The organism is Streptomyces tamarix (assembly GCF_032423885.1).
Taxonomy (GTDB): Bacteria; Actinomycetota; Actinomycetes; order Streptomycetales; family Streptomycetaceae; genus Streptomyces; species Streptomyces tamarix.
Genome location: NZ_JAWCTQ010000011.1, coordinates 1 through 114921, shown reverse-complemented (window position 1 = coordinate 114921; position 114921 = coordinate 1). Strand labels below are relative to the sequence as shown.

Annotated in this window: 97 protein-coding genes and 2 pseudogenes (1 of these 99 only partly in view); 48 read left to right on the top strand and 51 right to left on the bottom strand. The window is 75.2% G+C overall.

Annotated elements, in window-relative coordinates; translation table 11 throughout:
• A protein-coding gene (locus RND61_RS11810) for a DNRLRE domain-containing protein (protein WP_315877870.1) crosses the window boundary here: on the bottom strand, positions 1–1348 show its 5' end (the start). It extends 4871 nt beyond the left edge of the window; 1348 of the gene's 6219 nt are visible here — the first part of the coding sequence; its start codon is at positions 1346–1348; the stop codon falls past the left edge of the window.
• Between the two features lie 434 nt (positions 1349–1782).
• Between RND61_RS11810 and RND61_RS11805 the strand changes: the two are divergent.
• From RND61_RS11805 to RND61_RS11785, 5 genes and pseudogenes are all read left to right on the top strand, one after another.
• Positions 1783–2176: pseudogene (locus tag RND61_RS11805) on the top strand (transposase); the annotation flags it as partial.
• 450 nt (positions 2177–2626) lie between these two features.
• Positions 2627–3964: a bifunctional 3-oxoadipate enol-lactonase/4-carboxymuconolactone decarboxylase PcaDC gene (gene pcaDC, locus RND61_RS11800; RefSeq protein WP_315877827.1), complete on the top strand. Its 1338-nt coding sequence runs from the start codon at positions 2627–2629 to the stop codon at positions 3962–3964.
• A gap of 43 nt (positions 3965–4007) precedes the next feature.
• Entirely contained in the window at positions 4008–4640 is a 633-nt protein-coding gene (locus RND61_RS11795) for an MBL fold metallo-hydrolase (protein ID WP_315877826.1), read from the top strand.
• Positions 4641–4677: 37 nt separating this feature from the next.
• Positions 4678–5457, top strand: coding sequence for an exodeoxyribonuclease III (locus tag RND61_RS11790; protein ID WP_315877825.1), 780 nt, complete (start codon positions 4678–4680; stop codon positions 5455–5457).
• An 89-nt stretch (positions 5458–5546) separates the two neighbouring features.
• Positions 5547–5990, top strand: a complete 444-nt coding sequence (locus RND61_RS11785) for a DUF6278 family protein (protein WP_315877824.1) — start codon at positions 5547–5549, stop codon at positions 5988–5990.
• Between the two features lie 162 nt (positions 5991–6152).
• On the opposite strand, the gene RND61_RS11780 is transcribed toward RND61_RS11785, so the two are convergent.
• Positions 6153–7736: an alpha/beta fold hydrolase gene (locus tag RND61_RS11780; RefSeq protein WP_391653309.1), complete on the bottom strand. Its 1584-nt coding sequence runs from the start codon at positions 7734–7736 to the stop codon at positions 6153–6155.
• Between the two features lie 187 nt (positions 7737–7923).
• Positions 7924–9117 carry a L,D-transpeptidase family protein gene (locus RND61_RS11775; RefSeq protein WP_315877822.1) on the bottom strand — a complete coding sequence of 398 codons (1194 nt, stop codon included), beginning with the start codon at positions 9115–9117 and terminating at the stop codon, positions 7924–7926.
• A gap of 23 nt (positions 9118–9140) precedes the next feature.
• Here RND61_RS11775 and RND61_RS11770 point away from each other — a divergent pair, with 23 nt between their 5' ends.
• Positions 9141–9458: a hypothetical protein gene (locus RND61_RS11770; RefSeq protein ID WP_315877821.1), complete on the top strand. Its 318-nt coding sequence runs from the start codon at positions 9141–9143 to the stop codon at positions 9456–9458.
• 20 nt (positions 9459–9478) lie between these two features.
• Here the strand turns inward: RND61_RS11770 and RND61_RS11765 are convergent, their stop codons facing one another.
• On the bottom strand, positions 9479–10267 hold the full coding sequence (locus RND61_RS11765) for a hypothetical protein (protein WP_315877820.1): 789 nt from the start codon (positions 10265–10267) through the stop codon (positions 9479–9481).
• A gap of 81 nt (positions 10268–10348) precedes the next feature.
• Between RND61_RS11765 and ggt the strand changes: the two genes are divergently transcribed.
• The 6 genes from ggt (at position 10349) to RND61_RS11735 (ending at position 18696) form a co-directional block, all read left to right on the top strand.
• Entirely contained in the window at positions 10349–12172 is a 1824-nt protein-coding gene (gene ggt / locus RND61_RS11760) for a gamma-glutamyltransferase (RefSeq protein ID WP_315877819.1), read from the top strand.
• A gap of 115 nt (positions 12173–12287) precedes the next feature.
• The gene (locus RND61_RS11755; protein WP_315877818.1) at positions 12288–13883 is read left to right on the top strand and encodes a hypothetical protein; all 1596 of its coding nucleotides are present in this window, start codon (positions 12288–12290) and stop codon (positions 13881–13883) included.
• A gap of 207 nt (positions 13884–14090) precedes the next feature.
• On the top strand, positions 14091–14933 hold the full coding sequence (locus RND61_RS11750) for a nitrilase-related carbon-nitrogen hydrolase (protein ID WP_315877817.1): 843 nt from the start codon (positions 14091–14093) through the stop codon (positions 14931–14933).
• 53 nt (positions 14934–14986) lie between these two features.
• Entirely contained in the window at positions 14987–16237 is a 1251-nt protein-coding gene (locus RND61_RS11745) for an aspartate aminotransferase family protein (RefSeq protein ID WP_315877869.1), read from the top strand.
• 25 nt (positions 16238–16262) lie between these two features.
• Complete coding sequence (gene hydA / locus RND61_RS11740; protein ID WP_315877816.1) at positions 16263–17666, top strand: dihydropyrimidinase; 1404 nt, start codon at positions 16263–16265, stop codon at positions 17664–17666.
• A 13-nt stretch (positions 17667–17679) separates the two neighbouring features.
• Positions 17680–18696 carry a TIGR03842 family LLM class F420-dependent oxidoreductase gene (locus tag RND61_RS11735; RefSeq protein WP_315877815.1) on the top strand — a complete coding sequence of 339 codons (1017 nt, stop codon included), beginning with the start codon at positions 17680–17682 and terminating at the stop codon, positions 18694–18696.
• Positions 18697–18936: 240 nt separating this feature from the next.
• Here the strand turns inward: RND61_RS11735 and RND61_RS11730 are convergent, their stop codons facing one another.
• Positions 18937–23553: a hypothetical protein gene (locus tag RND61_RS11730; RefSeq protein ID WP_315877814.1), complete on the bottom strand. Its 4617-nt coding sequence runs from the start codon at positions 23551–23553 to the stop codon at positions 18937–18939.
• Between the two features lie 178 nt (positions 23554–23731).
• Here RND61_RS11730 and RND61_RS11725 point away from each other — a divergent pair, with 178 nt between their 5' ends.
• The 3 genes and pseudogenes from RND61_RS11725 to RND61_RS11715 all read left to right on the top strand — a co-directional run.
• A complete protein-coding gene (locus RND61_RS11725) occupies positions 23732–24562 on the top strand; it encodes an inositol monophosphatase family protein (RefSeq protein ID WP_315877813.1) in 831 nt (276 codons plus the stop codon).
• A 175-nt stretch (positions 24563–24737) separates the two neighbouring features.
• Positions 24738–26159, top strand: a complete 1422-nt coding sequence (locus tag RND61_RS11720; protein ID WP_315877812.1) for a phytoene desaturase family protein — start codon at positions 24738–24740, stop codon at positions 26157–26159.
• A gap of 44 nt (positions 26160–26203) precedes the next feature.
• Positions 26204–26707: pseudogene (locus RND61_RS11715) on the top strand (O-acetyl-ADP-ribose deacetylase); the annotation flags it as partial.
• Positions 26708–26806: 99 nt separating this feature from the next.
• Here the strand turns inward: RND61_RS11715 and RND61_RS11710 are convergent.
• Entirely contained in the window at positions 26807–28309 is a 1503-nt protein-coding gene (locus RND61_RS11710; RefSeq protein WP_315877811.1) for an extracellular catalytic domain type 1 short-chain-length polyhydroxyalkanoate depolymerase, read from the bottom strand.
• A gap of 348 nt (positions 28310–28657) precedes the next feature.
• Between RND61_RS11710 and RND61_RS11705 the strand changes: the two genes are divergently transcribed.
• The 4 genes from RND61_RS11705 to RND61_RS11690 all read left to right on the top strand — a co-directional run bounded on the left by RND61_RS11705 (position 28658) and on the right by RND61_RS11690 (position 34450).
• Entirely contained in the window at positions 28658–30082 is a 1425-nt protein-coding gene (locus RND61_RS11705; RefSeq protein WP_315877810.1) for a tannase/feruloyl esterase family alpha/beta hydrolase, read from the top strand.
• Positions 30083–30181: 99 nt separating this feature from the next.
• Positions 30182–30976 (top strand): 3-hydroxybutyrate dehydrogenase, encoded by a 795-nt coding sequence (locus tag RND61_RS11700; RefSeq protein WP_315877809.1) that lies wholly within the window; start codon positions 30182–30184, stop codon positions 30974–30976.
• A 63-nt stretch (positions 30977–31039) separates the two neighbouring features.
• Positions 31040–32407, top strand: coding sequence for an MFS transporter (locus RND61_RS11695; RefSeq protein WP_315877808.1), 1368 nt, complete (start codon positions 31040–31042; stop codon positions 32405–32407).
• A gap of 102 nt (positions 32408–32509) precedes the next feature.
• Positions 32510–34450: a helix-turn-helix domain-containing protein gene (locus RND61_RS11690; protein WP_315877807.1), complete on the top strand. Its 1941-nt coding sequence runs from the start codon at positions 32510–32512 to the stop codon at positions 34448–34450.
• A 156-nt stretch (positions 34451–34606) separates the two neighbouring features.
• Here RND61_RS11690 and RND61_RS11685 read toward each other — a convergent pair whose 3' ends face one another.
• The 9 genes from RND61_RS11685 to rhaI all read right to left on the bottom strand — a co-directional run bounded on the left by RND61_RS11685 (position 34607) and on the right by rhaI (position 46087).
• The gene (locus RND61_RS11685; protein ID WP_315877806.1) at positions 34607–37060 is read right to left on the bottom strand and encodes a WD40/YVTN/BNR-like repeat-containing protein; all 2454 of its coding nucleotides are present in this window, start codon (positions 37058–37060) and stop codon (positions 34607–34609) included.
• A 68-nt stretch (positions 37061–37128) separates the two neighbouring features.
• A complete protein-coding gene (locus tag RND61_RS11680) occupies positions 37129–37887 on the bottom strand; it encodes an outer membrane protein assembly factor BamB family protein (RefSeq protein WP_315877805.1) in 759 nt (252 codons plus the stop codon).
• Positions 37888–37899: 12 nt separating this feature from the next.
• The gene (locus RND61_RS11675) at positions 37900–38124 is read right to left on the bottom strand and encodes a hypothetical protein (RefSeq protein ID WP_315877804.1); all 225 of its coding nucleotides are present in this window, start codon (positions 38122–38124) and stop codon (positions 37900–37902) included.
• A 171-nt stretch (positions 38125–38295) separates the two neighbouring features.
• Complete coding sequence (locus RND61_RS11670) at positions 38296–38973, bottom strand: LutC/YkgG family protein (protein ID WP_315877803.1); 678 nt, start codon at positions 38971–38973, stop codon at positions 38296–38298.
• The gene (locus RND61_RS11665) at positions 38970–40439 is read right to left on the bottom strand and encodes a LutB/LldF family L-lactate oxidation iron-sulfur protein (protein WP_315877802.1); all 1470 of its coding nucleotides are present in this window, start codon (positions 40437–40439) and stop codon (positions 38970–38972) included. The genes RND61_RS11670 and RND61_RS11665 overlap by 4 nt, the downstream gene beginning before the upstream one ends.
• Positions 40436–41191, bottom strand: coding sequence for a (Fe-S)-binding protein (locus RND61_RS11660; RefSeq protein ID WP_315877801.1), 756 nt, complete (start codon positions 41189–41191; stop codon positions 40436–40438). Before RND61_RS11660 ends, RND61_RS11665 begins: the two co-directional genes overlap by 4 nt.
• A complete protein-coding gene (locus RND61_RS11655) occupies positions 41182–42690 on the bottom strand; it encodes a rhamnulokinase (protein WP_315877800.1) in 1509 nt (502 codons plus the stop codon). The genes RND61_RS11660 and RND61_RS11655 overlap by 10 nt, the downstream gene beginning before the upstream one ends.
• Positions 42691–42872: 182 nt before the next feature.
• Positions 42873–44912: a bifunctional aldolase/short-chain dehydrogenase gene (locus RND61_RS11650; protein WP_315877868.1), complete on the bottom strand. Its 2040-nt coding sequence runs from the start codon at positions 44910–44912 to the stop codon at positions 42873–42875.
• Between the two features lie 5 nt (positions 44913–44917).
• Positions 44918–46087, bottom strand: a complete 1170-nt coding sequence (gene rhaI, locus RND61_RS11645) for an L-rhamnose isomerase (protein WP_315877799.1) — start codon at positions 46085–46087, stop codon at positions 44918–44920.
• 241 nt (positions 46088–46328) lie between these two features.
• Between rhaI and RND61_RS11640 the strand changes: the two genes are divergently transcribed.
• Positions 46329–46649: an L-rhamnose mutarotase gene (locus RND61_RS11640; RefSeq protein ID WP_315877798.1), complete on the top strand. Its 321-nt coding sequence runs from the start codon at positions 46329–46331 to the stop codon at positions 46647–46649.
• Between the two features lie 524 nt (positions 46650–47173).
• On the opposite strand, the gene RND61_RS11635 is transcribed toward RND61_RS11640, so the two are convergent.
• Positions 47174–47809, bottom strand: a complete 636-nt coding sequence (locus RND61_RS11635; RefSeq protein WP_315877797.1) for a TetR/AcrR family transcriptional regulator — start codon at positions 47807–47809, stop codon at positions 47174–47176.
• Positions 47810–47929: 120 nt separating this feature from the next.
• On the opposite strand from RND61_RS11635, the gene RND61_RS11630 reads away from it, so the two are divergent.
• From RND61_RS11630 to RND61_RS11620, 3 genes are all read left to right on the top strand, one after another.
• Entirely contained in the window at positions 47930–48499 is a 570-nt protein-coding gene (locus RND61_RS11630) for an NAD(P)H-dependent oxidoreductase (RefSeq protein ID WP_315877796.1), read from the top strand.
• A gap of 159 nt (positions 48500–48658) precedes the next feature.
• On the top strand, positions 48659–50134 hold the full coding sequence (locus RND61_RS11625; RefSeq protein ID WP_315877795.1) for an AlkA N-terminal domain-containing protein: 1476 nt from the start codon (positions 48659–48661) through the stop codon (positions 50132–50134).
• Between the two features lie 16 nt (positions 50135–50150).
• Positions 50151–50657 (top strand): methylated-DNA--[protein]-cysteine S-methyltransferase, encoded by a 507-nt coding sequence (locus tag RND61_RS11620; RefSeq protein WP_315877794.1) that lies wholly within the window; start codon positions 50151–50153, stop codon positions 50655–50657.
• A 27-nt stretch (positions 50658–50684) separates the two neighbouring features.
• On the opposite strand, the gene RND61_RS11615 is transcribed toward RND61_RS11620, so the two are convergent.
• The gene (locus RND61_RS11615) at positions 50685–51401 is read right to left on the bottom strand and encodes an SIR2 family NAD-dependent protein deacylase (RefSeq protein ID WP_315877793.1); all 717 of its coding nucleotides are present in this window, start codon (positions 51399–51401) and stop codon (positions 50685–50687) included.
• 92 nt (positions 51402–51493) lie between these two features.
• On the opposite strand from RND61_RS11615, the gene RND61_RS11610 reads away from it, so the two are divergent.
• Positions 51494–51691, top strand: a complete 198-nt coding sequence (locus RND61_RS11610) for a type II toxin-antitoxin system VapB family antitoxin (protein WP_315877792.1) — start codon at positions 51494–51496, stop codon at positions 51689–51691.
• A gap of 42 nt (positions 51692–51733) precedes the next feature.
• On the opposite strand, the gene RND61_RS11605 is transcribed toward RND61_RS11610, so the two are convergent.
• Positions 51734–52225, bottom strand: a complete 492-nt coding sequence (locus tag RND61_RS11605) for an NUDIX hydrolase (protein ID WP_315877791.1) — start codon at positions 52223–52225, stop codon at positions 51734–51736.
• A 62-nt stretch (positions 52226–52287) separates the two neighbouring features.
• Positions 52288–54006, bottom strand: coding sequence for a BCCT family transporter (locus RND61_RS11600; RefSeq protein WP_315877790.1), 1719 nt, complete (start codon positions 54004–54006; stop codon positions 52288–52290).
• A 112-nt stretch (positions 54007–54118) separates the two neighbouring features.
• On the opposite strand from RND61_RS11600, the gene RND61_RS11595 reads away from it, so the two are divergent.
• Together RND61_RS11595 and RND61_RS11590 are read left to right on the top strand one after the other, a co-directional pair.
• The gene (locus RND61_RS11595; protein ID WP_315877789.1) at positions 54119–55273 is read left to right on the top strand and encodes a glycerate kinase; all 1155 of its coding nucleotides are present in this window, start codon (positions 54119–54121) and stop codon (positions 55271–55273) included.
• Positions 55274–55398: 125 nt separating this feature from the next.
• Complete coding sequence (locus RND61_RS11590; RefSeq protein WP_315877788.1) at positions 55399–55935, top strand: GNAT family N-acetyltransferase; 537 nt, start codon at positions 55399–55401, stop codon at positions 55933–55935.
• 69 nt (positions 55936–56004) lie between these two features.
• On the opposite strand, the gene pssA is transcribed toward RND61_RS11590, so the two are convergent.
• The 10 genes from pssA to RND61_RS11540 form a co-directional block, all read right to left on the bottom strand.
• Positions 56005–56877, bottom strand: coding sequence for a CDP-diacylglycerol--serine O-phosphatidyltransferase (gene pssA / locus RND61_RS11585; protein ID WP_315877787.1), 873 nt, complete (start codon positions 56875–56877; stop codon positions 56005–56007).
• Complete coding sequence (locus RND61_RS11580; RefSeq protein WP_315877786.1) at positions 56864–57511, bottom strand: phosphatidylserine decarboxylase; 648 nt, start codon at positions 57509–57511, stop codon at positions 56864–56866. Before RND61_RS11580 ends, pssA begins: the two co-directional genes overlap by 14 nt.
• Positions 57512–57681: 170 nt before the next feature.
• The gene (locus RND61_RS11575) at positions 57682–58887 is read right to left on the bottom strand and encodes an acyl-CoA dehydrogenase family protein (protein WP_315877785.1); all 1206 of its coding nucleotides are present in this window, start codon (positions 58885–58887) and stop codon (positions 57682–57684) included.
• Positions 58888–58889: 2 nt separating this feature from the next.
• On the bottom strand, positions 58890–59402 hold the full coding sequence (locus tag RND61_RS11570; RefSeq protein ID WP_315877784.1) for a MaoC family dehydratase: 513 nt from the start codon (positions 59400–59402) through the stop codon (positions 58890–58892).
• A gap of 5 nt (positions 59403–59407) precedes the next feature.
• Positions 59408–60379, bottom strand: a complete 972-nt coding sequence (locus RND61_RS11565) for an HpcH/HpaI aldolase/citrate lyase family protein (RefSeq protein ID WP_315877783.1) — start codon at positions 60377–60379, stop codon at positions 59408–59410.
• The gene (locus RND61_RS11560; protein WP_315877782.1) at positions 60376–62388 is read right to left on the bottom strand and encodes a protein meaA; all 2013 of its coding nucleotides are present in this window, start codon (positions 62386–62388) and stop codon (positions 60376–60378) included. The genes RND61_RS11565 and RND61_RS11560 overlap by 4 nt, the downstream gene beginning before the upstream one ends.
• On the bottom strand, positions 62388–63725 hold the full coding sequence (gene ccrA / locus RND61_RS11555) for a crotonyl-CoA carboxylase/reductase (RefSeq protein ID WP_315877781.1): 1338 nt from the start codon (positions 63723–63725) through the stop codon (positions 62388–62390). The genes RND61_RS11560 and ccrA overlap by 1 nt, the downstream gene beginning before the upstream one ends.
• A gap of 362 nt (positions 63726–64087) precedes the next feature.
• On the bottom strand, positions 64088–65794 hold the full coding sequence (locus tag RND61_RS11550) for an LPXTG cell wall anchor domain-containing protein (RefSeq protein ID WP_315877780.1): 1707 nt from the start codon (positions 65792–65794) through the stop codon (positions 64088–64090).
• 135 nt (positions 65795–65929) lie between these two features.
• On the bottom strand, positions 65930–66754 hold the full coding sequence (locus tag RND61_RS11545; protein WP_315877779.1) for a TetR family transcriptional regulator: 825 nt from the start codon (positions 66752–66754) through the stop codon (positions 65930–65932).
• A 124-nt stretch (positions 66755–66878) separates the two neighbouring features.
• Positions 66879–68663 (bottom strand): 3-hydroxyacyl-CoA dehydrogenase family protein, encoded by a 1785-nt coding sequence (locus tag RND61_RS11540; RefSeq protein WP_315877778.1) that lies wholly within the window; start codon positions 68661–68663, stop codon positions 66879–66881.
• A gap of 374 nt (positions 68664–69037) precedes the next feature.
• Here RND61_RS11540 and RND61_RS11535 point away from each other — a divergent pair, with 374 nt between their 5' ends.
• Complete coding sequence (locus RND61_RS11535; RefSeq protein WP_315877777.1) at positions 69038–69610, top strand: HEAT repeat domain-containing protein; 573 nt, start codon at positions 69038–69040, stop codon at positions 69608–69610.
• An 18-nt stretch (positions 69611–69628) separates the two neighbouring features.
• Here the strand turns inward: RND61_RS11535 and RND61_RS11530 are convergent, their stop codons facing one another.
• The 3 genes from RND61_RS11530 to RND61_RS11520 form a co-directional block, all read right to left on the bottom strand.
• Positions 69629–70144 carry a GNAT family N-acetyltransferase gene (locus RND61_RS11530; protein ID WP_315877776.1) on the bottom strand — a complete coding sequence of 172 codons (516 nt, stop codon included), beginning with the start codon at positions 70142–70144 and terminating at the stop codon, positions 69629–69631.
• Complete coding sequence (locus RND61_RS11525; protein ID WP_315877775.1) at positions 70141–70554, bottom strand: RidA family protein; 414 nt, start codon at positions 70552–70554, stop codon at positions 70141–70143. The genes RND61_RS11530 and RND61_RS11525 overlap by 4 nt, the downstream gene beginning before the upstream one ends.
• Positions 70555–70648: 94 nt before the next feature.
• Positions 70649–72220: an alpha/beta hydrolase gene (locus RND61_RS11520; protein ID WP_315877774.1), complete on the bottom strand. Its 1572-nt coding sequence runs from the start codon at positions 72218–72220 to the stop codon at positions 70649–70651.
• 395 nt (positions 72221–72615) lie between these two features.
• Between RND61_RS11520 and RND61_RS11515 the strand changes: the two genes are divergently transcribed.
• Positions 72616–73062 carry an SRPBCC family protein gene (locus RND61_RS11515; protein WP_315877773.1) on the top strand — a complete coding sequence of 149 codons (447 nt, stop codon included), beginning with the start codon at positions 72616–72618 and terminating at the stop codon, positions 73060–73062.
• Between the two features lie 265 nt (positions 73063–73327).
• The gene (locus RND61_RS11510) at positions 73328–75754 is read left to right on the top strand and encodes an MFS transporter (RefSeq protein ID WP_315877772.1); all 2427 of its coding nucleotides are present in this window, start codon (positions 73328–73330) and stop codon (positions 75752–75754) included.
• A 115-nt stretch (positions 75755–75869) separates the two neighbouring features.
• Here the strand turns inward: RND61_RS11510 and RND61_RS11505 are convergent, their stop codons facing one another.
• Complete coding sequence (locus RND61_RS11505; protein ID WP_315877771.1) at positions 75870–76433, bottom strand: hemerythrin domain-containing protein; 564 nt, start codon at positions 76431–76433, stop codon at positions 75870–75872.
• A gap of 144 nt (positions 76434–76577) precedes the next feature.
• On the opposite strand from RND61_RS11505, the gene RND61_RS11500 reads away from it, so the two are divergent.
• Complete coding sequence (locus tag RND61_RS11500) at positions 76578–77081, top strand: hypothetical protein (RefSeq protein WP_315877770.1); 504 nt, start codon at positions 76578–76580, stop codon at positions 77079–77081.
• 23 nt (positions 77082–77104) lie between these two features.
• On the opposite strand, the gene RND61_RS11495 is transcribed toward RND61_RS11500, so the two are convergent.
• The gene (locus tag RND61_RS11495) at positions 77105–78280 is read right to left on the bottom strand and encodes an amino acid aminotransferase (protein WP_315877769.1); all 1176 of its coding nucleotides are present in this window, start codon (positions 78278–78280) and stop codon (positions 77105–77107) included.
• Positions 78273–79241 (bottom strand): DMT family transporter, encoded by a 969-nt coding sequence (locus RND61_RS11490; RefSeq protein WP_315877768.1) that lies wholly within the window; start codon positions 79239–79241, stop codon positions 78273–78275. The genes RND61_RS11495 and RND61_RS11490 overlap by 8 nt, the downstream gene beginning before the upstream one ends.
• Positions 79242–79416: 175 nt before the next feature.
• Between RND61_RS11490 and RND61_RS11485 the strand changes: the two genes are divergently transcribed.
• The 5 genes from RND61_RS11485 to RND61_RS11465 are packed head-to-tail and all read left to right on the top strand — an operon-like array spanning position 79417 to position 85078.
• Positions 79417–79884 (top strand): Lrp/AsnC family transcriptional regulator, encoded by a 468-nt coding sequence (locus RND61_RS11485; RefSeq protein WP_315877767.1) that lies wholly within the window; start codon positions 79417–79419, stop codon positions 79882–79884.
• A 47-nt stretch (positions 79885–79931) separates the two neighbouring features.
• The gene (locus tag RND61_RS11480; RefSeq protein WP_315877766.1) at positions 79932–80765 is read left to right on the top strand and encodes a M55 family metallopeptidase; all 834 of its coding nucleotides are present in this window, start codon (positions 79932–79934) and stop codon (positions 80763–80765) included.
• Positions 80758–82119, top strand: a complete 1362-nt coding sequence (locus RND61_RS11475; protein ID WP_315877765.1) for a M20/M25/M40 family metallo-hydrolase — start codon at positions 80758–80760, stop codon at positions 82117–82119. The genes RND61_RS11480 and RND61_RS11475 overlap by 8 nt, the downstream gene beginning before the upstream one ends.
• 20 nt (positions 82120–82139) lie before the next feature.
• Positions 82140–84128, top strand: a complete 1989-nt coding sequence (locus tag RND61_RS11470) for a prolyl oligopeptidase family serine peptidase (protein ID WP_315877764.1) — start codon at positions 82140–82142, stop codon at positions 84126–84128.
• Positions 84125–85078: a S66 peptidase family protein gene (locus RND61_RS11465; RefSeq protein ID WP_315877763.1), complete on the top strand. Its 954-nt coding sequence runs from the start codon at positions 84125–84127 to the stop codon at positions 85076–85078. The genes RND61_RS11470 and RND61_RS11465 overlap by 4 nt, the downstream gene beginning before the upstream one ends.
• A gap of 33 nt (positions 85079–85111) precedes the next feature.
• On the opposite strand, the gene RND61_RS11460 is transcribed toward RND61_RS11465, so the two are convergent.
• Complete coding sequence (locus tag RND61_RS11460; protein WP_315877762.1) at positions 85112–86206, bottom strand: adenosine deaminase; 1095 nt, start codon at positions 86204–86206, stop codon at positions 85112–85114.
• Positions 86207–86281: 75 nt separating this feature from the next.
• A complete protein-coding gene (locus RND61_RS11455; protein ID WP_315877761.1) occupies positions 86282–87028 on the bottom strand; it encodes a GntR family transcriptional regulator in 747 nt (248 codons plus the stop codon).
• A 125-nt stretch (positions 87029–87153) separates the two neighbouring features.
• On the opposite strand from RND61_RS11455, the gene RND61_RS11450 reads away from it, so the two are divergent.
• Positions 87154–87732, top strand: a complete 579-nt coding sequence (locus tag RND61_RS11450) for a GNAT family N-acetyltransferase (protein WP_315877760.1) — start codon at positions 87154–87156, stop codon at positions 87730–87732.
• 118 nt (positions 87733–87850) lie between these two features.
• On the opposite strand, the gene RND61_RS11445 is transcribed toward RND61_RS11450, so the two are convergent.
• A complete protein-coding gene (locus tag RND61_RS11445; protein ID WP_315877759.1) occupies positions 87851–88201 on the bottom strand; it encodes a VOC family protein in 351 nt (116 codons plus the stop codon).
• Between the two features lie 24 nt (positions 88202–88225).
• Positions 88226–89029 (bottom strand): methyltransferase domain-containing protein, encoded by an 804-nt coding sequence (locus tag RND61_RS11440; protein ID WP_315877758.1) that lies wholly within the window; start codon positions 89027–89029, stop codon positions 88226–88228.
• Positions 89030–89167: 138 nt separating this feature from the next.
• On the opposite strand from RND61_RS11440, the gene RND61_RS11435 reads away from it, so the two are divergent.
• The 3 genes from RND61_RS11435 to RND61_RS11425 are packed head-to-tail and all read left to right on the top strand — an operon-like array spanning position 89168 to position 92680.
• Positions 89168–89473 (top strand): hypothetical protein, encoded by a 306-nt coding sequence (locus tag RND61_RS11435; protein ID WP_315877757.1) that lies wholly within the window; start codon positions 89168–89170, stop codon positions 89471–89473.
• Between the two features lie 26 nt (positions 89474–89499).
• Entirely contained in the window at positions 89500–90837 is a 1338-nt protein-coding gene (locus RND61_RS11430) for an NAD(P)/FAD-dependent oxidoreductase (RefSeq protein ID WP_315877756.1), read from the top strand.
• 1 nt (position 90838) lies between these two features.
• Complete coding sequence (locus RND61_RS11425) at positions 90839–92680, top strand: transketolase (protein ID WP_315877755.1); 1842 nt, start codon at positions 90839–90841, stop codon at positions 92678–92680.
• Between the two features lie 87 nt (positions 92681–92767).
• Here the strand turns inward: RND61_RS11425 and RND61_RS11420 are convergent, their stop codons facing one another.
• Together RND61_RS11420 and RND61_RS11415 are read right to left on the bottom strand one after the other, a co-directional pair.
• Positions 92768–92938, bottom strand: a complete 171-nt coding sequence (locus RND61_RS11420; protein WP_315877754.1) for a hydrophobic protein — start codon at positions 92936–92938, stop codon at positions 92768–92770.
• A gap of 136 nt (positions 92939–93074) precedes the next feature.
• Entirely contained in the window at positions 93075–94238 is a 1164-nt protein-coding gene (locus RND61_RS11415; protein WP_315877753.1) for a baeRF2 domain-containing protein, read from the bottom strand.
• Positions 94239–94371: 133 nt separating this feature from the next.
• On the opposite strand from RND61_RS11415, the gene RND61_RS11410 reads away from it, so the two are divergent.
• Positions 94372–94947: a TIGR03086 family metal-binding protein gene (locus tag RND61_RS11410; protein ID WP_315877752.1), complete on the top strand. Its 576-nt coding sequence runs from the start codon at positions 94372–94374 to the stop codon at positions 94945–94947.
• 84 nt (positions 94948–95031) lie between these two features.
• Here RND61_RS11410 and RND61_RS11405 read toward each other — a convergent pair whose 3' ends face one another.
• The 3 genes from RND61_RS11405 to RND61_RS11395 are packed head-to-tail and all read right to left on the bottom strand — an operon-like array spanning position 95032 to position 96421.
• Complete coding sequence (locus tag RND61_RS11405; protein ID WP_315877751.1) at positions 95032–95571, bottom strand: type 1 glutamine amidotransferase domain-containing protein; 540 nt, start codon at positions 95569–95571, stop codon at positions 95032–95034.
• A gap of 25 nt (positions 95572–95596) precedes the next feature.
• On the bottom strand, positions 95597–96025 hold the full coding sequence (locus RND61_RS11400; protein WP_315877750.1) for a CBS domain-containing protein: 429 nt from the start codon (positions 96023–96025) through the stop codon (positions 95597–95599).
• Positions 96026–96058: 33 nt separating this feature from the next.
• The gene (locus RND61_RS11395; protein ID WP_315877749.1) at positions 96059–96421 is read right to left on the bottom strand and encodes a DUF2795 domain-containing protein; all 363 of its coding nucleotides are present in this window, start codon (positions 96419–96421) and stop codon (positions 96059–96061) included.
• A 152-nt stretch (positions 96422–96573) separates the two neighbouring features.
• On the opposite strand from RND61_RS11395, the gene RND61_RS11390 reads away from it, so the two are divergent.
• Both RND61_RS11390 and RND61_RS11385 read left to right on the top strand, forming a co-directional pair.
• A complete protein-coding gene (locus tag RND61_RS11390) occupies positions 96574–96756 on the top strand; it encodes a hypothetical protein (RefSeq protein WP_315877748.1) in 183 nt (60 codons plus the stop codon).
• A 467-nt stretch (positions 96757–97223) separates the two neighbouring features.
• Complete coding sequence (locus RND61_RS11385; RefSeq protein ID WP_315877747.1) at positions 97224–98015, top strand: RNA polymerase sigma factor SigF; 792 nt, start codon at positions 97224–97226, stop codon at positions 98013–98015.
• Between the two features lie 86 nt (positions 98016–98101).
• On the opposite strand, the gene RND61_RS11380 is transcribed toward RND61_RS11385, so the two are convergent.
• A complete protein-coding gene (locus RND61_RS11380) occupies positions 98102–99364 on the bottom strand; it encodes a PAS domain-containing protein (protein WP_315877746.1) in 1263 nt (420 codons plus the stop codon).
• 203 nt (positions 99365–99567) lie between these two features.
• On the opposite strand from RND61_RS11380, the gene RND61_RS11375 reads away from it, so the two are divergent.
• Genes RND61_RS11375 through RND61_RS11365 form a run of 3 tightly spaced genes read left to right on the top strand, consistent with a single transcriptional unit; the run spans position 99568 to position 102664 of the window.
• Positions 99568–100317, top strand: a complete 750-nt coding sequence (locus RND61_RS11375) for an ANTAR domain-containing response regulator (protein WP_315877745.1) — start codon at positions 99568–99570, stop codon at positions 100315–100317.
• A gap of 56 nt (positions 100318–100373) precedes the next feature.
• Complete coding sequence (locus RND61_RS11370; RefSeq protein ID WP_315877744.1) at positions 100374–101633, top strand: aminotransferase class I/II-fold pyridoxal phosphate-dependent enzyme; 1260 nt, start codon at positions 100374–100376, stop codon at positions 101631–101633.
• A complete protein-coding gene (locus RND61_RS11365; protein ID WP_315877743.1) occupies positions 101630–102664 on the top strand; it encodes an MBL fold metallo-hydrolase in 1035 nt (344 codons plus the stop codon). Before RND61_RS11370 ends, RND61_RS11365 begins: the two co-directional genes overlap by 4 nt.
• Before the next feature lie 9 nt (positions 102665–102673).
• Here the strand turns inward: RND61_RS11365 and RND61_RS11360 are convergent, their stop codons facing one another.
• Both RND61_RS11360 and RND61_RS11355 read right to left on the bottom strand, forming a co-directional pair.
• A complete protein-coding gene (locus RND61_RS11360) occupies positions 102674–103309 on the bottom strand; it encodes a DedA family protein (RefSeq protein ID WP_315877742.1) in 636 nt (211 codons plus the stop codon).
• Positions 103306–104073, bottom strand: a complete 768-nt coding sequence (locus tag RND61_RS11355) for an MBL fold metallo-hydrolase (protein WP_315877741.1) — start codon at positions 104071–104073, stop codon at positions 103306–103308. Before RND61_RS11355 ends, RND61_RS11360 begins: the two co-directional genes overlap by 4 nt.
• A gap of 59 nt (positions 104074–104132) precedes the next feature.
• On the opposite strand from RND61_RS11355, the gene RND61_RS11350 reads away from it, so the two are divergent.
• From RND61_RS11350 to RND61_RS11340, 3 genes are all read left to right on the top strand, one after another.
• Complete coding sequence (locus RND61_RS11350; RefSeq protein WP_315877740.1) at positions 104133–104537, top strand: hypothetical protein; 405 nt, start codon at positions 104133–104135, stop codon at positions 104535–104537.
• Between the two features lie 100 nt (positions 104538–104637).
• A complete protein-coding gene (locus RND61_RS11345; RefSeq protein WP_315877739.1) occupies positions 104638–106776 on the top strand; it encodes a phage holin family protein in 2139 nt (712 codons plus the stop codon).
• A gap of 66 nt (positions 106777–106842) precedes the next feature.
• Positions 106843–108279, top strand: coding sequence for an amino acid permease (locus tag RND61_RS11340; protein WP_315877738.1), 1437 nt, complete (start codon positions 106843–106845; stop codon positions 108277–108279).
• 33 nt (positions 108280–108312) lie between these two features.
• On the opposite strand, the gene RND61_RS11335 is transcribed toward RND61_RS11340, so the two are convergent.
• The 4 genes from RND61_RS11335 to RND61_RS11320 form a co-directional block, all read right to left on the bottom strand.
• Entirely contained in the window at positions 108313–109236 is a 924-nt protein-coding gene (locus RND61_RS11335) for a LysR family transcriptional regulator (protein WP_315877737.1), read from the bottom strand.
• 33 nt (positions 109237–109269) lie between these two features.
• The gene (locus RND61_RS11330) at positions 109270–110463 is read right to left on the bottom strand and encodes a glycine C-acetyltransferase (RefSeq protein WP_315877736.1); all 1194 of its coding nucleotides are present in this window, start codon (positions 110461–110463) and stop codon (positions 109270–109272) included.
• A 150-nt stretch (positions 110464–110613) separates the two neighbouring features.
• Entirely contained in the window at positions 110614–111642 is a 1029-nt protein-coding gene (tdh, locus tag RND61_RS11325; RefSeq protein ID WP_315877735.1) for an L-threonine 3-dehydrogenase, read from the bottom strand.
• 402 nt (positions 111643–112044) lie between these two features.
• Positions 112045–114741 carry an NACHT domain-containing protein gene (locus RND61_RS11320; protein ID WP_315877734.1) on the bottom strand — a complete coding sequence of 899 codons (2697 nt, stop codon included), beginning with the start codon at positions 114739–114741 and terminating at the stop codon, positions 112045–112047.
• Positions 114742–114921 lie beyond the last annotated feature (180 nt).

Here is a 114921-nt window from a genome sequence, read left to right as displayed (position 1 = left end):
CGCGCTTCCACTGCCCGGTCACCGCCTCGTCGGCGGCACGGATGCCCATGCCGGCCTGGGACCACTTGTTGTTCGCCCAGTGCTGGGCGAGGCTGGTCACATCGGCGTTGATCCAGCCGTCCGGCTGCGTCGAGCAGCTCGCGTTGCCGCGCGTCTCACTGGACGTGGCGTACTTGGCGGTCATCGTCGGACGGTTCGTCCAGCGCGAGGAGGTGGAGGCGTTGTTCGCCGCCCACACCTCCCACGGCTGCGCCGGGCACGTGGTCCCGGTGTAGTTGCCGGAGTGGAAGTTCCACAGCGACAACGTCGCCTTCGACACCAGCGCGTCGGCGATCGGCGCCGTCCGCCACGTGATGTAGGACTGTGCGGTGCGGGGGGTGCCGTCGGCGTTCTTCGTGCCCGGGTTGCCGAAGTCCAGCTCCGTCTCGGCGGACGTGTCGTAGGTGACGCCCTGCTGCACATAGGTGTCGAACAGGCTGCTCAGCGACGACGTCGACGGATCGACCGTCACCGGGTACTTCGTGGCCGGGTCGGCGAGGAACTTCGCGTCCGGGGTGACGACCAGGTCGATCGACGAACCCTTCTGTACGACCTCCATCGCCACCGGCACCTTACGGGTGTGCTCGCCCGAGACCGGGTCCACGGTGGCGTCCCACATCACCGGCGCCGGCATCAACGCCCGCTTGCCGCCCTTGGCGTCGGTGAACAGCACACCGCCGTCCGCCTGCGGAACGGCCTTGAGGCCCTTGGCCTTCAACGGGAGCGTGTACGTATAGCCGTCGGTCGTCGGCTTCTGCTTGATCTCGACGAACTGCTCGAACCCGGTACGCGTCGCCTCCACGACCACGTCCGCACCCGGCACGGCGTTGACGTACTCGGCGCGGTTCCCCTCCAGCTTCGGCGCGGGCAGACCACCCTTCCACTGCAACGTGACTTGCTCGTTCCCCTCCCCGAGGGTGACCAGGTCGACAGGCTTCGCCCGCCGGGTCGCAGCCAGCGACGCGGCGGGGCCGCCACCGGACTTCCCGGCGAGCCTCAACCCCTCCGGATGGGCGATCGGTTTGACGGAACCGTCCGAACCGGCGACCAGGTCCAGGTCGACATCGCGCCACTCACCCGTCGACTCGTCGGCGAACCGCACGGGGCCCGCGGCGATCTCCGTGGTGAGCGAACCGTCCTTGTTCACCCACGTCGTCGACGTCTCCGTCCGCTCCGACAGCGCCTCCACCCGCCTGCCGGACAACCGCGCGGCCACACGCGCGGACGCGATGTCCGCGGCCTGCGCGATCGCCGCCTCCTGCGGCTTGGCGGGAGCCTCCGGCGGATCAGCCGCCGCAACCCCTTCCATCAAGGTCACGGCCAGGACGAGGGACAGGCCCCCCGCTATCCAGCGAAGGCTCCTCCCGGTCCAGAGCCGCCCACGCTCATCTGGCGCGGATATGTGAATCGTCATGATTCCTAGGTCCCTTGTGACGTTCTGCGTCACTTCTGTAACGCGCCCGTGAAAGTAGCGAGCGGACGCATGCGCACTCCACACAGTTAGGGCGTGTTGACCGAGAACTACCTGTACATCGACCCAAAAAATGGTTCGTCTACCCTCGATCCGCCATTCCATGCGCGTGACTGCGATGGCATAGGTCAGGTGTTTCTCACGTTTGTGACCTAGAGGCTGTAACTGATTGTTCAGAATGAGTTGACCTGCGGGTCTTGTGTTCGACGATCTTGATCGGCAGGGTGTCCGGAGCGCGCGCTGATCTTGTTCTTGAGGGCCTGTGAGCGTGGATGACCCCGCTGCTGCCGCCCGCTCCCGAACGGCGCCATCGTCACCTCAGGCGGCTACGCCTCCCTGACCAGTGGCACTCGCTGGTGTGATGTATGTGTTGAGGACCGGTGTGGTGCGGCGTCATGTCCCTGCGGAGACGGTGGGCTGCTCCGGTGTGACAGCCTGGCATCGACTGCGGGACTGGGTCGAAGCAGACGTGTGGCCGCGCCTGCACGCGGCCTTACTGGCCGAGCTTCGTCGTTCCGGTCTGCTGGACCTGGACGGCTGCTCTGTGGACAGGGAGGGGGCACGTCCGGGCTCTCAAGGACATCTCAGAGGGCTAGGAAGTCAAGCCGCCTGCTCGGTCGGGGGGATCACGTCGGCCCCTCACCCGTCGACCGCGCCCGTCGTGGCCCAAGCTGAGGTTGATCCCCGGGAGTGGACACCGGGTTTCACGCCACGAGTGACAGAGTGCGTGAGGCGCTGCAGGCGTTGCGGGCCACGCGGGCGAAGGAACGCCCGGCAACGGGCGGAGGGGACGAGAGCGGCGGGTACCTGCTCGTGGACGAATTCCGTGCCGCGCCGAACGGCCGACGGCTCCGGGTCCGGACCTACAAGATCATGGGCGAAAACGGACTTCGCAAGGTCCGTCTGTACGATGCTCGGGCGTCGTGTTCGACCTTCCTGGCGAACAACGGGTGCCGGATCACCTGCTTGCCGTGCGGGCCGGGCACACGAACGTGAGGACGACCGAGAAGTGGTACGTGGAGCCGGACGTGGCGGACTTGCTTCCCGCAGCGGAGGCACGGGGAGGTCGCGCGGAGGGGGCGCGTGACAGATCGTGACAGGCGAAGGTGTGAACCCGTGAGCGAGACCGAGATCAGAACCCTGCAACACGGCTCCGACGGGCCGGAACAGGCCCCGGTCCTGGTCCTGGGGCCGTCCCTCGGTACCACACGCCACATGTGGGACCGTCAGATGGCGGAGCTGTCCACGCGCCACCGTGTGATCCGCTTCGACCTGCCCGGCCACGGCGGTGCCCCCGCCGCTCCCGTCTCGTCCGTCTCCGGGCTCACCGGCCGGCTCCTCGCCACCCTCGACGCCCTCGGTGTCCAGCGCTTCGGGTACGCCGGTGCCGCGCTCGGCGCGGCGGTCGGCGTCGACCTCGCCCTGCGCGCCCCGCACCGGCTCGCCTCCCTCGCCCTGGTCGCCGCGTCACCCCGCTTCGGCACCGCCGACGAGTACCGGCAGCGCGGCGTCGTCGTCCGCGCCCACGGCCTCGAACCGATGGCCCGCCTCGCCCCCGAACAGTGGTTCACCCCGGCCTTCGCCGCCGCCCAGCCCGCGATCGTCGACTGGGCCGTCCAGATGGTCCGCACCACCGACCCCGGCTGCTACATCGCCGCCTGCGAGGCCCTCGCCGCCTTCGACGTCCGCGCCGACCTCGGTCGCGTCGGCGTCCCCACCCTCGTCCTCGCCGGCTCCGACGACCGCGTCGCCGGGCCCGCCGAGGCCCGCACCCTCGTCGCCGGCATCCCCGACGCCCGGCTCGCCGTCGTCCCCGGCGCCGCGCACCTCGCGCCCGTCGAGCAGCCGGCGGCCGTCACCGACCTGCTCGTACGGCACTTCGCCGGGTCCTGGCAGGACACCCTCGCCGGGGTCCCCGTACCGCCCCGGGCGCCCGCCGCCCCCGCCCCCGCCCCGGCCGCGTCCCCCGCCCCGGCCGCGTCCCCCGCCCCGGCCGCGTCCCCCGCCCCCGCGGCCGCGCAGCCCGCCCGGGTCCCGGCGCCCGCCGCCCCGGAGAAGCCCGCGCCGCACCGGCCCGACCCGTACGGCGCGGGCCTGGAACTGCGCCGGGAGGTCCTCGGCGACGCCCACGTGGACGCCGCCCTGGACGCCGCCGACGACTTCACCCGCGACTTCCAGGAGCTGGTCACCCGGTACGCGTGGGGCGAGGTGTGGACCCGCGACGGCCTCGACCGCCGCACCCGCAGCAGCGTCGCCCTCACCGCGCTCGCCGCCCGCGGCCACCTCGACGAGCTGGCCGTCCACACCCGCGCCGCCCTCCGCAACGGCCTGACCCCCACGGAGATCCGCGAGGTCCTCCTCCAGACCGCCGTGTACTGCGGCGTCCCCGCCGCGAACGCCGCCTTCCGCGTAGCCGCCCGCGTCATCCGCGAGGAAACCACCCTGGAGCACTGATCCCGGCGCTGACCGGACGGGCCGCGCGGGGCAGGATGGGGACATGAAGCTGACCAAGAACGCGCACGCCTGCGTGCGGCTGGAGAAGGACGGACGCACCCTCGTCATCGACCCGGGCGGGTTCAGCGAGCAGGACGCGGCCCTCGGCGCCGACGCGATCCTCGTCACCCACGAACACCCGGACCACTTCGACGAGGGCCGCCTGCGCGCGGGGCTGGAGGCCAACCCGGCCGCGGAGGTCTGGACCCTCCGCAGCGTCGCCGACCAGCTCTCCGCCGCCTTCCCCGGCCGCGTCCACACCGTCGGGAACGGCGACACCTTCACCGCCGCCGGCTTCGACGTGGAGGTCCACGGCGAGCTGCACGCCGTGATCCACCCGGACATCCCCCGGATCACCAACGTCGGCTACCTCGTCGACGGCGCCGTCTTCCACCCCGGGGACGCCCTCACCGTCCCCGGCAGGCCCGTCGACACCCTGTTCCTCCCCGTCATGGCCCCCTGGAACAAGATCTCCGAGGTGATCGACTACGTCCGCGAGGTGAAGCCGCGGCGGGCCATCGACGTCCACGACGCGCTGCTCACCCCGCTCGCCCGGCCCATCTACGACCGGCAGATCGGCGCGCTCGGCGGCACCGACCACCGCCGGCTGGCCCCGGGGGCGTACACGGAGCTGTGAGCGGCCGTTGTCGGACCCCGCGGCTAGGCTGTCCGACATGCGTATCGCCACCTGGAACGTCAACTCGATCACCGCTCGGCTGCCCCGCCTGCTGGCCTGGCTGGAGAGCAGCGGCACGGACGTGCTGTGCGTCCAGGAGACCAAGTGCGGCGCCGAGCAGTTCCCCGAGGCCGAGCTGCGCGAGCTCGGCTACGAGTCGGCGGTGAACGCCACGGGCCGGTGGAACGGCGTGGCCCTGGTCTCCCGGGTCGGCCTCGACGACGTCGTGCGGGGCCTGCCCGGGGGACCCGACTACGAGGGCGTGCAGGAGCCGCGGGCGGTCTCCGCGACCTGTGGCCCCGTGCGCCTCTGGTCGGTGTACGTGCCCAACGGCCGTGAGGTGGCCCACGACCACTACGCGTACAAGCTGCGCTGGCTGGAGGCCCTCCGGGCCGCCGTCGCCGGGGACGCGGCGGGCTCGCGCCCCTTCGCGGTGCTCGGCGACTTCAACATCGCGCCCACCGACGACGACGTGTGGGACCGCTCCCTCTTCGAGGGCTCCACCCACGTCACGGCGCCCGAGCGGGCCGCGCTGGAGGGCCTGCGCGGAACGGGCCTGCGCGACATCGTGCCGCGCCCCCTCAAGTACGATCACCCGTTCACGTACTGGGACTACCGCCAGCTCGGCTTCCCGAAGAACCGCGGCATGCGCATCGACCTGGTGTACGGCAACGAGCCGTTCGCCGACGCCGTCAAGGACGGCTACGTCGACCGCGAGGAGCGCAAGGGCAAGGGCGCCTCCGACCACGCCCCCGTCGTCGTCGACCTCGACCTGTAGCCCGGTACCTCCCGCGGCGCCCCACGACGTCGCGGCGCCCCGCGCGCGCCCCGTAGTGCGAGCGCCCCCGGGGTGTCACGCTGGGCCGCATGAACATCCCTTTCCTGGACTCCTGGCGCAAGCGGCGCGGCGGCGGACGGAGCACGGCACTCGTCTCCGTCTTCGAACGGGACCCGGAGGGCGCCGCCGGCCTGCTCTCCGAGTGCGCCCTGCTGCGCTCCCGGGCCCAGGAGGCGGGGGTGCCGCTCGACGACACACCGCGCTCCCTGGAGGCCCTCGACCAACTGCCGCCGCGCTGGCGCGAGGACCCCGAGGAACTGCCGTGGCTGGGCAACGACGCGGGCCTGTACCTCGGCACGGTGGTCGTGCGCACCGTGCCGGGCGCCGTGTGGGACGTGCTGCCCGGCGGCCGCGTCGTGGTCCGGCTGGCCTCCGGGCGGGAGATCGACGTCGTCGGCGCGGGGCTGGACTGGGCGATCACCGGCTCGCCGCAGCTCTCCCAGATGTACGGCGAGGCGGCCGAGGGTCGTTAGCACCTTCTGTCGCGTATGCCCGATTTCTTCATGAAATACCGCTAATGCGTGATTTACGTGTCGGGGCGTGAAGTGCCTTGGCCCGCTGGATAGTTTGCGCTGGCCCCCCGGAGCCCGCGAAGGGAGAGGAAGGTCTCCAGTACGTCCGGCAGCGGCCGGAGATCACTCCGCGCGCAGCGGCACCGACAGGTACGAGGGGTCGGACGGCGGCGAGGAGAAGGTCAGCCGCGCGCCGGCCGGGTTGTGTTCGATGTACAGCGGGTCGGCGGTGTCGACGACGAGAGCGAGCCGGTGCCCGGCCGGTACGTCGTACGCCGTCGAGAACAGCTCCAGGTCCACCGTGAACGGCTCGCCCGGCGTCTTCCCGTGGAAGGTGTGGGGCGCGTTGCTCACCAGCCTGCCGACGCCGAGGGGGCCCACGTCGTACAGGTACGCCACCAGGGTGCCGCTGCTCGCCGTGCTGGTGACGGTGGTGTGCAGCTTCGCCGTGCCGCGCACGCGCTGCGCCGCCGCATACCGTTCCGACTGCCAGACGGCGGCGTGCGCGCGGGGGAGCAGCGGCACCGACACGGTCGGCGGGAGCCGGAGGAACTGGTCGAGGGCGTTGGACAGCAGGACGACGCCGCCGTTGGCGCCCGAGTCCGTACCGGTGCGGACGTGCTGGTCGCCGCCGAGGGCGAGGCGCTCCTCGCGGGCGCCGACCGACTTCCAGTCGGGGTAGCCCTCGTAGCCGCCGGAGGTGCGGGACTTGAGCCGGACGGGCGGTTCGCGGTCGACGCCGTTGTCGGCGCCCTTGAGGTGGTGGTCGAACCAGCGGCGGGCGCTGGTCCAGGTGTCGTTGGGCAGTCCGAACAGGCCGGTGGCCTCGGCGGTGGCGTGGTCGCCGGGGCGGAGCTCCAGGCGCTTGGGGCCGGTGAGCCGCTCGTAGAAGGAGGCGTACTGGTTGGGCGGGAAGATCGTGTCCCCCCAGGCGTTGCCGAGCATGATGGCGGCGCCGTTGGCGTTGATGCGGTCGAGGTGGGCGGCGGGGGAGCGCTTGCGGCCCCAGTCGATCATCTCCTGCTCGCGGTCCAGGTCCGAGGAGAGGAAACCGGTGAGGATGCTCTGGAGTTCGGGGCCGGGGCGGCCGGTGAGGTGGCCGGCGCCGCCGAGCAGGGCGGCGGCCTGGAGGTGCTGCGTGCGCCCGCTGTAGATGGAGTCGATGAGGTCGGCCCAGCCGCTGAGCGCGACGACGGCCTTGATCCGCTTGTCGTGCGCGGCGGCGAGGAGGCTGATCCCGGCGCCGTACGAGACGCCGGCCATGCCGACGCGGTCGGGGTCGGCGGGGGTGTGGGCGAGGGCCCAGTCGACGACCTTGGAGGCGTCGGCGATGTCGGGCGGGCCGGCGACCTCGATGTGGCCGCCGGACTGCCAGAAGCCGCGCGAGTTGTAGCTGACGACGACGTACCCGGCGTCCGCGAGCTCGCGGGCCTGGGCCAGGTACTCGATCTGCGGCATGGCCCAACTGGTGGGGAGCACGATGACCGGGTAGCGGCGGGTGCCGTCGGCGCCGGCGGGGGTGACGACGTTGGCCTTGAGGACGGTGCCGCCGTCTCCGGCGATGTCGACGAACCGTATGCCGGCGGTCCCGGCCGGTGCGGTCGCCGGGGCCGCGGTGGTGCTCGGGGCCGCGGTGGCGGGGGCGGCCCCGAAGGCCGCTCCCGTCGCCAGGACCGCCGCGGCGGTGCCGACGGCCGCCGTCCGCATGGCCGTGCGCGCGTGTCCCACGGGTCACTCCTCACTCGCGTGTCTACGACGGTGGAAAGTGACCCGAAGGTAACCTCATGGCTTTACCGGTGGTAACACCCCTGCTGGTTACGCGACGGTAACAATTGGCTCCCGGCCCGCCCGGACTCCCCGAACCCCCGCGAGGTCCGGCCCGGCCGGCTCCGGCTCAGCGCAGGGCGCTCTTGGCCTGCCACTCGCTCCAGGAGAGGTTCCACTCGCCGTAGCCGTTGTTCAGCGCCTGGGTGCCCTTGGCGTCGGCGCCCTCGATCTCGAACGGGTCGCCGACCTGCACCTGGCCGTACACCCACCGGGCGTCGTCGTCGGTCATGCCGATGCACCCCGAGCTGCGGTTGGCGTTGCCCATGTACCGGGCGTTCCACGGCGCGGCGTGCGCGTACATCCCGGACCAGGTGAGCCGCATCGAGTAGTCGACCATCTTGTCGTACGCGTCGCCGAGGCCGACCGTCTCGGAGCGCATGTTGATGGTCCCCTCCTTCGACATCAGCACGGTCCGGCCGCGCCAGGACGCCTTCTCGCCGCCGGGCGTGCCCGCCGACACGGGGACCTCCCTGACGAGCCGCCCGTCCCGCAGGAGCTTCAGCCGGTGGCCGTCCAGGTCGACCTTGACGACCTGGTTCCTGCCGACGGTGAAGCCGGTCGTGTAGTCGCGGACGAACCAGCCGCCGTCCGGACCGGAGTCGACGCCGTTCAGCCGGGCGTCGAGCGTCACCTTCGTCCCCGGCTTCCAGTACTCCCGGGGACGCCAGTCGACGCGGTCCTTGCCGGACCAGTCCTGCATCCAGCCCCAGGAGCCCTCGGTGCCGTTCGAGGTGGTGACCTTCAGCGCCCTCTCGACGGCCGCCTTGTCCTTGACCGGGTGGTCGAAGACGATCGACAGCGGCTGCGCCGTGCCGACCGTGCTGTTCTTGCCGGGGGCGAGACTCAGCTTGTTGACCTTCTGGGGCGCGGCGGTCGCGAAGTCCGCCTTCGCGGTGCCGCCGTTCGCGTCGCGCGCCTCGACGGTGTAGCCGGTGCCGGGGGCGGCGTTGCGGACGGACGTCCAGGTCCGGCCGTCGGCGGACACCTTGCCGTCGAGGGTCGTGCCCTTGGAGTCGGTGACGGTGACCCGGGTCAGCTCGCCCTCCGCGAGGGTGACCTCGATCGGGCTGCCGGGCCTGGCCCGCTCGCCCGTCAGGTTCACCGTGATGCGGGTCTCGGGCTCGGCCTTGCCGTTCCCGCCGGCACCGCCGGCCGAGGGCCCGCCGCCACCGCCCGAGCACGCGGTCAGGGCCGCGGTCAGAACCGCGGTACCGGCGAGGGCGGCGGTGCGGAGCGGGGTGCGGGCGTGTGTGCGGCTCAACGGGACGACCTCCTATGCGTTCTGTGTCGCAAGGGGAGAGGGCGAACGGGGGCGCCGGGTTGCCGGGGAACCGGAGATTTCACGGAGACCGGGCGCGGGACGCCGGGAGCGGCGCCCGGGACCTGAAGGTCGACACGGGCGCGGAGGCGGCGGAGGCGTTCACCGACGGCGACGGCGACGGCGACGGCGACGGCGACTGCGAGGTCGTCATGCGCGCCGGCGCGGTGCTCATCCGCATGCAGGGCGTCGGAGTGACCGACGAGGAGACCCCCGGGAAGTTCGCGCGGCTCCGGGTCGAACGCGTCCGCAAGACCGCGAACGGGCAGAACCCGGACGCCTGACGGGTGGCCCCGGCCGCCCCTCACGGGACGCCGGCCCCCGCGTCCGCCGGGTCGGCCGCGCCCCCCGCGTCCCCCGCGTCCGGAGCGCCCCCCGCCTCCGTCGGGGCGGGGGCCGGCCGGGTGGCGGCGTCCGTGATGTCGGCCACCGGCTCCACCACGTCGGGGCCGTACGCCTCCGAGTTCACCACCCTCAGCAGCAGGACGAACGGCCCGCGGCCGTACCGCCGGGCCAGCTCCTCGTGGTGGCGGACCAGGTAGCGGGTCGCCGCCTGGTTCGTTATCGCCTTCTGCCCGCAGAACAGGAACACCGGCCGCCGCCCCTCGCCGGCGGTGAGCCGCGCCAGGACGACGTACTCGCTCACGCCGTGCTCCGCCCGGTACGCCTCCCCGCCGATCCGGTACACGTCGGGACTCCTGCCGGGACCCTGCTCCACCACCAGCCCCGGCAGGAGGGTGCGCAGGTGCGCCCCCATCCGCTGGTTGGACACGGGCCCGCCGAGGCAGAACTCCGTGCGCTCCCCGAAGCCCTGGACGGCCTGGTCGTGCCGGACGATCCGGGCGTGCGCGCCGCAGTCGCGGATCAGCGCGGACAGCTCCAGCAGCGCGAAGACGTCGTTGCGGTGCACGCCCTCGCCACCCGCCTCGCGGTTGACGACCAGCAGGCAGTCGGAGTCGTGCGGGAGCCCGAAGAACCCCTGCCTGCGGTGGAGCCGGCGGCGGGACAGCGCCGCGCGTGCCAGCCATCCGAGTGACGCGCTGAGCCCACTGGCGGCCACGCCGAGCACGATGTTCCACAGGTCCTGGTCCATGGGCGCGCATGCTAGCGGTCCTGACGTGCCGCGCGATGTGAAGTTAGGCTGCGCGGACGGCCGTTGACTGGAGGAACCCGAATGCGTCGCTCCACCGTACGGAACGTCTCCCTCGCCGCCGTCGCCGCGACGGTCCTCGGGGTCGGCGCGGCGGCACCGCCACCCGGCTCCGCGCCGGCCGCCCCACCGCCCGCCGCCCCGACGCCCGTCAAGGAGCCGGTCGCCGTCGGGTACGGCGGGGCCGTCGCGAGCGTCGACGCCGACGCGTCGGCGGCCGGGATCGAGGTGCTGCGCGCGGGCGGCAACGCCGTGGACGCCGCCGTCGCCACCGCCGCCGCCCTCGGCGTCACGGAGCCGTACTCGGCGGGCATCGGCGGGGGCGGCTACTTCGTCTACTACGACGCCCGCACCCGCACCGTCCACACCGTCGACGGCCGCGAGACCGCGCCCCGTTCGGCGGACGCCTCCCTCTTCCTGGAGGACGGCGAGCCCATCCCCTTCGAGGAGGGCATGACCAGCGGCCTCGGCGTCGGCACCCCGGGCACCCCCGCCACCTGGGACTCCGCGCTCGACGCCTGGGGCACCAAGCCGCTGAAGGAACTGCTGGACCCGGCCGTACGGCTGGCCAGGAACGGCTTCGTCGTCGACGAGACGTTCCGCGCCCAGACCCGCGACAACGAGGACCGCTTCCGGGACTTCCCGGCCAGCGCCGAACTGTTCCTGCCCGGCGGCGAACTGCCCGCCGTCGGCTCGGTCCTGAAGAACCCCGACCTCGCCCGGACGTACGAGAAGCTCGCCCGCCAGGGCACCGGAGCGCTCTACCGGGGCGACCTGGCCCGCGACATCGTCCGCACCGTCCGCACCCCGCCCGTGCGGCCCGGCGCCACCCGGACCGTGCGGCCCGGCGACCTGACGACGCGGGACCTCGCGGAGTACGAGACGGTGCCCCGGCGCCCCACGAAGGTCTCCTACCGGGGCCTCGACGTGTACGGCATGGCGCCGTCCTCCTCGGGCGGCACCACCGTCGGCGAGGCGCTCAACATCCTGGAGGGCACGGACCTGTCGCGCGCCTCCCAGGAGAAGTACCTGCACCGGCTCATCGAGGCGAGCCGCGTCGCCTTCGCGGACCGCGGGAGGTGGGTCGGCGACCCGGCGTTCGAGGACGTGCCGACGCGGGGGCTGCTGTCGCAGCGGTTCGCGGACGCGCGGGCCTGCCTCATCCGTGACGACAAGGCGCTGACCAGCCCGCTCGCCCCCGGCGACCCGCGTGACCCCGAGCCGTGCGCCACGGGCGGGAAGGCGGCGCCGACGACGTACGAGGGGGAGAACACGACGCACCTGACGGCAGCCGACCGCTGGGGGAACGTCGTCGCGTACACCCTCACCATCGAGTCCACCGGCGGCAGCGGCATCACCGTGCCGGGCCGCGGCTTCCTCCTCAACAACGAGCTGACCGACTTCTCCTTCGCCCCGGCCGACCCGGCGGTCCACGACCCGAACCTGCCCGGCCCCGGCAAGCGCCCGCGCTCCTCCATGTCCCCGACGATCGTCCTGGACCGGCACGCCCGGCCCGTCCTCGCGCTCGGCTCGCCCGGCGGCGCCACCATCATCACCACCGTCCTGCAGACCCTCACCGGCGTCGTCGACCGGGGCCTGCCGCTGGTGGACGCGATCGCCGCGCCGCGCGCCAGCCAGCGCAACCAGCCCACCACCGAACTCGAACCCGGCCTGTACGGCAGCCCGCTGCGCGCCCGCCTCGCCGCGCTGGGCCACGCCTTCCGCGTGAACCCGGAGATCGGCGCCGCCACCGGGGTCCAGCGGCTCCCGGACGGACGTTGGGTGGCCGCCGCCGAAACGGTTCGCCGGGGTGGCGGGTCCGCGATGGTCGTCCGCCGGGCGGGCTGACGGGCGAGCCGGTTCCGGGTGGAAAACCGGCTGTAGCCGTGCCGTAACACGGTTGGGTTCGAATGCTCCGGACCGGGTTCCCACCGGGTTCCAGTCGACGGGGACAGGGGCGTACGTGACGGAGCATCACCCCACCGGCGCGATCGGCGCCTTCGCGCGGTGGCTGCGGGGGCTGACGGCGCTGCTCGACCCGGACGGCGGCTGGTACGGGACCTTCCGGCGGCGCGACCCCCACGGGACGCGCGCCTGCCTGGACGGCACGGACGTGCCGCCGTGGGACGTCGTCGAGTCGCTGCTGCACGACGTCGCCGCCCTGCACGGCGTCGCGGCGGCACGCGAGCGGGCGGGGCGGGCGCGGCACCTGCACGCCGAGGCCGCCGCCGCCCACGACCGCCGCCCCGGCGGCGGCGCCGCGCTGGAGGCCGGGTTGCGCCTGGCCGTACGGGAGCGGGCGTACGCGGCGCGGCGCGGCCGCGAGGTGACGGACCTCCTGGCGGCCGTGCCCGGGGGCACACCGGAGGCGGGGCGCCTGGCGAACGAACTGGCCTGGCTGCGCGACGACCACGCCCGCGCGGCGTCCCGCGTCGCGGAGCTCCGCGCCCGCCTCGCCTCCCTGCCCCGATCGCCGGAGCACCCCGGCACCCTTCCGGGACCGGAACCAGGACCCGGTTCCGACCCGGGAGGCGGCTTCGGGCCCGGCCCGGGATCAGGGGTCGGCCTCGGCCCGGGACCAGGGGACGGCCTCGGTTCCGGCCCGGGCCCGGGGGTCGGCCTCGGCCCAGGAGTCGGTGCCGGCCCCGGTCCGGCCCGTGGACTCGACCCGGGTCCAGGACCCGGCCCTGGGCCCGGCTCCGGTCCGGTGCCAGGGGCAGGACGAGTGCCCGAGGACGCCCCCGGAGCCGCGGCCGGCCCCGTGACGGGCCCGGCGCCCGCCGCCGCGCCGGGGCGCGCGGCTCCCGCCGGCAAAGGGGCGCGGGGGCGGGCGCGGGGAGCCCGGTACGCGTGGCCGGACGCCCCCGACGGCGACGGCGATGCCGCCCGGCCCGACGCGCAGGCCGGACCGCCCGGCCTGGCGGTCCCCGTCCCCGTCGCCTCGCCGCGCGGCGCGCGGTTCGGGGGCGGGGGAGGGGGCCGGGAGGGAGCGCCCGCCCCCGGGGCCGCCGCCCCGGACGGGGACGAGGCGGAACGCGCCCTCGTACGGGACGCCGTCGCCCGGCTGGTCGGGCTGCGGGCCCGGGGGCGGAGCGGGGAGGCGCACGCCCTGCTCTGCGAGGCCGCGCTGTGGCCCGCGTCCCGCCTGCCGCCGCTCGCCGCCGAACTGGACCGCGCCGGTCTCGCCGCCGACTGGGCGACCCTCCTGTGGGAGGCCGCCTCCCTGCCGTCCGGCCGGCTCGCCGCGCTGGCCGGGGCGCTCACCGCGGCCGGCCGGGACCGGGACGCCCGGCAGTTGCTGCGCCAGGGCGTGGCGCGCCCGCCCGCCGAGACCGCGGGCGCCGTCCTGGCCCTGTACGGCGAGGGGCGCGCCGCGGACGCGCGGGTCCTGGTCGAGGCGTTCGTGGGCGCCCGCCCGCCCGAGGAGGCGGCCCGGTTCGCCGCCGAGGACCCGCACCGCCTCGTGCCCGAGGTGCTGGCCGCCGTCCGCGCCGCCGCCCCGGCGCGCGAGCCGGCGTTCGTCCACGCCCTGCGCGTCGCCGGCCTCGTCACCCGCTGACCAGCGAACGGCCCGGAACCCGTACCGGAGCTGTTCTACGTCAGAACGAAAAGTGATCGCTATGGATCGATTCGATACGAAATGTGATCGAGTCCGGTGGGAGGCGGTGGCGGTCTTGCTCCGCGGTGTGACGAGGCTTACGTTCTCCTCCTACGGATCGCTCTACGTGCGTAGAGGCTCTCTGGCGCCGTGCCGAAGGAGCAGCTCATGTCCCCCACCGTGCGCGCCGCGCTCGTCCAGGCGGCCTGGACCGGCGACACCGACTCGATGGTCGCCAAACACGAGGAGTACGCCCGCGAGGCCGCCGCCCGGGGCGCGCGGATCATCGGCTTCCAGGAGGTGTTCAACGCCCCGTACTTCTGCCAGGTACAGGACACCGAGCACTACCGCTGGGCCGAACCCGTCCCCGACGGCCCGACCGTGAGCCGCATGCGGGACCTGGCCCGCGAGACCGGCATGGTCGTCGTCGCCCCGGTCTTCGAGGCCGAGGGGCCCGGCTTCTACTACAACACGGCCGCCGTCGTCGACGCCGACGGCACCTACCTCGGCAAGTACCGCAAGCACCACATCCCCCAGCTGAAGGGCTTCTGGGAGAAGTTCTACTTCACCCCCGGCAACCTCGGCTGGCCCGTCTTCGACACCGCCGTCGGCCGCGTCGGCGTGTACATCTGCTACGACCGCCACTTCCCGGAGGGCTGGCGCCAACTCGGGCTCAACGGAGCCCAACTGGTCTACAACCCGTCCGCCACCCACCGCAGTCTCTCCGCCCACCTCTGGAAGCTGGAGCAGCCCGCCGCCGCCGTCGCCAACGCGTACTACGTCGCCGCCATCAACCGCGTCGGCCAGGAGGAGTACGGCGACAACGACTTCTACGGCACCAGCTACTTCGTCGACCCGCGCGGCCGCATCGTCGGGGACACCGCCTCCGACCAGGACGAGGAACTCCTCGTGCGGGACCTCGACTTCGGCCTCATCGAGGACGTACGGCAGCAGTGGGCCTTCTACCGGGACCGGCGCCCCGACGCGTACGAAGGGCTGGTACGACCGTGAACGACCGCACCCTCCACATCCACCGGCACCTCCACGACCGCCACAGGGCCGTCATGCCCGACTGGCTGACCCTCTACTACGACAGCCCCGTCGAGATCACCCACGGCGAGGGCCGCCACGTCTGGGACGCCGAGGGCAACCGCTACCTCGACTTCTTCGGCGGCATCCTCACCACCATGACCGCCCACGCCCTCCCCGAGGTCACCAAGGCCGTCACCGAGCAGGCCGGGCGGATCCTCCACACTTCGACGCTCTACCTCAACCGCCCCATGGTGGAGCTCGCCGAACGGGTCGCCGCCCTCTCCGGCATCCCCGAGGCCCGCGTCTTCTTCACCACCTCCGGCACCGAGGCCAACGACACCGCCCTCCTCCTCGCCACCGCGTACCGCCGCACCCACCAGATCCTGGCGATGCGCAACAGCTACCACGGCCGGTCCTTCTCCGCCGTCTCCGTCACCGGCAACCGCGCCTGGGCCACCACCGGCCACTCCGGGCTGCGCACGCTGTACGTCCACGGCGCCGTCCGCGGCCGGGGCCCCTTCGCGCACCTCTCCGACCCGGACTTCACCGCCGCCTGCGTCGCCGACCTGGAAGACCTCATCGGCCAGACCGGCGACATCGCCGCGTTGATCGCCGAGCCGATCCAGGGCGTCGGCGGCTTCACCCTCCCGCCCGACGGGCTGTACGCGGCGTTCCGCGAGGTCCTGAACCGGCACGGCATCCTGTGGATCAGCGACGAGGTGCAGACCGGCTGGGGACGCACCGGCGAGCACTTCTGGGGCTGGCAGGCGCACGCCGCGAGCGGCCCGCCGGACATCCTCACCTTCGCCAAGGGCATCGGCAACGGCATGTCCATCGGCGGCGTCGTCGCCCGCGCCGAGGTGATGAACTGCCTCACCGCCCACTCCATCTCCACCTTCGGTGGCTCCCCGGTCACCATGGCCGCCGGCCTCGCCAACCTCTCGTACCTCCTCGAACACGACCTCCAGGGCAACGCCCGGCGCGTCGGCGGCCTCCTCCTCGAACGGCTCCGCGCCATCGGCGCCGGCATCGACCGCGTACGGGAGGTGCGCGGACGCGGCCTGATGATCGGCATCGAACTGGCCGACCCCGCCACCGGCGCCGCCGACCCGCAGGCGACCGCGGCCGTCCTCGAAGCGGCCCGGGAGTACGGACTGCTGATCGGCAAGGGCGGTGGCCACGACACGAGCGTCCTGCGCGTCGCCCCGCCGCTCTCCCTCACCGTCGCCGAGGCCGAGGAAGGCGCCGCCCTCCTCCAGCAGGCCCTGCGCACCCTCCGGTAAGCCCACAGCAAGGGGCCGACACGCCATGACCACCCGCACCCTCGTCCGGGGCGGCCTCGTCGTCACCGCCGCCGAGGAGACCCACGCCGACGTCCTCGTCGAGGGCGGCCGGATCGCCGCGCTCGCCGCCCACGGCAGCGGGGCCGCCGCGGCGTGGACCGCCGACCGCACCATCGACGCCACCGGGAAGTACGTCATCCCGGGCGGCGTCGACGCCCACACCCACATGGAGTTCCCCTTCGGCGGCACGTTCGCGTCCGACGACTTCGAGACCGGGACGCGCGCCGCCGCCTGGGGCGGCACCACCACCATCGTCGACTTCGCCGTCCAGGGCGTCGGCCACACCCTGCGCGAAGGACTCGACGCCTGGCACGCCAAGGCCGACGGCAGGTGCGCCGTCGACTACGCCTTCCACATGATCCTCTCCGACGTCGACGACTCCTCGCTCAAGGAGATGGACCTGCTGGTGGAGGAGGGCGTCACCTCCTTCAAACTCTTCATGGCCTACCCCGGCCTCCTCTACAGCGACGACGGCCGCGTCCTGCGGGCCATGCAGCGCTCCGCCCTCAACGGCGGGCTGATCATGATGCACGCGGAGAACGGCATCGCCATCGACGTCCTCGTCGAGCAGGCCCTCGCCCGCGGCGACGCCGACCCCCGCCACCACGGCGAGGTCCGCCACGTCCTGCTGGAGGCGGAGGCCACGCACCGCGCCATCCAGCTCGCCCGGGTCGCGGGCGCGCCCCTCTACGTCGTGCACGTCTCCGCCGAGGAGGCCGTCGCCGAGCTCGCCGCCGCCCGCGACAAGGGGTTGCCGGTCTTCGGCGAGACCTGCCCGCAGTACCTCTTCCTGACCGTCGACAACCTCGCGGAGCCGGACTTCGAAGGCGCCAAGTACGTGTGCAGCACGCCCCTGCGGCCGAAGGAGCACCAGGCGGCGCTGTGGCGGGGGCTGCGGACGAACGACCTCCAAGTCGTCTCCACCGACCACTGCCCGTTCTGCTTCCGGGGCCAGAAGGAGCTGGGCCGGGGGGACTTCTCGAAGATCCCCAACGGGCTGCCGGGGGTGGAGCACCGCATGGACCTGCTCCACCAGGCCGTGGTCGACGGGCACATCTCGCGGCGCCGCTGGATCGAGATCGCCTGCGCCACCCCGGCCCGCATGTTCGGCCTCTATCCGAAGAAGGGCACCATCGCGCCCGGCGCCGACGCGGACATCGTCGTCTACGACCCGCACGCCACGCAGGTCCTGTCGGCCCAGACGCACCACATGAACGTCGACTACTCGGCGTACGAGGGGAGGACCGTCACCGGCCGGGTCGAGACGGTCCTGTCGCGCGGTGAACCCGTCATCGACCGCCGCACGTACACGGGCCGCGCCGGACACGGCGTGTACACGCCGCGCTCCACCTGCCAGTACCTCGGCTGAGGAGGCCGCCGCCATGGACTTCGGACTCGTCCTGCAGACCGACCCGCCCGCCTCCCGGGTCGTGGGCCTGATACGGCGCGCGGAACGCAACGGCTTCCGCTACGGCTGGACCTTCGACTCGGCCGTGCTGTGGCAGGAGCCGTTCGTCATCCACAGCCGGATCCTGGAGCACACGAGCAGGCTCACGGTCGGCCCCATGGTGACCAACCCGGGGACCCGCACCTGGGAGGTCACCGCCTCCACCTTCGCCACGCTCAACGACATGTACGGCAACCGGACCGTGTGCGGCATCGGCCGCGGCGACTCCGCCATGCGCGTCGCCGGCCGCGAGCCCGACACCCTGGCACGGCTCGGCGAGGCCATCGACGTCATCCGCGACCTCGCCGAGGGCCGGGAGGCGGTCGTCGGCGGGCAGCCGCTGCGGCTGCCCTGGGTCCGCGACGGACGGCTCCCGGTGTGGATGGCGGCGTACGGGCCGAAGGCGCTAGCCCTGGCCGGGCGGAAGGCCGACGGGTTCATCCTCCAACTGGCCGACCCGTATCTGACCGGGTGGATGGTCAGGGCGGTGCGGAGCGCGGCGGCGGACGCCGGACGCGACCCCTCCGGCCTGGCGGTCTGCGTGGCCGCGCCCGCCTACGTCACCGCCGACGACTCGCCGGAGGCCCTCGCACACGCCCGGGAGCAGTGCCGCTGGTTCGGCGGCATGGTCGGCAACCACGTGGCCGACCTGGTCGCCCGGTACGGCGAGCACTCCGGCCTGGTGCCCGAGGCCCTCACCGCGTACGTCAAGGAGCGCCGGGGCTACGACTACCGCCACCACGGCCGCGCGGGGAACCCGTCGACGGACTTCGTCCCCGACGAGATCGTCGACCGGTTCTGCCTGATCGGACCGGCGTCGGCCCACGTGGAGAAGTTGCGCGCGCTGGGGGAGCTGGGCGTGGACCAGTTCGCGCTGTACGCGATGCACGACGCGAAGGAGGCGGTGATCGACGCGTACGGCGGGGAGGTCATCCCCGCGGTGAACGCGTAACCGCGGGCGCCCCGTCCCGCCCCGCCCCGAAGCGCCGCGGACCGCGGGAGGGCGCGCCCGGCGGGCGACCGGCGCCGACCGCCCGCCCGCCCGCCCGCCACCGGCTCGGGACCGGCCCGTCAGACGCCGGCCCGCCCGCCACCGGCTCGGGACCGGCCCGTCGGGCGCCGACCGACCGCCACCGGCTCGGGACCGGCCCGTCAGGCGCCGACCGACCGCCACCGGCTCGGGACCGGCCCGTCAGGCGCCGGGCCGGGCGGCCCACGCCCCGGCGAACAACTCGTGCGGCGGCACCAGCGGCAGCAGCCGGACACCCGCCGACGACACCTCCTTGCGCGAGACCGACGCCCGGTGCGCCGCCAGCTTCGCCGTCTCCAGCGGCAGCTCGGGCGCCTTCACCTCCGTCCACGGACCCGGGACGAACGCCGTGCGCCCCGCCCGGGCCCGCCGGCCCGTCTCGACGGCGCCCACGGCCACCAGCTCCGCCTGGGCGGCCCGGTGCCGGGCCGCCGACCAGCCGTTCCAGCGGCGGACGTTCCGGTCCGTGGGCCGGGCCAGCGCCAGCAACTGGAGGTACAGCGCCGCCGCGTCCGCGCCGACCCCGAGCGCACCGGCCGCCTCCGCGACCAGGCCGGGGACGCTCAGCGCCGGGTTCGGCTCGTACCCGCCCGGCCGCACCGGGGTCGCCGCCGCGCGCTCCACCATGCGGACCACCCCGCCGGCGCGTATCTCCACGAGGCGTTCGATCTTCTCCAGCAGCCACCGCCGGCCCAACCCGCCGCAGAGCCGGACCGCCCGCTCCAGCCGCTCCGGATCGCCCAGCGCGGCCGTCCGCAGGAACACGTCACCGCTGGGCACGGCGACGACGAACGCCCCGTCGTCGTACACACCGGTCACCGGCGCCGCCCCCTCGACCGGCGGCTGCGGGCAGGGCAGCACCGAACCCGTGTACGGCGGGACGGCCGGGTCGGCGGCCAGCGTCTCCGCCAGCCTCCGCTCCCCGTACAGCGGGACGAGCGTCCGCGGGTCGTCCATGAACCCCCGCAGCCACGCGTGGAGCGCCACGGCGGAGGCCACGGCCGGATCGCCGACGGGCCGCTCGGTGAGCGCCCACACGACGAGGGAGACGAGCCGCTCGTCCAGGACGCGCGGCCCCACGTACGCGCCGGCCGTGCCGTCCGCAGCCGCCTCGTGCACGGTGAGGCCGCCCATGCGGTTCCCCACCAGCACGAACCCGGTTCCGTCGCGGCCCGGCACCCCCGCGGGCGGCTCCCCGGTCACCAGGCTCCGCGCCCAGTCCGGGCCGAGCCCCAGGTCCGCCTCCACCGCACCGGCCAGTTCCTCGTCGACGTACACCGCCGAACCGACGAGCTCCGTCCACACCCGTGCCATCCGCTCGGCGGCCGCGGTCATCCCGCCGTCCGCCCACAGCTCCGCCGGGTCCTCCGGCACGCCCGCGGCGAGGACCGCCGCACGCTTCCGCGCGTCCAGCCCGTTCCACAGCGTCACGTACGCCTCGGCGACCGCCTTCGGCACGGCGTACGGCTTCGACCGCAGCATCTTCCGGTCGTCGTCGTACCGCTCGCGGCGCGGCAGGCCGCCCAGCACCAGCGCCGCGAAGGGGCGCCGCACGCCCGTCCGCCGCGCGAAGACGTCCAGCGCCTCCGGCGCCAGCGGCAGCGGTCCGTGCCGCTCCACCAGTTCCAGCAGCCGCGGCAGGCGCGCCGCGTCGTCCCGGTCGACGGCGACCGCCACCACGTCGTCGGCGCCCTCGGGCACGGGGTCGGCGGCCCGCTGCAGGAACCGCGCCGTGCCGCCCCGTTCCGCGCCGGTGACCAGCACGCCCCCGGCGGACCGGCAGGCGTCCAGGCTCCCGTACGGCGCCCTGCCCGTACGCCACCGGCCGCCGCGCTCGGCGAACGGCTGCCCGCTCCACGTGCGCAGCAGCGCCGCCAGGGCCGCCCGCTCCCCGCCGTCCGTCGTCTCCACCGCCGCCCGCCAGGCCACCGCGTCGATCCGGCCCACCAGCGCCGCCCACTCCCCGGGCGGTGCCGGCGGCGCCAGGGAGCGGGTCTCCTCGTCGATCTCCCCGCGCAGACGGCGGCCGTCCGCCGCGACCGCCGTGAGCGTCGCCGGGAGCGGCCGGGCCGTGTGCGCCTCGTACGGCCGCAGCGCGGGCAGCAGCCCGTGCAGCGCGGGCAGCAGCACCGTGTCCGGCACCTCGTCCGGCAGCGCCACCACCGGGCCCGACCGCATCGCGGCCACGCGCCGCGACAGCTCCTCGCGCCGCCGCAGCACGTCCGCGGCGAGCAGCGACGCCCGCACCACGCCGGCCGCCACGCGCGGCTCGGTCACCTCGGGCAGGACGCGCGCCAGTTCGGCCCGCACCGCCGCCCCGCCGCCCTCGCCGCGGGCCGCGTCGAGGAGCGCGCGCACGGCGCCGTCGTCCACCGCGCGCAGCGCCTTGGAGGACGCCTCGTCCCGCGGGGTGAGGAAGTGCCAGTACGCGGGCGGGGGCACCGGCCCGACGGCGTGCCCGGACGGTCTGCGCCACCTGTGCCGCTCGCCGCCCGGGAACCCGTGCGCCTCCCACAGCAGGGAGCCGTCCTCCACGGCGTGCACCCGCACGTCGTCCGGTTCGACCAGCACCGCGTCCTCGCCGCCGGCCGGCATCCGGACGATCCCCCACGGGCGCCGCCCCGGCTTCACACTGCGGAACCGGCCCCGGCGGCCGTCGATCCCCTCCAGCAGGAAGTCCGTCGGCGACGGCCCCGCGTACGGCGTCCGGTACAGCACCCGGCAGCCGACCAGCCGCCCGTCCTGCCCCAGCGGTGACGGCGGCGCGCCCGGGGGCAGGGCCGCCAGCGTGAGCGAGTCGGCGAACACGGCCCGTCCCGGCGGCACCTCGCCGTCCCGGTGGAACGCGGGCGGCGTGCGGTCCCCCAGCAGCGCGCCCGTGACCGGGTCGACGCGCTCCCAGTCGCCCTCGAAGACCCGGGCGCTCCACAGCCGCGTCCCGTCGCTCATCTGGAGCTCGCGGTGGTCGACGCCGTCCCGGTCGCCGGGCCGCAGCACGCGGCTCCCGTCGTGCCGACCGCCGCCGTCCGCCGAGGCGAACTGGTAGCCGAACGCGCCGTCGACGAGCCCGTCGAACGGCCGCAGGCCGATGCGGTGCTCCGGCTCGAACACCTCGTCCGGTCGGTCGGACCAGAAGGCGTGCGTCCCATACGAGCCCCCCTCCTCCGTCGTCCAGCTCACCAGGAACCGGCCGCCCGCGAAGTGCGCCACGTGCATCGTCGCGTCCTCGGGGACGGCGAACGCGCACGAGGCGCGGCGCCCCGCGTGGTCGACGGCGACGGCCCGGTCCCGCCCGTAGACGGTCAGCACGGGCCACGTGCAGGTCACGCCGCGCACCCCGCCGGGCCCGAACCCGTCGACGACGGCCTCCAGGGCGGGCCAGCCCAGCTCCTCGGGCAGCCCGGCCCGCAGGGCGCGCGCCAGGGGGCCGGACAGGTCGAGCGCGGCCAGCGCCTCCTCGACGCCGTCCAGCGCCGTCGCCGTGGGCCGGTCCAGGAGCTTCGCCAACTCGTCCACCGCCTCGTCGGCCGCCGCGACCCCGCCGCCGCGCACCTCCCCCAGCAGGGCCTCGACGCGGGCGCGCACCTCCGCCGCGATGCCCGCGTTCTCCGGCATCCGCGTGATCGCCGTGCCGCCGCCGCGCAGCCCGGCGTGGACCGTGCCCTCCAGGCGCCGCCCGAACACCGGGTCGGCGGCGAGGGCCTTCAGGTCGCGCCGCGACCGCGCGCCCCAGAACTCCAGCCGCACCGCGTCCCCCGGATCCTCCACGGCGACCCCCTCGGCCAGGCAGGCGTCGAGCAGGTCCGCGTCGAGCCCCGGGTAGCGGTAGCGGTCCTCGTGCAGCCGCACCGGCACCCCCGCCGCGCGCAGCCGCGGCGCGAACCGGGCCACCAGGTCGAACAGCTCCTTCGGCATCCGCTGCCGGAACACGCCCCCGCCGCGCCGCCCGTGGGAGTACGCGCGCGTGTACCGGCCCAGCCACCCGGCGACCCCGCCCTCGGGCGTCACCCTCCCCGCCACCACCGCGTCGGCCGCCCCGGACCGCAGCAGCAGCCGCAGCCAGGCCGCCGCGTCGCCCCGGGAGTCCGGGAACACGTCCACCAGCGCGGCGTACACCCCGTCGTCCTGCGGATGCTCCTCCAGGAGCGCGGCGACCGCGTCCAGCAGCGCGTCCGGCAGCGCCCTGCCGCGCGCCCCGCCCACCGCGCGCGCGAGGACCCGGGCGTCCTCCGCCGTGCCCAGCCCGGCGGCACGGGCCGACGCCCGGACGCGGCGGGCCAGGTCGGCGGGCAGCTCACCCGGCGACGCGGCCCACGCCGCCAGGACGCGCAGGAACTCCTCGTGCGCCTCCCCGGCGTCGAACACCGACGCCAGCCAGCGCTGATGGTCGCTCAGCTCCTTCGCGGGCAGCGCCCCCGCCCCGGCGAGCAGCCGCACGTTCGCCGCGTGCCACGCCGTGTCCACCGGCAGCGTGTGCTCCCGTACCGCCTTCCGGGCCAGGGCGAACGCCCGGCCCGCGTACCGGTCGCTCCAGCCGCACAGCCGGTGCGCCACCGTGTCCCAGAACCACGGCCGGTGGGCCGGCGGCAGTTCCCGCGCCCTCCGCTCCAGGCCCTCCACGTACCGGCCCGGCTTCTCCCGGGCCCGGTGCACCCCCCGCCCCACCTCGTCGAGCAGCGCGAGCGCGGCGGGCTCGGCCCCCGGGTCGTGGGCGCGCACCCAGTCGACGTAGACCTGCGACCTGTGGAGCTCCGAGGGGAGCGGGACGTGGACGTTCATGCCGCCGATCCTGACAGGCCCCACCGACAACGCCCCCGCCCGGGGCGGGAGTCGGGCGCCGCACGGCCGCCGGCGGTGAATCCCCGGGGAACGGCGGGTGGCGGCGCGGGCCGCCCGCGCCACCGGGCGTCACCGTCCGTGAACCCCGCACGTCAGTGGGGCGTGGTGTGATGGACACATGATCGATGACCTTCTGGACGACACCGGTTTCCTCTCCGCCGTCGAGGACGCGGTCCGCGGGGCCGCCGCCGACGAGGTCATGCCTCGCTGGCGACGGCTGGCCGCGCACGAGGTCGACGAGAAGTCCGGCCCGCACGACCTGGTCACCGTCGCCGACCGCGCGGCCGAGGAGCGTCTGACGAAGTCCCTGAGCGGACTGCTGCCCGGCTCCGCCGTGGTGGGGGAGGAGGGCGTCCACGCCGACCCGGGCGCGTACGACGCGGTGCGCGGCGACGCGCCCGTGTGGATCGTCGACCCGGTCGACGGCACGCGCCAGTTCGTCCGCGGCGAGCCCGGGTTCTGCACGCTCGTCGCCCTCGCCCGGCACGGCAGGCTCCTGGCGTCCTGGACGCACGCGCCCGCCCTGGGCGAGACGGCCGTCGCCGTACGGGGCGGGGGCGCCCGGCTGAACGGCGAGGAGCTGCGGGCCGGTACGCCCGGTCCGGGAGCGGTGCTCCGGGTCGCCACGGCGCACCCCGACCACACCACGCCCGCGCAGAAGCGCGCCCTCCGGGGGCTCGCCGTCGAGGGCGTCGACCCCCGGCCGTGCGGCTCGGCGGGACTGGCGTACCTGGCGGTGGCGCGCGGCGACTGCGACGCGGTCGCCTTCACGTGGGAGTACGCCTGGGACCACGCGGCGGGCCTCCTCCTCGTCACGGAGGCGGGCGGCGCGCACCGCACGATCGACGGCGTCCCGTTCCGCGTCACCGGCGGCAACGCCCTGCCGTTCACGGCGGCACGGGACGCGGCGACGGCCGCGCGGGTCGCCTCCCTCCTCCGCCCCCAGTGACGCACCACCGCCCGTCGACGGTCGCCGGCCGCCGCTGTCCGCCCCGTCGACGGTCGCCGCTGCCCGCCCCGTGAGGGCCGCTGTCCGCCCGGCGACGGCCGCCCGCCGCCGGGCGGCCGGACGCGGCGTCCTATCCTGGGCTGTCCTGGCCGTCGGCTGACGAAGGAGTCCGAAGGTGCCGTCGATGCTCGATGCCGTCGTCGTGGGGGCGGGCCCCAACGGGCTGACCGCCGCCGTCGAGCTGGCCCGCCGCGGCTTCTCCACGGCCGTGTTCGAAGCGAAGGGGACGGTCGGCGGCGGAGCCCGCACCAAGGAGCTGACCCTCCCCGGCTTCCGTCACGACCCGTGCTCGGCCGTGCACCCGCTGGGCGTCGGCTCGCCCGCCTTCCGCGCCATGCCGCTCGACCGCTACGGCCTCGAATGGCTCCACGCCCCGCTCCCCATGGCGCACCCCTTCGACGACGGCACGGCCGCCGTGCTGTCCCGGTCCGTGTCCGAGACGGCCGCTTCGTTCGGGCCGCGCGACGCCGGCGCGTACCGCCGCCTCGTCGCCCCGTACACCGGCAAGTGGGACACGCTCGCCCGCGACTTCATGTCGCTGCCGCTGACCGCGCTGCCCCGCGACCCCGTCACGCTCGCCCGCTTCGGCGTCGACGGCCTGCCCCCGTCCACCTGGCTGATGCGCCGCTTCCGCGACGACCGCGCCCGCGCCCTGTTCGCCGGGCTCGTCGCCCACGTCATCGCCCCGCTCGGCGGTTTCGCGACCGGCGCCATCGGCCTCGTCTTCGCGCTCGCCGCGCACGCCCGCGGCTGGCCCCTGCCGCGCGGCGGCTCCCAGTCCATCTCGGACGCCCTCGCCGCGTACCTGAGGGACCTCGGCGGCGCCGTCCACACGGACTACGAGGTGAAGCGGCTCGACGACCTGCCGCCCGCCCGCGCGTACGTCTTCGACACCTCGCCCACGGCTCTCGCCCGGATCGCCGGCCTCGGCGGCCTCTACGACGGCTACCGGTACGGCGCCTCCGTCTTCAAGATCGACTATGCGCTGGACGGCCCCGTCCCCTGGACCGCCGAGGAGCCCCGCCGCGCCGGCACCGTCCAGGTCGGCCCCTCCAGCCGCGACATCGGCACGGCCCTGCGCCAGGCGTCCGGCGGCACGGCGCCCGACACGCCGTTCCTGATCACCGCCCAGCCCAGCGTCGTCGACCCGGGCCGCGCCCCGGCCGGCAAGCACGTCTTCTGGGCGTACGGCCACGTCCCCAACGGTTGGGAGGGCGACCTCACCGAGGCGATCGAGCGGCAGATCGAACGCTTCGCGCCGGGCTTCCGTGACCTCGTCCTCGCCCGCGCCACCGCCGGCCCGCCCGAGATGGCCGCCCACAACGCCAACTACGTCGGCGGCGACATCGCCTGCGGCGCCGCCCGCGGCCTCCAGCTCCTCCTCCGGCCCCGCCTCACCCTCCGCCCCTACCACACCCCGCACCCCGCGGTCTTCCTCTGCTCCTCCGCCACCCCGCCCGGACCCGGCGTCCACGGCATGTCCGGGCACAACGCCGCGAAGGCGGTCTGGCGGCACCTGCGCCGGCAGCCGCGCTGAGGACACGCCGGGCGGGACCGGGCAGGACCGGGCAGGATCGCCCCATGACGAAACTGACCCTGACCCGCGGGGACATCACCCGCCAGCACGTCGACGCGGTCGTCAACGCCGCCAACTCCTCCCTCCTGGGCGGCGGGGGCGTCGACGGCGCCATCCACCGCGCCGGCGGCCCGGAGATCCTCGCCGAGTGCCGCGCGCTGCGCGCCTCCCACCACGGCGGCGGCCTCCCCACCGGCCGGGCCGTCGCCACCACCGCCGGCCGCCTCCCCGCCCACTGGGTCATCCACACGGTGGGCCCCGTGTACCGGGAGGGCGGCGGCGAACCGGAACTGCTGGCGTCCTGCTACCGCGAGTCCCTGCGCGTCGCCGACGAACTCGGCGCGCGCACCGTCGCGTTCCCCGCCATCTCGACCGGCGCGTACGGCTGGCCGGTGGACGACGCCGCCCGGATCGCGGTGGAGGCGGTACGGGACGCGCGGACCGCGGTCGAGGAGGTCGTCTTCGTCCTGTTCGACGAGCGGGCGTACGAGGCGTTCGCCGAGCACGTCCGCACGCCGCGGCACGGCGGTGGGCACCACCGCCCCGGCGGCTCGCCGGACGCGAGCGGTCCCGGCGGACGGGCGTCCACCGGGGCCGCGGAGTGAGGGTCAGGCCGGGCAGCCGGGGTCCGCGAGGACGTAGTGGCCGGGCGCGGTCTGCTTGAGGGTGCGGACGGTGAACGTGTTCCACAGCCCCATGGCCTGCTGCGAGCCGTTGGCGTAGGTGTGACCGCCGCTCTGGTACGCCCGACCGGCCGTCGTGTGGGCGTAGTTGCTCGCCGTGTGGCACGTGGGCGTGAAGCCGGTCGTGGTCGCGGTCACCGCCGCGGAGACCGCGCCCGCCGTGCCGGCCGCGTCCACCGCCGCCACCGTGTAGCCGTACGTCGTGCCGGTGGTCAGACCGGTGTCGGTGTAGGCGGTCGCCGTGGTGGTGCCCACCCTCGTGCCGCCGCGGTGGACGGCGTACGAGGACGCGCCGTCGACCGCCCGCCAGCTCAGGGCGACGCTGGTGTCGGTGGTCGCGGTGACGGCCAGGCCGGTGGGTGCGGGCAGGGACCCGGGGTTCTGGCCGCCGCCCCCGTCGCCTTCGCCGTCGAGGCCCCAGAAGCGGGCGGTGTGGTAGCTGGAGCAGATGCTGTCGAGGTAGTAGGTGCCGGCGGTGCCGCACTGCCCGTCGCCGCTGCCCGGGTCCACCGCGAGGCCGTGCGCCATGCCGGAGACGGAGTACACCTCGACGGCGGGCCGGCCGGAGGCGTCGTCGTAGACGCTGAGCGTGGTGCCCCCGGTGAGGGTCTCGGTGCGGCTGGGGGTCTGGCCGACGCCCCACACGTTCGTCCACTGGTCGCGCAGCTCCGCGGCGTTGGCGGGCTTGACGGTCGTGTCGGCGGTTCCCTGCCAGATCGCGACGCGGGGCCAGGAGGCCGTGCCGGACGGGGCGGCCGCGCGCACCAGGTCGCCCCATTGGGCCGGGGTCCTGTCCGGTGGGGCGTACATGCAGGTGTACGCCGCGGAGACGCTGCGCGCGCAGGAGGCGGGAAGCCCGGAGTGGACGGAGCCGCCCGCGAAGACGTCGGGGTAGGCGGCGAGCATGTTCGCGGTCATGCCGCCCCCGGCGGACAGGCCGGTGATGTACACCCGCCGGCTGTCGCTGCCGTACCGGGCGACGGCCTCGTCGACCATCTGCTTGATCGACAGGGCCTCGCCCCGATCGCGCCCGCTGTCACCGGGCTCGAACCAGTTGAAGCAGGAGTTGGCGTTGTTGGCGCTGCTCGTCTGCGGGAGGACCAGCGCGAAGCCGTAGCGGTCGGCGAACTTCGACCAGCCGGAGTGCGCGTGGTAGTCGTGCGCGCTCTGGGTGCAGCCGTGCAGCGCGACCACCAGGGGGGCGCCGTCCGGCAGCGTGTCGGGCGCGTAGGCGTACATGGACAGATTGCCGGGATTGCTGCCGAAGGACGTGATCTGGGTGAGTCCCGCGGCGGTCGCCTGCGGGGCCGCGATGACCGGGCCGGCGGTCAGGGCCAGGGCGCCCACGACGGCGGTGGCCCAGCGGCGGATGCCTCTGGCGAGGCGGCGGCTCCCGGGGGGACGGGACGGAGGGTGCGACGGTCCCATGACGACTGCCTCCTGGAGTGGTGGGAACGGCCGTGCGCCGACGCCGGACACGGACCGGTGGGGGGTGAGGTGCATCGTCACGGCGCCCTCGGAGCGGTTGACATGTGCTGGACAGCCAGGCTTGCCGGTTGCCCTGTGTGACAGATGTCCATGGCCCACGGCAGGACCGGCCGGCTGGGGACGGGACCCGGGAGACAAGGTCCTTCCCCGCCCCTACTCACGGAGTGGCGGGGCCCACCATGACCAGGCCGTGGACAATGGTCCGCAGACCTATGTATCGAGCCGAAACCCCGTCATAGCCTCCGCGCGTCCGATCCGCGACCCATCCGCGACCCCGGAGGCACCCGCATGCGTCTCTCCTTCCGCCCCACGCCACGCCCGCGACGACGGGCGGGCACGGCGGCCCTCGCCCTGGCCGCCCTCACGCTCGCGCCGGTGCCCGCCGCGGCCTCCCCGGCGGCCCCGGTGCCCCCGGGCGGCCACTGCGCCCGCCTGGGGCAGTTGCACGTACCGGGCGCCGAACACCAGCGGGCAGCCTGCCTGGACGAACTCACCACGGCGGGCACGACCGGCTCGGGACACACCGACCCGGCCGACTGGGCGGGACTGACGCCCGCGGACCTGGCCGTCCCCACGGGGGTGCCCGGCATCCAGATCGACGGCTACTTCCCCGACACCTCCGCCACCAACACCAACCACGGCTGGAAGCACGACGCCCAGTTCGTCATCCGCCTGCCCGACCGGTGGAACGGCGGCCTCGTGACCGCCGGCACCCCCGGCAACCGCGAGCAGTACGCCAACGACCGGGCCATCGCCGACTGGGTGCTCTCCCGCGGGTACGCCTACGCCGCCACCGACAAGGGCAACACCGGCCCCGCCTTCCACAGGGACGGCAGGGCACCGGGCGACGCCATCGCCGAGTGGAACGACCGGGTCACCCAACTCACCCGCGCCGCCCGCGCCGTGGTCGCCCAGCGCTACCACCGCCCGCCCGCCCGCACCCTGGTGACCGGCATCTCCAACGGCGGATACCTGGTGCGCTGGCAACTGGAGAACCACCCCGAGCTCTACGACGGGGGAGTGGACTGGGAGGGCACCCTGTGGCGTTCCGACGGCCCCACCCTGCTGGACTTCCTGCCCCGGGCCCTGCGGAACTACCCCGTCCACGCCGCCGGCGGCGAAGGCGCCGAGCGGGCGCGGCGGGCCCTGCACGCCGCGGGGTTCCCGGCCGGGTCGGAGTTCCTCTGGCCGTACCACCACAAGGTCTACTGGGACCTGACCCAGCGCATCCACCGCGAGGAGGTCGACCCGGACTTCGACGGGCCCATCGAGGCGGGCACGCCGTACTGCGCGCCGGGCACCCCCGCCTGCGACGCCGACTACGACTACGCGGCCCGTCCCGACGGGGTCAGGCGGGCCGTGGCGAAGATCGCGCTGACCGGGCGGATCGGCAAGCCCCTGTTCACGCTGCACGGCACCCTGGACGTGCTGCTGCCGATCGGCGAGGACTCCGACGTCTACGCGCGCATGGTGCGCGAGGCCGGCCGCGGGCACCTGCACCGGTACTACCGCATCGAAGGCGGCACGCACGCCGACTCCCTGGTCGACGCGTTCCCGGGCCGGCTGCGTCCGCTCACGCCGTGCCACCGCACCGCGTTCGCGGCGCTCGAACGCTGGCTCGCGTCCGGGCACCGGCCGCCGGCCTCCGGCACCGTCGCCCTGCCCACCGGGACGGACCCCGTCACCCTCGCGAACACCTGCTCCCTCAGGTAGACCCGCCCGTTCTATGGTGTGCAGCACCACCTATCGGCAGTGGTTTATGGCTGTCGCTTACATGGGAGGAGCCCCGGGAGCTCCCTACTGTCTCCGGCCATGACGAAGACATCTCCCACGCCGGTTCCCCTGCCGCCGCCCGCCGCCGCGATCGACCTCGGCGGGCGCACGGCGCTGGTGACGGGGGGCGGCAGCGGCATCGGCCGGGCCTGCGCGCTGGCGCTGGCGCAGGCGGGGGCCGATGTGCACGTGGTCGACCGCGACGGCGCCGCCGCGGAGGCCGTCGCGGAGACCACCGGCGGCACGGCGCACGTGGTCGACCTCGCGGACGCCGAAGCGGTCTGGCTCCTCCCCTCCGAGGCGGACATCCTGGTCAACAACGCCGGCCTCCAGCACGTCGCCCCGCTGACGGAGTTCCCCGTGGACCGCTTCGAGCTGATCCAGAAGGTGATGGTCACCGCTCCGTTCCTGCTCATGCGCCAGGTGCTCCCGCACATGTACGAGCGGGGCTGGGGACGTGTCGTGAACGTCTCCAGCGTCCACGGCCTGCGGGCCAGCGCCTACAAGTCCGCCTACGTCGCCGCCAAGCACGCCCTGGAAGGACTGAGCAAGGTCGCCGCGATCGAGGGCGCCCCGCACGGGGTGACCAGCAACTGCGTCAACCCCGGGTACGTCCGGACCCCGCTCGTCGAAGGCCAGGTGCGTGACCAGGCCGCCGCCCACGGCATCAGCGAGGACGAGGTCCTCTCCGGCGTCATGCTCGCCCGCTCGCCCGTCAAGCGGCTCCTGGAGGCCGAAGAGGTCGCCGCCGCCGTCCTGTGGCTGTGCGGCCCCCACTCCGGCTACCTCACCGGAGCCTCCCTGCCGCTCGACGGCGGCTGGACCGCGGGCTGAACCACCGCCCGGCAACACCCCCGTACCGCCCCGTTCCCGTCCGTTCGTGAAACCGGTGAATCCATGCCTGACACCACCACGCCGAGAGGCGGCATCCGCCGCATCGTCGCCGCGAGCCTGATCGGCACCACCATCGAGTGGTACGACTTCTTCCTCTACGGCTCGGCCGCGGCACTCGTCTTCAACACGCTGTTCTTCCCCACCGCCGATCCGCTGGTGGGCACGCTCATCGCCTTCATCACCTACGCCATCGGGTTCGCGGCCCGGCCGTTGGGCGGCGTCGTCTTCGGCCACTTCGGCGACAAGGTCGGCCGCAAGAAGCTCCTGGTCGTCAGCCTCCTGATGATGGGTGGCGCGACCTTCGCCATGGGCCTGCTGCCCACGTACGAATCCATCGGGGTCGGCGCACCGATCCTGCTGACCGTGCTGCGCCTGGTCCAGGGCTTCGCGCTCGGCGGCGAATGGGGCGGGGCGGTCCTGATCGTCTCCGAGCACGGCGGGGACAAGAACCGCGGCTTCTGGGCGTCCTGGCCGCAGGCGGGCGCTCCCGGCGGCAACCTGCTCGCCACCGGCGTGCTGGCCCTGCTGGCGGCCTTCCAGTCGGACGCGGCCTTCCAGTCCTGGGGCTGGCGCGTCCCGTTCCTGCTGTCCGGGCTCCTGGTGGTGATCGGCCTGTGGATCCGCGTCTCGGTGTCCGAGTCCCCGGTGTTCCTGGAGGCGCAGGCCAGGGCCGAGGCCGCCGCGGCGGGGGGCGCGAAGGAGAAGGCCCCGGTCGTCGAGGTGTTCCGGCGCAGCTGGCGGGAGGTCCTGGCCGCGATCGGCACCCGGTTCGGCGAGAACATCTCGTACTACATCCTCACCTCCTTCCTCCTGGTGTACGTCACCGCGCACCTCCACCTGCCGAAGAGCACCGCGCTGAACGCCGTGCTGATCGGTTCGGCCGTGCACTTCGTCACGATCCCCGCCTGGGGGGCGCTGTCCGACCGCGTCGGGCGGCGGCCGGTGACCCTGATCGGCTCCGTGGGCATGGCCGTCTGGGCGTTCGTCTTCTTCGGCCTGGTCGACTCCACGTCGTTCCCCGTGATCACCCTGGCCGTCACCGTCGGCCTGCTGCTGCACGGCGCGATGTACGGGCCGCAGGCCGCCTTCATCTCCGAGATGTTCGACACCGAAGTCCGCTACTCCGGCGCCTCCATGGGCTCGCAGCTCGCCTCCATCGTCGCGGGAGCCCTCGCACCCATCATCGCCGTCGAACTCCTCAACGCGTACGACTCCTCCACCCCGATCGCCCTCTACCTCTGCGCCGCGGCCGTGGTCACCACCATCACCGTGGCCGTCACCCGCGAGACCCGGGGCCGCGATCTCGCCCGCTCGCGGGAGGGCGAGGCGCCGGCCACCGCGCCCGGGGCCACCGTCGGCGACCCCGCCTGACACCGCCGTGCACGCGCGCCGCCCGGCCCGCCGCGGCCACGGCCGAGCGGCAGGCCGGGACCGCCGTACCGCCCCCACGACCCCCGCCCGAGAGGAGGCTCCATGACCACCGACCGCAGAGCGCGCGCCCGGACGACCACGGCCGCCGAAGCGGCCGCGCGGCGCCTGGTGGACCTCCTCGCCGCCGACGCCTCCGCCGAGGAGATCGCCCTGCAGCCGGCCCGCTCGCGCGCCGAGGGAGCCGACGCGGCGGAGGCGGCGCGGATCGAGGAGACCACCGACGCCGCCCTCGCCGTGCGACGGGTGCTCGACCAGTACCGCCGCCGGGAAGCGGAACTGGTCGCGCTGTTCGACACCGCGGGCGACCTGGCCGGTCTGCGGGACCTCGACGCCGTACTGCGTGCCATCGTCCGCCGGGCGAGGACCCTGCTGGGCGCCGACGTCGCCTACCTCACCCTCAACGACCCGGTCGCGCAGGACACGTTCATGCGCGTCACCGACGGATCCGTCTCCGCGGCCTTCCAGCAGCTCCGTCTCGGCATGGGGGAGGGCCTGGGCGGCCTGGTCGCGCAGACCGCCCGCCCCTACGCCAGCACGGACTACCGCACCGACCGGCGCTACCGGCACACCGGGACGATCGACGACGGCGTGGCCGAGGAGGGGCTGCGCGGAATCCTCGGCGTTCCCCTGCGGCTGGGCGAGGAGGTCATCGGCGTGCTGTTCGCGGCGGACCGCACCCCGCGCGAGTTCACCCCCGACGCCATCGCCCTCCTCGCCTCGCTCGCCGACCACGCCGCCGTCGCCATCGACAGCGCCCGCCTGCTGGAGGAGACGCGCAACACCCTCACCCGGCTCGAAGCCGCCAACGCGACGGCCCGCGCCCACAGCGAGGCGCTCCACACGGCTTCCGACGCCCACGACCGCCTGACCAAGCTGGTGCTGCGCGGCGCGGGCATCGACGACGTGGCGGCCGAGATCGCGACGCTGCTGGGCGGCGGAGTGGCCGTCCACGACACCGACGGCAGCGAGTTGGCCCGGGCGGGCACCGGACCGGTCACGCCCCTGGCCGACAGCCTCGAAGCCTCGCACGCCGAGGGCCGCGCGGTGCGCGCGGACGGTGTGTGGACCTGCGCCGTCCTGGCGGGCGCCGAGCCGCTGGGCAGCATCGTGCTGACGGGGCGAGGGGACCTCTCCGAGGCCGACCGCCGCCTCTTCGAGCGCGCGGCGCTGGTCACCGCCATGCTGCTGCTGATGCGCCGGTCCGTCGCCGAGACCGAGGACCGGGTGCGCGGCGAACTCCTCGACGACCTCCTCGCGGGCCCCGCCTCGTCGGCCCACTGGGACGGGGGAAGCCTCAACCTGCGGGCCAAACGCCTCGGAGTCGACCTCGCCCGACCCCACGCCGTCGCCGTCCTGGACTGCGCGCCGGCGTCGCGCCCCCGGCTCTCCGCGGAGACCGCCCGCACGGCCCGCAGGCTCGGCGGCCTGGCGGGCACCCGGCACGGCCACGTCGTCCTCCTGGCGCGGTGCGACCGGCCGGGAGCGCTCGCCCGCAGCCTCGCCACGGACCTCTCCCGGGTCCTGGGCTCGCCCGTCACCGTGGGCGCCGCCGGCCCGGGGAACGGGCCGGAGGACCACGCCGCCCTCCACACCGAGGCGCTGCGGTGCCTCAGGGCGCTCCACGCCCTCGGCCGCACCGGCGAGGGGGCCGACGTCGCCGACCTGGGCTTCATCGGCGTCCTGCTGGGCGACAGGACCGACATCGGCGCCTACGTCGAGCGCGTCCTCGGACCGGTCATGGCCTACGACGCCGAGCGCGGCACCGAACTGATGCGGACCCTCCACGCCTACTACGACCAGGGCGCCAGCCTCTCCAGGGCCAAGGACGCCCTCCACGTCCACGTGAACACGGTCGTGCAGCGCCTCGACCGCGTCGCGCACCTGCTCGGCCCCGACTGGAACACCCCCGCCAGGGCTCTGGAGACCCACGTGGCGCTCCGCCTCCACCGGCTCACCGGCGGCGCCGACGAAGACGCCCCCTGACACCGGCCCGGGCCGCCTCGGGCCGGAGCCGGAGCCGCTGCCGGCGGGGACGCCGAAGGAGTCCGGCGCGGCCATCCGGCGCGGGGCCCGGCGGCTTTGCCCCGGCCCGCCGGGGGCGGAGCGGCACGTCCGCCGAGCCGCCACGCCGCCGGCAGCTCACCCGACGCCGGACAGGTCGATGCGGAACATGCCGCGGCCGTGCGTCACGCACACCAGTGTCGCGCCCATCCAGAACAGGTCATCGACCGAGCAGTTCGTCGGGCCCTCGTTCGTCGGCGACCACGACAGCCCCGCGTCCTCGCTGGCGAACAGCCCGACCTCCGTCCCGCAGTACAGGTACGCGGTGCGCCGCGGGTGCACGGCCAGGGCCCGCACGGGCGCGGCGGGCAGCGCGGAGCCGAGGTTCACCCACTCGGCGCCGCCGTCGCCGGTCACCCAGAGGTTGCCGCGGACGTACCCGCCGAACGCGGCGTACACGGTGCCGGGGTCGTCCGGGTGCGCCGTCAGGCACGTGCAGTACCGCGCCGGTTCGAGCGGGCGGGGCCCGGTCACCCCGACACGGTCCCAGGACGGTACGGCGCCGGTGCCGTCACCCGTGCGGAACACCCGGCCGTCCGCGTGGCCCACCCAGATCACGTCCGGGTGGCCGGGCGCCACCGCGATCGCGCTGACCGGGCTCCCCACCGGCGGCTTGACCGACCGCCAAGCGGGCCCGGACGACAGCGTGTTGGGCCTCTTGGCGTCGTCCGTGCGCCAGAGGGACATGCCGCCGGCGAGGATCCGCCGCGGGTCGTTCGGGTCGAGCACGAACGGGGCGATGAACAGCGCGCTGCCGGTCATGGCGTCCGGGATGCGGTACGGGACCGGCTTCCACTGCCACGCGTTGGCCACCGGGTCCAGCACCTGGCCGTTGATGTACCGCTCGTACCAGGGCTCGCCCGCCGACGTCCCGTCCGTCGTCGCGCCGTCCGTGCAGCGGTGGATGCCGAGCCGCACGTACTCGCCGTAGAACACGTCCGGATCGGTCGGGTCGGCGGCGCACCAGCCGCCGTCGCCGCCGAAGACCTTCCGCCACGTCTCGCTGCCGGCGGCCGGGTCGACGGCGAGGGTGCCGTTGTCCTGCGCGCCGCCGACGATCGTGCCGGTGGTGGCGTTCCCCGCGCCCCCGTAGAACTGCGTGGCGCCGTAGTTGTTGACCAGCTCGGTCCAGCCGGCCCGGTACGGCGGCCGGGGCTCGGTGCCCACGGCCGCCAGGTCCGCCGCCTCGAACACGCCGCCGTCGTTGCCGAAGAACACCGTCCGGTTGCCCCTCCCGTCGTAGCCGGGGTGCGCGACGATCGCGTGGTGGTCGGCGTGCGCCGACCGGTCGTCCCACCAGGTGCTGATCTCCCTGAGCCGGTCGCCGCCGTCGGTGCTGCGCCACAGGTTGATGCCGCCGACGACCAGCAGGTCCTCGTCGGTCGGGTCACCGGCCCAGACGGCGTTGTCGTACCAGCCCTGCGTGCCGAGGTACGGCGCCTTCCGGCCGTCCGGGGCGAGCGTCCGCCGCCGCCGGTAGGAGGCGCCGCCGTCGAGTGACCGCCAGATCTCGCCGTCCACGGCCTGCACCGACGCGTACACGACGTCCGCCGTGCGGGCCGCGTAGGCCAGCTCGACGCGCCCCGCCCAGGGGCCGCGCGCGGCGGGCCGCCAGGTCAGGCCGCCGTCCCGGGTGTACCAGGCCTCGCCGTCCCGCATCGCCCCCGCGACGGCGCGGCGGTCGTCGCCCGGGTCGTACTTGACGTCCGCGACCGGCACTCCGAGCACCCGCCGCCAGGTGGCCCGCGCCGGGTCGTCGCAGCGGTACAGGCCGCTGTCGGTCGCCGCGAGGAGCACCTCGCCGGTCGACGACACCGCGATCCGGCTCACGTAGTGGAACTCCGGCGTCTGCGTCGCCGGCAGCGGCGCCCACGTCACGGTGTCGGCGGTGGTGAAGACGCCGCTGCCGCGCAGCGCGTCGCCGTTGGAGAACCCCTCGCCCGTGCCGACGTACAGCCGGGCCGGGTCGGCCGGGTCCATGGCGATGCACGCGCAGGCGAGGTTGCCGAGGAAGTCGTCGACGGGCGCCCACCGCCCGCCGCCGTCCGCGGTGTGCCACACCCCGCCGCCGGCGCTCGCCGCCCACATCCTGCGCGGCTCGTCCGGGTCGACCACGAGTCCGCGGGTGCGGCCGCCGATGTTGCCGGGGCCGAGCCACTCCCAGGCGGTCATCGCCATCCCGGCGGTCGGTGCCGGCCCCGACCGGGCGCCGGTGCCGCCCTGGAGGGTCGGGACGCCGGCCGTCGTCGGGGCGGGCGGGCTGGACCGGACCGCCGTCCACAGTTGCCCGAGGGCCGTCTCCAGCGCCCCCTCGGGCACGCGGCCGTCGTCGTCCCGCTCCTGCTTGAGGCGGAAGAGGCCGCGTTCGGTGGGCAGGTCGGGGTGGTCGAGGTGGACCAGCGCCCGCCGTACGGCGCCCTCGGGCATCTGCGCGAGCGTCTCGTTGGTGGTGCCGCGGACCTCCCGCAGCAGCGCCACCTGCTCGACGCTGACGTGCTTGGCCCGGGCCAGTTCTTCGTCCGAGGTGGTCATGGCGATCCGCTCTCCTCACGGGCCGGAGGGTCGACTGCGGGCCGCGGGACGCGGCCGGGTTCCCGGGGTCACGGGCGGGGCCGCGGCGGCACGCCGCGCGGGCCCTCGTCCAGCACCACCTCCCAGACGGGCGCGTCCGCCCCCGGATCCACCGCCCGCAGCACCAGCGCGTCGGACGCCGTCCCCCGGCGCACGGCCAGCTCGATCCGCCGCGCGCCGATCCGCCCCGCCTCCAGGACGTCGGGGTCGAGCGGCCCGGCACGGTCCGGCGCCTCCGGCCCGGTCTCCGGTTCGGCCCCCGGCGGCGGCCCGGGCGGCTCGGGCAGCACCTGCGGCGACGGGCCGGCCAGGCGTACGCGCACCGCTCCGTGCGCCTCCCGGACGGTGTCCACCGGGGCGCCCCGGCCGGGCGGCGCGCCCCCCTCGTACAGGGCGCGCGCCGCCCAGCGCAGGACGACGTTCCCGCCGCCGGGCGTCTCGGCGGCCAGGGTGAAGGCGGGCGTGTCGTCGAGCGAGGGGCGCGCCCAGGACGGCAGGTCCAGGGGCGGCGAGGTCCACCGTTCGGCGCCCTCCTCGGCGTCGAGGACCACCACCGCGACCGGGCCCGCGGCACCCGCCCGGCCCTGCCCGTCCGGTGCCGGCGGCCCGCCGAGGCGTACGGCGACGACCGCCCCGCCCGTCACGGCGCACGGCCGCAGCCACCGGCCGCGGCGCCACAGCACCGCGCCGGTCTCCGTGTCGAGCGCGATCAGCGTGCCGTGCCGGTCGTGGACGACCGCCCGCCGGCCGTCCGCGCCGACCACGCCGCGCGGAACGCACGCCGCCATCGCCGGCCCGCTCTACCCGCCCTGCTGCGGGCGGACCTTCCACCGTCGCTCGCGCACCCGCCGCACCCCCTCGGCGGCCGCGTCCAGGACGAACCAGGTCGCCAGGAACGCCACCGCTTCCAGGGCGAAGCTGCCGAACCGGTAGAACAGGCTCGCCAGCACGAAGGAGACCGCGAAGACCGGGAACTGGCGGACCGCCAGGTCGGTCGAGCTGAGGTTGCGGATCAACTGGAACATCGTCGCCCCCGGGGAGGAGGGGAGGCGCCGGTACGCCGTCCCCGGCGCCCCACCCGACCATCGTCCTCCCGCACCGCGCGCCCCGCACCCCCGGGGCCCACGGGTCCACGGGCCCACCGGCCCACCGGCCCACGGCTCCACCGGCCCGTCGCCCGTTCGACGGCGCCCGGTTCAGCCGCCGGTGCCCGCCGGGTCGCCGTCCCCGGCGTCGAGGAGGACGACCTCCAGGAGGCGCGGCCCGTGGACGCCCTCGACGCGGTCCAGCTCGATGTCGCTGGTCGCGGACGGGCCCGAGATCCACGTCAGCGGGCGGCGCGGGTCCAGCCGCTCCAGGGCCTCCGGAACCGAGCCGACGACCTGGTCCGGAACCCGTACGACGCAGATGTGGTGGTCCGGCACGAGCGTGATCCGCCGCCTGCCCTGGTCCGGGCCGCCGTCCAGCACGATCGTGCCGGTCTCCGCGACGGCCACCGCGCAGCCCGTGACGACGCTGTCCACGGCGTCCAGCTCCCGCGGCGTGGACGCCGCCCGGTCGTGCACCCGCGTCGCGTCCACGGCGGCCGTCCAGTGGGGCGGCAGCCCCGGCGGCACCAGCACCGACGCCGCGCCGCGCGCCGCGAGCAGCCGCGCCAGCAGCTCCCCGACGCCGTCCTGCGAGGTCCGGTGGACGACCGCCCGGTAGTCGGCGAGGTTCTCGGCCAGGAGGTCGACCGCCTCCCCGGCGGTCCGCTCGCCGTGTGTCCGCAGGTAGCGCCGCTCCACCGGCACGTCCGGCGGACGCTCCCCGCGCGGTACGTCCGCCAGGGCGCGGCGCACCCGCGCCAGCACCCGGTCCCTGCCGTCGCTCATCGCGCGCCTCCCCGCGTCCGCTGCCACCAGTCCCGGAACGACTCCGCCGGAACCTCCGGCACCGCCCTCGTGTCCGACCAGGCCCGCCCCGGGCCCGGGAGCCGCTTCGGGTGCAGCCGCCGCGTCCGCGACGCCAGCCGCTGCCCGGCCCGCAGGACGCCGGGGCGGTCCAGCGCCCAGCGGGCCGCGCGCATCGCCGCCCGCTCGGCGGCGTGCCCCTTCGCGGGCCGGAGGGTGACCCTCACGCCGTTCCGCGTCACCTCGCCGCCCTGGGCCACCCGCTCCCGCAGGTGCACCAGCACCTCCGGGATGTCGATGGCGACCGGGCACACCTCGTAGCACGCCCCGCACAGCGACGAGGCGTACGGCAGCGACGCGTCGACCTCGCTGCCGGTGCCGCGCAGCTGCGGGGTGAGGATCGCGCCGATCGGACCGGGGTAGACGGAGCCGTACGCGTGGCCGCCGGCCCGCTCGTACACCGGGCACACGTTCAGGCACGCCGAGCAGCGGATGCAGCGCAGCGCCTGCCGGCCCACCTCGTCGGCGAGCGTGTCCGTGCGGCCGTTGTCGAGCAGCACCAGGTGGAACTCCCGGGGGCCGTCCCCGTCCGTCGTGCCGGTCCACATCGACGTGTACGGGTTCATCCGCTCGGCCGTGGAGGAGCGGGGGAGGAGCTGGAGGAACACCTCCAGGTCCCGCCACGTCGGCACGACCTTCTCGATGCCGACGACCGAGATCAGCGTCTCGGGGAGGGTCAGGCACATCCGACCGTTGCCCTCCGACTCGACGACGACGAGCGTGCCCGTCTCCGCCACCATGAAGTTCGCGCCGGACACGCCGACCTTCGCGCGCAGGAACTTCTCCCGCAGGTGCAGCCGCGCCGCCTCCGCGAGGTCCGCCGGGCGGTCCGTCAGCCCCTCCGGGGCGGCGCGGCCCCAGCGGCCCATGCGCTCGGCGAAGATGTCGCGGATCTCGCCCCGGTTGCGGTGGATCGCCGGGACCAGGATGTGCGACGGCCGGTCGTCCCCGAGCTGCACGATCAGCTCGGCGAGGTCCGTCTCGTACGCGCGGATTCCCTCGGCCTCCAGCGCCTCGTTCAGCCCGATCTCCTGCGTGGCCATCGACTTGACCTTGACGACCTCGCGCTCGCCGGTCGCCTTGACGAGGTCGGTGACGATCCGGTTGGCCTCCTCGGCGTCGGCGGCCCAGTGCACCGTCCCGCCGGCCGCGGTGACGGCCCGCTCCAGTTGCACGAGGTAGTGGTCGAGGTGGCGCAGCGTCCGGTCCTTGATCGCCTTGCCGGCGGCGCGCAGCTCCTCCCAGTCCGCCAGTTCGGCGACGGCCCCGGCCCGCTTGTCGCGGATCGTGTGGGTGGCGTGGCGCAGGTTGCCGCGCAGGGTCCCGTTCCGCACGGCGTCGTGCGCGGCCTTCGGGAAGGCGGGCATGCCCAGGTACGTACCGCTCATGCGTAGGGCTCCTCCTCGGTGGCGGCCAGGATCTCGGCGAGGTGCACGGGCCGGACCCGCGAGCCGCGCCGGGCGAGGGTGCCGCCGATGTGCATCAGGCACGAGTTGTCGACCGTGCACACCGTCCCGGCGCCGCTCGCCTCGACGGCGCGCGCCTTGTCGGCGCCCATCGCCGCGGACACGTCCGGGTTCTTCACCGCGAACGTCCCGCCGAAGCCGCAGCACTCCTCGGCGCCCTCCAGCTCGCGCAACCGGAGGCCCCTGACGTGGGCCAGAAGCCGGCGCGGGCGGTCCTTCAGCCCCAGTACGCGCAGGCCGTGGCAGGTGGGGTGGTAGGTGACGGTGTGCGGGAAGTACGCGCCGACGTCCGTCACCCCGAGGACGTCCACGAGGAACTCGGTCAGCTCGTACGTCTTGGGCACGGCCCGGGCGGCCGCTTCGGCCAGCTCCCCGCCCCGCCCCTCCGCGGCGGCCTTCGCGCCGATGCGCGGGTAGTTGTCCCGCACCATCGCGGCGCACGAACCGGACGGGGTGACCACGTAGTCGTAGGCGCGGAACGCCGCGTCGAAGCGGCGGACGAGCGGTTCCGTCTCGTGCCGGTAGCCGGTGTTGAACTGCGGCTGCCCGCAGCAGCTCTGCGCCGCCGGGAAGTCGACCGCGACCCCCAGCCGCTCCAGCAGCCGCACCGTCGCCCGCCCGGTGCGCGGGTACAGCGCGTCGTTGACGCAGGTGACGAAGAGCGCTACGCGCATGCCCCGCCCTCCTTCCGGCCGGTCCGGCCGTGGAACCGGTCCGCCGCCCGGTCCCAGGCGGCGCGATCACCTGACGGATCGTAGTGCCGCAGGGGCTGGGTGGCGCGCAGGAGCTCCCGCAGTTCGGCCCGGCCGCCCTCGACGACACCGGCGGCGCGGGCCTGGACGAGGGCGTTGCCGAGCGCGGCGGCCTCGGCGGGCCCCGCGACGACGGGCAGGCCGGTGGCGTCGGCGGTCAGTTGGCACAGCAGCGCGTTGCGGGCGCCGCCGCCGACGACGTGCACGGTGCGCACGGTGCGGCCCGCCAGGGCGGCCGCCTGCTCGACGGCCGCGCGGTGGGCGAGGGCGAGGGAGTCCAGGACGCAGCGCGCGAACTCGGCGGGGGTGCGCGGGGCGGGCTGCCCGGTGCGGGCGCACGCCTCCGCGATGCGGCGCGGCATGTCGTCCGGGGCGAGGAACGCCGGGTCGCCGGCGTCCACGACGGACCGCAGCGGCGGCGCGGCGGCGGCCGCGGCGAGGAGGGCGTCGAGGTCCTGCGGGTCGCCCTGCGCCTCCCAGGCGCGCAGGCACTCCTGGAGGAGCCAGAGGCCCATGATGTTGCGGAGGTAGCGGACGGTGCCGTCGACGCCCAGCTCGTTGGTGAAGTTCGCCGCCCGGGACGCCTCCGTGAGGACCGGGGCGTCCAGTTCGAGACCGGCGAGGGACCAGGTGCCGGTGGCGATGTACGCGAAGTCGTCCCCGTCCGCCGCGGGCACGCCGAGCACGGCGGACGCCGTGTCGTGCGACCCGACCGCGGTCACCGGGACCGGCCCGGTGAGCCCCGTCTCGGCGAGGACCTCCGGCAGCAGGTGCCCGGCAGGGTCGCCGGGGCGGCGCAGGGGCGGGAAGAGGTCCAGGTCGATGCCGAGGCGGGCGGCGACGACGGGGGACCAGTCGCGGGTGCGGGGGTCGACGAGCTGGGTGGTCGAGGCGTTGGTCAGCTCCGTGCCGGCCTCGCCGGTGAGCCAGTACGCGACGAGGTCGGGGACGAGCAGCAGGCGCCGCGCGGCGGCGAACTGCGGGGTGTCCCGGGCGGCGACCAACTGGTACACGGTGTTGAACGGCAGGTGCTGGAGGCCCGTCGCCGCGTACAGCTCCTTGGGCGGGAGCACCGCGGCGACCTCCTCGGCGGCGCCGTCCGTGCGGGCGTCCCGGTAGTGCACGGGGTTGCCGAGCAGGTCGCCCCGCGCGTCGAGCAGCCCGTAGTCGACGGCCCAGCCGTCGACGCCGACCCCGGCCAGCCGCCCGCCCGCCGCCGCCCCGGCCGCCCGCAGCCCGTCCAGGACGCCGCGGTACAGGCCGAGCACGTCCCAGTGCAGCGTCCCGCCGACGCGTACGGGCCGGTTGGGGAAGCGGTGGACCTCCTGGAGCTCCAGGGTCCCCGCCCCGACCCGGGCGAGCATGACCCGCCCGCTGGAGGCGCCGAGGTCGACGGCGGCGAACGGCTGACTGGAAGACATCTGCATCCTCGTCGTGAAGCGACTCTGTCGAAGGGAGCGCCGCGCCCGGGAGGGGCCCGGGCGCGGGAAGGGCGCCGGTGCCGCGGCGCCGGGCCGACGCCCCCGCACCGGCCCGGCGCCCGGCGTCCGCGGTCCACACGGGCGGGCCGCGGACGCCGGGGCCCGCCCGTGCGGGCGCGGGGTCAGCGGAGGAAGGCCGCCGGTACGCCCGCGTCCACCGGGACGTGGAGGCCCGTCGTGTGGCTCAGCTCGCCACCCGTCAGGGCGAAGACCGCGTTGGCCACGTGCTCCGGGAGGACCTCCCGCTTCAGGAGCGTCCGCTGCGCGTAGAACTCGCCCAGCTTCTCCTCCTCCACCCCGTACACCGCCGCCCGCTGCGCGCCCCAGCCGCCCGCGAAGATGCCCGAGCCGCGGACCACGCCGTCCGGGTTGACGCCGTTCACGCGGATGCCGTGCTCGCCCAGCTCCGCCGCCAGCAGCCGCACCTGGTGCGCCTGGTCGGCCTTGGTCGCCCCGTACGCGATGTTGTTCGGGCCGGCGAAGACGCCGTTCTTTGACGCGATGTAGACGATGTCGCCGCCCAGGCGCTGCGCGGTCATCACGCGCGCCGCCTCCCGCGACACGAGGAACGAGCCGCGCGCCATGATGGCGTGCTGGAGGTCCCAGTCCCCGGCCGTGGTCTCCAGCAGCGGCTTGGAGATGGAGATCCCGGCGTTGTTCACCACCAGGTCGACCCCGCCGAAGGCGAGCAGCGCCTCCCGGAACGCCGCCGCGATCTGCTCCTCCTCGGTGACGTCCACCGTCACCGCGACCGCCCGGTCGGGCCCGCCGAGCTCCTCGGCGACGGAGGCCGCCCGCTGTGCGTCGAGGTCGGCGACGACCACGCACGCGCCCTCGTCGGCGAGCCGCCGCGCGATGGCCCGCCCGATGCCGGAGCCGGCACCGGTGACGAGGGCGATCCGCGTGGCGAGGGGCTTCGGCTTCGGCATGCGCCGCAGCTTCGCCTCCTCCAGCTCCCAGTACTCGATGCGGAACTTCTCCCGCTCCTCGATCGGGGCGTACGTGGAGACCGCCTCCGCGCCGCGCATCACGTTGATCGCGTTGACGTAGAACTCTCCCGCCACGCGCGCGGTCTGCTTGTCCTTGCCGTACGAGAACATGCCGACCCCCGGCACCAGCACGATCGCCGGGTCCGCGCCGCGCATCGCGGGGGAGTCCGGCGCGGCGTGCCGCTCGTAGTAGGCGCGGTACTCCTCCCGGTAGGCGGCGTGGAGCTCCGCCAGCCGCGCCACGGTCTCCTCCAGGGGCGCCGTCGGCGGCAGGTCCAGGACGAGGGGGCGGACCTTCGTCCGCAGGAAGTGGTCCGGGCAGGACGTGCCGAGCGCGGCGAGGCGCGGGTGCTCGGCGCGGGAGAGGAAGTCCAGGACGGTGTCGGAGTCGTCGAAGTGGCCCACCTGGGGCCGGTCGGCGGACGCGACGGCGCGGAGGTACGGGGCGAGCGCGGCAGCCCGCTCGCGGCGCGCGGCCGGGTCCAGCGGCTCGTACCCCGGCAGGATCGGACCGAACGGCTCGGGCCGGCCGCGCTCGGCGAGGAACGCCTCCGCGGTGCGGATGACGTACAGGGAGTTGGCCTCGCACTCCTCGCTGGTGGCGCCCCACGCGGTGATGCCGTGCCCGCCGAGGACGCACCCCACGGCCTGCGGGTTGGCCTCCTTGACGGCGGCGATGTCCAGGCCGAGCTGGAAGCCGGGCCGCCGCCAGGGCACCCACACGACCTTGTCGCCGAAGCACTCGGCGGTCAGCTTCTCCCCGTCGGCGGCGCAGGCGAGCGCGATGCCCGAGTCGGGGTGCAGGTGGTCGACGTGGGCGGCGTCGACCAGGCCGTGCATGGCCGTGTCGATCGAGGGCGCGGCGCCCCCCTTGCCGTGCAGGCAGTAGTCGAACGCGGCGACCATCTCGTCCTCGCGGTCGACCCCCGGGTAGACGCCGGTGAGCGCCCGCAGTCGGTCCAGCCGCAGGACGGCGAGGCCCGCCCCGGTGAGCGTCCCCAGGTCCCCGCCGGACCCCTTGACCCACATCAGCTCCACGTCGCCGCCGGTGACCGGGTCGGTGCCGGTGCCCTTGGCGGACGCGTTGCCGCCCGCGTAGTTGGTGTTCCGCGGGTCGGCGCCGAGCCGGTGCGAGCGCTCCAGCAGGTCCCGGACCGCGCTGTGCTGTTCCATGGTGGTCACGCCCCCCATCCCGCCTGGGTCCCGCCCACGCGCTCGTCGGTGATCTTCTGCGCCCAGCCCGACCGGTGGTACGCGGCGACCGGGTCGGGGTCGATGCCCATCTCCTCGCGCAGTTCGGCCAGGAGCGGCCGGACGTCGGTGTTGTACGCGTCCATCAGGACGGCGTTCGCGGCGAGCACGTCGCCCGCGTCCTGGGCGGCGGTCAGCGCCTCGCGGTCCACCAGGAGCGCCTTCGCGGTGGCCTCCTGGACGTTCATCACGGAGCGGATGATCGCGGGGATCTTCGGCTCGATGTTGTGGCACTGGTCGAGCATGAACGCGACGTCACCGGTGAGCCCCCCGCCGCGCACCACCTCGTACATGATGCGGAAGAGCTGGAACGGGTCGGCCGCGCCGACCATCAGGTCGTCGTCCGCGTAGAAGCGGGAGTTGAAATCGAAGCCGCCGAGCTTGTCCTCGCGCAGCAGCAGGGCGACGATGAACTCGATGTTGGTGCCGGGCGCGTGGTGCCCGGTGTCCACGACGACCTTCGCCTTCTCGCCCAGCTTGAGGCAGTGCGCGTACGCCGTGCCCCAGTCCGGCACGTCCGTCGTGTAGAAGGCGGGCTCGAAGAACTTGTACTCAAGCAGCATCCGCTGCCCGTCGCCGAGCCGCTCGTACACGGCGGCGAGGGCTTCGGCGAGCCGGTCCTGCCGGGCGCGGACGTCGTCCTGGCCGGGGTAGTTGGTGCCGTCGGAGAACCACAGCTTCAGATCGCGCGAGCCGGTGGCGTCCATGATGTCGACGCACGCCAGCAGGTGGTCCAGGGCCTTGCGGCGGACCCGGGCGTCGGGGTGGCAGACGCTGCCGAGCCGGTAGTCGTCGTCCTGGAAGACGTTGGAGTTGATCGCCCCGAGCCGCAGCCCGAGCCCGGCGGCGTACGCGGCGAGGTCGGCGTAGTCGTCGACCCGGTCCCACGGGATGTGCAGCGCGACGCTCGGGGCGACCCCGGTGTGCTCGTGCACGCGCGCGGCGTCGTCGAGCTTCTCCCGCGGGGTGCGCGGGACGCCCGGCTGCGCGAACACCTTGAAACGGGTGCCGGAGTTCCCGTAGGCCCAGGAGGGGGTCTCGACGGCCTGGGATCTCAGGGCTGCCTTCACGGCGGGGACATCGGCTCGGCTCGTCATCGTGTCAGCGCTCCAGGGTGCCATGCGGGTCGTGAATGAATCGTTTCATTGCGGCGAAGCTATGGGGGCTCGCGGGAGCTGTCAAGAGGCGTGCGGGGAGTGGGTCCTCCGATCCCGACCTGACCGGCCTCGAAACTTTCGGGAGAAGCCCTGTTGACGGAAGTGCGCGGCAGTGTCTAGCGTCCGGAAACGCTGTTGAAACCTTTCACGACCTGTTGTTCCATCGCTGAGGAGCCCCGCCGTGCAGCGTGTCTGCTTCCTGCTGAAGGTCCGCCGGGACCGGCTCGACGAGTACCGGGAGCGCCACGCCGCCGTGTGGCCCGACATGCTCGCTGCGCTCTCCGCGGCGGGCTGGCGCAACTACTCGCTCTTCCTCCGCGAGGACGGCCTGCTGGTCGGCTACCTGGAGACGGAGGACTTCGCCCGGGCGCAGGCCGCGATGGCGGAGACGGAGGTCAACGCCCGCTGGCAGGCGGAGATGTCCGGCTTCTTCGAGGAACTGGACGGCACCAGGCCGGACGAGGCGATGAAGCCGCTCACCGAGGTCTTCCACCTCGCGTAGGCCCCCGTACGGGGACGGCCCCGTACCCGGGACGGCGGTTCCGGCGTGGTTCACGGCGCCCCGCACCTCGCGGGACGGCCCCGCACCCGCGGGCGGCCCGGTCGAAGGGGCACCCCGCGGGCGCGCCGCTAGTGGACCGCGGCTGCCTCCGGCCGGGCGCCGCCGCCCCCGTGACCCGGCAGGCCCCGCACCCGCGCGGACCCCATGGACCGGCGCGCCCCCGCGCCCGCGAGGACCGGCGCGCCCCCGCGCCCGCGAGGACCGGCGCGCTCCCGCGCCCGCGTGGACCCCGTGGACCGGTGCGCCTCCGTATCCCGTACCCCCGTACCCCCGCGCCCTCCTCGTCGCGGGGAGCGGCGGGGGAGTGCCGCGCGTCGTGGGCGGCGCGGTCCGCGGCGCCCGCCGCGCCGGCGCCCCGGACGCGCCCGCGGCCCTCACCGAACGGCCGGTCCCATCACCGTGGCCCCAGTGCCCCGGGCGCGCACGCGGCCCTCACGGGCCGAGGGGCCCGTGAGGCCGCCGGGTCAGCGGTCCCCCCGCACCAGCATCCGGGACACCAGGTCGTGCCAGCCCGCCTCCACGCGGCTCAGCGGCAGTCCGCGCCGGGTCAGCAGGTGGTGGACGAGGCCCGTGTCGAGGTAGCCCAGCAGGGTCTGCGCGGCCAGCTCGGCGTCGGCGTCCGTGTCCGCCTCGCGCAGCAGCGTCGTCAGGTGCGTGAGCCGTACGAGGCGGGCCGGCACCAGGTGCCGGCGCACCGGATCGGGCTGGGTGGCGGCCAGGTACAGCTCCCGGTGCGCGTCCTCGTGCCGCAGGGCGGCCGGGCCGAAGGCGTGCAGCCGCTCGCCGGCCGGCGCGCCCGGCCCGAGCGGGGCCGGACCGGACATGAACGCCGCCTGGAACCGCTGCTCCTGGTGGTCCAGCAGCGCCAGCAGCAGCCCCGACCGGTCGCCGAAGCGGCGGAACACCGTGCCCTTGCCGACCTGCGCGGCGCAGGCGACGGCCTCCATGGTCAGGTTGGCGGCGCCCTGCTCGGCGGCGAGCCGGGCGGCGGCCTCCAGGAGCCGGGCGCGGTTGCGGGCGGCGTCCGCGCGCAGTTGCGGCGGCGCCTCGGCGGGGGTGAGGGACAGCTCCGTACGTCCGTGCGGGGGCGGAGAGGTCATGGAAGCAGCCTAACGCTGTCGGGAACAGAAGTGGACCGTGGTCCGTTTAACTGGTACAACCTTAAACGGACCTCGGTCCGGTTAGTCGTCCTCCGACCGCTTCCCCTTTCAGGAGTCACCATGTCCGCTCGTATCCTCGCGCTCGTCGGCAGTCTCCGCGCCGGTTCCCACAACCGCCAGCTCGCCGAGGCCGCCGCCGCCCTCGCCCCCGAGGGCGTCACCGTGGAGCTGTACGAGGGCCTCGCCGACGTGCCCTTCTACAACGAGGACATCGACACCGCGGCGGGCGCGCCGGAGGCCGCCGCCCGGCTGCGGGCCGCCGCCGCCGAGGCCGACGCCCTGCTGCTGTTCACCCCGGAGTACAACGGCACCATGCCGGCCGTGCTCAAGAACGCCATCGACTGGCTGTCCCGCCCCTACGGCGCCGGCGCCCTCAAGGAGAAGCCGGTCGCCGTCATCGGCACCGCCTTCGGCCAGTACGGCGGCGTGTGGGCGCAGACCGAGGCCCGCAAGGCCCTGGGCGTGGCCGGCGCCCGCGTGCTGGAGGGCGTCGAGTTCGCCATCCCGGGCTCCGTGACCCGCTTCGCCGACACCCACCCGTCCGAGGACGCCGAGATCGTCGCCGGTCTGCCCGCGCTCCTCGCCCAGGTCGCCGAGGCCGCGGCCGCCCCCGCCGAGGCCACCGCCTGACCTCCGCGCCCGTCCCCGCGACGGCGGCCGCCCGCGCCATCCGGCAGGGCGGCCGCCGTCGTACGCGCGTCCCCCGGCGGAACGCGCGCCCGCAGGCAGGGCGAGGCTCATGTCGGAATTCCGCCAGCGGAGCCCGTCCGCCTCGCCCATGCTTGGGGCATGCACACCGACACCGAGCGCTGCGTCCGGGCCGTCCGGTCCAAGGACGCCCGCTTCGACGGGTGGTTCTTCACCGCCGTCCTGACCACCCGCATCTACTGCCGCCCCAGCTGCCCGGTCGTGCCGCCCAAGCCGGAGAACATGGTCTTCTACCCGAGCGCCGCCGCCTGCCAGCAGGCCGGCTTCCGGGCCTGCAAGCGGTGCCGCCCCGACACGAGCCCCGGCTCCCCGGAGTGGGACGTCCGCGCCGACACGGTCGCCCGCGCCATGCGCCTCATCCGCGACGGCGTCGTCGACCGCGAGGGCGTCCCGGGGCTCGCCGCGCGCCTCGGCTACTCGACCCGGCAGATCGAGCGGCAACTGCTCGCCGAACTCGGTGCCGGACCCCTCGCCCTCGCCCGCGCCCAACGCGCCCAGACGGCCCGCGTGCTCATCGAGACGACCGCCATGCCCATGGCCGACGTCGCGTTCGCCGCCGGCTTCTCGTCCGTACGGGCCTTCAACGAGACCGTCCGCGAGGTGTTCGCCCTCGCCCCCGGCGAGCTGCGCGCCCGCGCCGCCGGCACCCGCGGCGCCCCGGCCCCCACCCCCGGCGTGATCTCCCTGCGGCTGCCCTACCGCACGCCCCTCGACCCGTCCAACCTGTTCGGCCACCTCGCCGCGACCGCCGTCCCCGGCGTCGAGGAGTGGCGCGACGGCGCCTACCGGCGCACCCTCACCCTCCCCTACGGGCACGGCATCGCCTCCCTCGCCCCCGCCGCCGGCCACGTCGCCTGCCGCCTCCACCTCACCGACCCGCGCGACCTGGCCCACGCCATCAGCCGCTGCCGCTGGCTCCTCGACCTCGACGCCGACCCCGTCGCCGTCGACGAACAGCTGCGCGCCGACCCGCTCCTCGCCCCGCACGTCGACCGCGCGCCCGGCCGCCGCGTGCCGCGCACGGTCGACGCCGCCGAGTTCGCCGTCCGCGCGGTCCTCGGCCAGCAGGTCTCCACGGCCGCCGCCCGCACCCACGCCGGGCGCCTCGTCACCGCGCACGGCACGCCCGTCGACGACCCCGGAGGCGGGCTCACCCACCTGTTCCCCGCGCCCGAGGCGCTCGCCGCCCTCGACCCCGACGCCCTCGCCCTGCCGCGCAGCCGCCGCGCCACGCTCACCACCCTGGTCGGCGCCCTCGCGGACGGCAGCCTCAAGCTGGGCCCGGACAGCGACTGGGACGAGGCCCGCGCCGGTCTCCTCGCCCTGCCCGGCTTCGGGCCCTGGACCGTCGAGATCATCGCCATGCGCGCGCTCGGCGACCCCGACGCCTTCCTCCCCACCGACCTCGGCGTCCGCCGCGCCGCCGCCGGGCTCGGCCTGCCGTCGACCCCCGCCGCCCTCACGGCCCGCGCCGCCGCCTGGCGCCCCTGGCGCGCCTACGCCGTCCAGTACCTGTGGGCCACCGACGACCACCCCGTCAACCACCTCCCCGCCTGAGCCGAGGAAACACGCCATGCACCGGCAGCACACCGTCGTCGACAGCCCCTACGGCCCGCTCACGCTCGTCGCCACCGACGGCGTCCTCAGCGGGCTGTACATGACCGACCAGCGCCACCGGCCCCCGGAGGAGACCTTCGGCGAGCCCGACCCCCGTCCGTTCCGCGAGGCCGCCCGCCAGCTCGACGCGTACCACGCACGCGAGCTGACCGCGTTCGACCTGCCCCTGCACCTGGCCGGCACGCCGTTCCAGCAGCGCGTGTGGGAGCTGCTGCGGACCATCCCGTACGGCGAGACCCGCACCTACGGCGAACTGGCCGCGGCCCTCGGGCGGCCCACCGCCTCCCGCGCGGTGGGCCTCGCCAACGGCCGCAACCCCATCGGCATCATCGTCCCCTGCCACCGGGTCATCGGCGCGAGCGGCGGCCTCACCGGCTACGGCGGCGGCCTGGACCGCAAGCGCCGCCTGCTCGCCTTCGAAAGCGGCGTCCCCGCGCCCGACGCCCTGTTCCCGATGGGGTAGGGGCCCCGTTCCCGACGGGGCAGGGGCTCAGAGCCGCTTCAGCAGCGCCGGCAGCGCCGTGCCGATCGGCTCGCGCACGACCTCGTCGGCGAGTCCGTCGTACGGGGTCGGCTCGGCGTTCACGACGATCAGCCGCGCCCCGTGCTCGGCGGCGATCCCCGCCAGCGACGCCGCGGGCTGGACCCGGAGCGAGGAGCCGACCGCGACGAACACCTCGCACGCCTTGGCGATCCCCGTCGCCCGGCCCAGCACCACCGGGTCCAGCCGCTCCCCGAACATCACGGTCGCCGACTTCAGGATCCCGCCGCAGGCCCGGCACGCCGGGTCGTCCTCGCCGGCCGCCACCCGCTCCAGCGCCTCCTCCATCGGGGACCGGGCGCGGCAGCCGGTGCACACCACGGCCCGCGCGGTGCCGTGCAGTTCGAGGACCTTGCGCTCGGGCGTCCCCGCCAACTGGTGCAGCCCGTCCACGTTCTGGGTCAGCACCCGCACGGCGAACCCCGGCGTCCGCTCCAGCTCGGCCACCGCCAGGTGCCCGGCGTTGGGCCGGGCCCGCAGCACCGGCCCGTCGAGGCGCATCCGCCAGGAGCGGCGGCGGACGTCCGGGTCGGCCATGTAGTACGCGTACGTGACGAGCTTCTCGGCCTCCGGGTCGCGCCGCCACAGCCCGTTGGGCCCCCGGTAGTCGCTGATCCCCGAATCCGTGGAGATGCCGGCACCGCTGAGAACCGCGACCATCGTCATGCGCCGAGCGTACGAGGGGGTTCCCGCGACCGTCGAACGGAATTCGCGCGACCGTCGAACGGACCGGCGCCCGGCGCTGTAGGGTCCCGCCCATGGCCAAGGTGAACATCGCCCTCGACGCCGAACTCGTCGTGGAAGTCATGGTGCTGGCGGGCGTCGGCAACCCGCAGGACGCCGTCGAGCTGGTCGTCCGCGACTACATCCAGCGGGGGCACCGCACCGAGGCCCTGGTGGTGCCCCGCGAGGACGACCCGCGCGCCGCGCGGGTCAAACCCCAGGACCAGGAGTGAGCCGTCGCCGCGGCGCGGTGGCGGCCTTCCGTGCGGTCGGCCTCATTGGACGGGGCGGCCGTTCTCCAGCTCCGCCGGGCCGCCTCCCGCGTCCAGGGCGTCCAGGGCGGCCCGGACGCGGAGGCCCAGGGACCCCAGGAGGTACTCCGGGACCTCCTCGCGGGTGATCAGCTTCCAGGACAGCAGCTCCGCCTCCTGGAGGCGGATCCCCCCGAACGCCGCGTCGTCCAGCACGCCGCCGTCGTACACGTACGCCACCAGCGGCGGGCGGCCCGTGCCGAGGACCCAGTCGACGACCAGGAGGGCGCCCGGCCGCACGTCCAGGCCGATCTCCTCCAGCGTCTCGCGGCGGGCCGCCTGACGGGGCGTCTCCCCCTCGTCGGACTCGATCGTCCCGCCCGGCAGCGCCCACCCCTCGCGGTAGTTGGGCTCCACGACCAGGACGCGCCCCGCGCCGTCCCGGAACAGCATGGCGGCGCCGGCGAGCACCTTCGGCAGGCCGGCGATGTACGTGGCGTAGTCGGTGGTCGTCACCCGGCCAGCGTAGAGGGTGCGCCGGCCGGCCTTCGGCCGCCCTCCGGCGGGCCGCCCGCCCGTCACGTCCCCGCGCCGCCGGGACCCGGGTCGTCCTCCGTCCCGCTGCGCGCCCGCGCCGCGCGCCGCAGCCGGTGGTGGCGCGCCGGCGCCTGCTCCGTCACCACGTCGCCGACCATCGTCCGCACGACGTCCCGCAGCCCGTGCAGGGCGTGGTGCCGCACCAGCCCGGCACCCGGATCCTCCCGCAGCTCCTTCAGCAGCGCCCAGCACAGGCAGAGCATCACCACCACGAACGGCAGCGCCACCAGGATCGTCGCCGTCTGCAGCGAGTTCAGGCCGCCGACGACCAGCAGCACCGCCGCGACCGCCGCCATCAGCACCCCCCAGCCCACCACCAGCCACGTCGGCGGGTGCAGCGCCCCCCGGCTGGTCAGCGACCCCATCACCAGCGACGCCGAATCCGCGCTCGTCACGAAGTACGTCATGACCAGGACCATCGCCACGAACGACGTGACCGTCCCGATCGGCAGCGCGTCCAGCATCGCGAACAGCGACGCCTCCGCCCCCTCCCGCGCGGCGCCCGCCAGGTCCGCCGCGCCGGTCGACTGAAGCCGCAGCGCCGAGCCGCCCATCACGCAGAACCAGACGACCGTCGCGCCGCTCGGCACCAGCAGTACCCCGACGAGGAACTCGCGGATCGTCCGGCCGCGCGAGATCCGGGCGATGAACGTCCCCACGAAGGGCGCCCACGACAGCCACCACGCCCAGTAGAAGATCGTCCACGCGCCCAGCCACGCCTGGTCGGTGAACGCGCCCGTCCGCGTCGCCATCGGCACCAGGTCTTCCAAGTAGCCGCCGATTGACGCGGGGATCGAGTCGAGGATGTACACCGTCGGCCCGAGGAGGAAGACGAACGCCATCAGCATCGCCGCGAGCACGATGTTCAGCGTCGACAACCACTTGACGCCTCGGTGCAGCCCGGAGAAGGCTGAGAGCACGAACGCCGCCGACAGCACCGCGATGATCATGAGCTGCGTCGCGCGGGTCGCCGTCACCCCGGCCGTCAGATCCAGGCCCTCCGCCACCTGCAACGCGCCCAGCCCCAGACTGGTGGCCGTGCCGAACACTGTCGCGAACACGGCCAGCAGGTCGATCACCCGGCCCGGCCAGGACTCCGCCCGCCGCGCGCCGATCAGCGGGACGAACGCCGAGCTCAGCCGGTTCCCGCGCCCCTTGCGGAACCCGGCGTACGCCAGGGCGAGCCCGGCGATGCCGTAGATCGCCCACGGGGTGAGCGTCCAGTGGAAGAACGAGTACTCCATCGCCGTACGGGCCGCCTCGGCCGTCTGGGCGCGCACCCCGGTCGCCGGCGGCGGGGTCAGGTAGTGCGTGAGCGGCTCCCCGACCCCGTAGAACATCAGGCCGATGCCCATCCCGGCGCTGAACATCATCGCGATCCACGCGAGGTTGCCGAACTCCGGCTCGGAGTCGTCCGCGCCCAGCCGGATCCGCCCGAACCGGCTGAACGCGATCACCAGGCAGAGGACCAGGAACACGTCGGCGGCCACCACGAACAGCCAGCCGAAGTTGTCCAGGACCCAGGACAGGCCGGCGGACGACGCGCCGTCGAAGGAGTCCTTGCCCAGCCACGCCCACAGCACCACGGCGAGGACGGCGCCGAAGCCGATGCCGACGAGGGCGCGGTCGGGCGCGCCGTCGTCTCGGGAGCTGCCCGGGGGAGCGTCGGGCCGGGGTTGTTCGATCGATTCCGTGCTCATGACGACCCACTATGGTCCGTCGTGCCGCACCGTGTGGGGGTGGCACGCCGTCCGACACTCCGGATAGGGTCGCCCTGGCGCGACTGCCTGTTCGATAGCAAGGGATGCAAGGGTGACGGACGGAGCAGTTACTGAGGCCGCGCACGTGCTCGTGGCGGCCGACAAGTTCAAGGGGTCCCTCACGGCCGTGCAGGTCGCGGAGCGGGTGACGGCGGGGCTCCGGCACGTCGTCCCGGGCGTCCGGGTGGAGGCCCTGCCGGTCGCGGACGGCGGCGACGGCACGGTGGCGGCCGCGGTGGCGGCCGGATTCGAGCGCCGCGAGGTCCGGGTGACCGGCCCGCTCGGCGAGCCCGTCACGGCGGCGTTCGCCCTGCGCGACGGCACGGCGGTGGTGGAGATGGCGGAGGCGTCCGGCCTCCAACTGCTGCCCGAGGGCGTCTTCGCGCCCCTCACGGCCACCACGTACGGCTCCGGCGAGCTGCTGCGCGCCGCGCTCGACGCCGGGGCCCGCACCATCGTGTTCGGCGTCGGCGGCAGCGCCACGACCGACGGCGGCGCCGGCATGCTCGCCGCGCTCGGCGCGCGCTTCCTGGACGCGGACGGCGAGCCCGTCGGCCCGGGCGGCGGCGGCCTGCGCGACCTGGTGACGGCCGACCTGTCGCGGCTGGACCCGCGCTTCGCCGACGTGGAGCTGGTGCTCGCCAGTGACGTCGACAACCCGCTGACCGGCCCGAAGGGCGCTCCGGCGGTGTTCGGCCCGCAGAAGGGCGCGTCGCCGCGGGACGTGGAGGTCCTGGACGCGGCGCTCGTGCGGTACGTCGAGGTGCTGGAGAAGGCCCTGGGCCCGCGCGCCGCCGAGGCGGCGGTCTCGCCGGGCGCGGGCGGCGCGGGCGGCATCGGCTACGGCGCCCTGGTCGGACTCGGCGCGGGCTTCCGCCCCGGAATCGAGCTGATGTTGGACATCCTGGGCTTCACCGAGGCCCTCGGTCGGGCCACGCTCGTGATCACCGGCGAGGGCTCCCTCGACGAGCAGACCCTGCACGGCAAGGCCCCGGCCGGTGTCGCCGCGGCGGCCCGCGCGGCCGGTGTCGAGGTCGTCGCGGTCTGCGGCCGTCTGGCGCTGCCCCCGGAGGTCCTGGGCCGGGCGGGCATCCGCCGCGCGTACCCCCTCACCGCCCTGGAGCCGGACCCGGCCCGGTGCATCGCCGAGGCGGGGCCCCTCCTGGAGCGGGTCGCGGCGGACATCGCCCGCGACTTCCTGGGCTGAGGCCCCGCCGCGGCCGGCCCCGCGCACCCCGCCGGGACCGCACCCCGCCGGGTCTCACGGCCCGGCGGGCGCCGCCGCGAAGCCCCGGTCACCGGCGCGCAACACACCGCTGCGAGGATCCGGCCATGAACACGGACACCATCCGCATCGAGACCCTCGACGGCGGGCGCATCCGCGCCGGAGCCGACGGGGAACTGGCCGCCCTGCTCCAGGACGCCGTCCACGACGGCGCCTCCGTCGGTTTCCTGGCCCCGCTCGGCACCGGCGAGGCGGCCGCCTGGTGGCGCGGCCTCGCCGCCGAGGCCGAGGAGGGGACGCGGACCGTCTGGGCGGCGTACGGCGCCGAGGGCGCCCTCCTGGGCGTCGTGACGCTCGCCCGGGCCGCCATGCCGAACCAGCGGCACCGCGGCGACATCGCCAAGCTCCTGGTGCGCACCTCCGCGCGGGGCCGCGGGCTCGGGCGGAGGCTGCTGGCCACCGCCGAGGCGGGGGCGACCGCCGCCGGCCTGACCCTGCTCGTCCTCGACACCGAGACCGGCAGCCCCGCCGAGGGCCTCTACCGGTCCGCCGGCTGGACCCGGGTCGGCACCGTCCCCGGGTACGCCGCGGACCCGTCGGGGGAGCCGCGCGCCACCACGTACTACTACAAGGCGCTCGGCTGACGGCTGACGGCGGACAGGCGAGGGGCCCGGGTGCGCGTCGCACCCGGGCCCCTCGTACGGTCCGTCCGCCTACGGCAGCTGCGCCGCCCGCGCCTCCCGGCTCTCGCGCCGGTTGTCGCGGAAGGTGTTCACCCGCCGCGCCGTCGCGAACAGCGGGATCACCGCGCCCAGCACGACCTGCAGCGCGCAGCCCGTCTGGAGCAGCAGCTGGCCGCCCGGGGCGTCGAACGCCCACGCCGCCAGCAGGCCCATCGCGCCGACGATCCAGCTCAGCATCGCCACCGCGAGGACGCCCCGCGGCTTGGGGTACTCGACCCGGCTCACCATCAGCCACGCCGTGCCGACGATCGCCAGCAGCGTCGGGATGAACGGCAGCTCCAGCAGCACGATCGAGACGACGGTCAGCGCGCCGAACGGGCTCGGCATGCCCTGGAACATGCCGTCCTTCATCGTGACGACCGAGAACCTCGCCAGCCGCATCACGACGGCGAGCAGCACCACGATCGCCGCCACCGCGGACACCCGCTGGTGCGCGTCGTCCGCGACCATCCCGTACACGAGGACGAAGTACGCCGGGGCCAGGCCGAAGCTGATCAGGTCCGACAGGTTGTCCAGCTCGGCGCCCATCGGCGACGAGCGGAGCTTGCGCGCCACGAGCCCGTCGAACAGGTCGAAGATCGCCGCGCAGAGCATCAGGATCACGGCCGTCGCGGCGGAGTGCCGCGCCATGCCGGTCTCCTCACTGCCCGTGAGGTGCGGGATGAGGATGCCCGTGGTGGTGAAGTACACCGCCATGAAACCGCAGGTGGCGTTGCCCAGGGTGAGTGTGTCGGCTATCGACAGGCGGAGCGAGAGGGGCATCTCCTCCGGCTCCTCGGCGACGGGGTCCACCTCGCCGCCGGCGACCCAGCCGGCCGGTCGTTCGGGGTCAATCACGGTCAATGCGAGTCACCCCCGCGGTCGTGGTCTGACCGACCTCGACGGCGACGTCCACACCTTCCGGGAGGTAGATGTCGACCCGCGAGCCGAAGCGGATCAGACCGATCCGGTCACCCTGCTCGACCTTGGCGCCCTGCGCCAGGTACGGCACGATGCGCCGGGCCACGGCACCGGCGATCTGCACCATCTCGATGTCGCCGAGCTCGGTGTCGAAGTGCCAGACGACGCGCTCGTTGTTCTCGCTCTCCTTGTTGAACGCCGGTACGAAGCCGCCCGGGACGTGCTCCACGGACGTCACCGTACCCGCCATCGGGGCGCGGTTGACGTGGACGTTCAACGGGCTCATGAAGATGGCGACCCGGGTGCGCCCGTCCTTCCACGGCATGATGCTCTGCACCACCCCGTCGGCGGGTGAGATGACCCTGCCCTGCGCGATCTCGCGCTCGGGGTCGCGGAAGAACCACAGCATGCCGGCCGCGAGCGCGGTCGTCGGGACGGCGATCGCCGCGGCGCGCCGGGAGCGGCGGGCGCGGACGAGGCTTGCTGCTGCGGTGGCGACGGTCGGCAGGAGCCACGGCGATGCTCCGCGCGCGAGGCGGACGCGGCCGCGAGGTGCAGAGGTTTGGCTGTGGGGCATGGATGACCTTCGTAGCGGATGATGCCGCGCTTGGGAACGGGGGACGGCGGCTTTTCGGCGATGCTATCGGTTGCGGGCCGCAACTGGGCAAGCCAGAAGCCGAGTCGACGGCCGGAAGAAGATGACTGGATGTGATCTTCTTCGCGGTCATATCGTCCCAAAACCGACAATCAGCCCTGGAATCGGTACTCCTCGAGCAGGCGGCGACCGATGATCATTTTCTGGATCTCGGCGGTGCCTTCACCGATGAGCAGCATCGGGGCCTCCCGGTAGAGGCGCTCGATCTCGTATTCCTTGGAGAACCCGTATCCGCCGTGGATGCGGAAGGCGTCTTCCACGACCTCCTTGCAGTACTCGGAGGCCAGGTACTTGGCCATGCCTGCTTCGAGGTCGTTTCGTTCCCCTGAGTCCTTTTTGCGAGCTGCGTTCACCATCATGGCATGAGCGGCCTCGACCTTGGTAGCCATTTCGGCCAATTTGAACTGGATGGCCTGGTGCTGGGCGATCGGCTTGCCGAAGGTGTGGCGCTGCTGGGCGTACTGCACACCCAGCTCGAACGCACGCTGAGCGACGCCGCAGCCACGGGCCGCCACATTCACCCGGCCGACCTCCACGCCGTCCATCATCTGGTAGAAGCCCCGGCCGGTGACCCCGCCCAGCACACGATTGGCCGGAACCCGCAGCCCGTCCATGATCAGCTCGGTGGTGTCGACCCCCTTGTACCCCATCTTGTCGATCTTGCCGGGGATGGTGAGGCCGGGTCGCACCTCGCCGAAGCCCGGTTCCTTCTCCACCAGGAAGGTCGTCATCGACCGGTGCGGGGCCGTGCCCTCGGGGTGTCCTTCGTCACTCCGGACCAGGACGGCCACCAGGGTGGACGTGCCGCCGTTCGTCAGCCACATCTTCTGGCCGTTCAGGACGTACTCGTCGCCGTCCCTCACCGCCTTCGACGTGATGGCCGACACGTCCGAGCCGAGGCCCGGCTCCGACATCGAGAACGCGCCGCGCACCTCGCCGGCCGCCATCTGCGGCAGGAACGCGTCCTTCTGCTCCTGCGTGCCGTGCTGCTTGAGCATGTACGCGACGATGAAGTGCGTGTTGATGATGCCCGACACGGACATCCAGCCGCGGGCGATCTCCTCCACGCACAGCGCGTACGTCAGGAGCGACTCGCCCAGGCCCCCGTACTCCTCGGGGATCATCAGGCCGAACAGGCCCAGCTCCTTGAGCCCGTCGACGATCTCCTGCGGGTACTCGTCCCGGTGCTCCAGCTCGGTCGCGACCGGGATGATCTCCTTGTCGACGAACTCCCGGACGGTGGACACGATCTCCTGCTGGACGTCGGTGAGACCGTGGGTCTGCGCGAGTCGGGCCATGACTACTTCTCCTGCGCCTTCGGTTCCGGGCGGCCGGGCTGCTCGCCGCCGCGCTCCTCTGTGTACGTCGCGGTGGGGACCATCACCTTGCGGCGGAAGACGCACACGAGCGTGCCGTCCTGCTTGTGGCCCCGGGTCTCGACGTGGACGATCCCGCGGTCGCCCTTGGACTTCGACGGCCACTTGTCCAGGACCGTCGTCTCGCCGTAGATCGTGTCCCCGTGGAAGGTCGGCGCCACGTGCCGCAGCGACTCGATCTCCAGGTTGGCGATGGCCTTGCCGGAGACGTCCGGCACGGACATGCCGAGCAGCAGCGAGTAGACGTAGTTCCCGACGACGACGTTCCTCCGGAAGTCGGTCGTCCTCTCCGCGTAGTTCGCGTCCAGGTGGAGCGGGTGGTGGTTCATCGTGAGGAGGCAGAAGAGGTGGTCGTCGTACTCGGTGACCGTCTTCCCGGGCCAGTGCTTGTACACCGCCCCGACCTCGAACTCCTCGTAGGTGCGTCCGAACTGCATCCGCCTCACGCCTCCGGGGTCTCGAACGTGCTGGTGCGCCGCATCCCGGCGGCCCGGCCCTTGCCCGCGACGACCAGGGCCATCTTGCGGCTGGCCTCGTCGATCATCTCGTCGCCGAGCATCGCCGAGCCCTTCTTCCCGCCGGCCTCGGACGTGTGGTACGCGTACGCGTCCAGGATCAGCTCGGCGTGGTCGTAGTCCTCCTGCGACGGGGAGAACACCTCGTTGGCCGCCTCGACCTGGCCCGGGTGGAGCACCCACTTGCCGTCGAAGCCCAGCGCGGCGGCGCGGCCCGCGACCGCGCGGAAGCCGTCCACGTTCTTGATCTGGAGGTAGGGACCGTCGATCGCCTGGAGGTCGTTGGCGCGGGCCGCCATCAGGATCTTCATCAGGATGTAGTGGTAGGCGTCCGCCGGGTAGCCGGGCGGCTGCTCGCCGACCACCAGCGACTTCATGTTGATCGACGCCATGAAGTCGGCCGGGCCGAAGATGATCGTCTCGACGCGCGGCGACGCCTGCGCGATCTCGTTGACGTTGTTCAGGCCCTTGGCGTTCTCGATCTGCGCCTCGATGCCGATGCGGCCGACTTCAAAGCCCATCGTCTTCTCGATCTGCGTCAGCAGCAGGTCCAGGGCGACGACCTGCGAGGCGTCCTGCACCTTCGGCAGCATGATGCAGTCGAGGTTCGGGCCGGCGCCCTCGACGACCGTGACGACGTCCCGGTACGTCCAGTGGGTCGTCCAGTCGTTGACGCGCACCACCCGGGTCTTGCCCGTCCAGTCGCCCTCGTTGAGGAACTTCACGATCGTGTGCCGCGCGTCGGGCTTGGCGAGCGGCGCGCAGGCGTCCTCCAGGTCCAGGAACACCTGGTCGGCCGGGAGGCCCTGGGCCTTCTCCAGGAACCGCGGGTTCGAGCCCGGCACCGCCAGGCACGAGCGGCGGGGGCGCAGCCGGTTCACGGGAGCGGTCTCGGTCATGCGGGAACCTCCAGGGGGTCGAGCTTGTTGGCTTTCCGGATCTCGTCGACGATACGGCCGATGATCTCCGTGATCCCGAAGTCCTTCGGGGTGAAGACGGCGGCCACGCCCGCGCGCCTCAGTGCGTCGGCGTCGGCGTTCGGGATGATCCCGCCGACGACGACCGGGATGTCGGCGGCGCCGGCGTCCCGCAGCCGGCGCAGCACGTCCGGCACCAGCTCGGCGTGCGAGCCGGACAGGATCGACAGCCCCACGCAGTGCACGTCCTCCGCGAGCGCGGCGTCCACGATCTGCCCGGGTGTCAGCCGGATCCCCTGGTAGACCACCTCGAAGCCGGCGTCCCTGGCCCGTACGGCGATCTGCTCCGCGCCGTTCGAGTGGCCGTCCAGGCCCGGCTTGCCGACCAGCAGCCGCAGCCGTCCCGCGCCCAGCTCGGCGGCCGTCCGGGCGGTCTTCTCCCGGACGGCCGCGAGTGGGGTCCCCTCCTCGGCCGCCACCGCCACGGGGGCGGACGAGACGCCGGTCGGCGCGCGGAACTCGCCGAACACGTCGCGCAGCGCCCAGGCCCACTCCCCGGTCGTGACCCCCGCACGGGCGCACTCCAGGGTGGCGGCGAAGAGGTTCCCGTCCCCGGCGGCCATCGCCTTGAGGGCGGCGAGGGCGTCCTGGGCGCGGGCCTCGTCGCGGTTGTCGCGCCACTCGTGCAGCGCGGCGACGACCCGTGCCTCGTTCGCCGGGTCCACGGTCTGGATCGCCGTGTCCAGGTCCGCGGTGAGGGGGTTCGGCTCGGTCGACTCGAAGCAGTTCACTCCGACGATCTTCTCCTCGCCGGCCTCGATCCGGGCCCGCCGCTCCGCGTGCGAGGCGACGAGCTGTGCCTTGAGGTAGCCGGACTCGACGGCGGCCATCGCGCCGCCCATCTCCTGGATCCGCTCGATCTCGGCGAGGCTCTCCTCGACCAGGGCGTTCACCTTGGCCTCGACGACGTGCGAGCCCTCGAAGACGTCGTCGTACTCCAGCAGGTCGCTCTCGTGCGCCAGGACCTGCTGGATGCGCAGCGACCACTGCTGGTCCCAGGGCCGGGGCAGGCCCAGCGCCTCGTTCCAGGCGGGCAGCTGGACGGCCCGCGCGCGGGCGTCCTTCGACAGCGTCACCGCGAGCATCTCCAGGACGATGCGCTGGACGTTGTTCTCCGGCTGCGCCTCGGTCAGCCCGAGCGAGTTGACCTGGACGCCGTAGCGGAACCGGCGCTGCCGGGGGTCCTCGATGCCGTACCGCTCGCGGGTGATGCCGTCCCAGATGCGGCCGAAGGCGCGCATCTTGCACATCTCCTCGATGAAGCGGACGCCCGCGTTCACGAAGAACGAGATCCGGGCGACGACGTCCCCCCTGCGCTCCTCGGGGACCTGCCCGGAGGCGAACACCGCGTCCAGGACCGCGATGGCCGTGGACATCGCGTACGAGATCTCCTGGACCGGGGTGGCGCCCGCCTCCTGCAGGTGGTAGCTGCAGATGTTGATCGGGTTCCACTTGGGGAGGTGGTTCACCGTGTAGGTGATCATGTCGGTGGTCAGCCGCAGCGACGGACTGGGCGGGAAGACGTGCGTCCCGCGCGACAGGTACTCCTTCACGATGTCGTTCTGCGTCGTCCCCTGCAGCTTGGAGACGTCCGCGCCCTGCTCCTCGGCCACCACCTGGTAGAGCGCCAGCAGCCACATGGCGGTGGCGTTGATGGTCATGGACGTGTTCATCTGCTCCAGGGGGATGTCCCGGAACAGCCGCCGCATGTCACCGAGGTGGGAGACCGGCACGCCGACCCGGCCGACCTCGCCGCGGGCGAGGACGTGGTCGGGGTCGTAGCCGGTCTGCGTGGGCAGGTCGAACGCGACCGACAGACCGGTCTGCCCCTTGGCGAGGTTGCGCCGGTACAGCTCGTTGGACGCCTCGGCGGTCGAGTGGCCGGCGTACGTCCGCATGAGCCAGGGCCGGTCCTTCTTGCGTTCCGCCATCAGACGTTCCGGAAGCGGTTGATGGCGTCGATGTGCCGGGCGCGCATCTCCGGGTCGCGGACGCCGAGGCCCTCCTCGGGGGCGAGGCAGAGGACGCCGACCTTGCCCTGGTGGAGGTTGCGGTGGACGTCGTACGCGGCCTGGCCGGTGTCCTCCAGCGCGTACACCTTCGACAGGGTCGGGTGGATCTTGCCCTTGGCGATCAGGCGGTTGGCCTCCCACGCCTCGCGGTAGTTCGCGAAGTGCGAGCCGACGATCCGCTTCAGCGACATCCACAGGTAGCGGTTGTCGTACTCGTGGTGGTAGCCGGAGGTCGAGGCGCAGGTGACGATGGTGCCGCCCTTGCGGGTGACGTACACGGACGCGCCGAAGGTCTCGCGGCCCGGGTGCTCGAAGACGATGTCGACGTCCTCGCCGCCGGTGAGCTCGCGGATGCGCTTGCCGAAGCGCTTCCACTCCTTCGGGTCCTGGGTGCGCTCGTCCTTCCAGAACCGGTAGCCCTCGGCGGCGCGGTCGATGATCGCCTCGGCGCCCATGGACCGGCAGATGTCCGCCTTCTGCTCGCTGGAGACGACGCAGATCGGGTTGGCGCCGCCGGCCAGCGCGAACTGCGTGGCGTACGAGCCGAGGCCGCCGCTGGCGCCCCAGATGAGGACGTTGTCGCCCTGCTTCATGCCGGCGCCGTTGCGGGAGACGAGCTGGCGGTAGGCGGTGGAGTTGACCAGGCCCGGGGCGGCGGCCTCCTCCCAGCTGAGGTGGTCCGGCTTCGGCATCAGTTGGTTCGACTTGACCAGGGCGATCTCGGCGAGGCCGCCGAAGTTGGTCTCGAAGCCCCAGATGCGCTGCTCGGGGTCGAGCATCGTGTCGTTGTGGCCGTCGGAGGACTCCAGCTCGACGGAGAGGCAGTGCGCGACGACCTCGTCGCCCGGCCTCCAGGCGTTGACGCCCGGACCGGTGCGCAGGACGACGCCCGCCAGGTCGGAGCCGATGACGTGGTACGGCAGGTCGTGGCGCCGGGTCAGCTCCGAGAGGCGGCCGTAGCGCTCCAGGAAACCGAAGGTCGACACCGGCTCGAAGATCGAGGTCCACACCGAGTTGTAGTTGACCGAGCTGGCCATGACGGCGACGAGGGCCTCGCCGGGGCCCAGCTCCGGCAGGGGCACCCGGTCGAGGTGGAGCGACTTGCGGGGGTCCTTCTCGCGGGTGCTGAGACCGGCGAACATCTCGGTCTCGTCCTTGTGGACGGTGACCGCGCGGTAGGACTCCGGCAGCCTGATGTGGGCGAAGTCCTCGGACGTGGTGTCCGGCGACTGGATGGCGTCCAGGATTTCCTTCACGGTGGTGCCTCCGGCGATGCATGCGTCTTCGAGGGGACGCTGAGGGGAACGTCGGGATGCTGCTGGGGAGGTGTGCCGTCGGTTCGGCCGGTGGTGCTGGGCGGCGCGGGGTGGTGCGCAAAGGTGCCTGTGACGCAGGCGTCCGGGCGCGCGGCCCCGGGATGGGCCGTGGGGACAGCCGGCGTACGAGAGTCCTCTGCACGCCGGCCGCCCGGACGACATCAACGTATGGCACCCCGTGCCAACTGACAAGACACTGCGTGCCAACAATTTCTCTCACTTGTCATCCGCCCGACACGGATGAGCGGCAACGGCCGCCCCATGCGGAGCGGCCGTTGCAAAACGTGTTCGATTGTGTGGGATCAGTGTTGCCGGGAGGAGCGGCGGCGTACGGCGAGGAACAGCAGCGCACCCGACACGACCAGGGCGCCCGCCGCGCCGATGAGGGCCGGGGCGTCGTCCGAGCCGGTCGACGCGAGGGCGCCCGACCCGCCGCCGGGGGTGGAGGTGGAGGTGGGGGCGGGGGTGTGGGTGGGCGACGGGCCCGGTGAGGCCGTGTCACCCGGTGTCGGGCTCGCGCTGGGGGAGGGGCTCGCCGTGCCCGCCCCGGCCGCGGTGACCGTCAGGAACGCGACCTTCGCGCGCTGCCGGGGGTCGTAGGGGCTGAGCGAGGGGTCGAACACGACGCCCTCGGCGCCGTCCAGCGCGCGGACCGGCTTCAACGCGAACGAGAACAGCCGCCGCTCGCCGGGGGCCAGGTCCTTCGGGTCGGCGCAGCGGTAGACGGCGCCGGACGGCACCGGGGCCGCGTCCCCGGGACGGTCGCCGAACGTGGGCGGGGGCGCGTCGTTCCACCGGTCCGACCACGGCTCGGGGCGGCACCGCGGGTCGGGCCGGACGACGTCGACCCCCGGCGGCACCTCGACCAGGGCGACGGGCCCGGTGAGCGGCGCGCGCCCCCGGTTGAGGACGCCGACCCGGGCCGTGGCCACCCGGCCCACCGCCGTCCGGACGCTCGCGCCGACCGCGGCGCCGTCGGCCGCGGGCGGGCTGTGCACCCCGATGACGGGCGGCCGGTCCACCGTGTACGTGTCGGCCGGCACCGGCACGCGCGGCGGCGCGGGGGAGGTGCCGGGCACGAGCGCGAGCGGGGCGGAGCGGCCCCGCACCCCCGTCCGCTCCGCCGGGCGGGTCGACGCGAAGAAGTCGATGCGGCCGTACTCGGCGAGGCCCACCATGGCCACCGCGAGCCCGGGCGAGGTCCGGTAGGTGGTGCCGGGCCGCAGGGCCGTGTCGAACTCGCACTGCACACCGATCCGCGCGGACCTCGGGTCCTTCGGGTCCTTCGTGCGGTACCAGCAGTTCTCGTGGTCGCCGGGGAAGGCGACGGTGTCGTCGCCGTCGAAGCCGCTGACGCTGAGCGTCACGCGGTTCAGCGGCCGGGCGCCGGTGTTGGTGAGGTCGAACGGCGCCGCGGCCCGGCCGCCGGGCGGGATCTCGATCGAAATGCCCTTGGGGAAGCCGCCCAGGGTCAGGCTGTCCCGGTCGGCGACGGCGACCTTCAGCTCGGAGGGGGTCTCCTCCACCGTGCGGGCGTTGTCCGCGCGCACGGTCGCCCGCACCACGCCGCTGTCCCCCGCCGCCGTGCCGAGCCGGGGCCGGGCGAAGAAGGGGACGTGCGTCTCCGGGTCGCCGGTGCCGTCCGGCATGGCCACCGGACACGTCGCCAGCGTCCCCGTGACGCGGCACTCCGGACGGAAGCGGAACTCCGCGACGCCGGCGGCCCCGGCGACGTCCACGGTGATCTCGGCGCCGGTGATGGGCGCGCCGTCGGGCCGGTCCCCCCACACCGCGAACTGGTACGTGCGGAAGTGCGCCTCGGTGAGCGCGCCGGCCGGCCGGGCCAGCGCGTCGGGCCCGAGACCGCCGACCTCGATCACGGCCGGCGGCGGCGTGTCGGCCCGGGCGGGCGCGGCGGCGGCGCCCACGGCGCCGGCGAGGAGTACGGCCAGCGCCGTGCCGCCGCCGAGGGCGGCGCGGCGCGTCGGGCCGGGCGGGGAGAGGGTCATCGTGGAACGGGTCCTTCCGGGAGCCGGCGTTCGAGGGGCGGAAAGCCCCTCGTGTCCGAACGGCCCCCCGCGTCTTGGCGGTTGGACACCCGCCGTGCCCGGAAGGTTGTACGGGACGGGGCCCGCGCCCCGCGGTCAGGCCACGTCGTGGCCGAGGGCGCGGGTGATCGTGCGCATGACGTGGTCCAGCGGCGCGTCGGTACGGGCCACCGCGACCAGCACGTCGCCCTCCGCCGACGCGGTGACCGCCGGCTCCCCGCCGCCGGTCCGGGGCGCCGTGGACCGGCCGGCCCCGATGCCGGTGCCGAACGTCCTGCGGACGATCGCGAACGCGTGGTCCAGCTGGTCCTCCACGTCGCCCTTGCCGCCGGCCCGCAGCCAGCGGCGCAGCACGTGGTTGTGCGCGGTGACGACCGCGGACGCGGCCACCTCCGCCAGCAGCGGGTCGTCGTTGCCGTCGTGGTGGTCGCGCTCGTCGAAGTGGCCCAGCAGGTAGCGGGTGAACAACCGCTCGTAGCGGGCGACCGACGCGATCTCGCGCTCCCGGAGGGTGGGGACCTCCCGGGTGAGCCGGTAGCGCGCGACGGAGACCGCCGGGGAGGCCGCGTACATCTTCATGACTTCCTTGATGCCCCGGCACACCGTGTCGAGCGGGTGCTCGTGCGCGGGGGCCGCGTTGAGGACGGCCTCCGCCCGGACCAGCGTGTCGTCGTGGTCCGGGAAGATCGCCTCCTCCTTGGAGCGGAAGTGGCGGAAGAACGTCCGCCGTGCCACGCCCGCCGCGGCGGCGATCTCGTCGACCGTCGTCGCCTCGTACCCCTTCGTCGCGAACAGCTCCATCGCGGCCGCCGCCAGCTCGCGGCGCATCTTGAGCCGCTGGGCGGCGGCACGGCCGCCCGCGGCGCTCTCCGGAGTGTCGGGCGCGGTGCTGGCACGGGGTGTCTTCGAGGGCTGGGACATGCCCCGAACGTACTGCATCGGTGCCGGAGGGCGCGCTGGCGGGGGAGGGCCGCCCGACGCTCCGAGCAGCCCGCCCCACTCGTCGTGCGGCCCGTGTGGCCCCGGGCCGTACGCCTCCCCGGGCTCAGCGCCGCGCATACTCGCGGAAGCCGCGCCCCGTCTTGCGGCCCAGGCAGCCCGCCGCCACCAGGTGCTCCAGCAGCGGCGCCGGCGCCAGGCCGGGCTCGCGGAACTCCTCGTGCAGGACCCGCTCGATGGCGAGGGACACGTCCAGGCCGACCACGTCGAGCAGTTCGAACGGCCCCATGGGATAGCCGCCGCCCAGCTTCATCGCGGCGTCGATGTCGTCGAGCGTCGCGTAGTGCTCCTGGACCATCTTGACCGCGTTGTTCAGGTACGGGAAGAGCAGGGCGTTGACGATGAACCCGGCGCGGTCCCCGCAGTCCACCGGGTGCTTGCGGATCCTCCCCGTGACCGCCCGGACGGTGGCGTGGACGTCGTCGGCGGTGAGGACCGTGCGGACGACCTCCACCAGCTTCATCGCCGGGGCCGGGTTGAAGAAGTGCATCCCGATCACGTCCTGCGGGCGCGAGGTGGCGCGGGCGCAGGCGACGACGGGCAGCGAGGAGGTGGTGGTGGCGAGGACCGCGCCCGGCTTGCAGACCTCGTCGAGCGCGGTGAACAGCTGCCGCTTCACCTCCAGGTCCTCCGCGACCGCCTCGACGGCCAGGTCCACCCCGGCGAACGCGTCGAGCGAGCCGGCGGGGGAGATCCGGGCCAGCGTCGCGTCACGGGCCTCGGAGGTCAGCCGGCCCTTGGCGACGGAGCGGGCGAGGGACGCGGCGATGCGGGCCTTCGCCGCGTCGGCCTTCTCCGGGGAGCGGGCGACGAGGACCACGTCGTACCCGGCCTTCGCGAAGACCTCCGCGATGCCCGACGCCATCGTGCCGGACCCGGCGACGCCGACCGCGCGGACCTCGCGCGGCTCCGCCCCGCCCCCGCCCCCGGGCTCGGGGGTGAGCGCGTCCGGGACGACCGCGGCGCTGTCCGGCGCCTCGTACGTGTAGAAGCCGCGGCCCGCCTTGCGGCCCGTCAACCCGGCCTCGGCCAGCTGCTTCAGGATCGGCGCGGGCGCGTGCAGCCGGTCCCGCGACTCGGCGTACATGGCCTCCAGGACGGTACGGGCGGTGTCGACGCCGATCAGGTCCAGCAGCGCCAGCGGGCCCATCGGCAGGCCGCAGCCGAGCCGCATCGCCGCGTCGATGTCCTCGCGGGAGGCGTACTTCGACTCGTACATGGCGGCGGCCTGGTTGAGGTAGCCGAACAGCAGGCCGTCCGCGACGAAACCGGGGCGGTCGCCGACCGCGACGGGCTCCTTGCCCAGGGCGTGCGCCAGGTCCGTGACGGCGGCGACGGCCTGCGGGGCGGTCAGCACGGACGACACGACCTCGACCAGCTTCATCGCCGGGGCCGGGTTGAAGAAGTGCAGGCCCAGCACGCGCTCCGGGCGGGCGGAGTCGGCGGCGAGCCGGGTCACGGACAGCGCGTTCGTACCGGTCGCGATGATCGCGTCGGGCCGGACGATGCCGTCCAGGGCGCGCACCACCCGCTGCTTCACCTCGTACGACTCGGGAACGACCTCGATGACGAGGTCGGCGTCGGCCGCGGCCCGGAGGTCGGAGAACGTGCGGAACCGGGCGAGGACGTCGCGCCGCTCCTCCTCGGTGAGCCGCCCGCGGGCCACGGACCGGGCGGTGGAGGCCGCCAGCGCGGCGGCCGCGCGGCGGGCGGCGGCCTCGCTGACGTCGATGCCGACGACCTCGCGGCCGGCTCGGGCGAGGACCTCGGCGATGCCGGCGCCCATGGTGCCGAGGCCGACGACGGCGATGGTGGAGAGAGGGGTGTCCATCACGGGACTCCAGGGATGAGTGACGACTGGTGAGGGTGCGGGCGCGGCGGCCCGGCGCCGCACACGCACGGGGGAGCGGCGGAAGGGGGCGTGCCGCGCGCGGGCCGCGCCGGGCGGGCGTGGCCACGACCGGACGGGCACGTCCATGCGCGCCGCGCGGGGGAACCGGCGGACTCTGTCCCGGAGTCACGCCGTGAAAGGTGCTGAACCGACTGGCACCCGGGCGGCTGCGTCACCAGGCCGCCCGGAGGGGTGCGGGGGGTTGGCCCCGCTCACCTGAGATTAACCGGTGGGTAATGAGCGCGCCAGCCCCCGGAACGGGCGGGGAGGTGTGATCTGGATCGCGGCCCCGGCCCGTCGCTACCCTGACCGCCATGGACCCGGAGTTCGGCTCGCTCACCGACCGGTTGCACGACGAGGCCGGGGACGACCCCGCGTACGGGCGGCTCGCCGCGACCGCCGACCCCGAGGAGCTGGCCGCCGTCCTCACCGCCCCCCGGCAGCCGCTGTGGGCCCGCGAACTGGCCGCGTTCCGGCTGGGCGTCGCCGGCGACCGGCGCGCCTTCGAGGCGCTGGTGCTCTTCCTCAACCACCGGGACCCGGAGCGCCGCGTCTCCGCCGCCCACGCGCTGACCGCGCTCGGCGACCCGCGCACCCCCCGTGCCGCCGCCGCGCTCGCCACCAACGAACTGCGCGTCGCCTACGCCCTCGTGGCGGTACGGCTCCTGGCCGCGCTGCGCGCCCCCGAGTCCGTACCCGCCCTGGTCACCGCGCTGGGCCGCCGCCTCGCCCCGGACGACCCGTACTGGCGGGTGGGCGTCGCCTGCGCCGAGGGCCTCGGCGCCCTCGCCGACCCCCGCGCCCGCCCCGTCCTGGAGGCCGCCCGCCGCCACCCCCGCATCGGCCCGGCCGCCGGGGCCGCCCTGGCCCGCCTGCCGGAGGAGTGAGCCGGGCGGCCGGGACGGCTACAGGCGCCTGGCGTACCGGAGTTCCACGACCTCGGTGCCGCCGACCTCCCACGGCTCGCGCGCCCCGTCCGGCGCGAACCCGGCCTTCGCGTAGAAGCGGCGGCCCGGCGCGTTGCCCTCCAGGACCCACAGCGACAGCCGCGCGCAGCCCCGGGCCACCGCCCGCGCCACCACCTCGTCCATCAGCGCGCGCCCCGCGCCGGTCCCCACCACCTCGGGGCGTACGTACAGCGCGTACAGCTCGCCGTCGCCGGGGCCCGCGTCCGGCGAACGGTCCGGACCGAACGCCGCCCAGCCGACCACCTTCCCGGCGCGCTCCGCCACCAGGTGCACCACCCGCTCCCCGGCGCGCGCCAGGTGCTCGCGGCGGGCCTCGGCGTCCTCCCCGACGTCCATCGCCGCCAGGTACGCGGCGGGCAGCAGCCCGCGGTAGGCGGACCGCCAGCCCTCCACCCGCACCTCGGCGACCGCCGCGCAGTCGGCCTCCGTCATCTTCCTGACCCGCGTGGTCACGGCCGGCGCTCCTGCGGGAGCACGGCGAACGCCTCGACCTCCAGGAGCAGTTCGGGCCGGAACAGGGCGCTGACCTGGACGGCCGAGCTGGCCGGCGGGCGAGCCGTGTCGACGGCCTCGTCGCGGGCCGCGCGGACCGCCGGGAGGTACGCCACGTCCGTCACGTAGTACGTCAGCTTCACCACGTCGTCGAAGGTGGCGCCCGCCGCCGCCAGACAGCGGCCCAGGTTCGCGAAGACCTGCCGTGCCTGGGCCGCCGGGTCGCCCTCCCCGACGACCCGGCCGTCCGCGTCGAGGGCGCACTGCCCGGACACCGCCACGAACCGGCCGGTGCCCCACACGACATGGCTGTAGCCGGAACCGGGCGCGACCCCCTCGGGGGCCGCCACATGCGTCAGATGCGTCGTCATGCCGCCCATCCTGCTGGACGACCCGGCCCGGCCGCGCGCGGGTTTTCGCCCGCCAGAGCCCGTTTGCCAGCGCCCGTCCGCCAGCGCCCGTCCGTCAGTACCCGCGCGGCAGCGCCGCGAGCGCCCCGTGCACCGCCGGGTGCGCCCTCTCGGTGGCCGCCGCGGGCTTCGGGTCGGGCCGGGCCGGGCACGCCGCGTCCGGTCCGGCACCGCCGTCGCCGCGCGGCACCTGGCCCGTGTCCAGGTACTGGACGAGGATCCGGTCCGCGCAGGCGTTGCCGCGCAGGGTCACCGCGTGGTTGCCGCCGCCCTGCTCCACGACCAGCCGCGAGCCGCGCAGCAGCCGGTGGGCGGCGACGGCCCCCTCGTACGGGGTGGCGGCGTCCTCCGTCGCCTGGAACAGCAGCACCGGCGGCACCGCGTCGTTCGCCACGTCCGGCGGCGTCAGCGACGGCACCGGCCAGAACGCGCACGGCGCGTTGTACCAGGTGTTGTTCCAGGTGGAGAACGGCGCCTTCGCGTGCGTCGCCCAGGTGTCGCGGCGCCACACGTCCCACGACTTCGGCCACCGCGCGTCCCGGCACTCCACGGCCGTGTAGACCGCGTACGCGTTGTCGGTGGACTCGTCCGGCGCGGCGAGCGACCGGTACGCGTCGACCAGCCGGCGCTCGTCGCCGTCCTTCGCGTACGCGGAGAACGCGGCGGCCAGCCCCGGCCAGTAGCCGTCGTGGTAGGCGCCCGCCAGGAACGTGTCCTCCGCCTCCGCCGCGCCCACCTCGCCGCCCGCCGGCCTCTCCCGCAGCGCCGCGCGCATCGCGTACCAGCGGGCCTCCACCCGCGCCGGGTCGTCGCCCAGCCCGTACACGGCGTGGTGCCGCGCCACCCAGGCGAGGAACGCCTTGTGCCGCGCGTCGAACGCGTGGTCCTGCGCCAGGTTCGCGTCGTACCAGACGCCGCCCGGGTGGACCACCGAGTCGAGGACCGCGCGCCGCACCCGCTGCGGGTACAGGCGGGCGTAGACGGCCCCCAGGTACGTCCCGTACGAGTAGCCGAAGTAGGTGATCCGGGGCGCGCCCAGGGCCTGCCGGATCGCGTCCACGTCACGGGCCGCGCTCACCGTGTCGATGTGGGGCAGCAGCCGCGCGTGCCGGTCGCCGCACGCCCGGGCGAAGGCCGCGGCCCGGGCCGTGTTCCGCTGCTCCTCGCGCGCGTCGCGCGGCACCGAGTCGGGGCGTACGGGGGCGAAGTGGCCGGAGCGGCACGTCAGGGCGGGTTCGCTGGCGCCGACGCCGCGCGGGTCGAAGCCGATCACGTCGTACCGCGCCGCGACCTTCGCCGGCAGGGACGCGGCCACGAACCCGGCCAGGTCGCGGCCGCTCGCGCCGGGGCCGCCCGGATTGACCAGGAGCGGTCCCTCGGAGGCGGGCGCGGTGTGCCGGACCCGGGACAGGGCGAGGGTGATGCGCTCCCCGTCCGGGTCGGCGTGGTCGAGCGGCACCCGCAGCGAGGCGCACTCCAGCCGGGGGTACTGCTCGGTGCCGCACGCCTTCCACGACAGCGGCGTGCGGGGCTCCGGCGCGGTCGGTTCGGCGGCCGACGGCGCGACGCCGACCGCTCCCGCGATCAGCGCGCCCGCGGCGATGACTACTCCTGCGCGTTTCTGCATCCGGCCAGTGTCCGGGGCGGGGCGCCCCGATCCGGGGCGGACGGCGCCGATGCGCCCGGACGTGACCCGATCGGGGGCAGGGCGGATCAGGGCGTGGCGAGGCGGGCGGACCCCGCCGCGTCCGGCGGCCCCGGGGTCGAACCCGGCTGCGGCGGCGCGTGCCTGACGGATGGTCCGCCGCCGGTGCCGGGCCGGCGCGCAGGCCCCGTCCACCGCGTCGTCCGGGCGGCCCCCGACCCCTCCCCGCGCGAGGGCGGCCCCCGGCCGTCCGGGCCGGCCCCCGCCGGAAGGCGGTGCCCGCTCCCGTGACCGGCGCGGCCGGATTTGGGCCCGCCCGCCCCAGGTGGTTGGCTGGACCCCCCTGATCGAGGTACGAAACGCTGGAGGACGAGGCAATGGCGCAGGTCGAGGCCACGACGGAACGGGTCATCGCGGCGGACGCGGAGACCGTGTTCGACATGCTGGCCGACTACGGGAACGCCCGCGCGAAGATCCTGCCCGAGCAGTTCAGCGAGTACCGGGTCCACGAGGGCGGCGACGGCGAGGGCACCCTCGTCCACTGGAGGCTCCAGGCCACCAGCAAGCGCGTCCGCGACTGCCTGCTCGACGTCACCGAGCCCACGGACGGGCAGCTCGTCGAGAAGGACCGCAACTCCTCCATGGTCACCACCTGGACCGTCACCCCCGCCGGCGAGGGCCGCTCCCGCGTCGTCGTCACCACCGTCTGGAACGGCGCCGGCGGCATCGGCGGCTTCTTCGAGCGCGCCTTCGCCCCCAAGGGCCTCGCCCGCATCTACGACGCGGTCCTCGCCAACCTGGCCGCCGAGATCGAGAAGAAGTAACCCCCACGGGTCCCCGGACCCGTCACCGGATCGGGTGGACTTTCCGGATGCCCCCCGGCGCGCTCCGCGCGCACGGGGGACCGCCCCGCCGACCGGGCCGACCCCCGCTCACCCTGCGCGGACGGCCCCGCCGCCGCCCCGCGGACGCCGGGCGGCGGCCCCTCCACCCCTCTCCCGCCCGTGATGCCCTACTTGGTCACGGTCCGTACGTGAGGCGGACAATGCGCCCCGTACGCGAGCACGCGAGACGAGGGGAGCAGGTTCCGTGGGTGGGATCACGCTGGCGAAGGACGAGCGGGCCGGGCAGGCCGCGCCCGACGGCACCGCACCGCCGTTCCCCGGGGGCGCCCCGCCCCGCCCCGCGCTCCGGCGGGGCCGCACGGCGCTGGTCCTGACGGGGCTCGTCCTCGCGGTGCTCCTCGCCGCGCTCCAGCAACTGGCCCTCGCCGCCGCCCTCCCGGCGCTCGCCGTCGACCTGCCGGACGGGCCCGGCCGCGCCGTCCCCTGGACCGTCGTCGCGTACCTCCTCACGACCGCCGCGTCCCTGCCGCTCCACGGCAAGCTCGGCGACCTCTACGGCCGCAAGGGAACGTTCCTCTCCGCGCTGGCCCTGTTCACCGCCGCGTCCGCGCTGGCCGGCTGGGCCCGCACCCCGGACGAACTGGTCGCCCTGCGCGCCGTCCAGGGACTCGGGGCCGGCGGCGTGCTCGCCGGGGCCCAGGCCGTCACCGCCTCCCTCGCCCCCGCCCGCCGGCGCGCCCGCCACCACGCCCTGCTCGGCGCCGTGTTCGCGGCCGCCACCGTGGCGGGCCCGCTGCTCGGCGCGTACGTCACCGGCGCCGTCTCCTGGCGCTGGACGTTCCACCTCACCGTGCCCGGCTGCCTCGCCGCCCTGCTCCTCGTCGGCGCCGCCCTCACCCCGTCGGACCCCACCGCCGCGCGGGGCCGCGGCTCCGCCGCCGCCCACCGCCGCGCGCGCCCCGGGCTGCTCGGCGCGCTGCTCCTGACCGCCGCGACCGCCTGCCTCGTGCTGCTGCTGACCTGGGCCGGCGGCCCGTACGCCTGGACCTCCCGCACCGTCGCCGCCCTGGCCTGCGCCACCGCGATCGGCTTCCTGCTGTACGCGTTCGCCGCCCGCCGCGCACCGGAACCGGTCCTCCCGCCGCGGCTGCTGCGCGACCCGGTCTTCCTGGTCGCCGGCCTCGTCACCACCGCCGTCGGGGCCTGTCTGGCCGGCCTCGCGGTCTGCCTCCCGGCCCTCCTCCAGCGGGGCGGCCCGCAGGGGCCGTGGGAGACGGCACCCCTGATGCTGCCCCTGCTCGGTTCCCTCGCCGCCGCGTCCCTGGTCTCCGGGCACCTCGTCCACCGCACCGGCCACCACGCGGTCCAGGCCGTCGTCGGCGTCGCCGTCGCCTGCGTCGGCATGTGGCTGCTCTCCCGGGTCGACACGGGCACGCCCCGCGTCGAGCACGGCGTCTGGCAGGCACTCGTCGGCGCGGGCGTCGGCCTCGTCCTGCCCGTTCTCGTCCTGGCCGTGCAGAACGCCGCGCCGCCCACCGACCTCGGGGCCGCGACCGGCGCCCACACCCTGTGCGGCCAGCTCGGCGTGTGCGCGGGCGCCACCCTCCTCGGCACCCTCGCCGCCGGCCCGCGCACGCTCCCGGACGCGCTGCGGGAGGGGTACGTCGAGGCGTACGCCGACGCCGCGCCGCGGATCCTGCTCCACCTGGCGGCGCTGCTGGCCGCCGGCCTCCTCGCCGTCCTCTTCCTCCGGGAGAGGCCGCTGGCGGCCGACGCCCCGCCCTTCGGGGGCACCCTCCCCGGGGCCCGCACCCCCGAGGGGGCCGCCGCCGCGCCCGGGCCCCGGACGGCCGGGTCGATGCTGCCCCCGCCGCGCGAGGACGCCGACGACCCGGCCCCCGGCCCCGGCGCGCCCCTGTGCGGCACGGTCCGCCACCACGACGGCACGCCCGTCCCCGGCGCGGCCCTCACCCTCCTCGACGCCCACGGCCGCCAGACCGGCCGCGGTGCGAGCGGCGCCGGGGGCCGGTACGCGCTGAGCACCCCCGCCCCCGGTGTGTACGTCCTCATCGCCTCCGCCGCCGGCCACCAGCCCCGCGCCGTCACCCTCACCGCGGGCGCCCGCCCCGACGGGAGCGTCGAGCGGGACATCGTCCTCGGCGGTGCCGGCCGCCTCTCCGGAACCGTCACCGTCCCGGGCGGCACGCCCGCCGAGGGCGCCACCGTCACCCTCACCGACGCGCGCGGCGAGGTCGTCGCCGCGACCCGCACCGGCCCCGGAGGCGGGTACGTCCTCACCGGCCTCCTCGCCGGCGACTACACCCTCACCGCGGGCACGCCCGGGCTGGGCCCCACCGCCCTCCCGGTCGGCGTGGACGCGGAGCACGAGACGCGGCAGGACGTGGAGATCGCGGGCGGCGCCGTCCTGAGCGGCACCGTGCGCGCCCCCGGCGGCCGTCCCGTCGAGGAGGCCCGCGTGTCGCTGCTCGACGCGGCCGGCAACACCGTCGGCACCCTCACCACCGGCCCCGACGGCACCTTCCGCTTCTCCGACCTGGCGGCCGGCGCCTACACGGTGATCGCCTCCGGCTACCCGCCGGTGGCCGCCCCGCTGCGGGTGACGGGGGGCGCCCGCGCCGCACGGGACGTCTGGCTCGGCCACGGCGACTGACCCCGGCCGGTTCCGGGGCCCGGCGCGGGGAATCCGCGCGGGCCCCCGGCGCCCGGCCGGGGTCAGTCGCGTACTGCGGTGCCCGGGTCCTGCCGGGCGCACGGGCCGTCCGCGGTCAGCCCTGCTTGCCGCGCCCCGTGAGGGCGTCGCGGAGCCGGTCGACCATGCCCGTGCCCGGGGCGAGGAGCTTGTTGGCCGGCGGCTTGTCCGGGGCGGCCGGGTGCGGACGGGTCGGCGCGGTCTTCTTCGCCCGGCGCACCTTGTCGCCCAGCTCGTCCAGCTCCTCCTGCGAGCACGCCTCGCGGAGCCGGGGCAGCAGGTTCGCCTCCTCGTCGGCGACGTGCTCGCGGATCTCCGCCATCAGCTGCGCGACCAGCACGTCGAACCGGGTGTCGTCCGCCTCGCAGCCCTCCAGCTCCTTCATGGTGCGCTCGGCGGACGCGTGGTCCTCCAGCTCCTTGTCGGCGAGCGCGTCGCCGCCGGACAGGTGCTCCCGCACCGCCGGGTACAGGTACTCCTCCTCCGCGACCGAGTGGCGGACCAGCTCCATCGTGACCTGGTCCGCGAGCCGCTTGCGCTCCGGGTCGCCGGGTGCCAGCCCCTCGATCCGGGCGAACAGCTCCTCCACCTCCCGGTGGTCGGTGGTCAGCTCGGTGATCACGTCTCCGCCGTGTCCCATGGGGTCTCCGTCTCCTTCGCGTTCCGGCTGAACGATCAGAGTGCGGATACCACCAGGAACGGGTGATATGCGTCATTACGCCGTCCGGCCCCGCCGGGGTACCGTGCAAGCCGTCCGAACACCCTTACGGCCTACGGATCGACCGTGCACGCACAGCTCTCCCCGATCGTCGCGGCCACCGCGCAGTGGCTCGTCCGCGCCTACCCCCCGGGAGGCGGCGCCGTCGACCACGCCCTCGTCGAGGCCCAGGCGCGCCAGGCGGCGGGCGTCGCCGCCGCGCTGCGCTACCCCACCGAACTCGACGCCGCCCTGGTCGCCGTCACCGGCGCCGGGGGCGCGGACCGGCTCGACCGGGTCGCCGGCGCCGCGGAGGACGACGCGCCGTGGCGCAGCTGGGTGGACGAGGTCGTCGCCAGTTGGGCCGCCTGCCTGCTCGGCGAGCCCGACCTGGCCGCCGCCGCCGTCGCCGTCACCGCCGACCGGTCGCCCGCCGGGCACCGCCGCCTCCTGTCGCCCGGCGAACGGGACCTCCGCGCGGCGGCGCTGCTGCGCCACCCGGACCTGCTGGCCCCGGTGGCGGACCTCCACCGCGCGGAACTCCTCGCGGCCCTGGCCCCCGACCCGCGGGACCCGGCCGTCCCCGCGTGACGCGCCCGGGGCCCACCCGGGGCTCAGACCGCGGCCGGGGCCAGCACCGCCGCGATCGCCCCGGCCAACTGGTCCACCCGGCCGGGCGGGAGCCCCGCGACGTTGATCCGCCCCGTCGCCGTGCCGTACACCGCGTGGTCCCGGCGCAGCGCCGCCATCTGCTCCGGCGACAGCGGCAGCCCCGTGAACATGCCCTTCTGCCGCGCCAGCGGCCCGGCCCAGTCGCCGCAGCCCAGCGCCTCCAGCCGGGCGACCAACGCGGCGCGGCCGGCGGCGATGCGGCCCCGCATCGCGTCCAGCTCCGCGCGCCACGCCCCGCGCAGCTCCGCGTCCTCCAGCACCGTCGCCACGACCGCCGCGCCGTGCTCGGGCGGCATCGAGTACAGGGTGCGGGCGGCGTTCTGCAGGGCCGTCTCCGCGTGGCGCAGGGCCCGGGCCGAGGAGCCCAGCACGATCGCGCAGCCCGTACGGTCCGCGTACAGCCCGAAGTTCTTCGAGCAGCTCACCGCGACCAGCACCTCCGGCAGCCGCTCCGCCAGCGTCCGCGCCGCCCACAGGTCCTCGTCCAGGCCGTCGCCCAGCCCGTGGTACGCCAGGTCCAGGAACGGCACCCACCCGGCGCGGGCCGCCGTGTCCGCCAGCGCCTCCCACACCTCCCGCGCCGGGTCGACGCCGGTCGGGTTGTGGCAGCAGCCCTGGAGCAGCACCACGTCGTCCCGGCCCGCGCCGCGCAGGTCGTCCAGCAGCCCCTGCGGGTCGGTCCAGCGGTACGCGCGCACCGCCAGCCCCGCGGCCTCCAGGATCGGCCGGTGGTTCACGTACGCCGGGTCGCTGATCCACACCGTCGCGCCGGGGCGGGTCCGCCGCACGAGGTCGGCCAGCAGCCGCAGCGCGCCCGTGCCGGCGACGGTCTGCACGGCGGTGGCCCGGCCGGCCGGCACGTCGCCGCCCAGGACCAGCGAGAGCATCGCGCGGTTGAACGCCGTGTTGCCGGACAGGCCCCGGTACTCCTTCGACGCGGAACGCTCAGCGAGGCGTATCTCGGCCTCCCGCACGGCCCGCATCACCGGGGTCACGCCCGTGTGGTCGCGGTAGACGCCCAGGACCAGGTCCAGCCGTTCGGGGCGCGGGTCGGCGCCGAACTCGGCGGCCAGGTCCCACAGCGGGTCGGCCGGCGGGGCGGGCAGCAGCTCAAGCATCGGGGGAGACCTCCGGTTCACGTGGGGAACGGGGGCGTCGGTTCGCCAGGACCACGCCCGTGGTGATGAGGGGTACGCCGACGAGCACGGCCGCCGTCGGCCGCTCGCCCAGCAGGGGGATCGCCAGCAGCACCACGGCCACCGGGCTCAGGCTGCCCACCACGGAGCTGCGCTCGGCGCCCAGCCGCCGGATCGCGAACGCGTACAGCAGCCCGGCGCACAGCCCCACGCCCAGCCCCTGCACCACCAGGAACAGCGCGACGTCGGCCGCCGCCGCGTCCGCGAACCCGGTCGGCAGGACACCGGCCGCCACCAGCACGGCGACCACCGCGAACGAGGGTGCGCACAGCAGCCCGATCGACCCGACCGGGTCGAGGTCCACCTCCCGCAGCCCCACCGTGTACAGCGCCCACAGCCCGCTCGCCACCAGCAGCGTCCCCGAGCCCAGCATCACGTCGCCGTCGAACGGCACCGCGTACCGCCACACCAGCGCCACCACGCCCGCCGCGATCAGCACCAGCCCGGCCCCCCGCGTCCCGCGCGGCACGCCCCGCCCCCGCGCCACCATCAGCGCGGACACGAACAGCGGCACCATGCCCGGCACGATCGCCCCGACGAACGACGCCGAGGTCAGCGACCCGCCGAACATCGCGGCCAGGAAGAACGGCACCCCGGCCCCGCCCGCGACCCGCGCGGCCGGGCCGGGCCGCACCGAGGCCAGCGCGTGCCGGCGCCGCCACAGCGCGGGCGCCAGGACGACCAGGGGAACCCCGAAGCGCAGCAGCGCCGCGTCGGCGGGCAGCAGCGTCGACGTGCTCAGCGCCCGCGCGCTCAGGGCGAACGCCGCCCAGATCGCCACGGTCAGCAACAGCGCCGCCGTGCCCGCAGCCCGCGGGGACGGGCCGCGCGGGAACGCCCCGCGGCCCGCCGCGGGCGCCCCCGCCGCGTTCGTCGCGACCACACCACACCTCCCTGCCGGACGGATCCCATCCCTCGTGCCGCAACGCTAGGCCCTCGGCCGGGGCAGTCGATTGCCAGTTCTGCCGCTCAGACCTATGTTTGGGGCAGGATCTGCCAAGAACGGCGGCGGACGAACCGAAGGCCGGGGCAGGGGCCGGGGAGGGCGGGCGGCGGACGTGGACGACATCGACCTGCGGATCATCCGCGAGCTCCAGGCCGACGGCCGGCTCTCCAACCAGGAGCTCGCCGACCGCGTCCGGCTCTCCCCCTCCCCGTGCCTGCGCCGGGTGCGCCGCCTGGAGGAGGCCGGGCTCATCCGCGGCTACACCGCGGTGGTCGACCAGGTCGCGTACGGACTGCCGATCACCGTGTTCGTCCGCATCCGCCTGGAGCGCCACACCGCGGAGGCCGTCGCCGTCTTCGAGGAGCACGTCGCCCTCATCGAGCACATCCAGGACTGCTACCTGATGGCCGGCAGCAGCGACTACCTGCTGCGCGTGGTGATCGAGAGCCTGGAGGCGTACGAGCGGCTCGTCCGCGACCGGATCCACGCCATCCCCGGGATCGCGTCGATCGAGTCCAGCTTCGCGTTCGGCAGCGTCAAGCAGTCCCGTACCTACCCGCGCCCGGCGCGCCCCCGCTGACGGGGCCGCGCCTGGTACCGCCACCGGGCGCCGCGTACCGTGTGGACATGAAGATCCTCATCAGCGCCGACATGGAGGGCGCCACCGGGGTCACCTGGCCCGCCGACGTCCTGCCCGGCACCCCCCAGTGGGAGCGCTGCCGGGCGATGTTCACCTCCGACGTCAACGCGGCCGTCCTCGGCTTCTTCGACGGCGGCGCGGACGAGGTCCTCATCAACGAGGCCCACTGGACGATGCGCAACCTCCTCCTCGAACGGCTCGACCCGCGCGCCCAGATGCTGACCGGCAGGCACAAGGCGCTCACCATGGTCGAGGGGGTCCAGCACGGCGACGTCGACGGCATCGCCTTCGTCGGCTACCACACGGGCGCCGGCACCGAGGGCGTCCTCGCCCACACGTACCTCGCCAACTCCATCACCGGCGTCTGGCTCAACGGCGTCCGCGCCGGCGAGGGGTACCTCAACGCGCACGTCGTCGCCGAGTACGGCGTCCCCGTCGTCCTCGTCACCGGCGACGACCTGACCTGCCGGGACGCGCTCGGCTACGCGCCCGAAGCACGTATGGTCGCCGTGAAAGACCATGTGTCGCGGTACGCGGCGGTCTGCCGCACCCCCACGCGGACGGCCGCCGACATCCGCGCCGCGGCGAAGGACGCCACGCGTCTCGCCGTACGGTACGAACCGGTGCGCGGCGGCCCGTACACCGTGGAGCTGGAGTTCGACGCGGAGCACCTGGCCGCGGCCGCCACCGTCGTCCCGGGGGTGGTGGCCGGCGGCGAGCGCCGGGTCGCCTACACCAGCGGCACGATGTACGAGGCCATCCGCACCTTCAAGGCGGTCACAACGATCGTCTCGGCCGCAGTGGAGGAGCAGTATGGCTGACCGGATCCTTCAGGACCGGGAGCAGGAGCGGTACCCGTCGGACGGGCCGGCCTTCGCGGAGGTGGTGGACTTCACCTCCGACCTCATCCGGATCGACACGACCAACCGCGGCGGCGGCGACTGCCGGGAGCGGCCCGCCGCCGAGTACGTCGCCGAGCGGCTCGCCGACGCCGGCGTCGAGCCCCTCCTGCTGGAACGCACCAAGGGCCGCACCAACGTCGTCGCCCGCATCGAGGGCACCGACCCGTCCGCCGACGCGCTGCTCGTCCACGGCCACCTCGACGTGGTCCCGGCCGAACCCGCCGACTGGACCGTGCACCCGTTCTCCGGCGAGGTCCGCGACGGCGTCGTGTGGGGCCGCGGCGCCGTCGACATGAAGAACATGGACGCGATGGTCCTCGCCGTCGTCCGCGACTGGGCGCGCCGCGGCGTCCGGCCGCGCCGCGACATCGTCCTCGCCTACACGGCCGACGAGGAGGCGAGCGCCGCGGACGGCGCCGGCTTCCTCGCCGACCGGCACGCCGACCTGTTCGAGGGCTGCACCGAGGGGATCGGCGAGTCCGGCGCGTACACCTTCCACGCCGGTCCCCGCATGCCCCTGTACCCGATCGGCGCGGGCGAGCGCGGCACGGCCTGGCTCAAGCTGACCGCGCAGGGCCGGGCCGGGCACGGCTCCAAGGTCAACCGGGAGAACGCCGTCACCCGGCTCGCCGCCGCCATCGCCCGGATCGGCGAGCACCGGTGGCCGGTCCGGCTCACCACCACCGTCCGGGCCGCGCTCACCGAACTGGCCGCGCTGCACGGCATCGACGCGCCCGACCTCGACGACCCGCACTTCGACGTCGACGCGCTCCTCGCCAGGCTCGGCCCGGCCGCCGCCCTCGTCGAGGCGACGCTGCGCAACAGCACCAACCCGACGATGCTCCACGCCGGTTACAAGGTGAACGTCATCCCCGGCTCCGCCAGCGCGCACGTCGACGGGCGGATCGTGCCGGGCGGCGAGGAGGAGTTCACCGCCGCCCTCGACGAGCTGACCGGCCCCGGGATCGACTGGGAGTTCCACCACAAGGAGGTCGCCCTGGAGGCGCCGGTCGACTCGCCGACGTACGCCACGCTGCGCGCCTCGATCGAGCGCTTCGACCCGGACGCGCGCGTCCTGCCGTTCTGCATGTCCGGCGGCACCGACGCCAAGCAGTTCGCCCGGCTGGGCATCGTCGGCTACGGCTTCGCGCCGCTGAAGCTGCCCGTCGGCTTCGACTACCAGGCGCTGTTCCACGGCGTCGACGAGCGCGTCCCGGTCGACGCGCTGCACTTCGGCGTCCGCGTCCTCGACCACTGTCTCCAGAACGTCTAGCCCGCAGGGGGGAGCCGTCCATGATGCCCACGGGGCCCTACGGAACGTGGCCGTCACCGATCGACGCGCGCCTCGCCGCCGCGCACGACGGGCTGCCGGAGTACGTCGGCACGGTCGGCGACGAAGTGTGGTGGACCGCGCCGCGGCCCGCCGAGGGGGGCCGCCGCGCCCTGGTCCGCCGCACCGCCGACGGCACCGAGGTCTCCGTCCTGCCGCCCCCGTGGAACGTCCGCAGCCGCGTCATCGAGTACGGCGGGCAGCCGTGGGCGGGCACGACGAGGGACGGCGCCGGGCCGCTCGTCGTCTTCTGCCACTTCCCCGACCAGCGGCTGTACGCGTACGAACCGGACGGCGCCGCCCCGCCGCGCCCGCTCACCCCGGTCTCGGGGACCGGCGGCGGGCTGCGCTGGGCCGACCCGGTCCTCCACCCGGACGGCACCGAGGTGTGGTGCGTCCTGGAGGAGTACACCGGCGAGGGCCCCGGCGACGTGCGGCGCGTCATCGCCGCCGTACCGCTCGACGGGTCCGCGGCCGACGACCGGGCCGCGATACGGGAACTGACCGACGACCGGCACCGGTTCGTCACCGGGCCCCGGCTCTCCCCGGACGGGCGCCGGGTCGCCTGGCTCGCCTGGGACCACCCGCTCATGCCGTGGGACGGCACGCTCGTGATGACCGGCGAGGTCGTCGACGGCGGCCCGTTCGCCTCCGTCGCGCCCGTCGCCGGGGCCGTCGACGAGTCGGTCTGCCAGGTCGACTGGGCACCCGACGGCTCCCTGCTGTACGCCTCCGACCGCGGCGGCTGGTGGGAGCCGTACCGGCTGGCCCCCGGCTCCACCGTGGCGACCGCGTTGTGCGCGGGCCGCGAGGAGGAGTTCGGCGGGCCGCTGTGGAAGGTCGGCCTGCGCTGGTTCCGGCCCCTCGACAGCGGGCTCGTCGCCGTCATCCACGGCCGGGGCTCCACCGCGCTGGGCATCCTCGACCCCGAGACCGGCGAACTCGTCGACGCGGTCGGGCCGTGGACCGAGTGGGCGCCCACGCTCGCCGTCCACGGCAGCCGCGTCATCGGCGTCGCCGCCGGCCCGCGCAGCGGCTACGAGGTGGTGGAGCTGGACACCGGCACCGGCCGCGCCCGCGTCATCGGCGCCCCCCACGAGGACCCGGTCGACCCCGGGTACTACCCCGAGCCCCGGCCGCGCACCTTCGCCGGGCCCGGCGGCCGGGAGATCCACGCCCGCGTCCACCCGCCGCGCAACCCCGACGCGGCGGCCCCCGACGACGAACTGCCGCCGTACGTCGTGTGGGCGCACGGCGGGCCCACCGGCCGCACGCCCTCCGCCCTCGACCTGGAGGTCGCGTACTTCACCTCCCGCGGCATCGGCGTCGTCGAGGTCGACTACGGCGGCTCCACCGGCTACGGCCGCGCCTACCGCGAGCGGCTGCGCGAGCAGTGGGGCGTCGTCGACGTGGAGGACTGCGCCGCCGTCGCCGCCGCCCTCGCCGCCGAGGGCACCGCCGACCCGGCCCGGCTCGCCATCCGCGGCGGCAGCGCCGGCGGCTGGACCGCCGCCGCGTCGCTCGCCGCCACCGACGCGTACGCCTGCGCCACCATCCTCTACCCGGTCCTCGACCTGGGCCACTGGGGGACGGCGGGGGAGACCCACGACTTTGAATCGCACTACCTGGAGTCGCTCGTCGGGCCGCTCACCGAGGTCCCCGGCCGGTACGAGGAGCGCTCCCCGCTCCACCACGTCGACCGGATCGACACCCCGTTCCTGCTGCTCCAGGGGACGGACGACCTGATCTGCCCGCCGGCGCAGAGCGAGCGGTTCCTGGCCCGGATGGCCGGGCGCGGCGTCCCGCACGCGTACCTCGCGTTCGAGGGCGAGGAGCACGGCTTCCGCCGCGCCGAGACGCTGGTGCGCGCCCTGGAGGCCGAACTGGCGCTGTACGCGTGGACCTTCGGGATCGCCCGCCCCGACGTGCCGCCGCTGGAGCTGAGGGGGTGACCCCGCCGCCCCGGGGCCGGGCCCTGACCCCGCTGACCCGGCCGCCGCGGCTGCGGCCGGGCGCGCGGGTCGCCGTCGTCGCGCCCAGCGGCCCGGTGGCCGAGGAGCGGCTGGCGGCCGGCCTGGACGTGCTGCGCGGCTGGGACCTCGACCCGGTCGCCCTGCCGCACGTCCTGGACCGCCACCCCACCGCCTCCTACCTGGCCGGGACCGACGAGGACCGGGCCCGCGACCTCCAGGACGCCTGGTGCGACCCGGACGTCGACGCGGTGATCGGCGTCCGCGGCGGGTACGGCGCCCAGCGCGTCGTCGACCTGCTCGACTGGGACGCCCTGCGGGCCGCCGGGCCGAAGGTGTTCGTCGGGTTCAGCGACGCGACGGCGCTCCACGAGGCGTTCGCGTTGCGGCTGGGGCTGGCCACGCTGCACGGGCCGATGGCGGGGGCGGCGCCCTTCCTCAAGGACGCCGCCACCCGGGAGGCCCTGCGGGCCGTGCTGCTGGACCCCGCCTCGGTGCGGGTGCTCGGCTCGGACGCGGCGCGGCCCCTGGTGCCGGGGCGGGCCCGGGGCGTCACCGCGGGCGGCTGCCTGAGCCTGCTCGCCGCCGGGATCGGCACGCCGGACGGGCGGGCGTCGCTGCGCGGCGCGCTGCTGCTCCTGGAGGACGTGGGGGAGGAGCCGTATCGGATCGACCGGATGCTGACCCAACTGCTGAGGGCCGGGCTGCTGGACGGCGTGGCGGGTGTCGCGCTCGGCTCCTGGGAGGAGTGCGGGCCGTACGGGGCGGTGCGCGAGGTGCTGCGGGACCGGCTCGGCGGGCTCGGCGTGCCGGTCGTGGAGGAGCTGGGCTTCGGCCACGGCACGCCCGCGCTGACCGTCCCCCTCGGGGTGCCCGCCGTCCTCGACGCGGACGCCGGGACGCTCACGCTGGAGACGCCCGCCCTCCGCTGACCCGCGGAGGGCGGGCGCTCCCGCGGGCCGGGGTCAGCCGGCGGAGCGGAGCGCCGCGTAGCCGGGGCGGACGACCTCCTCGATGATCCGGCGGCGCTCCGGCAGCGGCAGGAACGCGGCTTCGACGGCGGCGACCGTGAGCTCCTCGAAGACCTCCGGGCCGTAGCCGAAGGCGTCCGCCACGTGCTGGAACTCCTCGCTCATGGTGGTGCCGGACACGAGCCGGTTGTCCGTGTTCAGGGTGACGCGGAAGCCCAGGCGGCGCAGCCGGTCGACCGGGTGCGAGGCGTAGTCCTTCGCGGCGCCCGTCTGGAGGTTGGAGGTCGGGCAGACCTCCAGGGCGATGCGGTTGTCGCGGACGTACGCGGCGAGGTGGCCGAGCGTGCCGTCCTCGGCGATGTCGTCGGTGATCCGCACCCCGTGGCCGATCCGCTCGGCGCCGCACACCTGTACGGCCTCGTGGATCGACTCGACGCCGACCGCTTCGCCCGCGTGGATGGTGAAGTGGCAGTTGTGCCGCTTGAGGTGCTGGAAGGCGGGCAGGTGGCGGGAGGGCGGGTTGCCGACCTCCCCGCCCGCGATGTCGAAGCCGGCGACGCCGCGGTCGCGGTGCGCGACGGTCAGCCCGGCTATCTCCAGGGAGCGGTCCGTGTGGCGCATCCCGGTGAGCAGGGTGCGGACGACGATCCGGCCGCCCGTTCGGCGCTCGCCCTCGCGGAAGCCCTCGTTGACGGCCTCGACGACCTCGTCCAGGGACAGGCCGGCCGCCAGGTGCTGCTCGGGCGCGTAGCGCACCTCCGCGTAGACGACCCCGTCCGCCGCCAGGTCCTCGGCGCACTCGGCCGCGACCCGGAACAGCGCCTCGCGGGTCTGCATGACCGCGCACGTGTGGGCGAACGTCTCCAGGTACCGCTCCAGCGAGCCGGAGTCGGCGGCGTCCCGGAACCACACGGCCAGCTCGGCCGGGTCCTGGGTGGGCAGACCGGTGTAGTCGCACGCGCGGGCCAGCTCGATGATCGTGGCGGGGCGCAGACCGCCGTCCAGGTGGTCGTGGAGCACGGCCTTGGGGGCCCGGCGGATCCAGTCCGCGACGGAGACGGTCGAGGCGAGGTTGTCAGACAAGTGCATGACGGGAGTGTAGGGCACCCCGGCGGCGGGTGCCGTGACCCGCGCGACAGCCCCGACCGCCCGTCCGGCGGACGCTCAGTTGGACTGGAGGACCGGCAGCGCGGGCGCGCCCGTGGGCAGCATGTGCTTGGCCGCCAGGACCGGGGTCTCCCCGACCCGCACCACCTGCGTGACCAGCACCGCGGGCGTGTCGGCGGGGCGGCCCAGCTGTTCCCCGCGCCGCTGGCCCAGCAGCGTCGCCGACACCGCGCTGTGCGCCCCGAGCGCCACCCCGCGCGACGCCCCGGCCAGCACGGCCAGCATCGAGGTGCGCTCCGGCGCCGCCGCCTCGCGCAGGGCCGCCGCGAACGCCGGGTGGACGCGCTCCAACACCTCGTCGGGGGCCGCCCACTCCTGGCTGAGCGCCGCCGCGGCGCCCTCCGCCGCCAGCAGCGACTCCCAGAACCGCAGCTCGGCCCGTACCGGGGCGAGCAGGTGCTGCGCGGTGAAGTCCGTCGGCTCCTCCACGGTCCGCAACAGCGCCCGTACGCGGGCGGGGGCGCCCGCGCCGAGCAGCTCCTCCAGCGGCTGGACGTGCTCGAAGCCGCGCCGGGGCGGCCGGTCGTTGACGGTGCGGCCCACGCCCCGGCGCACGGACAGCAGCCCGTCCTCCTGGAGCAGCAGCAGCGCCTCGCGCAGGGCGGGGCGGCTGACGCCCAGCTCGGCGGCGAGGCGCGGCTCGGAGGGCAGGGTGGAGCCGGGCGGGTACGTGCCGGCGTGGATCGCGTCGACGATCCGCTCGTACAGCACCACGACCGGGCGCCGCCGCTCCGTACCGACCACCGCTGTACCTCCCTGGCTCGCCCGCCGGCCGATCACCCGCACGGTATGCCGCCCGCCGCCCACCAGGCAATCCATACTTGTCTGACAAGGTTGGTCCGGTGGTGATCGCGGCCTACGCTGGCCCGATGCTCGACCGCGTCACCCCGCGCCCCCCGTACCTGACCGAAGGCCCGCGCGTGGGCCTGCGGCCCTTCCGGTACGAGGACGCCGACGAGTTCACCGCCCGGGCGCGGGAGAGCGAGGACCTGCACCGGCCCTGGCTCTTCCCGCCCGCCACCTCCGCCGCGTACACCGCGTACGCCCGCGCCCTCATCGAGGACCCGGCCCGCTGCGGCTACCTGGTCTGCGAGCGCGACGGCGGCGGCATCGCCGGGTTCGTCAACATCAACAACATCGTCCGGGCCTCGTTCCAGTGCGGCGCCCTCGGGTACGGCGCCTTCGCGCACGCCGCCGGGCGCGGCCTGATGAGCGAGGCCCTCGCGCTCGTCCTGCACCACGCCTTCGGCCCCCTCGGGCTGCACCGCCTGGAGGCCAACGTCCAGCCCGGCAACGCCAGTTCGCTGGCCCTCGTGCGCCGGGCCGGATTCCGCAAGGAGGGCTACTCCCCGGCGATGCTCCACGTCGACGGCGCGTGGCGCGACCACGAACGCTGGGCGATCACCGCCGAGATGCCCCTCCCGCCGGTCGGCGGCCCCGGCCGTTGACCTCCCCGGCGGCCCCGGCGACCCTGGCGACCGCGCCCGGGTACGGTCCCCGGGGCCCGTACCCGGGCGCCTCCCGCGCGCCCGCCCGGTGCGCGTGCCGCGCCGGAGGCGGCCGGGTCTAGACGGCGCGACGGTCCGCGTACTCGAAGACGGAGCCGTCCGGGTGGACCGCGATCAGGTTCCGGCCCACCGGGGTGGGCACCGGGCCCGCCAGGACTTTCGCGCCCACCTCGGTCAGCGTCGCGTGCGCCGCGTCCACGTCCGCCACCGCGATCGTCGCGGTGACCTTGCGCAGCACCTCCAGCTCCGACTCGGGGCCGCTCATCAGCAGGAAGCAGCCGACCGCCGCGACGCGGACCCCGCCGCGCTCGAACCGCAGCGCCCGCGTCCCGGTGAGCCGTTCGTAGAACTCCGCCGCGGCGTCCAGGTCGTCGACGCAGACGCGCAGGGTGGTACCGAGGATCTCCATACCCGTCAGGGTAGTTGGGCCGGATCACACGCGGCAGAGGATCTCCCCGTGCGGCACGGTGAACCACCCGTCTTCGCTGCGCCCCCACTCCCGCCACCCCTCGGCGACGGCCGCCAGCCGCTCCGGCGTCGTGTGGCCGCCCTCCACCGCCAGCCGTGCGTACGCCGACTCCGTCGTGCGGTCCGCCCACAGCGCGCTCCACCAGGCGCGGTCCGGAGGCGTGGCGAAGCACCACACCGCGGCACTGGGCGTGATGTCGGTGAACCCCGCTCGCCGGGCCCACGACAGCAGCCTCCGCCCGGCGTCCGGCTCACCGCCGTTGGCCCGCGCCACCCGCCGGTACAGCCCCAGCCACTCCGTCAGCACCGGCACCTCGGGGAACCAGGTGAACCCCGCGTAGTCGCTGTCCCGCACGGCGACGACCCCGCCGGGGCGGCACACCCGCCGCATCTCGCGCAGCGCGCAGACCGGGTCGCCCACGTGCTGGAGCACCTGGTGGGCGTGGACCACGTCGAACGCGTCGTCGGGGAAGTCCAGCGCGTGCGCGTCCGCCACCGCGAACCGGACGTTGTCCAGCCCCCGTTCGACCGCCACGGCCCGCGCCTGCTCCAGCACGCCGGCGGACGCGTCCACCGCCGTCACCCGGCCCGGCGCGACCCGCGCGGCCAGGTCCGCCGTGATCGTGCCGGGGCCGCACCCCACGTCCAGCACGTCGAGGCCGGGGCGCACCTCGCCCAGCAGGTACGCCGCCGAGTTCTCCGCCGTACGCCACCGGTGCGAGCGCAGCACCGACTCGTGGTGCCCGTGCGTGTAAACAGCATCCTTCATGGCCCTGTTCCGTCTCCCTCGGGAACGCCAGGGCGGCAACGCTACGGCACGATGCCACATCGCGAGACGAGTTTCTCATCATGCGGACAGTGGGTGCGGGGTTGTTAACCGCCCGGCCGCCCGGGTACCCGGCACCGCATGATGAAGAAGACCCCGCGGTCCCGGCAGCCGGTGCGGGCGGCCACCGCGGCGCTCGGGGGTGCCCTGCTGGCCGCGCTCGTCGCGGTGGTCCGCCGCCGCGCCGCCCGCGCCGCCGAGCGCCGCCCGCCGCACGCCCCGGAACGGGCGCCCGCCGCACCCGGCACGGAGCCGGGGCCCGCCGCCGAGCCGGTCGAGGTGCGCGTCGTCGCCCCCGGAGCACCACCCGCCCCGGTCGTACCGCCCCCGCCGGCCGAGCCGCCCGGGCCGTCCACCGACCCGGAGGCACCGCACCACCGAGCCTGAACCGCAACCCATCCACGGGAGGCCCAGTGACCACCCAGCCGCGGCGCCGCCCGCGCGTCCTCATCGTCGGAGCCGGCTTCGCCGGCTACCAGACCGCCCGCGAACTCTCCCGCACACTGCGCGGCCGTGCCGAGATCGTCCTGCTCAACCCCACGGACTACTTCCTCTACCTGCCGCTGCTGCCGCAGGTCGCCGCCGGCGTCCTCGAACCCCGCCGCGTCACCGTGTCCCTGCCCGGCACCCTCCGCCACGTGCGGCTCGTCCTCGGCGAGGCCGGACGCGTCGACCTGGAGGCGCGCAGGGTCCACTACACGGACCCGGAGGGCACGCCGGGCGAGCTCGGCTACGACCGGCTCGTCCTCGCCGTCGGCAGCGTCAGCAAGCTGCTCCCCATCCCGGGCGTCGCGGAACACGCCACCGGCTTCCGCGGCCTGCCCGAAGCGCTCTACCTGCGGGACCACGTCACCCGCCAGGTGGAGCTCGCGGCGTCCGCGGCGGACCCCGCCGAGTGCACCTCGCGCTGCACCTTCGTCGTGGTCGGCGCCGGCTACACCGGAACGGAGGTCGCCGCCCACGGCAAGATGTTCACCGACGCGCTCGTCCGCAAGCACCCCGCCTGGCCCGAGGGCGTACGGCCCCGCTGGATGCTCCTCGACGTCGCCGACCGCGTCCTGCCCGGGCTCGACAAGCGGCTCTCCGACACGGCCGACCAGGTGCTCCGCTCGCGCGGCGTCGACGTCCGCATGGGCACCTCCGTCAAGGAGTCCACGCCCGACGGCGTCCTGCTGGACAGCGGCGAGTTCGTCGAGACGCGCTCCCTGATCTGGTGCGTCGGCGTGCGCCCCGACCCGCTCGTCTCCCAGCTCGGGCTGCCCGTCGAACGCGGCCGGCTCGTCGTCACGCCGCAGTTGGAGGTGCCGGGACGACCGGGCGTCTTCGCGTGCGGCGACGCCGCCGCCGTACCGGACCTGCACCGGCCCGGCGAGTTCACCCCCATGACGGCGCAGCACGCGTCCCGGCAGGGCAAGGTGGCCGCCCGCAACGTCGCCGCCTCCCTCGGCGTCGGCGACCCCGTCCCGTACCGGCACAGCGACATGGGCTTCGCCGTCGACCTCGGCGGGGTCAAGGCCGCCGCCAACCCCCTCGGCGTGCCCCTCTCGGGGATCGTCGCCGGGGCCGTCACCCGCGGCTACCACCTGGCCGCCATGCCGGGCAACCGGGTCAGGGTGGCCGCCGACTGGCTGCTCGACGCGGCGCTGCCCCGCCAGGCGGTGCAGCTCGGCCTGGTCCGCTCCTGGCAGGTCCCCCTCGACACGGCCTCGCCCGAACTGGCCAAGACCGGCTCCCGACCCCGCGAGGAGTGACATGGAACTCGAAGAACTCACCGAACTCGCCCAGCAGTTGCGCGCCGACGCGGTACGCGCGTCGGACGCGGCGGGCTCCGGCCACCCCACCTCCTCCATGTCGGCCGCCGACATCGCGGCCGTCCTGCTCGCGCACCACCTGCGCTACGACTTCGACCGCCCCGACCACCCCTCCAACGACCGGCTCGTCCTCTCCAAGGGCCACGCCTCGCCCCTGCTGTACGCCCTGTACCGGGCCGCGGGCGCCATCGACGAGGACGAGCTCCTGACCTACCGCACCCTCGGCAGCCGCCTGGAGGGCCACCCCACGCCCCGGCTGCCCTGGGTGGACGTGGCGACCGGCTCCCTGGGCCAGGGCCTGCCCGTCGCCGTCGGCATGGCCCTCGCCGGGCAACGCCTCGACCGGCTCCCGTACCGCGTGTACGTCCTGTCCGGTGACAGCGAGATGGCGGAGGGCTCGGTCTGGGAGGCCGTCGAGCACGCCGCGTACAACCACCTCGACAACCTCACCCTCGTCGTGGACGTCAACCGGCTGGGCCAGCGCGGCCCCACCCGCCACGAACACGACCTGGACGCCTACGCGCGCCGCCTCCACGCCTTCGGCTGGCACGTCGTCGAGGTCGACGGTCACGACGTGCGGGCCGTCGACGCGGCCTTCGCGGAGGCCCGCTCCACCACCCGGCAGCCCACCGCGATCCTCGCCCGCACCCACAAGGGCCGCGGCGTCGAGGCCGTCGAGGACCGCGAGGGCCTGCACGGCAAGCCCCTGCCGGACGCCGGGACGGCGATCGCCGAACTCGGCGGCGTACGCAACATCCGCGTCCGGGTGCAGGCCCCGCCGGACGGCGAGCCGCCGGCCGTCCCGCGGGACACCGAGCCCGAGTTGCCCCGGTTCGACACGGGCGACGAGGTCGCCACCCGCACCGCGTACGGGCACGCGCTCGAAGCGGTCGGCTCGGCCCGCGGCCGGGTCGTCGCCCTCGACGCGGAGGTGAGCGACTCGACGCGGACGGAGTTCTTCGCCAAGGCCCACCCCGACCGGTACTTCGAGTGCTACATCGCCGAACAGCAACTGGTCGCCGCCGCGGTCGGACTGGCCGCGCGCGGCTACGTGCCGTACGCGTCGACGTTCGCCGCGTTCCTCACCCGGGCCCACGACTTCATCCGCATGGCCGCCGTCAGCCGCGCCGGCATCAACCTCGTCGGCTCGCACGCCGGCGTCGCCATCGGCCCGGACGGCCCGTCCCAGATGGGCCTGGAGGACCTGGCGATGCTCCGGTCGGTCCACGGCAGCACCGTCCTCTACCCGTGCGACGCCAACCAGACGGCCCGCCTCGTCGCCGCCATGGCCGACCTCGACGGCATCCGCTACCTGCGCACCACGCGCGGCGACCTGCCCGTCCTGTACGGGCCCGACGAGGAGTTCCCGGTCGGCGGCAGCAAGGTGCTGCGCCGCCACGACGGGGACAAGGTCACGATCGTCGCGGCCGGCGTCACGGTCCACGAGGCCCTCAAGGCCGCCGACGTGCTGGAGCGCGACGGCATCCCCGTCCGCGTCGTCGACCTGTACTCGGTCAAGCCCGTCGACGCCGACACGCTCAACGAGGCCGCCGCGCAGACCGGGTGCCTGCTGACCGTAGAGGACCACCACCCGGAGGGCGGCCTGGGCGACGCCGTCGCCGAGGTCTTCTCGGACGGCCGCCCCGCGCCCCGGATGGCCCGGCTGGCGGTGCGGAACATGCCCACCTCGGCCTCCCCGCAGGAACAGCTGCACGCGGCGGGCATCGACGCCGAGTCCATCGCCGCCGCGGTGAAGCTCCTCGTCGAGCGGGTGGTCGCCTGAGCCGCGCGGCGGCGGAAGGCGCGGAGAACGGCGAAAGAGGGCGCCGGCGGCACGAGGCCGCCGGCGCCCTCCCGCGTCGCCTGCTCCCTACCACCTGTACCAGCGGGACCGCCCGCCGCCCGACGTCGTCCCCCGCATGAAGAAGCCGAGGAGCCAGACGACGAGGACCGTCAGCGCGATCCACCACAGGGCCTTCCAGATGAACCCGACACCGAACAGAAGGACCGCCAGCAACAGAACCAGCAGAACGGGAACCATGATGCACCTCCGCACCCCGGATGCCCCGCGACCGCCCCCGTACACGGCGGAGGCGCCCGTCCGCGAGAAGGGCCGACGGGCGCCCCTGTCCTGTGCCCCGCTCCCGGCCGCCGGTGACGGCGGCCGGGCGGCCGGCTCACATGGTGGCCGCCTCGGTCTCCTTCTCGTCGTACGGCCAGCGCAGCAGCGCGCCGAGCCCGCCGACCGGCAGGTCGTCGTCGATCTCCGGCCGTACGCGCAGCACGTCCGCGCCGGTCGCCAGTGCCGACCGCAGCAGCGCGTCGTCCGCCCGCGCGGGCAGCGGCTCGGTGTCGCCCAGGTACTGCGTCTCCGTACGCCGCACCGCGACCTGGTCCGGCCGGGCGCCCACCCACACCTGGCGGTGCGCGTCGGGCCCCTCGGGGCGGATCAGCAGCTCCGCGATCCGGTGCTCACGCGCCGCCTGGACCAGCGCGGGCACCCCCTCGGCCGCGCTCGCCCCGGCCGCGCTCGCGCCTTCGGGGGCACGGGCCGCCCGGAACCGGTCCAGCTCCGCCTCGGCGGTACGCCGCAAGAACGCCTCCTTGGCGGCCCGCACGTCCTCGTCGAGCCGCTCCCGTCCCGCGCCGGCGGCCCGGCCGCCGTGCTCGCTCTCGACCACGTCCGCCGTCAGGGCGGCGGGCAGCCGCTCGTGCACCGAGCGCCGCTCGCGCACGTCGCCCGCCAGGACGACCACGTCGACGCCGAGCTCCGGCACGGAATCCGCGATCGCGTCGGCGATCTTCTGGGCGTTCTCCTCCCAGGTGTTCTCCACGCTGAGCTGGAAGTGGCGTTCGGACCAGGTGTTGCTCGACGTGCGGCGCACCGGCCAGTCCCGACCCTGCACCTGCCCGGCCGGCATCGCCCCGATGGGGCTGCGCAGCTCCAGGTCGGCGCCGATCCGGTCGATGTACGCGACCAGGCACACGGGCTCCTGCGCCGCCAGGTCCAGCAGCGGCCCGAGCCGGGGGAGCGCCGACCAGAACACCTGGGTGGGCGCGAGCGGCCGTATGGCCAGCGGCGGGTCCAGGACGACCTCGCCGTGCGTGGCGAACACCGCGCGCCCGGCCTCCCCCGCGGGGCGCGGCCATTCGGCCAGCACCTCGTGGACGGCCCGCACGGTCGCCTCGTCGCAGCCCTGGGCGGCGAGTTCCTCGCAGGCGTTGCGCGCCATGAGCTCCTGCCGCCACTGGGCGGACTCGTCCATCCGCGACGTATCGAGGTACACGCTGGCCCAGGGGCCCGGACGGTCGTAGAGACTGGTCAGAAAGGCGAGTTGCATGGCTCCCTCCCAGAGGCCGGAATGTCCGTTTCGGGCGAGTACCCGTGCGTTCGGACGCCACACGGGCGTGCTGCTGTCGCGTGGACCGGCGTCCCCGCACAGAGTGGAAGCCCGACACACGCGGAGGTGACCCATGTCCGGCAGCCCGCTCCTCGACCGGCACGCGCAGGCGCTCGACCTGTTCTCGTCGCGCGTCTACGCGATCCGGGGGGACCAGTGGGACGCGCCCACACCGTGCAGCGAGTGGTCCGTCCGCGACCTGGTCAACCACCTGACCGGCGAGCAACTGTGGGTCGTCGACCTGGTGCGCGACGGGCGGACCGTCGCGGAGGTCGGCGACACGTACGACGGGGACGTCCTCGGCGACGACCCGGTCGGCGCGTGGGACCGCGCCGCGGCGGGGGCACGGGACGCCTTCCGCGAGGAGGGCGCCCTGGACCGCACGGTGAACCTGTCGTCCGGCGACACGGCGGCCACCGCCTACTGCTCCCAGATGACGGCGGACGCGGTGGTCCACGCCTGGGACCTGTCGCGGGCGATCGGCGCCGACGAGCGGATCCCGCTGCCGCTGGTGGACTTCGCCCTCCAGGAGTTCTCCCCGTACGCCGACTCCCTGCCCTCCTCGGGGCTCTTCGCCGACCCGGTGCCAGCGGCGTCCGGCGCCGACGCGCAGACGAAGCTCCTGAACATGCTGGGCCGCCGCCCCTGAGACGGGGACGGCGGCGGTGCGGGGCCGCGCGCCGCTCCGGCCGGATCCGGTCCGGGCCGGATCGCGGCGCGCGGCCACGAGCGGTCAGGCGGCCTTGTGGAACTCCTCGACCAGCGTCGAGCAGAACGCCGGCAGGTCGTCCGGCTTGCGGCTGGTGACCAGGGTGCCGGCCCCGTCGCCGGAGACGACGACCTCCTCGTCGACCCACTCGCCGCCCGCGTTGCGGACGTCCGTCTTCAGGCTCGGCCACGACGTGAGCCGCCGCCCGCGCAGGACGTCCGCCTCGACGAGGGTCCACGGCCCGTGACAGATCGACGCGACCGGCTTGCCGGCCTCGAAGAAGCCGCGGACGAAGGCGACGGCCTTCTCGTCCATGCGGAGCGCGTCGGGGTTGGCGACGCCGCCCGGCAGGACCAGCGCGTCGTACTCGTCCGGTGACACCTCGTCGACCGTCCGGTCGACGGGGAACGTGTCGGCCTTGTCCAGGTGGTTGAAGGCCTGGATCTCCCCGGGCTCCGTCGAGACGAGCTCGGGGGAGTCCCCGGCGTCGGTCACCGCCTGCCACGGCTCGGTGAACTCGACCTGTTCGACGCCCTCGGGCGCGATGAGAAACGCGATGCGCACGATGAGCTCCCCTTCCTCATGTTCCTCATGCGGTGTCGGTGTTCGGTTCCGCCCTGCTGATGTCCGCGAGGACCGACCCCGGGTCCTGCGAGATCGCCAGGTCCCCGAGGCTGACCACGCCGAGCGGCCGGCCGTCCTCGACCACCGGCAGCCGCCGCACGGCGTGCCGCCGCATCAGCCGCACGGCGGTCGCGACCTCGTCGTCCGGCCCCACGCACACGGGGTCCGGGGTGCACACGGTCTCGGCGTTCACGGTCAGCGGGTCGGCGCCCTCGGCGACCGCCCGTACGGTGATGTCCCGGTCCGTCACCACCCCGACGAGCAGGTCCCCGTCGGCGACGAGCACGTCGCCGATGTCCTGCGCCCGCATCAGCTGGGCCGCCTCGACCAGCGAGGCGTCGGGGCGGACGGCGGCGACGCCCGCCGTCATGACCTCTCTCACGAGCTGTGCCACGGCTGCCGTCACTCCCTCCGTCGCCCCTCGCCGTCACCTGCGGTGCAGGGCGACTGCCACGTCCTGCACGCTGCGGTACGTGCGGTCACCGGGAAGGTCCTCCACACGTTCCGTGAGCGGATCGGGGGCGTGCCGCTCCCGCAGGACGCGCAACAGGTCCCCCCGGTGCGCCGGGAACGGGGTGCGGGCCAGGTGCCGGGCCAGTTCCAGGCGCAGCGCCTCGAACGTGTCGCCCGGTACGCGCCCGTAGGCCAGCTCCGGGTCGTCGTCAGCCACCGGTTCGGGGTCGTGCCACTCCTCCGTCCGGGTGGAATGGCCGGACCGGAGCAGCCCTTCGAGCTGGTGCTTCATCGCGTCGTCCTGACGCCGGCTGAGCCGGTCGCTGCCTCGCTGCATGGCGCCCTCCCAGGTGCCGCGTGTGTCGGTCGCCGGGCGGGTACCCGACGCGGCCGAGGCAAACCCCGGCGTACGCCGCCCGCCGGTTTGGGCACGAGGGGCGGGGGGACTCGCCGCTGCGGCCGACTGGGCCCGGACGGAGGGACGGGGCGATGGACGTGATGGCCGTACTGATCGCCTTGCTGCTGCCGCCCGCGCTGCTCGCGGTGGTCATGGCGATGTCGGGCTACGAGGACCTGGTCCTGCCCGCCGACCCCGCCGACCCGGCGGGCGAGGTGAAGGGGAGCACGGCCGTCGAAGCGGCTGTCGAAGGGGGAGAGGCGCCCCTGGCGTGAGGCCCGGCGGGCGGGGCGGAGGGGCACGGCCGCCGCCCGGGGAGCCGGAGGATCCCTCCGGAGCCGGAGCCGGAGCCGGGCCGGGCTCCGGAAAGGCCCCCTTCACCCGAACGGAGTAACGCCGTGCCCTGCGGCGCCCACCGCGCGGCGCCCGCCCGCCGCGTCCCGGGCCGGCGTGCCGGATCTGCGGATATACCGTGCCGCGCATCTCCGGCCGACCGGTGGGACCAGGGGATTCCGCCGCGCGGACCCGGCTTTGCGCAAGCCGTTCCGGGCGGTCGCCCGGAGAGTGGGTTCAAGGCGTTTGCCACCGCGGGCCCCGGGCAGGCGCATCTCGTGCTTCGGACCGGAGGCACGTCCGTGGGAGCGGATCGCCGCTCCGGACGTGCGTGTCCGCGTCCGGTCCGGGCGGAGCTTCCCCGGGGTGACAGCCAACCGTCAGCGCCGTTCAGGGAGCTGAGAACCACATGCCTACGCTCGCTCACACGAAGCATCCGCACGATGACGCGCCCGACACCGCCGAGGCGTTCCAGCGCCTGGCGGCGCTGCCGCCCGGCGAGGAACGGGACCGCGTGCGCCAGGACATCGTGCGCGCCTGGCTGCCGATGGCGGACCGGCTGGCCGGCCGGTTCCGCAACAGGGGCGAGGCGCTGGAGGACCTCAAGCAGGTCGCCGCGCTCGGCCTGGTCAAGGCGGTCGACCGGTACGACCCCTCACGCGGCGCGGCCTTCGAGAGCTTCGCCGTGCCCACCATCACCGGCGAGATCAAGCGGCACTTCCGGGACCACATGTGGACCCTGCACGTGCCGCGCCGCGTCCAGGACCTGCGCGGCCGGGTCCGCGTGGCCTACCAGGAGCTCTCCCACTCGGTCGGCGGCCGTGCCCCCACGGTCGCGGAGATAGCCGAGAAGGCGGGGATGACGGAGGAGGAGGCCGTCGCCGGCCTCGAAGCCCTCGACAGCTTCACCGCCCTGTCGCTCGACGCCGAACTGCCCGGCACCGAGGACGGCTACACCCTCGTCGACGCGCTCGGCGGACCCGACCCGGCCCTCGACGTGGTCGTCGACCGCGAGGCCGTCAAGCCGAAGCTCCGCACGCTGCCGGAACGCGAGCAGAAGATCCTCTACATGCGGTTCTTCCGCGACATGACCCAGAGCAGCATCGCCGAGGACCTCGGCATCTCCCAGATGCACGTCAGCCGCCTCATCAGCCGCTGCTGCACCCGGCTGCGCGAGGACATCATGCGGGACGCCGCGTAGGCCCGCCGGTGCCGTCGCCCGCGCCCGGCCGCGCACCGGCCGGAAGACCCCGGCGCCCGCCGCGCTCCCCCCGGCCGCGCCGACCGCTAGGGGGCGGGTGGGCCCGGGCGGCGCATGGCCAGCCCGACGTGGCGGGACAGCACGTCCGCGGCCTGCGCCTCCGCCATCGAGAACGCCCGCCGGGCCCGGGTGCGCAGCAGGGTCAGCACGCCCAACACCTCCGGCCCGCCGGCACCGCCCGTCGCGGCGTCGCCGACGACCGGCAGGCACAGCAGCGAGCTGGCCTCGGCGCGCACCAGCACGGCCGCCCCGTCGGCGTCCGTACCGAGCGCCAGCGCGTCCTCGGGGCGTACCTGCAAGGACGCCGATCCGCCCGCCGCGACCTCCGCGACCAGGGGGCAGTCCGCCGGGTCCTGCCCGGCGAGCACCTTCGCCAGCGTGTCGTCGTCCGGCGGCCCCAGCACCACCGCGCGGCGAACCGGCCCGGCGGGCCCACCCGCGCCGAGGCCGCCCGCCGTGAGGTCGGCGATCACCCAGTCCGCGAACCGGCCGTGCAGCACCCGCGCCGCCGCCACCAGGGCGCCCCGCGCGTCCCCCGGAACGGTGCGCAGCAGGGTCGTCGCGACGGCGTCGACCAGGTCCAGCGTCCCGGCCCGCTCGGTGGCCTCGGCCAGGTTCGGCACGCTCCCCAGCCGCCGGGCCCGCCCCCGCGCCCCGGCCGGAGCCGCCGCGGGGAGGGACGCGTCCGCCGCGGAGGAACGCCGCCCGACCCCGGCGGGCCCGGTCGGCCCGGTGCCGGCGACGCCCGGCTGGAGGACGGCCACGACGGTCTGCTGCGGTTCCCCTGGAAGGATCAGCGCGGCGAGCGTGGCCCGCACCGGCTCCTTCGGCCGCTGCTGGAGCCGCACCGTCAGGCTCCGCCCGCCCTCCCCGCGTGCGGTGGCGGCGGCCTGCGTGCGGAACGGCGCCCGGTCGCCCGGAGTGAGCAGCGCGGACAGGGGACGGCCCGTCGCGTACCCGGCCCGGACGCCGGTGAGCGTCGTCGCGGCCAGGTTCATCCGCCGGACCACCGTGTCCCGGTCGATCAGCACCACCGGCAGCGGCAGCCGCTGGAACACCGTCTTCAGCAGCTGGCGCTCCTGCCGCTCCGCCGACGTGCCCTCCGGGGCGCGCGCCGCCAGCCGCTCGTACCGGGGCCACAGCGTCTCCGCCGCGTGCTGGAGCTCGAACAGGGCGGCGTCCAGCACGCCCCGCTGCTCCTCCGGTGGCAGGGCGCGCGCACTGCGCAGCTCCGCCACCCGCCGGACGAAGTCGGCGAGGTCCTCGCCGAACGCGCCGGTCTCGCTCATCCCCGGGCCCCCGCTCCGCCCGGCGTGTCCACCCCGGATCCCACTCCAGCACCTCCCTCCGGCGCGCGCACCCGCGCGCGCCCTCCGCCCGTATGCCCCGTCGTCCGCATATCAGCACGGTAACCGCGCGCACGCCCCCCGGCCCCGCGCCGTTTCGCCCCGCGCGCAGCGGGCAACCGCACCCCGGAAGGAGACGCCGCCCCATGCTGATCGAGCCCGAGTACGAAGGAACCGACTCGGCGTTCGCCGTACGCCGACTCCAGCAGCTCGCCGAGCAGTGCGTCCGCTCCGTCCCGGCCTGCTGCGGCGCGGTCGCCACCCTCGGCGACGACGACGAGCGGGAGCGGGGCGAGCGCCGCACCACCGCCACGCACCCGGACCTCGCCGCCCTCGTCGGCGTCCAGCTCGACTCCGGCGACGGGCCCATCAGGACGGCGCTCGACAGCGGCGAGCCCGTCATCGCCGCGGACCTGCTCCACGACGACCGGTGGCCCGCCTACCGCGCCGCCGCCCTCGGCGCCGGCGTGCGCTCCAGCGTCACCCTGCCGTTCCACCGCGCCGGCGTCCTCGTCACCCTCAACCTGTACGGCTTCCGCCCCGGCTCCCTGGCCAACGCCGCGCGCGGCCCCGCCGCCGTCCTCGGCGAGGAGGCCACCGCGGGCCTCGTCCGCGACCGCCGCTACCGTGCCGCCCTCACCGAGGTCGGCCAGCTGGAGACCGCGCTGCGCTCCCGGCCCGTCATCGACCAGGCCGGCGGCATCGTCATGCACGTCCTGGGCTGCGGCGTCGAGGAGGCGTACGCCGTGCTGCGGCGCGTCTCCCAGCTCACCAACCGCAAGCTCGCCGACGTGGCCGCGCAGATCGTGCGGACCCGCGGCCGGGGCCTGGAGAAGGAGCTGGCCCGGCTGGCCCCGCCGCCGGTCCCCCGCTCCCCGAACGGCGAACCCGCGTGAACCTCCGTATAACTCCGTATGAAGGGTCCGGGTCCGCAGACGTACGGGAGGCCGTGGTGACGCGCAGCTCCGCCCACGGGCACGGGCAGGTGCGCTACGCCCCGCCCGCCCCCGACACCGGCCTGCCCGTGGTCGGGGAGCTCGCCGAGCTGCTGGCCGGCGCCGCCTCCCGGCCCGACCCCGAACCCCCCGGCGGCGGCCCCCTCCTGCGCGAGGCGGCCTGCGGCTACTGGACGCGGCGCGGCCTGCGCTGCCACCCCGGGGACCTCGCCGCCTCGCCCGGCACCGGGCCGCTGCTGACCGCGCTGCTCGCCGCGCACGGCGGCGACGTGCTGGTGCCGCGGCCCTGCCCGCTCTCCTGGGCCCCGCAGGCCCGCCTCCTGGGCCGGACCGCCTTCCACGTGCCGACCCCCGCCGAGTGCGGCGGCGTCCCCGATCCGTACGCGCTCCTGGAGACCGTACGGCGGGTGCGCGCGGAGGGCGGTCGTCCCGCCGTCCTGCTGCTCAGCGTCGCCGACGACCCCACCGGCACCGTCGCCCCGCCCGAACTCGTCCGCGAGGCGTGCGAGGCGGCCGTCGGGGAGGGGCTGCACGTCGTCAGCGACGAGACCTGGCGGGACACCGTGCACCGGCCGCACGACACGGTCTTCGTCAGCCCCGCCGAGATGTGCCCCGACGACGTCACCGTCCTGTGCGACCTCGCCGGCGCGGTCGTCCCCGCCTCCTGGCCCGCAGCCGTCGCCCGCTTCCCCGCCGGCGCCCCCGGCGCCGCCCACCGCGCCCGCGCCCTCGACGTGCTCACCGCGCTCGGCGCCGACCTGCCCGGCCCGCTGGCCGCGGCCGTCGCCCACGCCCTGGACGAGCCGGAGGCCGTCACCGCGCGGAACGCCGCCGCGACCGCCCTGCACGCCCGCGTGGCCGCCGAGGCCCACCGCCGGGTGCTCGCGGCCGGGGCCCTCGCCCTGCCGCCCGAGGCCGGCCGCCACCTGTACGCGGACCTCGGCCCGCTCCGCGGCCCCCTCGCCGCGCGGGGCGTCACCGACTCCATCGAACTGGAGGACCACCTGAGCGCACGGCTGGGCGTCCCCGTCCCCGGCGGCCACCGCTTCGGCGACGAACCCGGCGCCCTGCGCGTCCGCCTGGCCACCACCCCGCTGCTGGGCGCCACCCCGGCCGAACGGCTGGAGGCCCTCGACGCCGGCGACCCCCTGGACCTGCCGCACGTGACAGAGGCCCTCGAGGCCCTGTCGGCCGCGCTCGGCGACGCCACCGCGCGCACGGACCGCACCGGAACCGCTGGAGGAGCCCGCAGATGACGGACGGGACGCCCATCGACCTCACCGCCCCCGCCGCGCACCCCGAGCGCGGGTCGGACCCCCGGACGGCGCCCCGGCCGCTGGGCGAGATCCGCGTCTGGCCCCGATCCTTCGCCGGCCGCCTCACCGCGCCGCTGCCCGGCGTGCGCGCCTTCGCCCGCCTGGCCCGCGAGGGCTCCGCGGCCGTACGCCCCGGCAGCGACGGCCTGCGCGACGTCCCGAGGCTGCCGTTCGCCCCCGGCCCGCTGCCCCCCGCCGACCCGGACACGGTGGCCGTCACCTGGGTGGGCCACGCCAGTTGGATCGTCCGCGTCGGCGGCCTCACCGTCCTCACCGACCCCGTGTGGTCCCGCCGCATCCTCGGCACCCCGGCCCGCGTCACCCCCGTCGGCGTCCGCTGGGAGGACCTGCCGCCCGTCGACGCGGTCGTCATCAGCCACAACCACTACGACCACCTGGACGCGCCCACCCTGCGCAGGCTTCCGCGCACCACGCCGCTGTTCGTCCCCGCCGGGCTCGGCCGCTGGTTCCGCCGCCGCCGCTTCACCACCGTCACCGAGCTCGACTGGTGGGAGTCGGCCGAGCTGCGCGGCGTCCGCTTCGACTTCGTCCCGGCCCACCACTGGTCCAAGCGGTCCCTCACCGACACCTGCCGCTCCCTGTGGGGCGGCTGGGTCATCGGTGACCGCCGCCGGCGGCGCGTGTACTTCGCCGGCGACACCGGCTACGGCCACTGGTTCCGCCGCATCGCCGACCGCCACCCCGACATCGACCTGGCGCTGATGCCCATCGGCGCGTACGCCCCCCGCTGGTGGCTCGGCGACGTCCACACCGACCCGGAGGAGGCCGTTCGCGCCTTCCAGGACCTCGGCGCCCGCGTCATGGCCCCGATGCACTGGGCGACCTTCGTCCTGTCCTCCGAACCGGTCATGGAGCCCCTGACCCGCCTCCACGCCGCCTGGGAGTCCGCGGGCCTGCCCCGCGACCGCCTCTGGGACCTGGCGATCGGCGAGTCCCGCGTCCTGGTGTGAGGGCGCCCCTCACCCGCCGGGGCCGGGGCCCGGCCACCCCCGCCGCACCCGCCGCCACGCCCCCGGCACGGCGCCCACCAGCAGCGCCAGCGCCACCGCCGCCGCCACGCCCTGCCAGGGCCGCGGGAACAGCGACCCGCCCGCCACCCCGATCAGCTGGTACGTCGCCGTCCACGCCAGCACCGCCGGCACGTCGCCCCGCACGAACCGGGCCGGCGGCATCCGGGCCAGCAGGCACGCCAGCATCACCGGGATCCGCCCCGCCGGCACCAGCCGGGACAGCACCAGCACCGGCACCCGGTGCCGCCGCAGCTTCTCCTGGGCCCGCTCCAGCCGGTCCGGCGCCGCACGGGCCCGCAGCGCCGCCAGCCACCGCGACCCGCCCCGCGACGTGACCCCGCGCCGCCCCAGCCAGTACAGCGCCGCGTCCCCCGCGAGCGCCGCCGCCGCGGCCACCAGGAAGACGGACAGCGACGCGAACGGCGTGCTCTGGTGGAACGCCACGACCCCCGCCGAACTGACGACCGCCCCCGTCGGCACGACCGGCACCAGCGCGCCCAGCGCGACCAGCAGGAACAGCGACGGGTAGCCGATCGCCCGCTGCGTCCCCTCCGGGGGGAGCTGGCCGACCAGCTCCGCGATCACCACGCCGTCCCCGGCCGCACGCGCTCCCCGTGCCCGGGCAGGTGCACCGCGACACCGGGCGCCAGCCGCGCCGCCAGCCGGGCGAACTCGCCGCCCGGCGCGTGGAACTCGTGCGGCCGCACCGCGTCCATCCCGATCGGCCAGTACGTGCCGTAGTGCACCGGCACCGCCGCCCGGGGGGCCAGCGCGGCCAGGGCCTGCGCGGCGCGCCCCGCGTCCAGGTGCCCGTGGCCCAGGAACGGGCCCCACCCGCCGACCGGGAGGAGCGCCACGTCGACCTCGCCGACCGCGGCGGCCATCCCGTCGAACAGCCCCGTGTCCCCCGCGAAGTACGTGCGCGCCGCCCCCCGGATCACGTACCCGAGCGCGGGGGAGCGGTGCGGCCCCACCGGCAGCCGCCGCCCGTCGTGCGCGGCCGGCACCGCCCGCACCACCACCGGCCCCGCCTTCACCTCGTCGCCGGCGCCGACCTCGGTGACCCGCAGCCCCGCCAGCCGCCGCAGCCCGGGCACCGCCCGGGGCGCGCCGCGCGGCACCACCAGCCGCGTACCGGGCGCGAGCCGGGCCAGCGACGGCAGGTGCAGGTGGTCGGCGTGCAGGTGCGACACGAGCACCAGGTCGGCCACCGCCGCCTCGGGCGGCGGCAGCGCGCCCCGGCGCCTGCGCAGGTGCGCCAGCCGCCGCACGAACAGCGGGTCCGTCAGCACCCGCACACCGGAGTCCTCGACCGTGCAGGTGGCGTGTCCCCACCAGGTGACCTCCATGCCAAGAGCGTAGAGCGCCGGCCTCCTCCGGCGGGCGCCATCGGGAGTAGGGTCGGCCCATGGACGACGTACGCGTGGCGGCGATCGCCAGCCTGACGCCGCTCGAGGAACTCGACAGCGACCCGTTCCTGGTCGACACGCGCAGCCAGCACGCGATGTGCGAACGGTGGGCGGCCGACAAGGGCTACGTCGTCAGCCGCCAGCTCCTCTTCTACGGGCTGCGCCCCGACCACCGCACGCTGTGGACGGACGTCGAGGAGGGCGCCGTCGACCTGTTCGTCGCGCCCAACGAGCGCGTCCTGGAGCGGGCCCTGACGTCGGCGCGGGACTTCTCCGCCGAGTGCGCGCGGCGCGGCGTGCGCCTGGAGACCGCCGGTCTCGACGAGCCCTCGTACGACGCGGAGACGAAGGCCCGCGTGCACCGCCGGCTGTCCATGCCCACCGCCGGCTACGACGGCTGCTGACCCGCCCGCCGCCCGCCGCCCCGATCCGCCGGCCGGCCGCCGCCCCGGTGCGGTGTGCCACGCTGGAGCCCCGGACGGAGACGGGCGAAAGGCGGATGGCGTGGTCGTCGGACGGTGGAGGTCGGCGGGTCGCGCCGCCCTGCGGGTCGTCGTGGTGTGGGCCGTGTCGACGCTCACCCTGCTCGTCCTGGCCGGGGCGTTGCCCGACTTCCAGCTCCAGTCCGACGACGGCGACAGCGTCACCCGGACGGCCGTCACGGCCGCCTGGGGCGCCGGCGCGTTCGGCCTGCTCGGCGCGTTGGTGTGGCCCTTCGTCGTACGGGCGCTGCTGCTCGTCCCGGCGCTCGTCCTCGGCGTGCTCGTGTTCTTCCTCAACGGATCGCTGCTGCTGGTCGCGCTCTGGCTGATCCCCGACGGGCGCGGCGAGTCCGACCCGGAGAACGCCGTCGTCGTGGCCGCCGTCATGTCCGCGGTGGCGTCCGCGACCTCCACCGCCCTCGCCGTCCGCGACGACGACGCCTACCGGCGGCGCCTGTACCGGCTCGCCGGCCGCCGCGCCGCCCCCGCCCCCGGCGCCGCGCCCGGCACGGTCTTCCTGCAGCTCGACGGCGTCGGCCACCGGGTGCTGCGCGACGCCCTCGACGCCGGGCTGATGCCGACGCTCGCCGCCTGGGAGCGGACCACGCACCGGCTCACCCCGTGGCGCACCGACTGGTCCAGCCAGACCGGCGCCAGCCAGCTCGCCCTGCTGCACGGCACCAACCACGACGTGCCCGCGTTCCGCTGGTACGAGAAGGACACCGGCCGCCTCATGGTGAGCAACCGGCCCGCCAGCGCCGCCGAACTCCAGCGCCGCGCCGCCGCCCGCACCGGCGATCCGGGGCTCCTGGCCGACGACGGGGCCAGCCGGGGCAACCTCTTCGGCGGCGGCGCCGACCAGCTCGCCCTGGTGCTGTCGGTCTCCGGCCGCCGCGGTCCCGGCACCCGCTCCCGCGCCGGGTACTTCGCCTACTTCCGGGACCCGGCCAACGCCACCCGCACCGCGATGGCGTTCGTCGCGGAGGTCTTCCGGGAGGTCGGCCAGTCGCTCGCCGCCCGGCTGCGGGGCGACCGGCCGCGCGTGCCGCGCGGCGGCCTGTACCCGTTCGTCCGGGCCTTCGCGACGGTCGTGGAGCGGGACGTGGTGGTCGCGGCCGTGATGGGCGACGTGCTGGCCGGGCGGACGGCCGTGTACGCCGACCTCGTGGCGTACGACGAGGTCGCCCACCACTCGGGGCCGTGCAGCGGGGACGCGGCGAAGGTCCTGGAGAGCCTCGACCGGTGCGTCGGGCTGATCGCGAAGGTCGCCGGGCACGCCCCGCGCCCGTACCGGATCGTCCTGCTCTCGGACCACGGCCAGAGCTTCGGCGAGACCTTCGAGAGCGCGTACGGGCTGACGCTCCGCGACCTCGTGCGGGTGGGCTGCGGCCTGCCGGTCTCCCGGCGGGCCCAAAGGGCCCGGCGCGGCGCCGGCGGCGCGGAGGCCCGGGGCGCGCTGCGCAGCGCGCTGCACCGGCCGGGCGAGGGGGAGCGGCGCGAGGAGCGCCCGGCGCGCGGCGCGGGCCCGGTGGTGCTGGCCTCCGGGAACCTGGGGCTCGTGTCCTTCCCCGACGTGCCGCACCGGATGTCGCGCGAGGAGATCGACCACCGCTACCCGGGGCTGCTGCGGACCCTCGCCGGGCACCCCGGCATCGGCTTCGTCCTGGTGCGTTCCGAGCGGCACGGGTCGGTGGTGCTCGGCGCGGACGGGTTCGAGGCGCCGGTCGCCGAGCTGACCGACGCGTCGGGGCCGCTCGCCGCGTTCGGGCCGGGCGCCGCCGACGCGATCCGGCGCACCGACGGGTTCCCGCACGTCGCGGACATCATGGTCAACTCGATGTACGACCCGGGGACCGGACGGGTCCACGCCTTCGAGGACCAGGTCGGTTCGCACGGCGGGCTCGGCGGCGGCCAGTCCGAGGCGTTCCTGCTGTGGCCGCGCGAGCTGTCGGCGCCCGTCGGGGAGGGCGGGGCGCTGGTGGGCGCGGAGGCCGTGCACCGGGTGCTGCGGCGCTGGCTGGAGGAGGGGCGCCGTCCGGAGGAGCGTGCCGGGGGGCGTCCCGGGACGTCGGCCGCCTCCCCGCAGGAATCGCCGTCAGCCCCACAAGCGGACGAAGCTTTTCCGGTTGTGGAGGGTCTCGCACCGGACAAAAAAGGGTGATTTGGAGCGCTGTTTCGCCGTACGCCAGCATGAGGAACGTTTGTACGGAGAAAGGCGCACCACCCCATGGCCACGGTCATCACCCCGGACACCGGGCACGACACCCACCCGACCCCTCCCTCCGGTTCCTCCGGCGCGCGGAAGGGCGAGGGAGCGGACGGCGGCGGGCGCGCGCGGCGGTTCGGCCTCCCCGTCGCCACCGCCCTGGTCATGGGCAACATCATCGGCGGCGGCATCTTCCTGCTGCCCGCGTCCGTGGCGCCGTACGGCACGATCAGCCTCGTCGCGTTCGCCGTCCTCACCGCCGGCGCCCTCGCCCTCGCCCTGGTCTTCGGGCGGCTCGCGGAGCGGCACCCGCGCACCGGCGGCCCGTACGTGTACGCCCGCGAGGCGTTCGGCGACTTCGCCGGGTTCCTGTCGGCCTGGTCGTACTGGATCACCGCCTGGGTCTCCAACGCCGCCCTCGCCGTCGCCGCCGTCGGCTACCTGGACGTGCTGCTGCCGCTGCACGGCTCGGTCCCCGCGACGATCGCCGCCGCGCTCCTCGTGCAGTGGCTGCCCGCCCTCGCCAACCTGGCCGGCACCCGGTACGTCGGCGCCGTCCAGGTGGTCGCCACCGTCCTGAAGTTCGTCCCGCTGCTGCTCGTCGCCGTGGGCGGGCTGTTCTTCTTCGACGCGGACAACCTGGGCCCCTTCCAGGGCAGCGACTCCGGTGCGTTCGGCGCGGTCTCCGCGTCCGCGGCGATCCTGCTGTTCAGCTACCTTGGCGTCGAGTCGGCCGCCGTCAGCGCCGGCGAGGTCCGCGACCCGCGGCGCAACGTCGGCCGCGCCACCGTCCTCGGCACCCTCGGCGCCGCCGCCCTGTACCTGCTCGGCACGGTCGCCGTGTTCGGCACCGTCGCCCACGACCGGCTCGTCGACTCCTCCGCGCCGTTCTCCGACGCCGTCGACGCCATGTTCGGCGGCACCTGGGGCGGTACGGCCGTCGCCTGCATGGCCGTCGTGTCGGTGGTCGGCGCCCTCAACGGCTGGACCCTGCTGAGCGCCCAGACCCCGTACGCCGCCGCCCGCGACGGGCTGTTCCCGCGCGCCTTCACCCGCCGCAGGCGGGGCGTCCCGACCTTCGGCGTCCTCGTCACGGTCGTCCTCGCGTCCCTGCTGACCGTCTACAACTACACGGCCGGCTCCGACGGCGTCTTCGAGACGCTGGTCCTCGTCACCACGTTCACGGCGACCGTCCCGTACCTGCTGTCCACGGCCGCGCAGATCTACTTCCTGCTCTCCGGGCGGCGCGACCGGGTGCGGGGCTCCCGGCTCGTCCGCGACGGCGTCCTCTCCGCGCTCGCGTTCGGCTTCTCCCTGTGGCTGGTCGCCGGGTCCGGGTACGCCGCCGTCTACCAGGGCGTGCTGTTCCTCTTCGCCGGGGTCCTCGTGTACGCGTGGATGTCGGCCCGCAGGGACCGCGGGGTCCACGAGGACCGCGAGCCCCGCGACGCCGCCTGACGCGCCCGGCGCACCGGCGCCGCCGGTGCGGGGTCAGGCGGAGCCGGGCGCCGACAGGCCCGCCGCGGACCGCGCCAGCGCGTCCAGGACCGGCCGGATCAGCGGATGCCCCTCGGCGCCCCGCCGCACCGCGGCGAAGACCCGGCGGAACGCCGCGGGGCCCGCCACCGGCCGGACCACCACGTCCTTCAACTCGATGCCGCGCAGCGCCGAGCGCGGCACGAGCGCCACCCCCGCCCCCGCCCCCGCGAGCGCCACGACCGCGCGGAAGTCGTCCGACACGTGCACCAGCCGCGGCTCGAACCCCGCCAGCTCGCAGGCGAGCAGCACCATGTCGTGGCACGGGTTGCCGGGGGACTGGCCGATCCAGTCGCTCTCCGCGAGCGCCGCCAGCGCCACCTCCGGCCCCCGCGCCAGCGGGTGCCCCGCCCGCAGCACCGCGTCGAACGGCTCCGCGTACAGCGGCACCCGCGCCAGCCGCCGGTCGCCCTCGCGCGGCGCGCCCCGGTACTCCACGGCCAGCGCCAGGTCGGCCTCGCCGTCCAGGACGAGCGGCAGCGACTCGTCGCCCTCCGCGTCCCGCACCCGCAGCCGGATCCCCGGGTGCCGCTCGGCCAGCCGCCCGATCGCCGGGGCCAGCACCTCCGCGATGCCCGTCGCGAACGCCGCGACCGACACCTCGCCCGCCGTCCCGTCCGCGTACGCCGCGAGCTCCGCCTCGGCGCGCTCCAACTGCGCCAGCACCTCGTTGGCGTGCTCCAGCAGGATCTCCCCGGCCGGCGTGAGCCGTACGCCCCGGCCGCTGCGGGTCAGCAGGGTGTGCCCGGTCTCCTGCTCCAGCGCGGCGAGCTGCTGGGAGACGGCGGACGGCGTCAGGTACAGCGCTGCGGCGGCGGCGGTCACCGTGCGGTGGTCCGCCGCCGCCCGCAGTATGCGCAGCCGGCGGGGGTCGATCACCCCGCCATTGTCACCCGGCCGCCGGAGGCGGCGTCACGCGCCCATCGCCGCCCGCGCGTCCACGAACGCCGCCACCGCGCGCTCCACGTCCGCCGTGGAGTGCGCCGCCGACAACTGCACCCGGATCCGGGCCTGGCCCATCGGCACGACCGGGTACGAGAACCCGATCACGTACACGCCGCGCTCCAGCAGCAGCTCCGCCATCCGCGCCGCCTTTGCCGCGTCCCCGATCATCACGGGCGCGATCGCGTGGTCGCCGGGCAGGACCTCGAAGCCCTCCTCGGCCATCCGCGTGCGGAACAGCTTCGTGTTCGCGTCGAGCCGCTCCCGCAGGTCGCCCGCCGACTCCAGCAGGTCGAGGACCTTCAGCGACGCGGCGGCGATCACCGGGGCGAGCGAGTTGGAGAACAGGTACGGGCGGGACCGCTGCCGCAGCAGCTCCACGATCTCGGCGCGCGCCGCCACGTAGCCGCCGGACGCGCCGCCCAGCGCCTTGCCGAGGGTGCCGGTGACGATGTCCACGCGGTCCATCACGCCGTGCAGCTCCGGCGTGCCCCGGCCGCCCGCGCCGACGAACCCGACGGCGTGCGAGTCGTCGACCATGACCATCGCGTCGTACCGGTCGGCGAGGTCGCAGATCTCCCGCAGCGGCGCCACGTAGCCGTCCATCGAGAACACGCCGTCCGTGACGATCAGCCGGCGCCGGGCACCCGCCGCCTCCTTCAGCCGGGCCTCCAGCTCGTCCATGTCGCGGTTGGCGTACCGGTAGCGGGCGGCCTTCGACAGGCGGATGCCGTCGATGATCGACGCGTGGTTCAGGGCGTCGGAGACCACCGCGTCCTCGGGGCCGAGGAGCGTCTCGAAGACACCGCCGTTCGCGTCGAAGCAGGAGGAGTACAGGATCGTGTCCTCCTGCCCGAGGAACGCCGACAGCCTCCGCTCCAGCTCCTTGTGGATCTCCTGCGTGCCGCAGATGAACCGCACGGACGCCATGCCGTAACCCCACCGGTCCAGGGCGTCCTTGGCCGCCGCGACGACCTCGGGGTGGTCGGCCAGACCCAGGTAGTTGTTGGCGCAGAAGTTCAGCACGTCACCGGGCGCGCCGCCCGCCGTGACGGCGACGGACGCGGACTGCGGGGTGCCGATGACCCGCTCGGGCTTGTACAGCCCGGCGTCCCGGATCTCGTCGAGGGTGGCGCGCAGTTCGTCACGCACGGACACGAACATGAGGGGTGCTCCTAGGGATCGGTACGGGGGCGAGTGGGGTGGAGGGGCGCGGTGGACGCGAGGCGAGGGCGCGGGCCCGGCAGAGGCGGCGCCGGGCCCGGCCGGCCGTCGGCACGGGCTCCCGGTGCCCGGAGCCGGGCCGGGCGCCGCCTACGCGGTCCAGTCGAGGATGATCTTGCCGCTGCGCGCGGTCGCGGCCTCGTCGAACGCGGCGTCGAAGTCCTTGTACGCGTACTTGCCGGTGATCACCGGGCTCAGGTCGAGGCCGCCCTCCAGCAGCACGGTCATCGCGTACCACGTCTCGAACATCTCCCGGCCGTAGATGCCCTTGATCGTGATCATCGACGTCACGATCTTCGACCAGTCGACCGGGAACTCCTCCGCGGGCAGGCCGAGCATCGCGATGCGCCCGCCGTGGGTCATGTTGGCGACCATGTCGCGCATCGCCTCGGGGCGGCCGGACATCTCCAGGCCGATGTCGAAGCCCTCCCGCAGCCCCAACTGCCTCTGCGCGTCCGCGATGCCGGTCCGCGCGACGTTCACCGCGAGGGTCGCGCCGACCTGGCGGGCCAGCTCCAGCCGGGGCTCGCTCACATCGGTGATCACCACGTTGCGCGCACCGGCGTGCCGGGCCACGGCCGCCGCCATGATGCCGATCGGCCCGGCCCCCGTGATCAGCACGTCCTCGCCGACGAGCGGGAACGACAGCGCCGTGTGCACCGCGTTGCCGAACGGGTCGAAGATCGCCGCGATGTCGGGGTCCACCTCCGTGCGGTGCACCCACACGTTGGACGCGGGCAGCGCCACGTACTCGGCGAACGCCCCGTCCCGCCCGACACCCAGCCCGACCGTGGCACGGCACAGGTGCCGCCGACCCGCCAGACAGTTGCGGCACTTGCCGCACACGAGGTGGCCCTCGCCGCTCACCAGGTCGCCGACCTCGACGTCCCGTACGTCGGAGCCGACCGCGGCGACCTCGCCGACGAACTCGTGCCCGAGGACCAGCGGCGTCGACACGGCCTGTTGCGCCCAGCCGTCCCAGGAGCGGATGTGCAGGTCGGTGCCGCAGATACCGGTGCGCAGCACTCTGATCAGCACGTCGCCGGGGCCCGTCTCGGGCTCGGGGACGTCCATCAGCCACAGGCCGGGCTCGGCCTTCTGCTTGACGAGGGCCTTCATCGCGGCGACTCCAGGCGGGGAAGAGGGGGTGGACGCGACCAATCTGCCGATCGCGGACGGCCGCGTCCATCGAGGTTTTCTTAAGCGGGCCCACAGCCCAGCTTCACGCGCCCCGCCGACCGGGTGACACCCCCGCTCCAGGCCCGCCCGCGGCGGCTTCCGGGGCCCTGGAAGCCGCCCCCGTTCGGCCCCGCCACGCGGACGGGGCCGAACGGGGGCCCGCCGGGGGCGGCCACCGCCGGCCCCTCCGCCCCGGAGGCGGTGCCCCGCCCGCGCGCCCGCCCGCGCGCTCGGGCTCCGGCGCCGTGCGCGCCCGCCGGCGCACGCGGTTCGGCACCGGCCGCCGGGCCGTGCGACGGCGGGGGCGCGGCGGCCCGGGTCCGGGCCCGTGGGGCCCCGGGGTCAGGACGGCGCGGTTTCGAGCTCCGCGCCACCGCCCGACCGGCTGTCGACGGTGGCGATCCGTTCCCTGAAGTCGGCGTGCACGAACTGATAGACGGGCCCCACCTGGCGCAGGACGTGCAGCAGGCGGGCGTCCTCCAGGAAGGCCAGCGGGCGGCGCGGCAGCCGACTGATCCGGGAGAGCCTCAGACCGGCCTCCCGGTACCGGAAGTAGGCGCTGTTCGACAGGGCCAGCAGCCCGGCGGCGAGCCCCACGGCCAGGTTCGCCTCCAGGGTCTGCAGCCAGGCCCCGAACGCCTGCAGCCAGAGGTGCGGACTGGTCGCCAGGTCCCACCAGGCGGTGACCGCCCACTTGAGCAGGGGCGGGACCATCGCGAACACCAGGACGGCGTTGGCCACCACGTGCTCGCCGCGCAGGGTCGACTGCGGGGTCTCCTGTTCGAGGTCGGTCGGCAGCCGCGCCCAGCGCAGCACGGCCAGGCCCAGCCCGAACAGGACGCCGAAGAACGCGCCCATGAGCCCGGAGGCCGCGAGACGTGCCCACAGCGGCACCCCGGCCGCCCAGGGCGCCACCGCCAGGCCCAGGACCACGACCAGGGCCACACCGCTCGCCAGCCCTCCGCCGACACACGCGGGCAGCGGGCGCAGCAGGCTGGAGACCGGGGCGCGGAAGGACAGCCGGCTCGGGCGGTCGGTGCTGCCGCCCAGGCCCAGGAAGGCCATGATCCCGGCGATCAGGAGGAACAGGGCGGCGCGGAAGACCGCCCGCTGGTTGGCGAAGCGCAGGTCCGCCCCCGGGTCGAGCAGCGCGAGGTCCAGCAGTGGCCGCCCGGTCTCCTGCCGGGTGGAGAGGAAGCAGAGCTGGCTGGCCGTTTCGGCACCCACCCAGAACAGCACGGTGAAGGCGGCGATCTTCCCCAACGGGACGCGCCGCCCCCACCGCCGGCCCGGCCGCGGCGGCATCCGCCGCCGGACCAACGCGCAACCGAGCACCCCGACGGTCAGCGCCGACATGGCCGCGAGCCACCAGAGGGCCGCCCTCAGCCAGGTGTGGGCGGCCACGCCGACCTCGTAGTGGATGCCGGTCGACGCCGCCGTCCGGGCCCAGTACTCGATCACGGCCCCGACCGCCGGAGCGAGCGGGAGGAGTACGGCACACCAGATCCCGGTGCGGCGGGCCACCTCCGCGAGGGGCCCCCTCCCGTGCCGGTCCGCCCGGCCGGCGCCCCGTCCGACGAAGGCGAGCCAGAGCACCGTGGCGGAGGCGACCGCCGTGGCGAGCGTCACCACCAGGAAGCACAGCAACCGGCTGAGCGGCGGCAGCGCCCAGTGGAAGTAGTCCCCCGCCATGCAGCCCGCGCCCAGCCCGACGGCAGCGCCCGCGACCGGGCCGGACAGGGGGCCGACCGGGTTCGGGGGCAGGGCCCGGTGCAGCTCCCACCAGGCGATGTCGTCCGTGCCCTGCCGTTGGAGGTGCCGGGCGAGGAAGCCCAGGGACAGCTCCGCGTCGTCGGCGCGCCAGCGGTTCGCGGCGGTGCGGCGCACATGGGTGCCCGACGGGTCCGCGGGGGCGGGCTCGCCGGCGAAGACCGCGGGGACGAGGCTGTCCAGCAGGTGGCGCCGGACGCTCTCCGCGTCGGAGTGGCGGAGCAGTTCGGCGGGGTCGGAGTCCGGCGCGGAGTACACGGTCCGGGCCAGCCAGACGTTCAGGGGCAGCGAAAGGGCCCGGGCCAGGGGGCCGTCGGGGTTCCGGGTGATCTCCTCGGTCACCGGCCGCCAGGCGGCGGCCCGGCGCGGAGCGACCACGCTCTGGAGGTACGCCACCACGTCCTCGGCCTTCACGGGCAGGGCGACCACGGCGGCGGCCGCCGTGACGACGTCGCCCGCCTCGACGGCCGCCCGGTACTCGGCCGTCCGGGAGGCGAGGACCAGCGGTTCGTGGACGGCGACCGCGCGGTTGACGGCGGCCAGGGCGCGGGGCCGGAGTTCGGCCGGCAGTTCGTCGAAGCCGTCCAGGACGGGCAGGACGCGTCCTTCGGAGACCAGTTTGCGGGCGGCGTCCCGGCCGTAGGTCTCGTAGTTGCGCAGGGCCGGGTAGTCCTCGTGGATGCGGCGCGCCATCCAGTCGCCGAGCGACTCCTTCCGGGGGTTCCACGGAGCCAGGTCCAGGAGCACGGGCACCGGCTCGCCGGGCGGGGCGTCCCGCAGGAGTTCCCGGACCAGCAGGACGGCCAGGGTGGTCTTCCCCGCGCCGGGCTCCCCGAGGAGGATCAGCCGGTGGCGGGGGAGTGCCCGGAAGGCGGCGGCGAACCCGGGCACGTCGTCGCTGCGGCCGGACACCGCGCGCCCCACCAGACGCAGGTGGTCGCCCGTCTCCGTCTGGTCGCTGCGCCAGCGGACGGCCAGCGGGTGGGGGTCGAGAAGCCCCCGGGCCGCCTCCTCCTCGGTCCACTGGCGGCGCACCATGGCGGCGAGCGCCTCAGCGGCCTGGTCCAGTTCGGCCTGACTGGCCGGCGCCACGGGCCGCGCCCGGTGGCGGGACCAGCCGAGCACCCCGGCCGTCGCCGAGATCAGGACGCTCAGGGCCGCGACCGCGGTCTCGCCGCCGGCCCGGACCAGGACGGCGACCAGCACCGAGAACACCGCCACGCCGGTCGCTCCGACCAGCCAGGGCCACCACCTTCTGTCGACTTTCACAGCGGGGGCCTTCTGTCGGCTTCCACAGCGGAAGGGCAAAAGCGCCGGGCCGCCGGGCGGGGCACGGGGCCGGGCCGCCCGGCCGCCCGGCGAAGCGCCCGCCCAGGGGCCCGGCGCGCGGCACGTTCCGCGCGCCGTGCCGCCACCGCGGCGCGGAGCATGTCCCGTCCGGACCGACGG

Coding starts and splice junctions, on each gene's coding strand:
- RND61_RS11545 (WP_315877779.1), bottom strand. CDS start 66,754: ATGTCCCAGCCCTCGAAGACACCCCGTGCCAGCACCGCGCCCGACACT.
- RND61_RS11520 (WP_315877774.1), bottom strand. CDS start 72,220: ATGCAGAAACGCGCAGGAGTAGTCATCGCCGCGGGCGCGCTGATCGCG.
- RND61_RS11795 (WP_315877826.1), top strand. CDS start 4,008: ATGAAGCTGACCAAGAACGCGCACGCCTGCGTGCGGCTGGAGAAGGAC.
- RND61_RS11695 (WP_315877808.1), top strand. CDS start 31,040: ATGCCTGACACCACCACGCCGAGAGGCGGCATCCGCCGCATCGTCGCC.
- RND61_RS11475 (WP_315877765.1), top strand. CDS start 80,758: ATGGCTGACCGGATCCTTCAGGACCGGGAGCAGGAGCGGTACCCGTCG.
- RND61_RS11410 (WP_315877752.1), top strand. CDS start 94,372: ATGTCCGGCAGCCCGCTCCTCGACCGGCACGCGCAGGCGCTCGACCTG.
- RND61_RS11675 (WP_315877804.1), bottom strand. CDS start 38,124: ATGTTCCAGTTGATCCGCAACCTCAGCTCGACCGACCTGGCGGTCCGC.
- RND61_RS11460 (WP_315877762.1), bottom strand. CDS start 86,206: ATGCACTTGTCTGACAACCTCGCCTCGACCGTCTCCGTCGCGGACTGG.
- RND61_RS11575 (WP_315877785.1), bottom strand. CDS start 58,887: ATGGCCCGACTCGCGCAGACCCACGGTCTCACCGACGTCCAGCAGGAG.
- RND61_RS11535 (WP_315877777.1), top strand. CDS start 69,038: ATGGACCCGGAGTTCGGCTCGCTCACCGACCGGTTGCACGACGAGGCC.
- RND61_RS11340 (WP_315877738.1), top strand. CDS start 106,843: ATGGCCACGGTCATCACCCCGGACACCGGGCACGACACCCACCCGACC.
- RND61_RS11730 (WP_315877814.1), bottom strand. CDS start 23,553: ATGAACGTCCACGTCCCGCTCCCCTCGGAGCTCCACAGGTCGCAGGTC.
- RND61_RS11780 (WP_391653309.1), bottom strand. CDS start 7,736: ATGCGGACGGCGGCCGTCGGCACCGCCGCGGCGGTCCTGGCGACGGGA.
- RND61_RS11470 (WP_315877764.1), top strand. CDS start 82,140: ATGATGCCCACGGGGCCCTACGGAACGTGGCCGTCACCGATCGACGCG.
- RND61_RS11375 (WP_315877745.1), top strand. CDS start 99,568: ATGCTGATCGAGCCCGAGTACGAAGGAACCGACTCGGCGTTCGCCGTA.
- RND61_RS11395 (WP_315877749.1), bottom strand. CDS start 96,421: ATGCAGCGAGGCAGCGACCGGCTCAGCCGGCGTCAGGACGACGCGATG.
- RND61_RS11565 (WP_315877783.1), bottom strand. CDS start 60,379: ATGACCGAGACCGCTCCCGTGAACCGGCTGCGCCCCCGCCGCTCGTGC.
- RND61_RS11690 (WP_315877807.1), top strand. CDS start 32,510: ATGACCACCGACCGCAGAGCGCGCGCCCGGACGACCACGGCCGCCGAA.
- RND61_RS11610 (WP_315877792.1), top strand. CDS start 51,494: ATGGCCAAGGTGAACATCGCCCTCGACGCCGAACTCGTCGTGGAAGTC.
- RND61_RS11570 (WP_315877784.1), bottom strand. CDS start 59,402: ATGCAGTTCGGACGCACCTACGAGGAGTTCGAGGTCGGGGCGGTGTAC.
- RND61_RS11650 (WP_315877868.1), bottom strand. CDS start 44,912: ATGGAACAGCACAGCGCGGTCCGGGACCTGCTGGAGCGCTCGCACCGG.
- RND61_RS11440 (WP_315877758.1), bottom strand. CDS start 89,029: ATGAAGGATGCTGTTTACACGCACGGGCACCACGAGTCGGTGCTGCGC.
- RND61_RS11425 (WP_315877755.1), top strand. CDS start 90,839: ATGGAACTCGAAGAACTCACCGAACTCGCCCAGCAGTTGCGCGCCGAC.
- RND61_RS11710 (WP_315877811.1), bottom strand. CDS start 28,309: ATGGGACCGTCGCACCCTCCGTCCCGTCCCCCCGGGAGCCGCCGCCTC.
- hydA (WP_315877816.1), top strand. CDS start 16,263: ATGACCACCCGCACCCTCGTCCGGGGCGGCCTCGTCGTCACCGCCGCC.
- rhaI (WP_315877799.1), bottom strand. CDS start 46,087: ATGACGAGCCGAGCCGATGTCCCCGCCGTGAAGGCAGCCCTGAGATCC.
- RND61_RS11385 (WP_315877747.1), top strand. CDS start 97,224: ATGCCTACGCTCGCTCACACGAAGCATCCGCACGATGACGCGCCCGAC.
- RND61_RS11420 (WP_315877754.1), bottom strand. CDS start 92,938: ATGGTTCCCGTTCTGCTGGTTCTGTTGCTGGCGGTCCTTCTGTTCGGT.
- RND61_RS11415 (WP_315877753.1), bottom strand. CDS start 94,238: ATGCAACTCGCCTTTCTGACCAGTCTCTACGACCGTCCGGGCCCCTGG.
- RND61_RS11725 (WP_315877813.1), top strand. CDS start 23,732: ATGATCGATGACCTTCTGGACGACACCGGTTTCCTCTCCGCCGTCGAG.
- RND61_RS11635 (WP_315877797.1), bottom strand. CDS start 47,809: ATGACCTCTCCGCCCCCGCACGGACGTACGGAGCTGTCCCTCACCCCC.
- RND61_RS11620 (WP_315877794.1), top strand. CDS start 50,151: ATGCACCGGCAGCACACCGTCGTCGACAGCCCCTACGGCCCGCTCACG.
- RND61_RS11630 (WP_315877796.1), top strand. CDS start 47,930: ATGTCCGCTCGTATCCTCGCGCTCGTCGGCAGTCTCCGCGCCGGTTCC.
- tdh (WP_315877735.1), bottom strand. CDS start 111,642: ATGAAGGCCCTCGTCAAGCAGAAGGCCGAGCCCGGCCTGTGGCTGATG.
- RND61_RS11680 (WP_315877805.1), bottom strand. CDS start 37,887: ATGGCGGCGTGCGTTCCGCGCGGCGTGGTCGGCGCGGACGGCCGGCGG.
- RND61_RS11445 (WP_315877759.1), bottom strand. CDS start 88,201: ATGGAGATCCTCGGTACCACCCTGCGCGTCTGCGTCGACGACCTGGAC.
- RND61_RS11505 (WP_315877771.1), bottom strand. CDS start 76,433: ATGGGACACGGCGGAGACGTGATCACCGAGCTGACCACCGACCACCGG.
- RND61_RS11745 (WP_315877869.1), top strand. CDS start 14,987: ATGCCCGACTGGCTGACCCTCTACTACGACAGCCCCGTCGAGATCACC.
- RND61_RS11365 (WP_315877743.1), top strand. CDS start 101,630: ATGACGGACGGGACGCCCATCGACCTCACCGCCCCCGCCGCGCACCCC.
- RND61_RS11750 (WP_315877817.1), top strand. CDS start 14,091: ATGTCCCCCACCGTGCGCGCCGCGCTCGTCCAGGCGGCCTGGACCGGC.
- RND61_RS11590 (WP_315877788.1), top strand. CDS start 55,399: ATGAACACGGACACCATCCGCATCGAGACCCTCGACGGCGGGCGCATC.
- RND61_RS11660 (WP_315877801.1), bottom strand. CDS start 41,191: ATGCGCGTAGCGCTCTTCGTCACCTGCGTCAACGACGCGCTGTACCCG.
- RND61_RS11480 (WP_315877766.1), top strand. CDS start 79,932: ATGAAGATCCTCATCAGCGCCGACATGGAGGGCGCCACCGGGGTCACC.
- RND61_RS11540 (WP_315877778.1), bottom strand. CDS start 68,663: ATGGACACCCCTCTCTCCACCATCGCCGTCGTCGGCCTCGGCACCATG.
- RND61_RS11685 (WP_315877806.1), bottom strand. CDS start 37,060: ATGACCACCTCGGACGAAGAACTGGCCCGGGCCAAGCACGTCAGCGTC.
- RND61_RS11700 (WP_315877809.1), top strand. CDS start 30,182: ATGACGAAGACATCTCCCACGCCGGTTCCCCTGCCGCCGCCCGCCGCC.
- RND61_RS11705 (WP_315877810.1), top strand. CDS start 28,658: ATGCGTCTCTCCTTCCGCCCCACGCCACGCCCGCGACGACGGGCGGGC.
- RND61_RS11615 (WP_315877793.1), bottom strand. CDS start 51,401: ATGACGATGGTCGCGGTTCTCAGCGGTGCCGGCATCTCCACGGATTCG.
- RND61_RS11450 (WP_315877760.1), top strand. CDS start 87,154: ATGCTCGACCGCGTCACCCCGCGCCCCCCGTACCTGACCGAAGGCCCG.
- RND61_RS11380 (WP_315877746.1), bottom strand. CDS start 99,364: ATGAGCGAGACCGGCGCGTTCGGCGAGGACCTCGCCGACTTCGTCCGG.
- RND61_RS11580 (WP_315877786.1), bottom strand. CDS start 57,511: ATGCCCCACAGCCAAACCTCTGCACCTCGCGGCCGCGTCCGCCTCGCG.
- RND61_RS11625 (WP_315877795.1), top strand. CDS start 48,659: ATGCACACCGACACCGAGCGCTGCGTCCGGGCCGTCCGGTCCAAGGAC.
- RND61_RS11435 (WP_315877757.1), top strand. CDS start 89,168: ATGATGAAGAAGACCCCGCGGTCCCGGCAGCCGGTGCGGGCGGCCACC.
- RND61_RS11390 (WP_315877748.1), top strand. CDS start 96,574: ATGGACGTGATGGCCGTACTGATCGCCTTGCTGCTGCCGCCCGCGCTG.
- RND61_RS11600 (WP_315877790.1), bottom strand. CDS start 54,006: ATGAGCACGGAATCGATCGAACAACCCCGGCCCGACGCTCCCCCGGGC.
- RND61_RS11665 (WP_315877802.1), bottom strand. CDS start 40,439: ATGAGCGGTACGTACCTGGGCATGCCCGCCTTCCCGAAGGCCGCGCAC.
- RND61_RS11515 (WP_315877773.1), top strand. CDS start 72,616: ATGGCGCAGGTCGAGGCCACGACGGAACGGGTCATCGCGGCGGACGCG.
- RND61_RS11560 (WP_315877782.1), bottom strand. CDS start 62,388: ATGGCGGAACGCAAGAAGGACCGGCCCTGGCTCATGCGGACGTACGCC.
- RND61_RS11785 (WP_315877824.1), top strand. CDS start 5,547: ATGAACATCCCTTTCCTGGACTCCTGGCGCAAGCGGCGCGGCGGCGGA.
- RND61_RS11350 (WP_315877740.1), top strand. CDS start 104,133: ATGGACGACGTACGCGTGGCGGCGATCGCCAGCCTGACGCCGCTCGAG.
- RND61_RS11765 (WP_315877820.1), bottom strand. CDS start 10,267: ATGGACCAGGACCTGTGGAACATCGTGCTCGGCGTGGCCGCCAGTGGG.
- RND61_RS11525 (WP_315877775.1), bottom strand. CDS start 70,554: ATGACGACGCATCTGACGCATGTGGCGGCCCCCGAGGGGGTCGCGCCC.
- RND61_RS11550 (WP_315877780.1), bottom strand. CDS start 65,794: ATGACCCTCTCCCCGCCCGGCCCGACGCGCCGCGCCGCCCTCGGCGGC.
- RND61_RS11790 (WP_315877825.1), top strand. CDS start 4,678: ATGCGTATCGCCACCTGGAACGTCAACTCGATCACCGCTCGGCTGCCC.
- RND61_RS11735 (WP_315877815.1), top strand. CDS start 17,680: ATGGACTTCGGACTCGTCCTGCAGACCGACCCGCCCGCCTCCCGGGTC.
- ggt (WP_315877819.1), top strand. CDS start 10,349: ATGCGTCGCTCCACCGTACGGAACGTCTCCCTCGCCGCCGTCGCCGCG.
- RND61_RS11330 (WP_315877736.1), bottom strand. CDS start 110,463: ATGTTCGTGTCCGTGCGTGACGAACTGCGCGCCACCCTCGACGAGATC.
- RND61_RS11355 (WP_315877741.1), bottom strand. CDS start 104,073: ATGGAGGTCACCTGGTGGGGACACGCCACCTGCACGGTCGAGGACTCC.
- RND61_RS11655 (WP_315877800.1), bottom strand. CDS start 42,690: ATGTCTTCCAGTCAGCCGTTCGCCGCCGTCGACCTCGGCGCCTCCAGC.
- RND61_RS11670 (WP_315877803.1), bottom strand. CDS start 38,973: ATGAGCGACGGCAGGGACCGGGTGCTGGCGCGGGTGCGCCGCGCCCTG.
- RND61_RS11495 (WP_315877769.1), bottom strand. CDS start 78,280: ATGCTTGAGCTGCTGCCCGCCCCGCCGGCCGACCCGCTGTGGGACCTG.